The organism is Cupriavidus taiwanensis (genome assembly GCF_900250075.1).
Lineage (GTDB): Bacteria > Pseudomonadota > Gammaproteobacteria > Burkholderiales > Burkholderiaceae > Cupriavidus > Cupriavidus taiwanensis_C.
On sequence record NZ_LT977070.1, the window covers coordinates 2274494 to 2388786 of the forward strand.

Here is a 114293-nt window from a genome sequence, read left to right on the forward strand (position 1 = left end):
TGCCTTCGGCATCACGTTGCCATTGGCCTCGCCGCCGCGGCGGGCCTTGCCCTGCCCCTGGCCGGCCTGGCCCCTTGCACCGCCCAGCCCACCCATGCCGGCACCGCCGCCACGTCCCTGCCGCGCGCCGGCGCCGCGACCTCCGCCGAGGTTGGCGGCGTGCGAAGTGAGCAGCGTCGGCCCGTGGCTGATATAGCCCATCGACGTCTTCATCGGATCCGGCTGGCTGCTGCGGCTGCCGCCGCCACCGCCGCGAGGACCGCTCTGCTCGAAGCGCGGCAGGCCGTCCATGCCGGTATGCATGGGCATGCCGGCAATCGCCGCCTCGGTGCGCTGCTTGCGCCCGCCCACCTTGGTGGCGCCCTTCGGCGCCTGCTCGCCCTTGCCGGGCACCTTCAGGCCGACGCTGGTCATCAGCGCCTTGACGTCATTCGGCTCGACTTCCTGCCAGCGACCGCGCTTGAGGCCGCGCGGCAGCAGGAACTGGCCATAGCGGGTGCGGATCAGGCGCGACACGGTCAGGCCGACCGCCTCGAACATGCGGCGCACTTCACGGTTGCGGCCTTCGGTCAGGGCCACGTGGTACCAATGGTTGGCGCCTTCGCCGCCACCGTCGGCAATGCGCAGGAAGTTGGCCTCGCCGTCATCCAGCTTGATGCCGTGCAGCAGGCGCTGGCGGTCGGCTTCGGCCAGCTCGCCCAGCGTGCGCACCGCGTATTCGCGCTCGACGCCGTAGCGGGGATGCATGAACCGGTTGGCGATGTCGCCCGAGGTGGTGAAGATCAGCAGGCCTTCGGTGTTGAAGTCAAGGCGGCCGACCGCGACCCACTTGCCGGTCTTGATGCGCGGCAGGTTATCGAACACGGTCGGACGGCCTTCCGGATCGGACTGGCTGACGATCTCGCCGGCAGGCTTGTGATACAGCAGCACGCGCGGCGGCTTGGTCGACACCTTGCGGTGGATCAGCTTGCCGTTCACGCGGACCTGGTCGGCCGGCAGGATGCGCTGGCCGATATGGGCGGGCAACCCGTTGACCGAGACGCGGCCCTGCAGGATCAGCTCTTCCATCTCGCGGCGCGAGCCCAGGCCGCCCTCGGCCAGCACCTTGTGCAGCTTGGGGGCGTCGTCTTCGGCGGACAGCTCGCGCACCGGCTTGGCCTTGGTGCGCGGGATGACGGTGTCTTCGCTGTCGTACTGCTCGGAAATGACGAAGCGGAACAGGTCTTCGCTGCTCGCCGCGGCCTTGTCGCCACCGCCCTGGCCCTTGCGCGCGGCCTGCGGCTTGCCGCCATCCTTGCGCCGGCCCTGCTGGCGCGCGCCGGCGCCCTGGGAGTCGCCGGTCGGCGCGGGCTTGCCGCCGCGCGGTCCCTGCTTGCGCTTGCGGGCCGGCTGCTCCGGCTTGTCGGCGCCTTCGGCGCGGGCCGCGCGGTCGATCTTGTCTGCCTTGGTGCCGCCCTGACTGCCCTGCCCACCCTGCCCGCCTTCGCCCTGGCCCGTCTTGCGCTTGCCGCGGCCGCGCTGACCGCCGCGCCCGGCACCGGCGGCGCCCGCGCTGGCGGGGGCACCCGCCTCGCCGGCATCGCCCTGGCCGGCCGCGCCGGCGCCTTCGGCGCCCTCGGCGCGATCCTGCGCCGCCTGGCGGCGGGATGCCACCAGGTTCCTCAGACCGCGGCGCAGCCCCTTGCGACGGGGCGCGGCGTCGCTGCCCGTTCCGGGTTCTGCGGCGCCGGTGTCGGCGGATGCGCCCGCATGGCGGGCGTCTTGCTCAACGGAATCAGACAAGATATTCACTATCGGATGTTGCATGTTGTTCAGTTCGGCACGCGCTCGTCGTGCTCGCTCGGGTGCGGCGGGGTGCCGTCGTCCGGCAGCTGTTCCCGCGCCCCGTCCGGAGAAGTTGCGCCCGGTTCGGCGGCATCGCCCGAACCCGCCTCAACCACCGTCTCGGCGGCCGGCTGCGCGTCAAAGCCATCGACGCCGTCTTCGGGCGCGGCGGTTTCGCTTTCAGGCGCGTGCGCCGGCTCAGCAAAGGCTTCCTCGTCGGCGCTGGCCGGCTTGTTCGCCGCCAGGTCTTCGAAGTTGATCGCCTGCTGCTCCAGCAAGGCGGCCTGCGCCTGCGCCTGGGCGTCTTCCAGCGGCGGCAGCTCGTCCAGCGTGCGCAGCCCGAGGTCGTCCAGGAATGCCTTGGTGGTGGCATACAGCGCCGGGCGACCCGGCACGTCGCGATGGCCGATGACCTCGATCCAGCTGCGGTCCTCAAGCTTCTTGATCACTTCCGTGCTGACCGTCACGCCGCGGATTTCCTCGATATCGCCACGGGTCACCGGCTGGCGGTAGGCGATGATCGCCAGGGTCTCCATCACCGCACGCGAGTATTTTGGCGGTTTTTCCGGATTCAGGCGGTCGAGGTATTCCCGCATTTCGGGCCGGCTCTGGAACCGCCAGCCGCTTGCCAGCGCCACCAGCTCCACGCCGCGCGGGCGCCAGTCCTGGCGCAGTTCGTCCAGCAGCACGCGGATGGTGTCTGCGCCGACGTCATCGTCGAACAGGCGGCGCAGATCGTTGACGCGCAACGGTTCCTGCGCGCAGATCAGCGCCGTCTCGAGGACGATCTTCGCCTCTTGGGTATTCATGTTGATGGTGTGCAGCCTGTCTTTGCACCTGCTCCCGGACGGATCCGGGGCACCGGAGATTTTGGATACAGCGGTGCCAAAGCCACCGCCATCTCATTGCGCAGCGAGCCGGATACCTGCCGTACCCAGGCCGTGCACTTCCCTTTCTTTGCATCGAGTTGCCGGGGCTTCCGGCAGGAGATCGTCCGCATGCCGTCATAGATCGGCCAGCGAACCTCTTGCGTCGCTCGTCCGCACAAACGGACATCGCGGTCGGCGAACTGAACGCCTCGGACGCAAGAAAATACGGGTATCGGGAGCAAGGCCGGCATCTACCACGCCGCAGCGCCAACCGGACTTTTGAACCAGATCTTTTGAACCGGATGGACCGCGGGGACTGGCGCTCATCGAAAGCCTTCCGCTTTCCCGCGTCCCGAGCGCGCCTTCGGATAGGAAGACCGCCAGGCGCTGATCGCCGCTGCTTACCGCAGCCTGTCTGACTCCGCGCGATACCGCAATGCTGGCGATTGTATGGCATTCCCGGCTCCGCCTGCAACCATCATCCTGCTTGCGCGGGGTGCCGGCGCCGCAGGATGCCGCATGGGGCATCAAAACACCAGGCAAAAGCCCTGTTCCGCCAGCGAATGTGGCAGCAGCACCGCTCGCGCGACGCCAAGACATCCGAACGCCATCACGGCGAGGCCCGCGCCCAGGCGTACCACCGGGCGCCGCGACCACAGCCTCAGATAGCCAGAAAGCCCGGAAAGCACCAGCAGGTTCGGCAGCGTACCCAGTCCGAACACGCCCATCACCAGCGCGCCCGAGCCGGCATTCCCTGCCAGCAGCGCCAGCGTCAGCGCACCGTAGACCATGCCGCACGGTACCAGCCCCCAGGCCAGGCCCACGCCATAACGCCGGGCCAGCCCGCCGCGCGTCCGCACGAAGGCCGGCAACGCGCCGGCAAGACCGCCGAGCCGGCCGGCCACCGCCGGGCCGGCTCGCGCCGCCAGCCGCTCCAGCCAGTTCACGGTAAAGGTACTGCCGCGCAGCAGGCGCCATCCCGACCACAGCAGCATCAGGCTGCCGGCGCCGAACAGCCACCGCTGCACTGGCAGGTAGTCCTGCTTCCAGGCGGTGGCACCGGCGGCACCCAGCGCGGCACCGAGCAGCATATAGGTGGTAATCCTGCCAAAGTGCATCAACAATAACTCGCCGAGCCATGCAGTGCGGCTGCGCACCAGGGTGACCGGCGCTGCCTTGCCGCGCCGCTGCTCCACGGCCAGCGCCACGCCGCCGCACATGGCGGCGCAGTGCACGCCGCCCAGCAGAGCGAGCAGGAAAACGCTGATCAATACTCCAAATGTCAATTCTGTCTCCCTGCCGGATCACATCGCACGGTAAAATGCCCATATCGTGCCCCGCTGCCATTTCTAGCAGGTTCCAATTGCTCACTTCCATCCCCATTACCGAGATGTCGCCCCGCTGCTCCACCTGTGCGATGGGACAGCTGTGCCTCCCGGTTGGCATGTCGCAGCAAGACCTTGCCAAGATCGACACGCTGGTGCAGGAACGCATCCGCGTGCACAAGGGGGAAACCCTTTACCGCATGGGTGACCCGCTCACCGCGGTCTACGCCATCCGCTTCGGTACGCTCAAGACGCATGTCACCACCGAAGACGGACGCTCGCAGATTACCGGGTTCCACCTGCCCGGTGAAATCGTCGGCCTCGACGGCCTGGGCGAGATGCAGCATGCGTCCGATGCGACCGCACTCGAAGATACCGAGGTATGCGTGGTCCGCATGAACGATCTGCAGACGCTGTCCGCCGACCTGCCTTCGCTGCAACAGCAGTTCCTGCGCCTGATGGGCAAGGAAATCACGCACGACCAGCTGATGCTGGTCACGCTCGGCTCGATGCGCGCCGAGGAACGCCTCGCCGCCTTCCTGATCAACCTGTCGGAACGGCTGTCGGCGCGCGGTTATTCGGCGTCCGAGTTCGTGATGCGCATGAGCCGCGAAGAGATCGGCAGCTACCTCGGGCTGAAACTCGAGACCGTGAGTCGCCTGTTCTCGCGCTTTGCCGAGGCCGGGCTGATCCAGATCCGCCAGCGGCATGTCAAGCTGATCGACATCGACGGCATCAAGCAACTCTACAGCCGTAGCTGCTGAGCCACCGCGGCGTTGCCGCGCCGCCTCCGGCGCCGGCAACGCGATAGCACTTCCCTATTCCAGTTCGTCCGTATCCGCCAGCCGCGTCGGCATGGTGTACAGCGTCAGCCCGCTGGACAACGCGCAGAACACCCACGCCAGCAGGAAGCCGACGGTATAGACCGACTCGCGCGACGATTCGATCGGATGGCCGAAGAATTTGAGGTCGCCCGGATCGACGACGGAAAAAACCGTCGCCGTCGCCAGGCCCGCCATCAGGAAGCCCGGCCACAGCACCCACATCAGCCAGCGCAACCTCATGGCTGCCTCGCTGCCGCGGACTTGGGCGCCACCGCTTCCACCTTCTCGACCACCAGGCCATGCCGCGCCACGCCCTGCACCGGCAGGTCGGGGTGTGCCGACGCCAGCCAGATCGTCACGCCGCACGCCACCATGGCCACCAGCGGACCGGCCATCAGCAGCCATGGCCACGGTTCCTTCCACCACGGATTGCCTTGCTGACTCATCTTGCCCCCTTCGTCCTGGCGACTACGTGTGAGTCGCCTAGCTTCACAAATCGCGCGGCACGATAAAACTGGTGGATTGCCGGATTTCAGCATGCCCCTGCTCCGTGCCTTCGCTCGTTACCGTTACGTTGATCTTGTGCGTGCCTTGCCTGGCGGCCTCTATCGGCACGCGGATGCGGATCGGCAGCAGCCGGTTGGAGGTTGGCGCCAGCGATTCGGCCTGCTTGTCGTATTCGACCGTCAGGTCCTTCAGTTCATCGCTGTCGGCACGCACGCGGATCTGCATCGGCGCCTCGGTGGTGTTGATCAGTTGCAGCCGATAGACGTTCTCGATCCAGCGCCCTTCCACCTCCCGGCCCAGCGCACCGCGATCGCGGATGATGTCGACCTTCAGCGGCGTGCGCAGCATGATCGACGCCATGAACCCCGCCAGCAGCGCCACCCAGATCACCGAGTAGATGATGACGCGCGGACGCAGCAGGCGCTTGCGCGATGCCGCAGCGGACAGGCCCTTGCGCATTGCGTTTTCCGAGGTGTACCGGATCAGCCCGCGCGGGTAGTCCATCTTGTCCATGACCTGGTTGCAGGCGTCGATGCAGGCGCCGCAGCCAATGCACTCGTACTGCAGGCCATCGCGGATGTCGATGCCGGTCGGGCACACCTGCACACAGATGCTGCAGTTGACGCAATCGCCAAGCCCGGCCTGGTGATGGTCCGTCTTGCGCGAGCGGCTGCCGCGCGGCTCGCCGCGGCCGACGTCATAGGTCACGACAAAGGTGTCGCGGTCCACCATCACGCTCTGGAAACGCGCGTAGGGGCACATGTACTTGCATACTTGCTCGCGCATGAAGCCTGCGTTGCCCCACGTGGCGAACGCGTAGAACAGCATCCAGAATGCCTGCCAGGGGCCCAGCGTCAGCGCCAGTACCTCGCCGCCCAGTTCGCGGATCGGCGCAAAGTAGCCGATGAACGTGAAACCGGTCCACAGTGCGATCAGCACCCACAGGAAATGCTTGGTTGCCTTGATGCGGAACTTGCGCAGGCTCCACGGGTCCCCGTCGAGGCGGATGCGGGCGATGCGGTCGCCTTCGACCCGCCGCTCGATCCACATGAAGATCTCGGTGTAGACCGTTTGCGGGCACGCGTAGCCGCAGAACAGCCGTCCCGCGATCGCCGTGAACAGGAACAGCGCCAGCGCGGAGATGACCAGCAGCACCGCCAGGTAGATCACGTCCTGCGGCCACAGCACCAGCCCGAAGATATAGAACTTGCGCTCGCCAAGGTCAAACAGCACGGCCTGGCGTCCGTTCCATTGGAGCCAGGGCGTGCCGTAGTAGATCAGCTGGGTCAGGATCACCAGCCAGACCCGCCAGCTGGAGAACGCGCCCTTCACCGAACGCGGATAGATTTTGCGGCGGACCTCGTAAAGGGTTTCTTCCGAGGTCTCGCCCGGCGCAGCGGCCGACCGTTGCAGGTCGGCCGCCCGGGCCACTTCTTCGGTCCCGGGCGCATTCATGGGCGAGTTCTCCCGCGAGCCTCGAGCGCTCGCTCACATGAGTCGTCGATCATTGCCCGGCTCCGCCTCCCGTATTGGACAACCCCCACACATAGGCCGTCAGCATGCGGATGCGTTCGGGCGTCAGGATTTCCTCATGTGCCGGCATATGGTTGTTGTGGCCCTTCAGGATGGCCTCGACGATGCTGGCTTCCGAGCTGCCATAGAGCCAGACATTGTCCGACAGGTTCGGCGCACCGAGGGCCTGGTTGCCCTTGCCGCCGGCGCCGTGACAGGCCACGCAGGTGGTCTTGAACGCGCCTTCGCCGCGCGACACGCGGATCGGATCCGACGACAGCCCGGACAGCGAACGCACGTACTGCGCCACGTCGCCCGCCTGCTTGGCATCGATGACAGCGCCAAACGGCGGCATCACGCCATTGCGGCCCTTGGCGATGGTCTGGCTGATGGTCTCGGGCTCGCCGCCGTACAGCCAGTCGTTGTCGGTCAGGTTGGGGAAGCCCCGGCTGCCGCGCGCATCGGAGCCATGGCACTGCGCGCAGTAGTTCAGGAACAGGCGCTGGCCGATCTCGCGTGCCTGCGGGTCCGCCGCCACCTGCTTGACGTCCATCTTCAGGTACTTGCCGTAGATCTCGTTCTGCATGCGTTCCTGCGCCGCGCGGTGCGCGGCCAGTTCGCCCTGCGTGGAGAACTTCAGCACGCCGGCGTACGAGCCCAGGCCCGGATACAGCACAAGGTAGGCCAGGCCGAAGATGCAGGCCAGCAGGAACATCCACATCCACCAGCGCGGCAGCGGGTTGTTCAGTTCACGCAGGTCGCCATCCCAGACATGGCCGGTATCTTCCGTGCCGCCTGGGGTCTTGGTGATCTTGCGTTGGGAGAACAGCAGCCATACGCACCAGACGATGCCGATGAGCGCGATGGCGGCAATGTAGTAACTCCAGAAATCGGAAATGAAATCGCTCATGGCTAGGTGTTCCGGCTCGATGTTGTCGTAGTTTCGTCAGGCAGCGCGAACGGCAGCATGGCGGATTCGCGGTTGGCGGCCTGGCGGCCGGCGGACCAGGCCCACCAGCAGATGCCGAGGAAAACGACCATGGACACGACGGTCGCGATGGCGGTGATCATGGCCATGGCTTACTCCTTCGGTGCCGCGGCGGCGGCATCGACGCGCACATTGCGACGGTTGGTGCCGAGGCCCTGCAGGTAGGCAACCAGCGCGTCTTCCTCGGTCTTGCCTTTCAGCTCTTCCGGCGCCTTTGCGATGTCGGCGTCGGTGTACGGCACGCCCAGCTTGACCAGCGCGCGCATGCGCGCCTGGATATCGTTGGTGGGCAGCTCGGCCTTCTCCAGCCACGGGTACGACGGCATCACGGATTCCGGCACCACGTCGCGCGGGTTGCGCAGGTGGATGCGCTGCCAGTCGTCGGAGTAGCGTCCGCCCACGCGCGCCAGATCGGGGCCGGTACGCTTGGAGCCCCACAGGAACGGATGGTCGTAGACCGATTCACCGGCGGTGGAGTAATGGCCGTAGCGCTCGGTCTCGGCCTGCAGCGTGCGCACCTGCTGCGAGTGGCAGCCGACGCAGCCTTCGCGGATATAGATATCGCGCCCCATCAGCCGCAGCGGCGAATACGGCGTGATGCCCGGATCCGGCTCGGTGGTGGAGTGCTGGAAGAACAGCGGCACGATCTGGACCAGACCCGCGATGCTGACCACGAGGATCGTGCAGATGATCAGCCAGCCGATGTTCTTCTCCAGCGTTTCGTGGGAAAAGAAGCGTTGTTTGTCGGACATCTTTCTATCCTGGATTGATCAGTGGGCGGAGGCGGCGATGCTGGCCGGAATCGGCGCATCCACGGCGGGCTTGCCGACGATGGTCTTGGCGATGTTGTAGGCCATCAGCAGCATGCCGGACAGGAAGCACATGCCACCCAGCAGGCGAATCAGGTAGAACGGATATTTGGCCTTGACCGCTTCGACGAAGGCGTAGGTCAGCGTGCCGTCCGGCTGCGTGGCGCGCCACATCAGGCCTTCCATCACACCCGCGATCCACATCGAGGCGATATACAGCACCACGCCGATGGTCGCGATCCAGAAGTGCCATTCGATCAGGCGCACGCTGTACATCTGCTTCTCGCCGAACAGCCGCGGGACCAGGTAGTAGAGCGAACCGATGGAGATCATCGCGACCCAGCCCAGCGCGCCGGAGTGGACGTGGCCGATGGTCCAGTCGGTGTAGTGCGACAGCGCGTTGACGGTCTTGATCGACATCATCGAGCCTTCGAAGGTCGACATGCCGTAGAACGACAGCGCCACCACCAGGAACTTCAGGATCGGGTCAGTGCGCAGCTTGTGCCAGGCACCCGACAGCGTCATGATGCCGTTGATCATGCCGCCCCACGACGGCGCCAGCAGGATCAGCGAGAACACCATGCCGAGCGACTGCGCCCAGTCCGGCAGCGCGGTGTACTGCAGGTGGTGCGGGCCGGCCCACATGTAGGTGAAGTTCAGCGCCCAGAAGTGGACGATGGACAGGCGGTAGGAAAAGATCGGACGCTCGGCCTGCTTGGGAATGAAGTAGTACATCATCCCCAGGAAGCTGGTGGTCAGGAAGAAGCCGACCGCGTTATGGCCGTACCACCACTGGATCATCGCGTCCTGCACGCCGGCATAGGCCGAGTAGGACTTCCACAGCGACACCGGCATCTCGATGTTGTTGACGATGTGCAGCAGCGCGATGGTCAGGATATAGGCGCCGAAGAACCAGTTGGCGACGTAGATATGCCGGGTCTTGCGCTTGACGATGGTGCCGAAGAACACGATCGCGTAGGCCACCCAGACCGCGGTGATCAGCAGGTCGATGGGCCATTCGAGTTCGGCGTATTCCTTGGAGCTGGTGATGCCCAACGGCAGCGTGATGGCGGCTGCGACGATGACCAGTTGCCAGCCCCAGAACGTGAAAGCGGCCAGCGGGCCGCAGAACAGGCGCGCCTGGCAGGTACGCTGGACCACGTAGTAGGAAGTGGCAAACAGCGCGCTGCCGCCGAAGGCGAAGATCACCGCATTGGTATGCAGCGGACGCAGCCGGCCGAACGACAGCCACGGTGTATTGAAATTGAGTTCGGGCCAGATCAGCTGTGCTGCCAGCAGCACGCCGACGGCCATGCCGACGATCCCCCAGACTACCGTCATGACAGCGAACTGTCTTACGACGCCGTAATTGAAGGTGTCGACGCGTGAAGACGCGGCAGTGACATCCATTCAGACCCCCAAAGCTTAGAGAAAATAAAAAACCTACTGACAGTGTGACTTTAGAAAAACCATGCCACGGGTGCGTTGATCTTTATCAAGCCGCTCCGGGCACGTCTTGAACCTGCGCGCGCGGCTCCGGTCCGAGGCACGCGCCGCGGGCTCACGGCTTGTCGTTGTCCAGCAGGATCGATTCGGCAGGCCGGTCCAGGTCGTCGTACTGCCCGGCATGAAGTGCCCACCACAGCGCGCCCGCGATGACCACCACGAGCACCAGGCTCATCGGCACCAGCAGGTAAAGCGTTTCCATCGTCAGGCTCCGTTATGCCGCGACGCAGGCCGCGACGCAGGCCGCGACGTGCGCCGCGGCTTGCCGGCGCGCAGCAGGCGCCAGGCATTGGCCACCACCAGCAGCGAGGACAGCGACATGCCGATGCCCGCCATCCACGCCGTCACCAGCCCGGTCGCCGCCAGCGGAATGGCGACCACGTTGTAGAAAAAGGCCCAACCCAGGTTCTGGCGCACCACCCGGCGCGTCTGGCGCGACACGGCCAGCGCCGTCGCGATCTCGGCCACGCCGCCGTGTGTCAGCACCGCGTCCGCGCCGGCCTGGGCCAGCGGCGCGCCGCTGCCGATCGCAATCGATACCTGCGCCTGCGCCAGCACCGGCGCGTCGTTGATGCCGTCGCCGACGGCCAGCACCACGGCCCCGTCCTGCTGCAGCCGCGCCACGTAGTCGCGCTTGCCTTCGGGCGTGACCTCGCCGGCCATGCGCTCGATGCCGAAGTGCGCGGCCCACCAGTGCACCGCCGCCATGTTGTCGCCCGATACCAGGTGGCAGCGCACGCCCAGTTCGCGCAAGCGTGCCAGCAGCATCGGCGTTTCCTGGCGTTCGACGTCGGCCAGCACGAAGCGCGCCAGCGCGCCGGTCTCGGCGCCCAGCCAGACCACCGTGGCGCCGGGATGCATAAGGTTGTCGGCAGCGGCCGGCGCAGGCTGGCCAGCACCGCCCAGCGCCAAGACAAAATCGGCGCGGCCGAGGCGCAGGCGGCGGCCCGCGACCACCGCCTCGAGACCGGCACCGGGAACGTTGCGCATGTCGCTGACGTGCAGCGGCAGGCCCGTCAGATCGGGCGCCGCCGCCACCAGCGCGCGCGCGATCGGGTGCTCGCCGCCACGCTCCATCGCTGCGGCCAGCGTCAGGCATCGAGCGGAATCGGCTTCTCCCAGCGGCTCGACCGCCGCCACGGCAAAGCGGCCCTCGGTCAGCGTGCCGGTCTTGTCGAGCACCACGTCGGTGACGCGGGCGAGCGTTTCCAGCGCGTGGCCGCGCGCCAGCAGCACGCCGCGCCGCGACAGCGCCGCGCCGGCCGCGGCCAGTGCCGCCGGCGTAGCCAGCGACAACGCGCACGGGCAGCTGACCACCAGCACCGCGATGGTCACCAGCAAGGCCCGCGACGGATCGATCCAGAGGCCCCAGACCATGCCGGTCAGTGCCGCCAGCACCAGCAGCGTCGCCACGAACCAGCCCGCCACGCGGTCGGCCAGTGTCGCCAGGCGCGGCTTCTCGGCCAGCGCGCGGTCCAGCACCGCGACGATCTCGGCCAGGCGGGTGCCGGCGCCGACGCGGGTCACGCGCAGTTCCAGCGGGCTGGCGGTATTGAAGCTGCCAGCCAGCACGGTGTCGCCGGCGCAGCGGCGCACCGGCCGGCTTTCGCCGGTCAGCATGGATTCATCGAGTTCGCTGGTGCCCGAAGTGACCGCGCCGTCCGCCGGGACGATCTCTCCCGCCTTGACGCGGATCAGGTCGCCCGCGCGCAGCCGCGCGACCGGGATGCGCTCGCCCGCCGCACCGGCCGTGGCCAGCCGCTCGCACGTGGCGGGCAACTGGCGCGCCAGCATTTCGGCACCGCTGCGCGAGGCCTGGCGCACGCGCAGTTCCAGGTAGCGGGCCAGCAGCAGGAAGGCGACGAACATCGTCACCGAATCGAAATAGACCTCGCCCACGCCGCGCACGGTGGCCAGCGCACTGGCGGCAAAGCCCGCGGCGACGCCGATCGCCACCGGCACGTCCATGCCCATATGGCGCTGGCGCAGGCTGCGCCAGGCGCCGGCGAAGATCGGCGAGGCGGCATAGCACACCACCGGCAAGGTCAGCGCGAAGCTGGCCCAGCGCATCAGCTGCAGCTGGCCGGGATCGATGGTGGCTTCGTGGGTATAGATCGGCCATGCGTACATCATCACCTGCATCATGCCGAGCATGGCCACCGCCATGCGCATCAGCAGGCCGCGGCGCGCGCGGCGGTCCTGCAGGTCGGTGCGCGAGACTTCGAAGGGCCAGGCCATGTAGCCGATGCCGGCCAGCGCCGCCAGCAGCCCCGACACCGTCTGGGCGTCGTCGCGCCAGCGCACCACCACGCGCCGCGTGGCGACATTGGCGACCGCCGATTCCACGCCCGGCTGGCGCGACAGATGCTGCTCGATCAGCCAGGCGCAGGCGGCGCAGCGGATATTCTCGGGAGCCAGCGTGATCTCGGCGCGGCCGCCGTCGAGCGGGCGGACAAATTGCGCGCGCAGTTCCGGGGCATCGTAGGCAGCCCAGACCGGCTCGGCCTGGCGCCGGGCATCGTCGTCGATGGGCCGGGCGAAGCGGGCTTCGTCGCCGTACAGGTGGGCAAAGCCGGCCGCATGGAGGGTCTGCGCCAGGGCCTGGCAACCGCCGCAGCAGAATACGCGGCGGCTGCCGTCCAGGTCGGCGGCGAGCGGTTCGGCATCGGTGACCGGCAACCCGCAGTGGAAGCATGCCAGCGCCGCGCCGGCGCCGCGCGCAGCCATGTCCGCGCCATCGTGCCCGACGGGCGGCGGAAATGGCGCCAGCATGCTGACGGAAGGACTGGTGGCTGGGGGCGGCGACATGGGGACCTTTTTCTACCCCGTCGAGGATATAGGCCGCCCCCCGATTTCAACTTGATATAGATCAAGGCGGCCTGGGTGCGTCGCCCCGGGCCTGAAACACGGTCAGGTGAGCGTCGTATCCATGGTGCGGCGCTCGGATTCCAGGTACTCGCGCGACTGCATCTCGATGATGCGCGACACGGTGCGATGGAATTCGTTGGCCATCTGGCCTTCGGTATAGAGTTCGTCGGCCGGCACTTCCGCCGACATCAGCAGCTTGACCTTGTGGTCGTAGAAGACGTCGATCAGCCAGGTGAAGCGGCGTGCCTCGGACGACATCCGCGGCGTCATGCGCGGCACGTCGGACAGGATCACCGTATGGAACTGCGAAGCCAGTTCCAGGTAGTCGTTCTGCGAGCGCGGGCCGCCGCACAGCGTGGCAAAGTCGAACCACACCACCCCGTTGGCCTTGCGCAGCGAGCGCAGCTCGCGGTGCTCGATATGCAGCAGCGGCGACTCGTCGGCGACGCCGGCAATCGAAGTGAAGGCATCCCGCAGCGCCGAGTTGGCCTTGGCGTCCAGCGGGGTGTGGTAGGCCTGCACCTGTTCCAGCGCGCGCTTGCGGTAGTCGATGCCGGCATCGACATTGAGCACGTCCAGCTTCTGCTGCAGCAGCGCGATGGCGGGCAGCACGCGGTCGCGGTGCAGGCCATCGGTGTACAGCAGGTCGGGCCGGTAGTTGGAGGTCATCACGAACTGCACGCCGTTGTCGAACAGCTGCTGCAGCAGGCGATGCAGGATCATCGCGTCGGCGACGTCGCTGACATGGAATTCGTCGAAGCAGATCAGGCGGAAACGGCGCGCGATGCGCCTGGCCAGTTCGTCGAGCGGGTCGGGACGGCCGCGCAGCTCTTCCAGCTGGCGGTGCACCTCGCGCATGAATTCATGGAAATGCAGCCGCGTCTTGCGCACCACCGGCACGCAGGTATAGAAGCTGTCCATCAGGAACGACTTGCCGCGCCCCACCCCGCCCCACATATAGACGCCCTGCGGCACATCGGGGCGCACCAGCAGCTTTTTCAGCGCGTTGTTGCGACGCCCCTTGTAGGCGACCCATTCGTCGTAGCACTGCTGCAGCCGGGCCACGGCGCGCAGCTGGGCCTCGTCGGACTGGTAGCCGCGCTCCTTCAGTTCCTTCTCGTAGTACTCGGTGACGTTCATGCTCGGGGCTCACGCGGCACGGGCCGCAAGTGAAAACGGCGCGCCGCAGGACGGCGCGCCGGTACTCAGGCAGCGGCGGACATGCGCCTTACATATTGAGTTGACGCTTGTCGACGGCGAGCGCGGCTTCGCGCATGACTTCCGACATCGACGGGTGCGGATGGCAGACGCGGCCGATATCCTCGCTGGCGGCCTTGAACTCCATCGCCACCACGGCTTCGGCGATCAGGTCCGAGGCGTTGGCGGCAACGATGTGCACGCCCAGGATCTCGTCGGTCTTGGCGTCCGCCAGCATCTTGACGAAGCCGTCGGCGTGGCCCATGCCAAGCGCACGGCCGTTGGCCATGAACGGGAACTGGCCGGCCTTGAACTCGCGGCCTTCGGCCTTGAGCTGGGCTTCGGTCTTGCCGACCCATGCGATTTCCGGGAAGGTGTAGATCACCCACGGAATGCAGTTGTAGTCGATATGCGGCTTCTGGCCGGCGATGCGCTCGGCCACGGCCACGCCCTCGTCCTCGGCCTTGTGCGCCAGCATCGGGCCGCGCACCACGTCGCCGATGGCCCACAGGCCCGGCACCTTGGTGGCGCAATGGTCGTCCACCTCGATAAAGCCGCGCTGGTCGACCGCCAGGCCGACTGCGTCCAGGCCCAGCTTGTCGGTATTCGGCACGCGCCCGACCGACACGATCAGGCGATCGACTTCCAGCGTCTGGGCCGCGCCATCCTTGTCGGTGTACTTGACCGTCACGCCCTTCTTGCCGGTGGTGACTTCGTCCACCTTCACGCCGAGGCTGAACTTCAGGCCCTGCTTGGTCAGCTGCTTCTGCGCTTCCTTGGCCACGCCTTCGTCGGCGGCGCCCAGGAAGGCGGGCAGCGCTTCCAGCACGGTCACGTCCGAACCCAGGCGGCGCCACACCGAACCCAGCTCCAGGCCGATCACGCCGGCGCCGATCACGCCCAGCTTCTTCGGCACGGACGGAAACTTGAGCGCGCCTTCGTTATCGCTGACCAGGTCGTTGTCGACGGTGATGCCGGGCAGGTGGCGGGCCTTCGAACCGGTGGCGATGATGACCTGCTTGGCGGTCACCACTTCACCAGCGATCTCGACCTGGAAGCCCTCGGCGGTCTTGCCGACGAACTTGCCGTAGCCCTTGAGCAGCGTCACCTTGTTCTTGCGGAACAGGAACTCGATGCCCTTGGTCATCTTGCCGACGATATCGTCCTTGCGCTTGAGCATCTTGGCCACGTCGACCTTGACGTCGCCCACGGTGATGCCGTGGTCGCCCAGGTGGTGCTGGACGTTCTCGAACTCTTCCGAGGAAGCCAGCAGCGCCTTGGAGGGGATGCAGCCCACGTTCAGGCAGGTGCCGCCCAGGCGGGCTTCGCCCTTGGGATCGTCATACGCATTGCCTTCGCAGCAGGCCACGTTCAGGCCCAGCTGGCCGGCACGGATGGCGGCGATATAGCCGCCGGGGCCGGCGCCGATCACCAGCACGTCGAATTGTTTGCTCATGGAAATTCCTTGTTGGGCGCCGGCTGCAACGCGTGCCGGCGCGCCGTGATCACGGGAGCGCGCTCCCCGCGCACGCGCTGGCGTGCGCGGAGGGACCGGCTGTTACAGGTCCAGCAGCAGGCGCGCCGGATCTTCCAGTGCGTCCTTCATGGCGACCAAGCCCAGCACGGCTTCGCGGCCGTCGATGATGCGGTGGTCGTAGGACATCGCCAGGTAGTTCATCGGACGGATCACGATCTGGCCGTCTTCCACCACCGGGCGGTCCTTGGTGGCGTGCACGCCCAGGATGGCCGATTGCGGCGGGTTGATGATCGGGGTCGACAGCATCGAGCCGAACACGCCGCCGTTGGAGATCGAGAACGTACCGCCGCTCAGCTCTTCCAGCGACAGCTTGCCGTCACGGGCCTTGACGCCGAACTCGGCGATCTTCTTCTCGATGTCGGCCAGGCTCATCTGGTCGGCGTTGCGCAGGATCGGCACCACCAGGCCACGCGGCGAACCGACGGCGATACCGATGTCGAAGTAGCCGTGGTAGACGATGTCGTTGCCGTCGATCGAGGCGTTGATCAGCGGGAACTTCTTCAGCGCGTGCACCGCGGCCTTGACGAAGAACGACATGAAGCCCAGCTTCACGCCGTGTTCCTTCTCGAAGCGGTCCTTGTACTTGTTGCGCAGGTCCATCACCGGCTTCATGTTAACTTCATTGAAGGTGGTGAGGATGGCGTTGGTGGCTTGCGACTGCAGCAGGCGCTCGGCGATGCGGGCGCGCAGGCGGCTCATCGGCACGCGCTCTTCCGGACGGTCGCCCAGGGCGGCAAAGTCGACCGGAGCCGAAACCTGCTGCAGGGCCGGCTTGGCGGCCGGGGCCGGAGCGGCCTTGGCGGCAGGGGCCGGCGCGGCGGCCGCGCCCAGCACGTCGCCCTTGGTGATGCGGCCGTCCTTGCCGGTACCGGCAACCTGGCCGGCCGACAGGCCGGCTTCGGCCATCAGCTTGGCGGCCGACGGCATGGCCACGGCGCCGGCGGCGGCCGGAGCGGCGGCGGCTGCAGCGGCCGGGGCCGGTGCGGCGGCGGCAGGAGCCGGAGCGGCGGCGGCCGGGGCGGCGGCGCCAGCGGTGGCTTCGGTGTCGATCTTGGCGATGATTTCATCGGCCACCACGGTGTCGCCGTCGTTCTTGACGATCTGCGACAGCACACCGGCCGACGGGGCCGGCACTTCCAGCACGACCTTGTCGGTTTCGATTTCGATCAGGATCTCGTCCTGGGCAACGGCTTCGCCTGGCTTCTTCTTCCAGTTGAGCATGGTCGCTTCGGCGACCGATTCGGAGAGTTGCGGAACCTTGACGTCAACGATAGCCATGGTGGTGAATTCCTCGTGTTATGCGTGTTGTCTTGATGCTGGCGATGCCACGGGGCGCCTGCGCGCGCCGCCGTGGCTGCCGACTGATTACTTGGTCAGAACAAAGCCCTTGAGCTTGCCGAAGGCCGCGTCCAGCAGCGCCTTCTGTTGCTCGTTGTGCTTTGCGTAGTAGCCCACCGCCGGCGAAGCCGAAGCGGGGCGACCGGCATAACCGAGCTTCTGGCCGTCCGTCATGTTTTCCATGATGTAGTGCTGCACGAAGAACCAGGCGCCCTGGTTCTGCGGCTCGTCCTGGCACCACAGGATCTCGTTGGCGTTCGGGTACTTCTTCAGTTCCGCGGCCAGCGCCTTGTGCGGGAACGGGTACAGCTGTTCCAGGCGGATGATCGCGGTGTCGTTGGCCTCGCGTTCCTTGCGGGTGTTGACCAGGTCGTAGTACACCTTGCCCGAGCACATGATGACGCGCTTGACCTTGCTGGCGTTCAGTTCTTCGTGGTCGCCGATGACGGTCTCGAAATGGCCCTTGGCCAGGTCGGACAGCGGCGACACCGCATCCTTGTTACGCAGCAGCGACTTCGGCGTCATGATCACCAGCGGCTTGCGGAACAGGCGGATCATCTGGCGGCGCAGCAGGTGGAAGATCTGGGCCGGCGTGGTCGGCTGGCAGACCTGCATATTGTGGTCCGCGCACAGCTGCAGGAAGCGCTCGATGCGCGCCGAGCTGTGTTCCGGACCCTGGCCTTCGTAGCCGTGCGGCAGCATCAGCGTCAGGCCCGAGGCACGGCCCCACTTCACTTCACCCGACGAGATGAACTGGTCGATCACCACCTGGGCGCCGTTGACGAAGTCGCCGAACTGGGCTTCCCAGATCACCAGCGCATTCGGTTCGGCGGTCGAGTAGCCGTATTCGAAGCCGAGCACGGCCTCTTCGGACAGCACCGAGTCGATCACCGTGAACGGTGCCTGGTTCTCCGACACGTTCTGCAGCGGCACGTAGCTGCCGGCATCCCAGCGCTCGCGGTTCTGGTCGTGCAGCACCGCGTGGCGATGGGTGAAGGTGCCGCGGCCGGCGTCCTGGCCGGTAATGCGCACCGGGTAGCCCGAGGCCACCAGCGAGGCGAAGGCCAGGTGCTCACCCATGCCCCAGTCCAGCGGCTGGTCGCCGCGGCCCATGTTGGCGCGGTCCTTGACCACCTTCTCGACCAGCGGGTGCAGCTTCAGGTGTTCCGGGATGGCGGTGATGCGTTCGGCCAGGCGCTTGAGCTCGGTCACCGGCACGGCGGTGTCGGCGGCGTCGGTCCACTTGCGGTTCAGGAACGGCATCCAGTCGACCGCGAACTTGTTCTTGAAGTTCGACAGCACCGGATCGGCGGTGTGCTTGCCGGCGTCCATCGCGGCCCGGTATTCCTTGACTTTCTCGTCGCCGAAATCGGCCGGGACCAGGTTTTGCGCGGCCAGCTTGTCGGCGTACAGCTTGCGCGTGCCGGGGTGCTGGGCGATCTTCTTGTACATCAGCGGCTGCGTGACCGCGGGGGTGTCCTGCTCGTTGTGGCCCAGCTTGCGGAAGCAGATGATGTCGACCACGACATCCTTCTTGAACTCCATGCGGAAGTCCACCGCCAGCTGCATGGCGTACACCACGGCTTCGGGGTCGTCGCCGTTCACGTGCAGCACCGGGGCCTCGATCATCTTGACCACGTCCGTGCAGTACAGCGTCGAACGGGCGTCGCGCGGGTCGGAGGTGGTGAAGCCGATCTGGTTGTTGATGACGATGTGCATCGTGCCGCCCGTGCCGTAGCCGCGGGTCTGCGCGAGGTTCAGCGTCTCCATGACCACGCCCTGGCCGGCAAAGGCGGCATCGCCGTGCACTTGCACCGGCAGCACTTCCATGTTGCCGACGGCGCCGCGGCGTTCCTGGCGGGCCTTGGCCGAGCCTTCGACCACCGGGTTGACGATTTCCAGGTGCGACGGGTTGAATGCCAGCGACAGGTGGATCGGGCCGCCCTCGGTCGAGACGTCGCTCGAGAAGCCCTTGTGGTACTTGACGTCGCCGGCCGGCAGGTCATCGACGTGCTTGCCTTCGAATTCGGCGAACAGGTCGGCGGGCATCTTGCCCAGGGTGTTGACCAGCACGTTCAGGCGGCCGCGGTGGGCCATGCCGATCACGATTTCCTGCACGCCCTTGCTGCCGGCGTGCTGGATCAGCTCGTCCATGGCGGCGATGAAGCTCTCGCCGCCTTCCAGCGAGAAGCGCTTCTGGCCGACATACTTGGTGTGCAGGAAGCGCTCCAGGCCTTCGGCCGCGGTCAGGCGGTCAAGGATGTGCTTCTTCTTTTCCAGCGTGAACACAGGCTTGGAGCGCGTGGTTTCCAGGCGCTCCTGCCACCAGCGCTTCTGCGCCTGGTCGCTCACGTACATGAATTCGAAGCCGATGGTGCCGCAATACGTTTCGCGCAGGTTGTTGAGCAGCTCGCGCAGGCTCATCGACTCCTTGCCGAAGTAGGTATTGCTGGCGTTGAAGACGATATCGAGATCGGCTTCGGAAAAACCGTAGAAGGCGGGGTCCAGATCCGGCAGGGGCGGACGCTCCTGGCGCTTGAGCGGGTCCAGGTCAGCCCAGTGCGAACCGATGTTGCGGTAGGCGGCGATCAGCTGCGTGGCAGCGACGCGCTTGCGGCCCATGTCGGAATCGGCCGATGCAACGATGGTGCGGATGGGACCTTGCTTGGCGCGCTCGGCGAACGAGGCAACGATGGGAGCGTGGGCGATATCCCGGCCGTTCGAGCCGTCGACGGCGGGAACGTTCTGCATGGCGTCGAAGTACGCGCGCCAATTGTCGGGAACCGAGGCGGGGTTCTGGAGGTAGGCTTCGTACAGTTCTTCGACATAGGGGGCGTTGCCGCCGAAGAGGTACGAATTGCTCTGATACTGCTGCATCATGGGACGCTCACTTTTCTCCGGGTCTGCCGGAGTTCAGCGGGTTATTCAACCTTCCGCGACACGGCTTGACCGGTTAGCGGATCGCAAACAACTCTTGGGAGCCTGTGGAGGCACTTACGCAAACGGCACCACCAGGGTGCCGCATGCGATGGCCGCCTCACAAGGCGCGAAAGGGCAAGTTGTGCGGGGAAGGACCTTAAGTCTTCACGGCGGTAAGGATAGCACGGATTGCGTTTGATCAATGTGGACTTTTCGCGATATGAAACACAGTCGCGCGACAATTCCAACCGCGTTCAGCGAATTCGCAACAGCCGCACAACAATTTGAATCACGGGGCGATCTGGTCAACGGCGTCGGTGATCACCGCATCGAGCCCCCACTCCAGCAACTGCGCCGCCCGCGCTGGATCGTTGACGGTGTAGGCCAGCACGCGCAGGCCGGCCGCATGTGCGGCGGCGATCACGCCGGCATCCAGCTCGCGATGGTTGGCGTCGAGCGCGACGCAGCCGAGCCGGCGCACACGATCGAGCCAGTCGCCGGGCAACTGGTCCAGCAGCAGCGCGCGCGGCAGCCCTGGCGCGACACGCGCCGCGGCGGCAAGCGCCTCCTCCGAAAACGAGGACAGCAGCGGCGGCACCTCGGCGCCATCCCACAGCGACTGGGCGTCGAGCGCCACCGCGGCGCCGGTGCGCGCCTCGGTGCCGGGCATCGGCTTGATCTCGATATTGACCAGGAAGCCGTTGGCGCAGGTGTAGCGCGCGATCGCCGCGAGCGTCGGCACCGGCTCGCCGGCGAAGGCCGGGCCGTGCCAGCTGCCGGCGTCGAGCAGCGCCAGTTCGCCCAGCGTCAGCGCATCGACCCGGCCCTGGCCGCTGGTGGTGCGCTCAAGGGTGGCGTCGTGCATCAGCACCGGCTTGCCGTCGGCCGACAGCTTCACGTCGAACTCGAACATGCGGTAGCCAAAGCCGGCGCCGTGGCGAAACGCCGCCAGCGTGTTCTCCGGCGCCAGCTTGCCGGCGCCGCGGTGCGCGATGTGGCTGGGATAGCGCCAGGCGTTGTCGGTTGCGGTGGTCATGTCAGGCCTCGATGCGCTTGCCGGTGTCCGGCGCAAAGAAATGCAGGTGCTCGGCCGACGAAGTCACCGGCAGGCGGTCACCGGCGCGCACGCGCGCATGGCTGTCCAGCCGCACCACCACGGCCTGCCCGCCGAGCGAACCGTAGGCGAAGGAATCCGCGCCCAGCGCCTCGACCACGCGCACATCGACTTCCGCGATCGCCTCATGCGCGGCGCACGGCTCGATATGCTCCGGCCTCAGCCCCAGCAGTGCCTGCTCCGGCAGGTGCAGCCCCATCGGCAGGTGACCGAGCGTGGCATTGGCGGCTTCGCCCTCCTTCGCCACCACGCGCATCTGCGCGTTGGTGTTGCCGCCGGCGTTGCGCGCCACCGGGATCAGGTTCATCGGCGGCGAGCCGATAAAACCGGCCACGAAGGTGCTGGCCGGCCGCGCATAGACTTCGAGCGGCGTACCGATCTGCTCGACCCGGCCGGCATTGAGCACCATCATGCGATCGGCCAGCGTCATCGCCTCGACCTGGTCGTGCGTCACATAGAGGCTGGTGGTGCCCAGGCGCCGGTGCAGCTCCTTGAGCTCCAGCCGCATCTGCACGCGCAGCTTGGCGTCGAGGTTGGACAGCGGCTCGTCGAACAGGAATACCGCCGGCTCGCGCACGATGGCGCGACCCATGGCAACGCGCTGGCGCTGCCCGCCGGAAAGCTGGCGCGGCTTGCGCTCGAGCAGCGGCGCGAGCTCGAGAATGCCGGCCGCGTGGTTGACGCGCTGCGCGATCTCGGCCTTGCCCATGCCGCGGATTTTCAGGCCGTAGGCCATGTTGTCGTACACGCTCATATGCGGGTAGAGCGCGTAGTTCTGGAACACCATGGCGATGTCGCGCTCGGCCGGCTCCAGCTGGTTGACCACCTTGTCGCCGATATGGATCTCGCCGCCGGTGATGGTTTCCAGCCCGGCCACCATCCGCAGCAGCGTGGACTTGCCGCAGCCCGAGGGCCCGACGATGACGATGAACTCGCCGTCGGCGATTTCCATGTCGATGCCATGCACGACCTGGGCGCCGCCGGCGTAGGTTTTCTGAACGTTGCGTAGTGACAGTTTTGCCATTGTGTTCCGCTTATTTCTCGGTTTCGACCAGGCCCTTGACGAACCACTTCTGCATCAGCACCACCACCACCGCGGGCGGGATCATGGCCAGCATCACCGTGGCCATCACCAGGTTCCAGTCGGTGGCGGCATCGCCCGAGCGCGAGATCATCTGCGTCACGCCCACCACCACCGGCGTCATCGATTTCTGCGTGGTGATCAGCAGCGGCCACAGGTACTGGTTCCAGCCGTAGATGAACTGGATCACGAACAGCGCGGCGATGCTGGTACGCGACAGCGGCAGCACCACGTCCCAGAAAAAGCGCAGCGGCCCGGCGCCATCGATGCGCGCGGCTTCGGCCAGCTCATCGGGAATGGTCAGGAAGAACTGGCGGAACAGGAAGGTCGCCGTCGCCGACGCGATGATCGGAATCGTCAGCCCGAAGTAGCTGTCGAGCAGCCCCAGGTCCGACACCACCTTGTAGGTCGGCAGGATGCGCACCTCGACCGGCAGCATCAGCGTGATGAAGATCAGCCAGAAGAAGGTCTTGCGCAGCGGGAACTTGAAATAGACGATGGCAAAGGCCGAGATGATCGAGATCGCGATCTTGCCCAGCGCGATGCCGAGCGCCATGATCAGGCTGTTCTTCATCATGGTCGAGACCGGCGACGCGGCCTCGCCCACGCCCTGGAACAGCACGGTGCGATAGTTGTCGATCAGGTGGCTGCCGGGGATCAGCGTCATCGGCGCGTCGAGCACCTCTTCGGCGGTCAGCGTCGACGCGACGAAGGTCAGGTACACCGGGAACACCACGATGACGATGCCGAGGATCAGCACCGCGTGGGTCAGGAAATCGAGAAAGGGACGACGTTCTACCATGGGCTGTCTCCGTCAGTACTGGACCTTGCGTTCCACGTAGCGGAACTGCACCACGGTCAGCGCGATCACGATCACCATCAGCACCACCGACTGCGCGGCCGAGCCGCCGATATCCATGCCGCGGAAGCCGTCATGGAAGACCTTGTACACCAGCGTGTTGGTCGAATTGAACGGCCCGCCGTGCGTGACCGCGTCGATGATGGCGAAGGTATCGAAGAACGCGTAGACCACGTTGATCACCATCAGGAAGAAGGTGGTCGGCGACAGCAGCGGGAACACGATCGACCAGAAGCGGCGCCACGGGCCCGCGCCGTCGATGGCGGCGGCCTCGATCAGCGAGCGCGGGATGCTCTGCAGCCCGGCCAGGAAGAACAGGAAGTTGTAGCTGATCTGCTTCCAGGCCGCGGCCAGCACCACCAGCAGCAGGGCCTGGTTGCCGTTGAGCAGGAAGTTCCATTCGACGCCGAGCTTGCGCAGCGCAAACGACACCACGCCCAGGGTCGGGTTGAACATGAACATCCACAGCACGCCCGCCACCGCCGGCGCCACCGCATATGGCCAGATCAGCAGGGTCTTGTAGCCCACCGCGCCGCGGATCACGCGGTCGGCAAAATAGGCCAGCGCCAGCGCGGTGGTCAGGCCGACCACGGTCACGCCCACGGCAAAGATGGCGGTGACCTGGAATGACTCGACATAGAGCGGGTCGTTCCACAGCATGCGGAAGTTGTCCAGGCCGACGAACTCCAGGTTGATGCCGAAGGCATCCTGTTGCAGCATCGACTGGTACAGGGCCTGCCCGGCGGGCAGGAAAAAGAAGATCAGCGTGATCGCGATCTGCGGCAACACCAGCAGATACGGCAGCCACGGCGAACGGAACACGACGCGTTTTTCCATGAACGGATTCCGGCGGATGCCGCGGATGGCGGCATCGGACTAGGTATGAGGTGGCGGGCGACACCGATCGGTGCCGGCCACAAAGCAAGCGGGCGGAGGTTTCGCCGCCGCCCGCCTGTCACGTCAGCCTGCTGGCAAGGCCCGGCGCCTTATTCGCGCGCGGTCTTCTGGAAGCGCTCCAGCAAGTCGTTGCCGCGTGCCACCGCCGAGTCCAGCGCTGCCTTGGGCTCCTTCTTGCCGGCCCAGACGGCTTCCAGCTCCTCGTCGACCACGGTGCGGATCTGCACCATATTGCCCAGGCGCACGCCGCGCGACTTGTCGGTGGTCTTGACCACCATCTGCTGCACCGAGACGTCGGCGCCGGGGTTCTTGTCGTAGTAGCCCGATTTCTTGGTGGCCTCGTAGGCGGCCATGGTCACCGGCAGGTAGCCGGTGGCCTGGTGCCAGTCAGACTGGATCTCGGGGCGCGACAGGTAATTGAAGAACTTGGCGACGCCCTTGTACTCTTCAGGCTTCTTGCCGCCCATCACCCACAGCGACGCGCCGCCGATGATGGTGTTCTGCGGCGCGCCCTGCACGTCCGGGTAGTACGGCAGCTGCGCCACCGCGAACGCGAACTTGGCGTTCTTGCGGATATTGGCCAGCGACGCCGACGAGCCGGTGAACATGGCGCATTCGCCGTTGTAGAACTTGGCCTGCGATTCGGCCTTGCGCCCGCCATAGCTGAAGTAGCCCTTCTTCACCATGTCCTGCAGGTTGGTGACGTGCTTGACGTGCAGCGGGCTGTTGAAGACCAGGCGCGTGTCGGTGCCGCCGAAGCCGTTGTTCTTGGTGGCGTACAGCGTGTTGTGCCAGGCCGAGAAGCTCTCCAGGTGGACCCAGCCCTGCCAGTCGGTGGTGTAGGCGCAGTTGGTGCCCGAGGCCTTGAGCTTGGCCGAATACTGCATCACCTCGGGCCAGGTCTTGGGCGGCTTTTCCGGATCCAGGCCGGCCTTCTTGAAGGCGTCCTTGTTGTAGTAGAACACCGTGGTCGAGCTGTTGAACGGGAACGACAGCATCTCGCCCTTGGACGAGGTGTAGTAGCCCGCCACGGCCGGGATGTAGGCCTTCTGGTCGAACTTCTCGCCGGCGTCCTTCATCACGGTCGACACCGGCTTGATCGCGCCCTTGGCGCTCATCATGGTGGCGGTGCCGACCTCGAACACCTGCAGGATCGCCGGCGCGCCGCCGGCGCGGAAGGCGGCGATGCCCGCCGCCATGGTCTCGTCGTAATTGCCCTTGTTGACCGGCACCACCTTGTATTCGGACTGGCTGGCGTTGAACTTGTTGGCGATTTCGTTCACCTTGTCGTTCAGCGCGCCCTGCATGGCGTGCCACCACTGGATTTCAACGGCGGCGTGCGCGCTGCCGGCCCCGGTCAGGGCGGCCAGCGCGGCGAGTTTGAGCACGGTACGGGATACGGACATCGAAAGCCCTCCTTGGTCTGTCTGTTGCAGTCAGTCAAATCCGACAGCATGTGATTTTTTTGTGACAGCGGCATGTTACGCCGGTCGCACCTGCGCAAGCAAATCAGCAGATTCACCAGTATGGCCGTCTGACTGCTTTTTGCAGTGCAATAAACGAATTTGGCCGCAGATCCACGGTTACAATGGCCCGCCATGCAATCCCTGAACAAGCTCTCTAATACGGCGCTGCGCAACGTGCGCGGCGTGCTGACCGACATCGACGGCACCCTGACCACCGACGGGCGGCTGCCGGCCTCGACCTACCTGGCCCTCGACGGCCTGCGCCGGGCCGGCCTGCATGTGATCCCGGTGACCGGGCGCTGCATCGCGTGGGCCGAGATCCTGACGCGGCTATGGCCGGTCGATGCCATCATCGGCGAGAACGGCGCGTTTTATTCGCACCTGCACAACGGCCGGCTGCAGACCCGCTTCCTCGACGACGCAGAGACGCGCGCGCGCAACCTCGAGCGCATCCACGCATTGGGTCAGCGCATCGTGCGCGAGGTGCCCGGCTGCGCGCTGGCCTCCGACCAGGCCTGGCACGCCGCCGACCTGGCCGTCGACCATGCCGAGGACGTGGTGCCGCTGCCCGAGGACGCCGTCGCGCGCATTGCTGCGCTGATGCGCGAGGCCGGCATGACCGCCACCGTCAGTTCCATCCATGTCAACGGCTGGTTCGGCCGGCATGACAAGCTGTCGATGAGCAAGCTGTGCGTGGCCGAGCTGCTGGGCGAGGACGTCGATGCACGGCGCGACCAGTGGCTGTTTATCGGCGACTCGGCCAACGATGCGTCGATGTTTGCGCATTTCCCGCTGTCGGTGGGGGTGGCCAACGTGCGCGATATCCTGCCGCAGCTGCCGGTGCCGCCGGCTTACATCACCACCGCCGCGGGTGGCGAGGGTTTTGCGGAGATGGCGCAGCGGCTGATCGAGGCGCGCGGCTGAACCCGGCCCCGCAAAAGAAATACGGCCGGGAATCATCCCGGCCGTTTTGTTCTTTGCCTTGTGCCCACCGTGGTGGCTCAGTCGAAGCCCAGCTCCTGCAGCTTGCGCGTGATGGTGTTGCGCCCGATCCCGAGCCGGGTCGCGGCTTCGACGCGGCGGCCGCGGGTAACGCCCAGCGCGGCTTCCAGCACCGCCTTTTCGAACCGGCGCGTCAGCAGGTCCATCACTTCGGGCTGGCCGGCTTCCAGCATGGCGCGTGCCTCGGCGGCGAGCAGGCTTTCCCATCCGGCGGCCGCCGGCGCCTGCACCGTAGCCTGGGCCACCGCTGCGGCCGGCGCGGGGCGGACCACCGTGGCCGTGTCGACCTCGGCCACCGGCACCGCAAACCCGCCATAGTCGGCCAGTTCCTGGGCGTCTTCATACTCGGCCACGCGCGGGTCGGGCGCGCGCTCCGGCCGCGGCGCATTGACCGGCTCGCTGGTGCCCGCTTCGAGCATCTCGCGCGGCAGGTCCTTGACCTCGATGGTCTGCGCCGGCGCCATCACGGTCAGCCAGTTGCACAGGTTTTCCAGCTGGCGCACGTTGCCAGGGAACGGCAGCGTGCTGACATAGGCCAGCGCCTCGTCCGACATGCGCTTGGGCTCGACGCCAAGCTCCTTGGCGCTCTTCTGCAGGAAATGGCGCGCCAGCAGCGTGATGTCCTCGGGCCGCTCGCGCAGCGGCGGCAGGCGCAGCCGGATCACGTTCAGGCGGTGGAACAAGTCCTCGCGGAACAGCCCTTCCTTGACGCGCAGCTCCAGGTTCTGGTGCGTCGCGGCGATGACCCGCACATTGGCACGCAACGGGTTGTGGCCGCCGACGCGATAGAAGTTGCCGTCGGACAGCACGCGCAGCAGGCGGGTCTGCAGGTCGAACGGCATGTCGCCGATTTCATCGAGGAACAGCGTGCCGCCCTCGGCCTGCTCGAAGCGGCCGCGGCGCATGGTCTGCGCCCCGGTGAAGGCGCCGCGCTCGTGGCCGAACAGTTCGGATTCGAGCAGGTCCTTCGGAATGGCCGCGGTATTGAGCGCGATGAACGGCCCATTGGCGCGCGGACTATGCTTGTGCAGCGCGCGCGCCACCAGTTCCTTGCCGGTACCGGACTCGCCGGTGATCATCACCGTCACGTTGGATTGCGACAGCCGGCCGATGGCGCGGAACACGTCCTGCATCGCCGGTGCCTGGCCAAGGATCTCGGGCGCGTCGAGCAGGCGGTCGTCCATCTCCTCTTCGCGCAGGCTTTCTTCCAGCGCGCGGCGGATCAGTTCGACCGCCTTGTCGACATCGAAGGGCTTGGCCAGGTATTCGAAGGCGCCGCCCTGGAACGCTGCCACCGCGCTGTCCAGGTCCGAATATGCCGTCATCACGATGACCGGCAGGCCCGGGTGCCGCGCCTTGATCGCCTGCAGCAGGTCGAGGCCGGAACCGCCGGGCATGCGGATGTCCGAGATCAGCACCTGCGGCTGGTCTTCCTCCAGCGCGGCCAGCGCGTCCCGCACATTGGTGAAGCTGCGCGAGAGCAGGCTTTCACGGGCGAGGGCCTTTTCCAGGACCCAGCGGATTGATTGATCGTCGTCGACTATCCAGATCGGCTTCATGTGCGTCGCTTGTCTGCTCGGTGTCAGTTGGTCTTCCGCATGCCCTGGCCACGTCGATGCACGCGCTTGCGGACGCCGGCAAAGGCTAGTGCAGCGGCAGCAGGATACGGAAGTCGGTACAGCCCGGCCTGCTCTCGCATTCGATCAAGCCCTCGTGCTGCTGCACGAAGGTTTGAGCGAGTGTGAGACCCAGTCCGCTGCCGCCATCCCTGCCCGATACCAGCGGATAGAAGATGCGCTCGCGGATGTCTTCGGGGATGCCCGGGCCGTTGTCGATCACATGCAAGTCCAATGCCAGCTTGAACAGGCGCTTGGCGATCGTGACCTGGCGCGCGATGCGCGTGCGCAGCACGATCTGCGCGTCGCCGCGCGCGATGCGGTCGGCCAGCGCCTGCGCGGCGTTGTGGACGATGTTGAGCACGGCCTGGATCAGCTGCTCCATGTCGCCCTGCAGTTCGGGCAGGCTGGCGTCGTAGTCGCGCACGATCTCCAGCCCGTTGGGAAACTCGGCCAGCACCACCGAGCGCACGCGCTCGAGCACCTCGTGGATATTCAGGCTCGATACGATGTGCGGATGCCGGTGCGGCTCCAGCAGCCGGTCCACCAGCGTCTGCAGCCGGTCCGACTCCTTGATGATGACCTGCGTGTACTCGCGCAGCGAGCGCTCCGGCAGCTCGAACTCCAGCAGCTGCGCCGCGCCGCGGATGCCGCCCAGCGGGTTCTTGATCTCGTGGGCGAGGTTGCGGATCAGCTCCTTGTTGGCCGAGGTCAGGTCGAGGATGCGTTCCTCGCGGTCGCTGCGCACCTTCTGCTCGTTGGGCAGGATCTCTACCACCACGGTGTCGCCGACCGCCTCCAGCGCGGCGATCACCACGTGCACATGGAGCGGGTCCTGCAGCGGCGGATGCAGGATCAGGTCCTGCCGGCGCACGTCGAACTGCCGCGTGACCACCGTGTCGAGCATGTTGTGCAGTTCATCGGACTTGCCGAACAGGTCGGGCAGCGTCAGTTCGACCATGCCCTTGCGCGACACGCCGAAGGTGGCCTCGGCGGCCGGATTCGCGTAGACCACGCGCAGCCCCGGCTGGCGCACCAGCAGCACCGGGTTGGCGACCACGTCGAGGCCGGCATGGAACGCCGCCGCGCCGATGCTGAGCACGCGCGCGCCGGTTTCGGGCGGTGCCGGGTCCGCCGCGGGCGACTCGGCCCGCGCGCCATCGGCACTGCCGGCCTTGCGTGACACTCCGCGAATCAGGCGACGCATAAGACTAGTCCTTCAGGTTGCCGAGCTCGCGCCGCAGCGACGCCGCGTTGGCCTCGCTGCGGGCAATGTCGTCGCGCAGCGCGGCGGTGCGGTCGAGGTATTTCTGGTAGTTGCGCTCGTTGCCCTGGCGCTCCGGCTGGCCGTTGTTGTATTCGGCGCGCAGCCCCTGCAGCTTGGCCTCCTCGGCCTGCAGCTCCTGCGTCAGCACGGTGCGGCGCTCGCTGTCGCGGCTGCGCTGGGTGGCGCTGTCCACGCGCGGGAAACCGGTGCTGGCGGCGGTCGTGGCGCTGCTGCCGGCACTCTTGGCCGGTGCGGCAATGCGCCCGCCCGGCACGGTCACGACCTCGGGCAGGTTCAGCTTCTTGCAACCCTTGCCGGCATTGCCGTTGCGGTACTCCGGCACGCCATTGGGCCCGGTGCAGACATAGACATCCGAGGACTGCGCCAGCGACGGCGCGGCCCACACGCCCAGCGCCAGCGCCGCGGCGCTCACCAGAACGGGGAATCGGCGTCGGCTTTGGTGCACGGAACGAGGCATGGCATGAGTCCGGCGGGCCGTGCGGGAAAAGGCATCCATGGGCATGGCGTCAGGTTAGAACGGGAATGGATCGGGACAGAATCGGATTCCCCATTCTAGCGAGCAAAGCAAAAAGGGACAGCCGAAGCCGCCCCCTTGTGGTGCAACTGTTGCCCGGTCACAACCTGCGTCATGGCCGGGCACGGGCTGCTTACAGCGAGTAGTACATCTCGAACTCGACCGGGTGCGTGGTCATGCGGAAACGCGTGACTTCTTCCATCTTCAGTTCGATGTAGGCGTCGATCATCGAGTTCGAGAACACGCCGCCACGGGTCAGGAACTCGCGGTCGTTGTCCAGGTACTCGAGCGCCTGGTCCAGGCTCGAGCACACGGTCGGGATCTTTGCGTCCTCTTCCGGCGGCAGGTCATACAGGTTCTTGTCGGCGGCTTCGCCCGGGTGGATCTTGTTCATCACGCCATCCAGGCCGGCCATCAGCAGCGCCGAGAAGCCCAGGTACGGGTTCATCAGCGGATCCGGGAAGCGGGTCTCGATGCGGCGGCCCTTCGGGTTGGCCACATACGGGATGCGGATCGAAGCCGAACGGTTGCGGGCCGAGTAGGCCAGCTTGACCGGAGCCTCGAAGCCCGGCACCAGGCGCTTGTACGAGTTCGTGCCCGGGTTGGTGATGGCGTTCAGGGCGCGGGCGTGCTTGATGATGCCGCCGATGTAGTACAGCGCGAATTCCGACAGGCCGGCGTAGCCGTTGCCGGCGAACAGGTTCTGGCCGTCCTTCCACACCGACTGGTGCACGTGCATGCCCGAGCCGTTGTCGCCGACGATGGGCTTCGGCATGAAGGTGGCGGTCTTGCCGTAGGTGTGGGCCACGTTCTGGATCACGTACTTCTGCAGCTGGGTCCAGTCGGCGCGCTGCACCAGGGTGCTGAACTTGGTGCCGATTTCGTTCTGGCCCTGGCCCGCCACTTCGTGGTGGTGGACTTCAACCGGGATGCCCAGCGATTCCAGGATCAGGCACATTTCCGAACGCATGTCCTGGAAGGTGTCGATCGGAGCGACCGGGAAGTAGCCGCCCTTCTTGCCCGGACGGTGGCCGCTGTTGCCGTGCTCGAACTCCTTGGCCGACGACCACGGGGCTTCTTCGGAATGGATCTTGACGAAGCAGCCTTGCATGTCGACGTTCCAGGTCACGCCGTCGAAGATGAAGAACTCGGGCTCCGGGCCGAAGAAGGCGGTGTCGCCCAGGCCGGTGCTCTTCAGGTAGGCTTCGGCGCGCTTGGCGATGGAACGCGGATCGCGGTCGTAGCCCTTGCCGTCCGACGGCTCGATCACGTCGCACGACAGCACCAGCGTCGGCTCTTCGTAGAACGGGTCGATGTGGGCCGTGTTCGAATCGGGCATCAGCAGCATGTCCGAAGCTTCGATACCCTTCCAGCCGGCGATCGACGAGCCGTCGAAAGCGTGGCCGCTCTCGAACTTGTCTTCATCGAAGTGCGACACGGGCACGGACACGTGTTGCTCCTTGCCTTTGGTATCGGTGAAGCGGAAATCGACGAACTTGACGTCGTTTTCCTTCACCAGCTTCATCACGTCTGCAACGCTGTGGGCCATGCCAATCTCCTGGGTATTCGGCAAATGTCTGTGAAAGCCAATTCTTGGGACTGTCGCCAGCGGCGCCGCTGCATGTTGCCGCGCCTGACTGGCCTCGCCGCGAAAGGACGACGGATGTTAGCAGAAAGCGTGCCAACCAAACGTCTCTCGCGGCGCCGGGCCCGAAAATTGTGCAACTCCGGCGAATCGCGCACCATGCTGGCCGGCGGCGAAAACGTCCTCCAGCCGGGCGGGCGCTGATGTGGCGCTCCCGCGACACGCGCAACCACGGTTGCCAGCGTCATGGAACACCATCATGGTGCAAACATCAAGCGGCAGCACCGTAATAGTGCTTACGCACCAAAATCGGTCGACTCTCGCCCTGTGACGGCGCTTTCCGGGCTCTCCCGGCCAGCACCGCCACCGCCCCGCCACCGCGGCGCTATAGAATAACGGGTTGCGGCCCTTGCGCCACGATTCCACCTATTCAATTTGTCACGCCGATGACCACCCGAGACGATCTCCTCCAGGCCGCCCGCCAGCGCCAGGAACAAAACCAGTTGCCGTACTTCGGCGCGCTGTCGCCGCAGGAAGCCTATGCCCTGCTGCAGAACGACCCTTCCGCCGTGCTGGTGGACGTGCGCACGCAGGCCGAGCTGGACTGGGTCGGCGGCGTCGACGTGCCCGACGCGCAGTTCGCCCATGTCGAATGGATGTCCTACCCGGGCGGCGCGCAGAACGCGCGCTTTGTCGAGGAACTGCGCGCGCGCGTGCCGTCCGACGTGCCGGTGCTGTTCCTGTGCCGCAGCGCGGCGCGCTCCAAGCACGCGGCGCGGGTGGCCACCGAAGCCGGCTACCACTTCGCCATGGATGTGCTGGAAGGTTTCGAAGGCAACCGCGACGACCACCACCACCGCAAGACCGTCGAGGGCTGGTGCGTGCGCGGCCTGCCGTGGCATGGCGCCTGATTCCGTCCGGACCTGAACGCAAAGGGGCAGCCACGGCTGCCCCTTTTTCTTGTCCGGCCGGAACGTCTAGGCCTGCGTTGCCTGACGCGGCGGCTGCTCCACGGTCTCGTACCCCATCGCCTGCACGCCTTCGAGCAGCATCGCATAGGCGGGGGCCAGCAGCTCGGCCGGGCCCTTGACTCCCAGGTCGATATGGCGGCGCGCGAAGCGGTCGCCGCGCTGCACGTCGCCGACCGACGGCAGGCTGAACACGCGGATGCCCGGATGCGCCGACTCGACCTTCTCCATCAGCGGGGTCAGCGTCGACTCCGGCGCCTCGAACACGTAGAAGGCCCGCTCCTGCTGCGAGACCTGGTGGAACAGGTGCGCATAGTCGTGGTCCAGCACCCACTCCATCATCGGCCACGCCATCACCGGGAAGCCCGGCATGAAATGATGGTGGCCGACCGAGAAGCCGGGGATGCGGTTATAGCTGTTGGGAATGATGCGCGCGCCCTCGGGGAACTCGCCCATCTTGAAGCGGTGCTGGTTCTCCGGCAGCGTCAGGTCGCCCTTGACCGGGTCGCCCCCGGCGGTTTCGGCAATGCGCAGCGCGATCAGTTCGCGCGCCTCGGGATGCAGCACCAGCGACACGCCCAGCGCCGCCGCCGCGCACTGGCGCGTGTGGTCGTCGGGCGTGGCGCCGATGCCGCCGGTGCAGAACACCACGTCGGGGCCGGCCAGCGTGCGCCGCAGCGTGGCGGTGATGCGGGCGCGGTCGTCGCCGACATACTCGGCCCAGTCCAGCGCCAGGCCGCGCGCGCCCAGCAGTTCGATGGTGCGGCGCAGGTGCTTGTCTTCGCGCCGCCCGGACAGAATCTCGTCGCCAATCACGATCAGGCCGAAACCCATATTGCCCTCGCTTCAGGAGTTTTCGATGCGGCGCACGTCGTGCGGCGCCAGGTCAATGACGTCCCCGCCCGACGGCGGGGCGGCAGGCGGCCGGGCCGGCACGGCCGCGCGTTCGGCCCGCAGCTGCGCCAGCGCGCGCAGGCAGAAATGGCCGAACCACAACGCCGAGAAAATAAAGATCAGCACATAGAGCCAGAGCGTGCCGGCCAGCACGAACGGGAACAGGAAGATCACCGCCGCCGAAGACACCCACAGTATCGTCGGCGCCGAGCCCAGCAGCCCCACCGCCACGCCGATCACCAGCAGCGGTGTGCGATGGCGCCGCACCAGCGTCTTGCGCTCTTCGGCGCTGGCGTGGTCGGCGAGCGCGTCATACGTCATCACGCGGTAGGTCAGCCAGCCCCACAGCACCGGCGGAATCAGCGCAAAGAACGGCGGGATCAGCCACAGCGGCAGCGTCACCAGCACCAGCGACAGGAACACCAGGGTGCTGCCGAGCGAGTGGAACACGCTGCCCAGCACGCTGCCGCCGTGGGCCTTGGCCAGCTCCGGGTAGCTGCGCTCGAGGTGGCGCACCACCGCCGGCACCGAGAACACGCCGATGAACATCAGCATCGAGGCGATCACCAGTGGGATCGCCAGCGCCGCGACGAACAGCGGCGCCACGATGGAGCGCATCGATTGCAGCCCGAACCAGTCGAGCGCGCTGTAGATCCAGCTGGTCAGGATCGAGGTTTCCAGGAAGCTGCGCGTGGCGCCCATGATGGGGTCCCAGCCCCACCAGAGCAGGCCGCCCCACAGTAGCGTGGCCAGGACGAAAGGCAGCACGGTCAGCATCAGCATGCGCGGATGCAGCTGGCTGACCAGCGCGCGGCCAAACGAGCGGAAGATATCGTTCATGCAGTCGAAGGCAAGACAGGAAAGTCGCGGGGGGCCGGCCAGGTCAGCAGGGCGACGGGCCGGCGGCAACCCGGAACACTAGCATACGCCGCTTGCCGCCATGGTGCGGCGGCGGCCGAAGCCGCTGGAGGATGGCCTCGAATGCACCGTCGGCCCAGCGGTCAACGCACCCGTCAGCGCAGCCGCAGCAGCCGCTTGATGCCGTACCACTGGTGGGCCAGGAAGCCCGTGCCGTAGTCGTGGCCCTTGCCGACCGGCGGCGGCAGCTGGTCGCGGATGCCGGTGGGATGGTAGGTCTCGGTGAAGACCGCGGTGCCGAACAGCATGTCCCACCAGGGAAAGATCACGCCGTAGTTGCAGCCGCCCAGCTTTGCCGGCGCACCGTCGGCTTCATGGCCGATGCCGACCGCGTGGTGGGTGCGGTGAAAGCGCGGCGAGATCAGCAGCCGCTCGCCGAGGGAGCCGAAGTGCAGCCGCAGGTTGGCATGCTGCAGGCTCTGCAGCAGCTGCGACAGCGCCACCAGCAGCACGTACTGCGACGGCTCCACGCCCACCCCCAGCGCCACCAGCGCAAACACCAGGTCGCGCAGCATGTCGTCGAGCAGGTGGTTGCGGTTGTCGCTCCACAGCGTCATCTGGCGCTGGCTGTGGTGCACCGCATGCAGGTGCCACCACCAGCGGAACGAGTGCGACAGCCGGTGGTACCAGTAATCGAGCAGGTCGAACAGCAGCAGGTAGACAAAGAAGCTGACCAGCGGCACCGAGGTCACGCCCGGCCACCAGTCTTCCACATTGATGCGGTGCCAGCCCATCAGCCGCAGGTGGCCTTCGAGCGCGTCTGTGAGCGGCGCCAGCAGGAAGAACATCGCCAGCCGGAACAGGCCGAGGCGGTGGATCACGGTGTAGAAGATGTCGGTGCGGATCGCGGCCCGGTCGGCCACGGCCTCGACCGGGCGCCATTTCTCCAGCGGCCCGAGGATCAGCGCCATCACCGCGATCTGCACCAGCCCCACCAGCAGCCATTCGGTGCCGGTGAAGGCTTCCTCGGCATAGCGGCCGAAGCCGAGGTCATAGACCACGGGCAGCACCACGTCCTGGAACAGCGTGCCTTCGATCTGGCCGATCCAGCCGTTCAGCGTCTCCCACATCAGCGTGCGCCCTCCTGGGTTCCAATGGGCCGCGCGATCCAGTCGCGATAGGCCGGGTGTTCGCGCAGCGTCGCGAAGCAGAAGCCCTTGCGCTCCAGGCCGGTCAGCAGCGGCTCGAGCACCGCTGGCGCCCACGGATCCTGCCGCGACCAGATGCCCAGGTGCGCCATGGCGATATCGCCGTCGCGCAGGCTGGACAGCGCGCGCTGCAGCAGCACGGCGTTGGGATAGCGCTCCGAAGACAGCTCATCGCCCAGGAAGCCGGCCGGCGCCCAGCCGACATGGCGGAAGCCGCATTGTTCGGCCCATTGCAGCGTCTGCGGCGCGGTGCGGCCGCCCGGGGCGCGCCACAGCGGCACCATGTCCGCTCCGGTCATGGCGCGGAGCGCCTCGGCGCTGCGCCGCAATTCCTTGCAGAAGCCGGCCTGGTCCATGGCCACGTCCTGGCCCGCCCGCGCGCCGAACTGCGGCCGCATGGTCACCTGGCCGGCGCGCACGCTGCGCAGATAGACATGATCGAAGGTATGCGTGCCGAAGGCGTGGCCGTCGGCCACCAGCGACTTCCAGTAAGGGGCCCACGACGGGTCGAGCGAACCGTCCTTGCGCACCGTCGGCTCGTTGGCCAGGAAGAAGGTGGCGCGGATCTGGTGGCGCCGCAGCGTGTCGGCGATCAGCTGCGCCTGGCTCATGCTGCCGGTGTCGAAGGTCAGGTAGAGCGTGCCGGCCGGGCATGCCCTGGTGGCCGGCGCGGCAGCGGCTTGCTGCGCCAGCGGCATGCCGCACGCCAGCGCCACAGCGGCCAGCCACTTGTTGATCGTCGCGGAGCGCAATGCCCTGATCCGTGCCATGGTCCCTGCCCTGCCCGCTTTGCGTCAGTACAGCGGCGCGCGCGTGCGGAAATAGATCCCGTGCGGCGAGCGCCCGACCCGCACGGTCTTGACCAGCTTGCGGCTGGCCACGTCGACCAGCCCGACCGAGCGCGCCCAGCGGAAGGTCACCCACAGGGTCTTGCCGTCGGCGGTGAGCTCCATGTCGTCCGGCCCCGGCGGCAGGCCGGTGATGTCGCCGACCTTGCTCAGCGTCTGCTGGTCGATGATGCTGATGCTGCCGGTGACGCGGTTGCTGAGGAACAGGTGGCGCCGGTCGCCGACGGCGCGGAAGTTGTGCGCGCCCTTGCCGGTCTGGATCTGCTTGACCACGGTGCGGGTGCGCCAGTCGATCACGGCGACGTAGTCGGCCCCGGTCATCCCCACCAGCAGGTATTTCTGGTCCGGGGTGACCCAGATTCCCGCCGGCGCCGAACCGGTTTCCATGCGCCACATCACGTTTTGGGTGACCAGGTCGATGGCGGCCACTTCGTTGGAGTCCTGCAGCGTGATGAAGGCGATGCGGCTGTCGGCGGTAAAGGCGATATGGCTCGGCGTCTTGGCCAGCGGATACTGCTTGGCCAGCTTCAGCGCCTTGCCATCCCAGCGGTACACGTCGACGCGGTCGAGCCGGTTGCCGGTGGCGACAAACCACTTCTGGTCCGGCGAGAAGCCGATCTGGTACGGGTCGTCGACATTGGGCACGCGCTGCTGGACCTTGCCGCTGACCGGATCCAGGAAGACCAGGTCGTTGCCGACCGCATTGGCGACGATCAGCGATTTGTCGTCGGGCGTGGCGATCAGGTGGTGAGGCTCCTTGCCGATCGGGAAGGTCTCGAGCACCTTCTGCGTGTCCTTGTCGATCAGCGTGACGGTGGCATCACCCGAATTGAGGATCACCACCACTTCCGCCCGAGCCGGCACCGCCATCAGGCCCAGCGCGAACGCGCCCACCGTGATCCCACCAGCCACCCACCGCCGCAATGCGAACATAAGACCCGCTACCAGAAGAACTGAATCGGCGATTCTAACGTTTGGCCGGCTAATTCCGCTGACGTCGCGGCTGGCGGCAGACAAGTATTTGGCAGATTGTTGCGCCGGCACGACCATTTGCCGCCATGCCGGCGCGCGGACCTCAGCGCTGCATCGATTCCCACACCTTCTGCAGCCGCTTGACCGACATCGGCACCGGCGTGCGCAGTTCCTGGGCGAACAGCGCGATGCGCAGCTCTTCCAGCATCCAGCGGAATTCCTCCAGCCGCGCATCCTCGCCGCCGCGGCCCTGGGTGCGCAGCTGCTTCTCGGCCCGCTGCCACTGCTGCACCAGCGGCGCCATCTCCTGCAGGCGCTGGCTGTCGCGGGCCGGATCGCCCTTGAGCTTGTCGACGCGCATGGCGATGCCCTTCAGGTAGCGCGGGAAATGGACCAGCTGCGTATACGGGGTTTCGTCGATAAAGCGCTTGCCCATCAGCCGGCCCAGCTGGGCTTCCATGTCCGCATGGGCGCCGGGGAACGGCTTGGCCTGCAGCAGCTTGCGCGGCAGCCCGGCGTATTCGGCAAGGATCGCGCCCGCCAGCCGCGCGATTTCCTGCGCCAGCAGCGACAGCCGGGTACGGCCTTCGTCCTTGCGGGCATTGAACTCGGCGTCGTTGCGCGGCAGCGGCGCCTGCATGCAGGCGCGCTCCAGCGCCAGCATCACGATCTGCTCGCGCAGCATCTCCTGCGTGCCCAGCGTCATGTACTGCATCGCCATCTGCTGCAGCCCCGGGATGTTCTTCTCGATGAACTTGACCTGCTCGCGCAGCTGCAGCGCGAACAGCCGGCGCAGCCCCAGGTGGTGGATGCGGGCCGCTTCCTGCGGATCGTCGAAGACCTCGATGTCGCAGTGCGTGCCGCGGTCGACCAGCGCCGGATAGCCGAACAGGGTCTGGCTGCCCTTGCGGATCTCGAGCAGCTCCGGCAGCTCGCCGAAACTCCAGCCGGTCAGGCCCTCGTACTTGCCGGGTTCCGCCGCGGCCAGCACTGGCGCCTGCTCCGGTGCCTGCCCCGGGGGCTGGGTGGCGGCGGCCTGGGCCGCGGCCTGCGCGGCTACGCGCTGAAACGACTGCTGCGCCTGCCCGCCCAGTTCGGCGCGCAGCTGGGCCAGGTTGCGGCCCATGTCGAGCTGGCGCCCGTGCTCGTCGATCACCTTGAAGTTCATCGCGTGGTGCGCGGGCAGCGTTTCCAGCTTGAAGTCCGCGCGCCGGACCATGGTGCCCGTCTGCTCGCGGATATCGGCGATCAGCACGTCCAGCAGCTCGCCTTCGCCAAACGGCTGGCGCGCGACAAAACCCGCGGCATAGTCCGGCAGCGGCACGCAGTGGCGGCGCAGCTTCTGCGGCAGCGACTTCAGCAGCAGGTGCACCTTCTCCTTGATCATGCCCGGCACCAGCCAGTCGGCGCGCTCTGGGCGCACCTGGTTGAGCGCGTACAGCGGCACGGTCAGGGTCACGCCGTCGCGGTGGCTGCCTGGCTCGAAGTGGTAGGTCAGGCCCATGTCCACGCCGGCCACGGCCATGGTCTTGGGAAACAGGTCGGTGGTGATGCCGGCGGCCTCGTGCCGCATCAGTTCGTCGCGATTCAGGTACAGCAGCTTGCGGTCCTTGGCGCTTTCGGCCTGATACCACTGCTCGAACGCGGCTTGCTGGCAGATGTCGGCCGGGATCGCGCGGTCGTAGAAGGCGTAGATCAGCTCATCGTCGACCAGCACGTCCTGGCGCCGCGACTTGTGCTCCAGGTTCTCGATCTCGCGCACCAGGCGCTGGTTGTGCGCGTAGAACGGCAGGCGCGTGTCGAACTCGCCCTCGACCAGCGCGCGGCGGATAAACAGCTCGCGCGCCTCGCGCGGGTTCATCGGGCCGTAGTGCACGCGGCGGTGCTGGTACACCACCAGCCCGTACAGCGTGGCGCGCTCCAGCGCCAGCACCTGGCCGGCCTTCTTCTCCCAGTGCGGATCGCTCCAGCTGACCTTGAGCAGGTGGCGGCCCACCTGCTCCAGCCATTCGGGCTCGATGCGCGCCAGCGTGCGCGCGAACAGCCGGCTGGTCTCGACCAGCTCGGCCGCGACCACCCAGCGCCCGACCTTGCGCGCGATCAGCGAGCCCGGCCACAGGTGGAACTTGATGCCGCGCGCGCCGAGGTATTCGCGGCCCTTGCCGTCACCATCCTCGATGCGGCAGCCGACGTTGCCCAGCAGGCCGGTCAGCAGGGCCTTGTGCACCTGCTCGTAGGTCGGCTCGCTGTCGTTCAGGCGCCAGCCCTGCTCGGTCACCGTGGTCAGCAGCTGGGAATGCACGTCGCGCCATTCGCGCAGCCGCAGGTGCGACAGGAAGTGCGCGCGGCACTGGTCCTGCAGCTGGCGGTTGGACTTCTTGTGCGCGACGGCGTCCTCGAACCACTTCCACAGCCTGACCCAGCCGAGGAACTCGGACTTCTCGTCCATGAACTTGCGATGGGCCTGGTCGGCGGCCTCCTGCGCTTCCTGCGGGCGCTCGCGCGGGTCCTGCACCGACAGCGCGCTGGCGATGATCAGCACCTCGCGCAGGCACTGGTGCTCGCGCGCGGCCAGGATCATGCGCGCCACGCGCGGGTCGAGCGGCAGCTTGGCCAGCTGCCGGCCGATGCCGGTCAGCTGGTTGGCATCGTCGACCGCGCCCAGTTCCTGCAGCAGCTGGTAGCCGTCGGCCACCGCGCGGCCCAGCGGCGGCTCGATGAACGGGAACGCCTCGATATCGGTCAGCCGCAGCGCCTTCATGCGCAGGATCACCGCGGCCAGCGACGAGCGCAGGATTTCGGGATCGGTAAAGCGCGGCCGGCCGGTGAAATCCGCTTCCTCGTACAGCCGGATGCAAACCCCATTGGCCACCCGGCCGCAACGACCGGCGCGCTGGTTGGCGGCAGCCTGCGAGATCGCCTCGACCTGCAGCTGCTCGACCTTGTTGCGGTAGGAATAGCGCTTGACGCGCGCCAGCCCGGTATCGACCACGTAGCGGATGCCCGGCACCGTCAGCGAGGTTTCGGCGACGTTGGTCGCCAGCACGATGCGGCGCGCATTCGACGGCTTGAACACGCGCTCCTGCTCCTGCACCGACAGCCGCGCGAACAGCGGCAGGATCTCGGTATGCGGCGGGTGGTGCTTGCGCAGCGCCTCGGCGGCCTCGCGGATCTCGCGCTCGCCGGGCAGGAACACCAGCACGTCGCCGGGGCCGGCGCGGCACAACTCGTCGACGGCATCGACGATGCCGTCGTACAGGTCGCGCTCGCGCGCCTGCGGGCTGCGCGGCGCGCTGGCGGCGGGCGCGTCGTCGGCGATCGGGCGGTAGCGCACCTCCACCGGGTACAGCCGGCCGCTGACCTCAATCACCGGCGCCGGCTTGTCCCCGGTGGCGAAATGCCGGGCAAAACGCTGCGCATCGATGGTGGCCGAAGTGATGATCACCTTCAGGTCAGGCCGCTTCGGCAGGATCTGGCGCAAGTAGCCGATCAGGAAGTCGATGTTGAGGCTGCGCTCGTGCGCCTCGTCGATGATCAGCGTGTCGTAGGCGCGCAGCAGCGGGTCGTTCTGGGTTTCGGCGAGCAGGATGCCGTCGGTCATCAGCTTGACCGACGCGCCCGACGACATGGTGTCGTTGAAGCGCACCTGGTAGCCCACATGCTCGCCCAGCGGCGTGCCCAACTCCTGCGCGATCCGCTTGGCGGTCGAGGTGGCCGCGATGCGGCGCGGCTGGGTGTGGCCGATCAGCCCCCCGCCCTCGCGGCCGGGACCGCGCCCGATCGACAGGCAGATCTTGGGCAGCTGCGTGGTCTTGCCCGAACCGGTCTCGCCGGAAACGATCACCACCTGGTTGGCCAGCAGCGCCGCGGCGATCTCGTCGCGGCGCGCCGATACCGGCAGGGCTTCGGGGAAGGTGATCGGCGGCAGCGGGTTGACCGGACGCGGTGGCCGCGGCGGACGTGTGCCGCGAGGCTGGCGCTGGCCGTCCTCGGTGGCTGGCCGCGCACCGGCCGGCCTTGCCGGGCCGGCCTGCTGCGGCCGGGCCGGGCCGGGCGCCGGGCGGGACTGGGCGGGGGAAGCGGGCTGGCCGGCACCGGTGCGCTGGCGCGGCGACACCGGTGGTTTGGGCTTGACGGGGCGTTGTTCTGACATTGGCCGGGATTATAATCCGCGGCATGAACGCCAGAACCGACGCGCCGCAGACGGCGCCTGCCTCCGCTCCCACCGCCCCAGCCGCGCCGGCGCAGGCGGAGCCTCCTGCCGCGGCCGAGCTCCCCGCCCCCGCCCCGACCTCCCCCGTGCCGGTCACGGCCGATCCCGATCGCAGCGGCCCCGACCACCAGCAGTTCGTCGACTGGCTGCGCATGGTGGCGCCGTATATCCATGCCTTCCGCGGCAAGACCTTCGTGATCGCCTTCGCCGGCGAACTGGTCAAGTCGGGCGTGCTCAATGCGCTGGTCAACGACGTCGCGCTGCTGCATGCCATGGGCATGCAGATCGTGCTGGTGCACGGCTCGCGGCCGCAGGTGGAAGAACAGCTGGCGCTGCGCCATGTCGAGTCGCAGTTCGTCGACGGCGTGCGCGTCACCGACAACGCCGCGCTCGAATGCGCCAAGGAAGCCGCCGGCGAACTGCGCCTGGATATCGAGGCCGCGTTCAGCCAGGGCCTGCCCAACACGCCGATGGCCGGGGCCCAGCTGTCGGTGATCTCCGGCAACTTCGTCACCGCGCGCCCGGTCGGCATCGTCAACGGCACCGACTACCAGCACACTGGGCTGGTGCGCAAGATCGACGCCGAATCCGTGCGCATGTCGCTATCGCACGGCAAGGTGGTGCTGCTGTCGCCGCTGGGCTTCTCGCCCACCGGCCAGGCCTTCAACCTGTCGATGGAAGACGTGGCCAGCGCCACCGCCACCGCGCTCAAGGCCGACAAGCTGATCTTCATCACCGAGGTGCCGGGCGTGCCCGACCCGGTCGGCAAGCTGATGCAGGAAATGTCGCTGCGCACCGCGGTGGAACGGCTGCAGAACAACCACCTGCCGCCCGACGTGGCCAACTACCTGCAGCACCTGGTCAAGGCGCTCAAGGGCGGCGTGCCGCGCGCCCACCTGATCCCCTACTCGCTCGACGGCGCGGTGCTGCTGGAGCTGTTCCTGCACGACGGCGTCGGCACCATGCTGTCCGACACCGACCTGGAAAGCCTGCGCGAGGCCACGCTGGACGACGTCGGCGGCATCGTGCAGCTGATCGCGCCGCTGGAGCAGGACGGAACGCTGGTGCCGCGCGGGCGCCACCTGATCGAGCGCGATATCGCCAACTTCTCGGTGATCGAGCACGACGGCGTGCTGTTCGGCTGTGCCGCGCTGTACGACTATCCGCGCGAGAACATGGGCGAGATGGCGTGCCTGACGGTATCGCAGGAAGCCCAGGGCACCGGCGACGGCGAGCGCCTGCTCAAGCGCATCGAGCGCCGCGCCCGCGCGCTGGGGCTGGATCGGCTGTTCGTGCTCACCACCCGCACCGAGCACTGGTTCCTCAAGCGCGGTTTCGTCCACGCCACGGTCGACGACCTGCCCGAGGACAAGCGCAAGCTCTACAACTGGCAGCGCAAGTCGATGGTGCTGATGAAAAAGCTGTGACCGCGTAGGGGCAATCGCCGCCGCGCCGCGGCCGGCCTCCCTGCTTGGCTACAATAGCGCCAGCGCTGAAGCTCTCACGAACACACCAAGGAGTCCCCATGGCCCGCACGGTCCATTGCATCAAGCTGAACAAGGAAGCCGAAGGTCTCGACTTCCCGCCGCTGCCCGGCGAACTGGGCAAGAAGATCTGGCAGAACGTGTCCAAGGAAGCCTGGGCCGGCTGGCTCAAGCACCAGACCATGCTGATCAACGAAAACCGCCTGAACATGGCCGATGCGCGTGCGCGCCAGTACCTGCTCAAGCAGACCGAGAAGTACTTCTTCGGCGAAGGCGCCGACCAGGCCCAGGGTTACGTGCCGCCGCAGTCCTGAGCCGGATCTTGCGAGCCTAAAAAAATGGGGTGCCCGAGGCACCCCATTTTGCTTGGTGGCTGACGCGCGGGCGCCGGGCCCGCGCTCAGTAGTCCGTACGCTGCACGCCGTCGCCGGTGCCGAGCAGCAGCACGTCGGCGCCGCGCAGCGCGAACAGGCCCACCGTGACCACGCCGGGCACCTGGTTGACGGTCTGCTCCAGGCCGCGCGGATCGTCGATCTTCAGGCCGGCCACGTCGAGGATCACATTGCCGTTGTCGGTCTTGTAGATCCCGCCTTCCTTGGTCATGCGCAGGCGCGGCTGGCCGCCCAGGGCCTGCAGCTTGCGCGCCACCGCCGCACGTGCCATCGGCACCACCTCGACCGGCAGCGGGAAGGTACCCATGGTCTGGACCAGCTTGCTGCCGTCGGCGATGCAGACGAAGCGTTTGGCCACCGAGGCGACGATCTTCTCGCGCGTCAGCGCGCCGCCGCCGCCCTTGATCATGGCGCCGCTGGCATCGATCTCGTCGGCGCCGTCGACATACACCGGGATCTCGTCGACCTCGTTCAGGTCCAGCACCTTGAAGCCATGCTGCTGCAGGCGCCGCGTGGAAGCCTCGGAGCTCGATACCGCACCCGCGAAGCGCTCCTTGAACGCCGCCACGGCGTCGATGAATAGGTTGGCGGTGGAGCCGGTACCCACGCCGAGCACGGCCCCTTCGGGCACTTCCTGCTTCACGTAGTCGGCGGCGGCTTGCGCGACCAGCGCCTTGAGTTCATCCTGAGTCATGACAACAGCCAGATTGCGTTGGGGGAAAAGGCGTAGTGTAGCGGATTGCGGCGCCGCGCCGCGCGGGTGGCGGCAACCGCGCAGGTACAATGGACCGCACCGGTGCCGCATGCGCCCCCTTACAGCCCGCGAACGCTTTTTGCAGACGCTCAAGCAGACGACCAAGCGACCATGAACCAGCTCGAACAACTCAGGCAGTTCACCACGGTGGTGGCCGATACCGGCGACTTCCAGCTGATGAAGCAGTACACCCCGCAGGACGCGACCACCAATCCGTCGCTGATCCTGAAGGCGGTGCAGAAACCCGAATACCGACACCTGCTGGAGCGCGCGGTGCAGGACCACCACGGCAACGGCGGCGTCGACGCGGTGATGGACGAAGTGCTGATTGCCTTCGGCTGCGAGATCCTGGCGCTCGTGCCAGGGCGCGTCTCGACCGAGGTCGATGCGCGCCTGTCGTTCGACACCACCGCCACGGTGAACAAGGCGCGCCACCTGATCCAGCTGTACGAGCAGCGCGGCATCGCGCGCGAGCGCGTGCTGATCAAGATCGCCTCCACCTGGGAGGGCATCCGCGCCGCCGAGATCCTGCAGCGCGACGGCATCCGCTGCAACATGACGCTGCTGTTCTCGCTGGTGCAGGCGGTGGCCTGCGCCGAGGCCGGCGCCCAGCTGATCTCGCCGTTCGTCGGCCGCATCTTCGACTGGTACAAGAAGCAGGCGGGCGAGCAATGGGACGCAGCGGCCAACGGCGGCGACAACGATCCGGGCGTGCGCTCGGTGCGCCAGATCTACGACTACTACAAGAAGTTCGGCTATCCCACCGAGGTGATGGGCGCGAGTTTCCGCAGCACCGCGCAGATCCTGTCGCTGGCCGGCTGCGACCTGCTGACCATCAGCCCCGAACTGCTCGAGCAGCTCGCCGGCGGCGAGGGTCCGGTGGTGCACAAGCTGTCGGTGGAGCAGGCCCAGGCGGCCAACATCGCCCGCATCACCGCGGACGAGCCGTCGTTCCGCTGGCAGCTCAACGAAGACGCCATGGCGACGGAGAAACTGGCCGAGGGCATCCGCCTGTTTGCCGCGGATGCGGTCAAGCTGGAGAAGCTGATCGCCGGGCTGGCGCAGCAATAAGCACCGCCGCGCGCCGGCGCGTGGCCCGGCGCTGCCCTTCGCTTCAGCCGGCCGATGGCGCCGGCTGCGGCCACAGCCGGGGCAGGCAGGCGCCCGCCGCGGCCGACAGCACGATGTCGGCGGTCTGGTCCAGCGCCGACGGCTGCGGATTGACCACGATCACCGGCGCGCCATGCTCGCGCGCCACGCCCGGCAGCCCCGCCGCCGGGTACACCAGCCCCGAGGTGCCGACCACCAGGCACAGGTCGCAGGTCTGCGCCGCATGCTCGGCGCGGTAGCGCGCCACGCGCGGCAGGTCTTCGCCGAACCACACCACGCCCGGGCGCATCAGCGCGCCGCACCGATCGCAGCGCGGCGGCGTGCCGGGCAGCGCGGTCGCCTCGCTGCAGCGGCCGCAGCCATCCAGCCACTTGTTGGCGAACAGGTTGCCATGCAGTTCGATCACGCCAGCGCTGCCCGCGCGCTGGTGCAGGCCGTCGACATTCTGCGTCACCAGCGTGACCGGCTTCTGCGCGGCCAGCGCCACCAGCGCATGGTGCGCCGGATTAGGATGCACCGCCGCCACCAGTTCGCGCCGATGCTGGTACCACTGCCACACCAGCGCCGGCTGGCGGCGGTAGGCCGCCTCGCTGGCCAGCTCTTCCGGATCGAACTGTTGCCACAGCCCGGTCATGGCGTCGCGGAAGGTCGGCACGCCGGATTCGGCGGAAATACCGGCGCCGGTCAGCACGAAGATATTGCTGGCGCGCTCGATCAGCCGACGCGCTTCCTCGAGCCCCGGGAGTGCCGGCAGACTGGAATCGTCGGCCATGGCCTCAGCGCGGCAGGCGCCGCTGGCGCACGGCCTCGTACAGGCACACGCCGCTGGCCACCGACACGTTCAGGCTTTCCACGCCGCCCGCCATCGGGATGCCGACCAGCTCGTCGCAGGTCTCGCGCGTCAGGCGGCGCATGCCCTCCCCCTCGGCGCCCATCACGATCGCGGTCGGTCCCTTGAAATCGATGTCGTACAGCGACTTCTCGGTGCCGTCGGCGGTGCCGATCACCCAGATGCCGCGCTCCTGCAGTTCGCGCAGGGTTCGGGCCAGGTTGGTCACGGTGATATAGGGCACGGTCTCGGCCGCGCCGCTGGCGACCTTGGCCACGGTGGCGTTCAGGCCGACGCTGCGGTCCTTGGGCGCGATCACGGCGTGCGCGCCGGCACCGTCGGCCACGCGCAGGCAGGCGCCCAGGTTGTGCGGGTCGGTGACGCCGTCCAGCACCAGCAGCAGCGGCGTGCCTTCGATGCCGTCGAGCAACTCGTCCAGGTTCAGCGCCAGTGCCACGTCTTCGGCACGCGCCACCACGCCCTGGTGACGGTCGGTGCCGGCCATGCCGCGCAGGCGCTCGGCATCGACCGGATGCAGGCGCACGCCCAGGCTTTCGGCCAGGCGCACGAAGTCCTGCATGCGCCGGTCGCGGCGGGCGGATTCGATGTAGATGTCGGACACGCCCTTGGGGTCTTGCCGCAGGCGCGCGGTCACGGCGTGAAAGCCGATCAGGAGTTTTTGTTTAGCCATGGGCGCGATTGTACCCGCCCGGCCGCCGTCCCCGCGTGGGCGGGGGCGGCAACCCGACGGCAATCCAGCGCCGATCCGCTAGCGCTTGCGCGGCGTGCGCTTGGCGGCGGTCTTGCCTGCCGGCTTGGCCGGGTGCGCCTTGGAGGCCGGCTTGCGCGGCTTTTCCAGGTGCGCGGGCTTGGGCTTGGCGGCGCGCTTGCCCGGCTTGCCGGTCTTCAGATGCGGCTTGAGCGGCGTGATCACCGCCTCGAACACCGGTTGCTCTTCGATCACCCGGTCCAGGGTTTCGTCGAACGACTCTTCCGGCTTGGAGGAACCGCCCAGCAGCGCCGCCAGCTGGCGGCCCTTCTTGCGCGCCGGCACCGCATGCGCGGCCGGCACGCGCGGCTGGGTCTCGGCGCCCGTAACCCGCGCGCGCAGAGTCTTCGCCGACGGCTCCTGCACCAGGCGGAAATCGATCTTGCGCGCATCCAGGTCGACGCGCGACACCTGCACGCGCACGCGGTCGGTGAGCCGGTAGCGGATGCCGGTGCGCTCGCCGCGCAGCTCGTTGCGGGCCTCGTCGTACTGGAAGTAGTCGCTGCCCAGCTCGGTCACGTGGACCAGGCCCTCCACGTACAACTCGTCGAGCTGCACGAAGATGCCGAACGAGGTCACGGCGCTGACGGTGCCGGCATAGTCGCTGCCCAGCTTGTCGCGCATGAAGTAGCACTTGAGCCAGGCCTCGACATCGCGCGAGGCCTCGTCGGCGCGGCGCTCGTTGGCCGAGCAGTGCAGGCCCAGCTCGTCCCAGATGGCCTCGTTGCGGCGGGCGCGCGCAGCGGTCAGCTCGGCCTTTTGCTCCGCGTCCTTGGCTTGCAGCCTGCGCGCCTTCGGCGAGATCGCGGTGTTCAGCTCGGTGCCGTGGGCAAATGCCGGCTGGTACTTGGTGTGCGCCAGCACCGCCTTGATCGCGCGGTGCACCAGCAGGTCGGGATAGCGGCGGATCGGGCTGGTGAAGTGAGCGTAGGCCTCGTACGCCAAGCCGAAGTGGCCGATATTGTCGGGGCTGTACACCGCCTGCTGCATCGAGCGCAGCAGCATGGTCTGCAGCATCGGCGCGTCCGGGCGGGACTTGATCTTGTCCATCACCTCGGCGTAGTCCGACGCCTGCGGCTTGTCGCCGCCGCCTAGCGACAGGCCGGCGGTGCGCAGGAAGTCGCGCAGGTTCTTCAGCTTCTCGTCGCTGGGGCCGGCATGGATGCGGTACAGCGCCGGGTGCTTGAAGCGTTCGAGGAAATCGGCCGCGCACACGTTGGCGGTCAGCATGCATTCCTCGATCAGCCGGTGCGCATCGTTGCGCGTGCGCGGCAAGATCTGCTCGATCTTCCCCTGCGCATTGCAGACGATATAGGTTTCGGTGGTGTCGAAGTCGATCGCCCCGCGCGCGCGCCGCGCCTTGAGCAGGACCTGGAACAGCTCGTACAGGTTCTGCAGGTGCGGCACCAGCTCGCTGCGCTTGTGCGCCTCGGGGCCCTTGGTGTTGGACAGCACCGCCCAGACCTCGTTGTAGGTCAGCCGCGCGGTCGAGTGCATCACCGCCGGATAGAACTGGTAGCCCTTGAGCTCGCCCTTGGCGGTGATTACGGCATCGCACACCATGCACAGCCGGTCCACGTGCGGATTGAGCGAGCACAGCCCGTTGGACAGCTTCTCCGGCAGCATCGGGATCACGCGCCGCGGGAAATACACCGAGGTGGCGCGGTCGAGCGCGTCGGCATCGAGCGGCGTGCCCGGACGCACGTAGTGCGACACGTCGGCGATCGCCACGATCAGGCGCCAGCCCTTGGCGCGGCCGATCCTGACCGGCTCGCAATAGACCGCGTCGTCGAAGTCGCGCGCATCTTCGCCGTCGATGGTGACCAGCGGGATGTCGCGCAGGTCGATGCGGTGGTCCAGGTCGGCCTGGCGCACCTCGTCGGGCAGCCCCGCGGCTTCCTGGGCAGCGGCCGGAGAGAACTGGTGCGGCACGCCGTACTTGCGCACGGCGATCTCGATCTCCATGCCGGGGTCGTCGATTTCGCCCAGCACCTCCACCACGCGGCCCACCGGCTGCACGTAGCGGTCGGGGAATTCGGTCAGCTCGACGCTGACCACCTGCCCCACGCGGGCCTTGCCCTGCGCCTTGGGCGGGATCAGGATGTCCTGGCTGATGCGCTTGTCTTCGGGCGCGACCACCAGCACGCCGCCCTCGCTGAGCAGGCGGCCGATGACATAGCGGTTGGCGCGCTCGATGATCTCGACGATCTGCCCTTCAGGGCGACCGCGCCGGTCATAGCCCACCACGCGCACTTGCGCGCGGTCGTTGTGCATGGCCTTCTGCAGTTCGCGCTCGGGCAGGAAGATATCGTCCTCGCCGTCGTCGCGGATCAGGAAGCCGAAGCCGTCGCGGTGGCCCTGCACCCGGCCGGTGACGAAGTTGGGCTGGTGCGCCAGCTCGTAGCGGCCCTTGCGGTTGAGCTCGATCTGGCCGTCGCGCTCCATCGCGGCCAGGCGCTTCTGGAAGCCGTCATGCTCCTTGCGCGTGACCGCCAGCGCCTTGGCGATATCGCCTGCCGACTGGGGGGATCCCGACGTTCTCAGCACGCCCAGGATTTCTTCCCGGCTGGGGATCGGATAGTTATTCTGATTCAATTTTTTCTGGAAACTATTTGACAAAATTCTCGCGCTCTCTATAATGAGCGCTTCGGTTGTTTCGACACCTGCCCAGGTGGCGGAATTGGTAGACGCACTAGGTTCAGGTCCTAGCGGTGGCAACACTGTGGAGGTTCGAGTCCTCTCCTGGGCACCAAATTACCGGAAAACCCGCAGCGCTTTCGAGCCCTGCGGGTTTTTTGTTTTCTACGCCTGTTTCGCGCATCAGATCCGGCAACTTGCACTCCTTGCTTGGCGGCACTGCCGCGATGTCATACCTGCGAGCGTACGGGTTTTTTCCCGTCCGTGAAACCGCGCACCGTACCCCGCGCGGCAGCCGCACCACAAGGTTACGGCAATGTCGGGGAGTGTAACAGCTTCAGTGGCGATTCCGGCATTCCGGCGGCCACTGCAAACCATTTCGCCGCAACCGCTTTCTCCCGACGCTTGACGCCACCCCTGATGTGTAACTACCATAGTTTCATATCGAACCCGACACCATGAGCACAAGCAGCCGGTTTGCCGTCGCCGTCCATATCCTCACCCTGCTGGCCAGTTCCGCCGAGCCGCTGCCGTCGTCGCTGATTGCCGGCAGCGTCGGCACCAACCCGGCGCTGATCCGGCGCCTGGTCGGCCAGCTGGCGGAGGCGGGACTGGTGGCCACCACCATGGGCAGCACCGGCGGCGCCGCGCTGGCGCGGCCGGCCGCGTCGATCACGCTGCTGGAGGTGTTCCGCGTGGTCGAAACCACCGCGCTGATCACGCTGCACCAGAGTGCGCCCAATCCGGCCTGCATGGTCGGGCGCGAAATCACCGGCGCGCTGCGCAAGGTTGCCGACCGCGCGCAGGCGGCCATGGACGAGACCCTGGCCGGCGTCACCATCGCCAGCATGCTGGCCGATGTCGAGCGCGGCAGCCAGCGCCGCAAGCGCTGATTTTTTTACCCCGATGTGTAACCACATCAGTTTCATATCCAACTGACTCAACCAAGGAGTGACCATGAAGATCGCCATCATTGGAGCCAGCGGCCGCGTTGGCACGCGCCTGACCGACGAAGCCGTGCGCCGCGGCCACCAGGTGACCGCCATCGCGCACCAGGCCAGCCGTTTGCCCGCGCGCGCAGGGGTGACCAGCAAGGATGTGGATGCGACCGACAGCGCGGCGCTGAGCGCCGCCCTCGCCGGCCATGATGCCGTCATCAGCACCGCGCGCTTCGCCCAGCTGAACGCGCAGCAGGTCACCACGGCGGTGCGCCAGGCGGGCGTGCCGCGGCTGCTGGTGGTGGGCGGTGCCGGCAGCCTCCATGTCGCGCCGGGCGTGCAGCTGGTCGACACCCCCAACTTTCCCGACGCCTACAAGGCCGAGGCGCTGGCCGGCCGCGACTTCCTGAACGCGCTGCGCGGCGAGCAGCAGATCGACTGGACCTTCCTGTCGCCGTCCGCGCTGTTCGAGCCGGGCGAGCGCACCGGCCAATTCCGCATCGGCAAGGAAGACCTGCTGAGCGACGCAGCAGGCAAGAGCTGGATCTCGATGGAAGACTATGCCATCGCGATGCTCGATGAAATCGAGACGCCGGCGCATTCGCGCCAGCGCTTCACGGTGGGCTACTGAGCCGGACCGCGCTCAGTCGCGCCCGCCGTCGTCCAGCAGGCTGGCGCGCTTGCCGCGCTTGAGCCACGCGGCGAGGTTGTGCGGGCGCAGCGTGTCGTACTCTTCGAACGGCTGGTGGATCCAGGGATTCGACTCGAGGAAGGTGACGTGGTAGTCCGGCTCCACCTTGGAGCACGCCTTGTACCACAGCACCGCCGAGCGCACTTCGGTCACCGCCGGATAGCGTTCCTTGAGGTGGCGGCCCACGCGCTCGAGCGTGATGCCCGAGTCCACCAGGTCGTCGACCAGCAGGATCTTGCCGCTCAGCTCGCCACGGGTCATGGTGATGTACTGCGCGATGTCGAGATCGCCCTGCTGCGTGCCGGCGGCCTCGCGGTAGCTGCTGGTGGCCAGGATGGCCAGCGGCACGTCGAAGATGCGCGACATCTGGTCGCCCACGCGCAGCCCGCCGCGTGCGAGGCAAAGGATCTTGTCGAACTTCCAGCCCGACTCATGCACGTTCAGCGACAGGCGTGCGATCAGGCGATGATATTCGTCCCAGGAGACCCACAGGTTCTCGTCATCGTTGGTAGGCAGGTTCATCGTTTTGCTCGTGATATCGTGCGGTCGGTTGACCGATATGGCTCGGCCCGCTTGCGCGGGCCGATTTATTTTCTGGCGGGCCGCGGCGCTCGTGGTGCGCGGCCCTGCGGGTAGTGCGCAGGCGCTCAGGCCTTGTACGGATGGCGCAGCAGGATGGTCTCGTCGCGGTCGGGGCCGGTGGAGATCATGTCGATCGGAATGCCGACCACTTCTTCCACGCGCTTCAGGTAGACACGGGCCTGCTCGGGCAGTGCGTCCCACGTCTTCACGCCGAAGGTGGACTCGTTCCAGCCCGGGAATTCTTCATAGACCGGCTCGCAGCGTGCCACGGCATCCGAGCCGCGCGGCAGGATGTCGACGGTGCTGCCGTCGAGCGTATAGCCGACGCACAGCTTGATGCTTTCGAGGCCGTCGAGCACGTCCAGCTTGGTCATGCACAGGCCCGACACGCCGTTGATCTGCACCGAGCGCTTGAGCGCGGCCGCATCCAGCCAGCCGGTGCGGCGCGGACGGCCGGTGACCGAGCCGAATTCCTTGCCGACATTGGCCAGGCGCACGCCCACCGGGTCCTGGCGCGAGGGGTTGTCGTTGTCGTACAGCTCGCTCGGGAACGGGCCGGCACCGACACGGGTGCAGTAGGCCTTGGTGATGCCGAGGATGTAGTTCAGGCGGCCCGGGCCCACGCCCGCGCCGGCCGCGGCGGCGCCGGCCACGCAGTTGCTCGAGGTGACGAACGGATAGGTGCCGTGGTCCACGTCGAGCAGCGTGCCCTGCGCGCCTTCAAACATCAGGTTGCCGCCGGCGGCGTTGACCGCGTACAGCTCGGCCGAGACATCGGCGACCATCGGTGCCAGGCGCGGCGCGTAGGCCAGCGCCTCGTCCAGGGTCTGCTGGAAGTCGACAGCTTCGGCGCCCAGGTACTGGGTCAGCATGAAGTTGTGGAAGTCCAGGTTTTCGCGCAGGCGTTCGGCGAACTGCTGGGGGTCGAACAGGTCCTGCACGCGCAGCGCGCGGCGTGCCACCTTGTCTTCATAGGCCGGACCGATGCCGCGGCCGGTGGTGCCGATCTTGGCCGCACCGCGGCGCGCTTCGCGTGCCTTGTCGATGGCGACGTGGTACGGCAGGATCAGCGTGGCCGCCTCGGAAATGCGCAGGCGGCTCTGCACCTGCAGCCCGGCACTTTCGAGTTCTTCGATTTCACGGAACAAAGCTTCGGGCGACAGCACCACACCGTTGCCGATGTAGCAGACCGTGCCGGCGCGCATGATGCCCGAGGGGATCAGCCGGAGAATGGTCTTCTTGCCGCCGATGATCAGCGTGTGGCCAGCGTTGTGGCCACCCTGGAACCGCACCACGCCCTTTGCATGGTCGGTAAGCCAATCGACGATTTTTCCTTTGCCTTCGTCACCCCACTGGGTGCCGATCACGACGACATTGCGTCCCTGGCCTACTGCGGATGCGGACATATTGCTTTGGTCAATAGGTTAAAAACGTATTCTACTCTTGTTGCCGGGCGATTCCGGGTTTTTGGACCGCCGCGGCGTCGATGCGTCAGCGCGGCACCACGGCCCAGCCGGCATCGTTGCGCACCAGCTGCCGGTCGCAATTGAATTCATCGAGCTCATGCGTGTGGCCGGGCAGCGACTGGATCACGATCTCGCCCCCGGCGCGCAGCGCGGCGATCGCGGCACGAAGTGCCGGGTCCGCATCCCAGGGGGCGAAAATCGCCAGCGCACGCACCTCGACGGGTGACAGCGCCGCCACTTCACGCAGGTCCAGCGAGAAACCCGTGGCCGGACGCGCGCGGCCGAAGGCCTCGCCCACCTTGTCGTAGCGGCCGCCCCGGGCCACGTAGTTGGGCAGGCCCGCCACATAGGCCGCGAACATCACGCCACTGTGGTAGTGGTAGCCGCGCAGGTCCGACAGGTCGATATTGACGCTGGCGCCGCGCACCTGCACCGCCAGCGCCGCCAGTTCATCGAGCGCACGGCCGATGGCCGGGCTCGCCGGCAGCGTCGCGCGGGCGCGCTCGATCACCTCGACGCCGCCGTACAGCGTCGGCAGCGCCAGCAGCGCGTCGCGCTCGGTCTGCGGCATGCCGTCGGTCAGCTCGCGCAGGGCCGGCACGTCCTTGGTTTCCAGCGCGGCAAACAACGCGTCCTCGATCTTCCGGATCGACGGCAGGCCGGCCAGCAACGCCTCCAGGATGCCGGCATGGCACAGGTCGATACGGATATCCGACAGGCCCGCCGCGGTCAGGGCCGCCAGCATCAGCTCCTGGATCTCGACGTCGGCTTCCAGGCCGGCATGGCCATAGATCTCGGCGCCGATCTGGATCGGCTCGCGGGTGGCGTGGAACCCCGCCGGGCGCGCGTGCAGCACGTTGCCGGCGTAGCAGAGCCGGGTCACGCCGGGACGGTTCAGCAAGTGGGCATCGATGCGCGCCACCTGCGGCGTGATATCGGCGCGCAGCCCCATGGTGCGGCCCGACAGCTGGTCGACCAGCTTGAGCGTGCGCAGGTCGAGGTCATGGCCGGTGCCGGTCAGCAGCGACTCGAGGTATTCCAGCATCGGCGGCATCACCAGTTCGTAGCCGTAGGTGCGGAACAAGTCCAGCATGCGGCGGCGCAGCTCTTCGATCTTGCGCGCTTCCGACGGCAGCACGTCGGCAATGTTTTCTGGCAGCAGCCAATGGTTGGACATGGTGAATCTCTTCTCAGTCATTCAGTTGCCTGCAGGCGCAGCGCCTGCAAGGACCGGGCCGGGCCCGGCAAAAAACCTGGGTGCGGGCACCGCGCGCCCGCGCCATCACTCCGCAGCGACGGCTCCAGCCGGACAAAACCCCGGCAAGCCGGGGTTTTGTCAGTTCGCCACACGGACAGGCGACGGTGCTAGCGCTTGCCTCCGCCATTGCCCGAAGCCGCGGCCGCGGCGCCGCCGCTGGAACGCATGTAGCGGAAGAACTCGGAATTCGGCTCCAGCACCAGCACGTCGCGCTTGTCGCGGAAGGTGTTGCGGTAGGCCTCCATGCTGCGCCAGAACTGCGCGAACTGGGGATCGCGGCCAAACGCCTCGCCATAGATCTGCGACGCCTTGGCATCGCCCTCGCCCTTGATCATCTGCGCATCGCGATAGGCCTGGGCCAGCACCACTTCGCGCTGGCGGTCGGCGTCGGCGCGGATCTTCTCGCCCTCGGCGGCGCCGGTGGAGCGCAACTCGTTGGCCACGCGCTTGCGCTCGGCCTCCATGCGGCGATACACCGATTCGCTGATGGCGGGCAGCAGGTCGACGCGCTTCAGGCGCACATCGAGAATCTCGACGCCGACCGACTTGGCGTACTCGCTCATGCCGTTGCGGATGGCCTGCATCACCTGCTCGCGCTCGCCCGCGACCACGTCGGCGACGGTGCGCTTGCCGAACTCCTCGCGCGCCACCGAGTCGATGCGCTGCGTCATGCGGTCCTGCGCACCGCGCAGGTTGCCGCCGAAGGCGACGAAGAACTTGCGCGGATCGGTGATGCGCCATTTGACGAACCAGTCCACCACCATGCTCTTCTTCTCGGCGGTCAGGAAGCGCTCGTTGGCGGCGACGTCGATGGTCTGCAGGCGACGGTCCATGAACACCACGTTCTGGAACGGCGGCGGCAGCTTGAAGTGCAGGCCCGGCTCGCGCACCACCTCCTTGATCTGGCCGAAGGCGAACACCACGGCGTACTGGCGCTGGTCGACCACGAACAGCATGGACGAGACCACGGCCAGCAGGATGAAAAAGCCGATCGCGAAGGAAATCAGTCGGTTCATGACGGTCTCCTCAGCGCGAGTCGCGGTCGCGGTTGCGCAGCGATTCGCGCGACCGGTTGTCCGGCGAGGCATCCGGCGCGGGCGCCGGCGTGCCCGCCGCGCCGGGCTGGCCCGGCTGCGGCGTGGCGCGGCCCTCGGCCTGCGCCATCAGCTTGTCCAGCGGCAGGTAGAGCAGGTTGTTGCCCTGGCGCGCGTCGACCAGCACCTTGGTCGAATTGGTGTAGATCTGCTGCATGGTCTCCAGATAGATACGGTCGCGCGTCACCTGCGGCGCCTTGGCGTATTCCGCCTGCACCGAACGGAAGCGCGACGCATCGCCCTCGGCCTGCGCCACCACGCGGGCCCGATAGGCTTCGGATTCTTCCTTCAGGCGCGCCGCGGTACCCTTGGCGCGCGGGATGATGTCGTTGGCGTAGGCCTGGCCCTCGCTGATGGCGCGCTCGCGGTCCTGGCTGGCCTTGTTGACGTCGTCGAAGGCGGCCTGCACCTGCTCGGGCGGCTGCACGCTCTGCACGTTCACGGACAGCACGCGGATGCCGGTCTTGTACGCCGACAGGATGGCCTGGATCGACTTGGCCAGCTGCTGCGCGATCTGTTCGCGGTTTTCATACAGCACCGCGTCCATCTTGTTGCGGCCGACGATCTCGCGCACCGAGGTTTCGGCCGCCTGCGTCACCAGCTCTTCATCGCCACCCCGGTCGGTCTTGTTGAAGAACAGGAATTCGCTGGCGTCCTGGATCACGTACTGCACGGTGAAGCGCACGTCGATGATGTTCTCGTCCTGCGTCAGCATCGACGAGTCTTTCAGGTTGCTGTCCTTGATCGAGGTGGAGCGGCCGACCTCGACCGAGCGCACCGCCGACAGGTTGACCACCTCGGCCGACTGGATCGGCCAGGGCATGCGCCAGTTGATGCCGGGGCCGGCGGAGTACTTGAATTTACCGAACTGCAGGATCACCGCGGTCTGGCCTTCCTGCACCATGAAGAAGCCGCTGGCCAGCCAGATGCCGACCACCGCGGCCACGATCACGCCGGCGCCGACGCCCGAGCCCTTGCCCGAGGTGCGCGGGCCGCCGAAGCCCTGGTTGCCGTTGCCGCCGTTGTCCTTGCGGCCGAGCAGGCCGTTCAGGCGGCGGTTGAAGTCGCGCCACAGTTCGTCCAGGTCCGGCGGGCCGCCATCTTGCTGCGGACGCTGGTTTTGCTGGCGGTTGTCGTCGCGGCCGTCCTTCTTGTCATCGTCCTGCCCGTCCCGACCCCAGCGCGGATCGTTCAGCGAGAAGATGGCGCGCAGGCGCTGCCAGCCCGCGCGCAGCGCGAGGCGGCCGCCTGGTGTCAGGCTCGAATCAGCATTCCGGGGAAACTGGGGCATGAAGTGCACGGGTCCGGGGAAGTTTGTAACAGGGGGATTCTAGCAGTCATCGGCGCCACTTTTGGCCAATTCGCGCAATCCCCGCGGCAACCGCACCGGAATTGGGCAGAACCGGCGCCGAACCAGCACCAAAGCGGCCTGGTGCGGCGGCTGGCCACCAGGGCCCTACAGCCGGCGCGAGTCCGCCGCATCGGCATCGTCGCCCTCGTCCGCCACGCCGCCGTCAACGCCATCGTGGTCGCCATCGCCGGCGTCATCGGACTGCGCCACCTCGTCCAGGCGCGGATCATAGGGTTGCGGCTCGGGCGGGCGGCTGGCCAGCCATTGCGCCACCTCGACCACGGCCTCGCGCAGCGCGTCCAGGCCCAGGCCCTCGCGCGCGCTCAGGAACACGCGGGTGGGGATGCCGTCCGCGTCGCGCTCGATACGCGGGCCGTCGCCCAGCAGTTCGGGCGCGGCGTCGATCTTGTTCATCACCACGATCTGCGGGATGTCGAGCGCATTGATTTCGGCCAGCACCCGGTTGACCTGCTCGATCTGCTCGTGGCGCACCGGGCTCGAGGCGTCCACCACATGCAGCAGCAGGTCGGCATGCACGGTCTCGTCCAGCGTGGCACGGAACGCCGCCACCAGCTGCGTCGGCAGGTCGCGGATAAAGCCGACCGTGTCCGACAGCACCACGTTGCCCAGGCCATCCAGGAACAGCCGGCGCGAAGTGGTGTCGAGCGTGGCGAAGAGCTGGTTGGCCGCATACGCGCCGGCCTTGGTCAGCGCGTTGAACAGCGTCGACTTGCCGGCGTTGGTATAGCCCACCAGCGAGATGCTGAGGGTGTCGTTGCGCGCGCGCGCGCGCCGCTGGGTGCTGTGCTGGCGCTGCAGCCGCGACAGATCGGACTTGAGCCGCTTGGCGCGCTCGTCCAGCATGCGGCGGTCCAGTTCCAGCTGGCGCTCGCCGGGGCCGCCGCGCATGCCGATACCGCCCTTCTGCCGCTCCAGGTGGCTCCACGCGCGGACCAGCCGCGACGCGCGGTACTGCACCTGCGCCAGCTCCACCTGCACCTTGCCCACGTGGCTCTGCGCGCGCTGTCCGAAGATGTCGAGGATCAGGCCGGTGCGGTCGATCACGTGGCGTTGCAGGAAGCGCTCCAGGTTGCGCTGCTGCGCCGGGCTCAGCGCGTGGTTGAAGACCACCACGTCGGCGTCCAGCGCATCGGCGGCCTCCTTCAGCTCCTCGGCCTTGCCCGAGCCGATGAACAAGGCCGGGTCCGGCCGCGCGCGGCGGCCCGTCAGCGTATGCACTGGCAGCGAGCCGGCGGTAGTGGTCAGCAGCGCCAGTTCGCTGAGGCTTTCCTGGAAATCGTGCTTGCCGAAGTCGACGCCGACGAGGATGGCGCGCGAAGGGGCGGTATTGGAGGTGGCTCTGGGGTCCAAGGGCGGGCGCGAATGCGCAGGGAAATTCGGGTTCAGGGGAAGGGATGGCGGATCTCGGACACTGTCCTGGCCCCTGCCGGGACAGGCCGCCGCATGATGCGGAACGTGGCGGCGGGCGCATTGGCAAGCGCCGGGCCACGCGGCACCGGGTGCGTCGGCACGCCGGCGCCGGGCATCGTGGCGGCGCCGCCTGGCGCCGGTACGATGCCCTGGGGCAGATCGGTCAGATCAGGCCTCGGCGGAATCATCCACGCGGAAATTGACAGCGCGTGCAGGCACGACGGTGGAAATCGCATGCTTGTAGACCATCTGGGTCACGGTGTTGCGCAGCAGGACAACATACTGGTCGAACGATTCGATATTGCCTTGCAGCTTGATGCCATTGACGAGATAGATGGAAACCGGCACGTGCTCTTTGCGCAGCGCGTTCAGGAACGGGTCTTGTAGCAGTTGCCCTTTGTTGCTCATGGCACACTCCAAATTTATAGGTTTAGTGGTGAATGATGGGGATGGAAATCCCCGGTTCAAGTCAGGCGGCGCAAAAACGCGCCAGAAAAAAGATCAAAACGGTACCAAGTTGGCGTCAATGCACAGGGAACCCCCTGCTACCGTGAATTTAGCCGCAGTTCCAAACGAACGCAAACGAAAACTGGCCCGCCACGGATCCGATTCCGGACTCACTCCTTCGAGTCCGCGTACGGATTTTTGTTCGTGCGAAATTCGATGCGCAGGGGCGTGCCCTTGAGCTTGAAGGCCGCACGGAAACGGTTTTCCAGGTAGCGCCGGTAGGTCTCGGCCACGCCCGACAGCGCATTGCCGTGGATCACGATGATGGGCGGATTCGAGCCGCCCTGGTGCGCATAGCGCAGCTTGGGCCGCGATGCGCCGACGCGCTTGGGCTGCTGGAATTCCACCGCTTCCTGCAGCACGCGCGTCAGTTGCGGCGTCGGCAGCTTGACCATGGCGGCTGCATACGCATCGTCGACCGAGCGCATCAGCGCGCCGATGCCGGTGCGCTCGCGCGCCGACACAAAGTGAAAGTTGGCAAAGCTGAGGAATTGCAGCTTGCGCTCGAGGTCGTGCTTGATGCGGTCGCGGGTGTGGCCATCCAGGCCGTCCCATTTGTTGACGCCCACCACCAGCGCGCGGCCGGACTCGACGATAAAGCCGGCAATATGCGCATCCTGGTCGGAAATGTCCTGCTGCGCGTCGAGCAGCAGGATCACCACGTTGGCGTCCGCGATCGACTGCAGCGTCTTGACCACCGAGAATTTCTCGATCGCCTCGAACACTTTGCCGCGCCGGCGCAGGCCGGCGGTATCGATCAGCGTATAGGGCTTGCCGCCGCGCTCGAACTCCACATAGATCGCGTCGCGGGTGGTGCCGGGCATGTCGAAGGCGATCACGCGCTCTTCGCCGATCAGCGTATTCACCAGCGTGGACTTGCCCACATTGGGACGCCCGACGATGGCGATCTTGACACCCTTGCCCTCGTCCGAAGCTTCCTCGGCCAGCTCGGGGCGCTCCTGCACCGCCAGCTCGATGGCTTCATCGACCAGCTCGCGCACGCCGTCACCATGGGCGGCGGAGATCGCGTACGGATCGCCCATGCCCAGCTCATAGAAATCGGCCGCCACCGAGGTGTACTTCATGCCCTCGGCCTTGTTGACCGCCAGCATGATGCGCCGGCCGGTCTTGCGCAGGTAATCGGCGATGGCGCGGTCCTGCGGCGCCAGGCCCAGGCGGCCGTCGACGATAAAGATTACCACGTCGGCCTCGACCACCGCCTGCTTGGTCTGCTTGGCCATCTCGGCGACGATGCCTTCCTTGACCACGGGCTCGAAGCCGCCGGTATCGATGGCGATGAACGGACGTTCGCCGATGCGCCCTTCGCCGTAATGGCGGTCGCGCGTCAGGCCCGGCAGGTCGGCGACGAGCGCGTCGCGCGAGCGGGTCATGCGGTTGAATAGCGTCGACTTGCCCACATTGGGGCGGCCGACAAGTGCGATAACTGGTTTCATGCCATAAACGGAAACGGGGGCCGGCAACTGCCGCCCCCCGGTAACTCCGGAGTCAAGGGTTCCAACGGCAGCCCGCGCCACCAGGGCGCGGGCTGCCGCTTGTCCTGTCGGGCGCGGCGCGGGTCACCGACCCGCTGCAATTGCCGCGCCAAGGATCATGCTACCGGATTCGGCGCCGGCCGTACCGACAGGTGTACGGCAGCGCGCATAGGGTCCTGTCAGCCAGGCTGGAAACCGTAGACGTCGCCGTCGCGCGTCTGGATCACCAGGGTCTGCCCCGCCACCACGGGCGCGGCGGTGATGGCGCTGCCATCGGTCTTCATGCGTGCCACCACCTGGCCGTCTTCGCGCGACAGGAAGTGGACATAGCCTTCGAAGTCGCCCATCACCACCGAGCGGCCCAGCGCCAACGGCGCGCCCAGGCGGCGGTTGCGCAGGTCGGCGTTCTTCCAGCGCTCGCTGCCGTTCTGGCGGTCGAAGGCATGCACCACCGATTGCTCGTCGCTGGCGTAAAGCGCATTGTCATCCTGCGCCGGGCCCGCCGGCGACGAGAAATCCTTGCCCCACTGGGGCTGGCCGCTGGCCAGCTCCAGGCAGGCGACGCGGCCCTGGAAGGTGGTGGCGCAGACCTGGCGACCGCTGACCATGGGCAGGCCGGTGACGTCGTTCAGGCGCTCGATCTCCGACACGCCCTTCGGATAGGAAATCGCGCTTTCCCAGCGCAGCACGCCGTTGCCCGGCGTCAGCACGCCGAGCTTGCCGCCGGGAAAGCCCATCACGATGCCGTCGCCGGCGAACACCATACCCATCGCCGCGCGCAGGTTCAGCGGGGTCTGCGAACGCTGGTAGATCCAGCGGCGCTCGCCGGTCTCGGCATCCAGGCCGAACACCCGGGTATCGGTGGTGCGCACCACCACCAGGCCGTTGCCGACCAGCGGCGCGGACAGGACCTCGCCATTGACCTGCTTCTTCCAGATCTGCTTGCCGCTGGCGTCGAAGGCATAGACCGCGCCCTTCTCGCCCGCGACCGCGGTGACCGAGCCGTCGCTGCCCGGCCCCGAGGTCAGGTCCACGTCGGTCTTGGCCTTCCACAGCACGCGGCCGCTGGCGCCTTCGAGCGCCATCACGTTGCCGTTGTTGGACGACACGTAGACATTGTTGCCCGCCGCGGCCGGCTGCATCGAATAGGCACCGCTCTTGCCGACATCGGCCTTCCAGGCCTGGCGCACCGCCAGCGTGCCCGATACCGGCTTGAGTTCGGCGGGCGGGTGCTTGTTTTCCTTGCTGAACAGCGCGCAGCCGCCCAGCGTGGCCAGGCAGGCAGCCGCCACCAGCGCACGGGAAATCGTGCGGGCAGGCTGGCGATGTACGGCACGGGAAAGCACTGACGTCATAACTTTACGGTCCTGTTGTTCGATCCGCGGATCAACGGTATGGCAACGGTATGGCCACGAGATGGCAACGGTTCAGGCGGCAGCCGGATCAGGCCGCGCCCAGCGCATCGAGCTTGAACTGGATGATCTGGCGCATCGCCGGCTCGGCCTGGCCCAGCTTGTCCAGCGCCTTGCGATAGGCGGTGCGGGCATCGTCGCGCTTGTCCTGCGCGGCGAGCAGGTCGCCACGGCGGTCGGCGTAGAGCGCGACGAAGGCGGCCGGCGGCTCGTCCTTGAGCAGCGCCAGGCCCTGGTCGTAGGCCTTCTCGTCGAGCAGCACGCCGGCCAGGCGCACGCGCGCCAGGTGCGAATATTCTTCGTCGCCGTGGTCGATGGCCCATTGCAGCTGGCTCTTGGCGGCAGTCAGGTCGCCCGCATCGTACAGCACGCGGCCGGCGACGAGTGCGCTCATCTGGCCGTAGGCGGTACGGCCGTACTTGCCTTCCAGGTCGGTCGCGGCGCGCTTGATGCGCTCGGCATCGCGGGCCTCGGCGGCCTTCAGCACCTGCTCGTACAGCACCGCGGCTTCGCCGGCCTGCTTGCGCTCCCAGTACTTCCAGCCGTTCCAGCCGGCAAAGGCCAGCAGCGCGATGATCAGCGCCCAGGTCAGCGCATTGCCATACTGGCGCCACCAGGCCTTCAGATTCTCAAGCTGTTCCTGTTCTTCTAGATCGTAAGCCATGTCGAGGCAATCACCTGCGTTGGTTGGATACTCGTGGTGTGAGGCTGCGGCGCGAGGTTATTCGCTGGCGCCGACCATGGCGTCGATCAGGTAATCGACCAGGCCTTCGGCCGGCACGGTGGCCTGTTGCCCACCGCCTTCGGCCTGCTCGCGCTGGCGAAGTTCCTTGACCTGGACCACGCCGGCGGCCACTTCGTCGTCGCCAATGATAACGGCATAGGCCGCGCCGCTTGCGTCGGCGCGCTTCATCTGCGACTTGAAGCTGCCGCCCTTGCCGTCCGGGCTGGCGTGCAGCACCACGTCGAGGCCGGCGTCGCGCAGGCGCTCGGCGGCCACCATGGCCTGCTGCGCGGCGGCCTCGCCCTGGTGCACCAGGTAGACGTCGCAACCGACCGCCTCGGGCACCACGCCCTCTTCGCGGATCAGCTCGATGATGCGCTCGATGCCCATGGCCCAGCCGCAAGCCGGCGCCGGCTTGCCGCCCATCTGGGCGATCAGCGGGTCATAGCGCCCGCCGCCGGCAATGGTGCCCTGCGCGCCCAGCTTGTCGGTGATCCACTCGAACACCGTCAGGTTGTAGTAATCGAGGCCGCGCACCAGGCGCGGGTTGATCTTGAACGGGATGTTGTTGGCCTTCAGCAGGCGCTGCACGCCCTCGAAGTGGGCCAGCGATGCTTCGCCCAGGAAGTCGATCAGCTTGGGCGCGTTGGCCGCCATCTCCTGCAGCGCCGGGTTCTTGGTGTCGAGCACGCGCAGCGGGTTGGTGTACAGGCGGCGCTTGCTGTCGTCGTCGAGGATGTCCTGGAAGCCTTCCAGGTACTTGATCAGCTGTTCGCGGTGCGCCGCGCGCTCGTCGGCCTGCCCCAGCGAATTGATTTCGAGGCGCACGCCGGTCAGGCCCAGGTCGTCCCACAGGCGCTGGCACATCAGGATGATCTCGGCATCCACGTCCGGGCCGGCAAAGCCCAGCGCCTCGGCGCCGAGCTGGTGGAACTGGCGATAGCGGCCGCGCTGCGGACGCTCGTGGCGGAACATCGGGCCGGTGTACCACAGGCGCTTGGGGCCGTCGTACAGCAGGTTGTGCTCGATGGTGGCGCGCACGGCCGCCGCGGTGCCCTCGGGGCGCAGCGTCAGCTGCTCGCCGTTGAGCGAATCGGTGAAGGAGTACATCTCCTTCTCGACGATGTCGGTGACCTCGCCGATGCCGCGCACGAACAGCTGGGTGTGCTCGACGATGGGCGTGCGGATCTGCTGGTAGCCGTAGGCGCGCAGCATCGCGCGCGCGGCATTCTCGAAATGCTCCCACAGCGGCGCGTCGGCCGGCAGCATATCGTTCATGCCCTTCACGCCCTGCAGGGCCTTGGCGGGGCGTGCCTTCGGTTCGGTCTTGGCGGCGCCGGCGGCGGCCATGGTCTCGGTTTGCGTCATTCTGTTCTAGTCAGGCTGCTGGTCCCGGCCGGTCCGGCTCAGGCTGCCACTTCTTTGCCGGCCCGCGCAGCGCCCGGGCCGTAATGCGTGCGAACGTATTCATCTACGATCGCCTGGAATTCTTCCGCGATGCGCTCGCCGCGCAGCGTCTTCACCTTGACGCCGTCGACGAACACCGGCGCGGCCGGGGATTCGCCCGAGCCCGGCAGTGAAATGCCGATATTGGCGTGCTTGCTTTCGCCCGGGCCGTTGACGATGCAGCCCATCACGGCCACGTCCATTTCCTCGACGCCCGGGTAGGCGGTCTTCCATTGCGGCATCTGCTCGCGCAGGTAGGCCTGGATGCTGGCCGCCAGCTCCTGGAACACCGTGCTGGTGGTGCGGCCGCAGCCGGGGCAGGCAATCACCATCGGGGTGAAATTGCGCAGGCCCATGGTCTGCAGGATTTCCTGACCGACGTACACCTCTTTCTCGCGCGGCGCGCCAGGTTCCGGCGTCAGCGAGATGCGGATGGTGTCGCCGATGCCTTCCTGCAGCAGCACCGACAGCGCCGCGGTCGAGGCCACGATGCCCTTGCTGCCCATGCCGGCCTCGGTCAGGCCGAGGTGCAGCGCGTAGTCGCAGCGGCGCGCCAGCTCGCGGTACACCGCGACCAGCTCCTGCACCTGCGACACCTTGCACGACAGGATGATCTGGCTGCCCGGCAGGCCGATCTCTTCAGCCTTCCTGGCCGAATCGATCGCCGAAGTGATCAGCGCCTCGATCATCACGCTCTGCGCCGGCCACGGCTCGGCGCGCCCGGCGTTCTCGTCCATGATGCGTGCCAGCAGGTCCTGGTCCAGGCTGCCCCAGTTCACGCCGATGCGCACCGGCTTGTTGTAGCGGCACGCCATCTCGATCATCTGCGCGAACTGGGTATCGCGCTTGGCGCCCTGGCCGACGTTGCCCGGGTTGATGCGGTACTTGGACAGCGCCTCGGCGCAGGCCGGATAGTCCTGCAGCAGCTTGTGGCCGTTGTAGTGGAAATCTCCCACCAGCGGCACGTCGACACCCATCCGGTCGAGCTGCTCGCGGATCGACGGCACCGCGGCCGCGGCCTCGGGCGTATTCACCGTGATGCGCACGATCTCGGAACCCGCGCGCGCCAGCTCCTTGACCTGGATCGCGGTGCCGATGGCGTCGACCGTGTCGGTATTGGTCATCGACTGCACCCGCACCGGCGCATCGCCACCGATGGTCACCACATTGTCGCCCCACGCGACCCGCGCCTGGCGGGTCTGGCGGCGCGGCAGCGGGCCCGGCAGGACCGGGAGACAGAGCTGTTGGTTCATAGCGTTACCACCTTGCAAAGACGCACCTTGCCGCACCTCGCACCCGCGTCAGGGCAGCGTCAGGCGCGCCACGTTGTTGCGGTTGGCTGCCTTCAGGTCGACCGGCGTGCCGCCGCGCGTGAACGCTTCGACGCCCTTGACGTTGCCGATCACCACCTTGTACGGGGCCGTGCCGCCGCCAGCCATGGTCTGGCCGGCCCTGGCGGTGCCGCCCATGACGACCTTGCCGCTATTGTCGCGGATTTCAAACCAGGTATCGGCGGCAAAGCGAATCTGCAGTTCACCCTCGCCGACCGCCGCGGCGGATGCCGCCGGGGCTGCCGGTGCCGATGCGGCCGGCGCCGCGGTGGCTGCCGCCGCTGCCGGGGCTGCCACCGTTGCCGAAGCGGCCGCGGCGCTGGCCGGAACGGTTTCGGCGGACGGTGCCGGTGAGTCGCTGGCTGCCATCACCGGCGGCAGCGCCGCGGTCACGATACCAGCTTCGGTGCTTGCGTTATCCGCGGCCGGCGCCTCGGTCGCCACGGTTTCGGGCGCACTGCTGCGCGCGTCGATCCACGCGCGGATATGGTCGAGCCCGAACCAGATGCCCGCGGCCACCACCACCGCCACCAGCGCCAGCCAGACCCAGCGGCCGCCATTGCCGCCGGAGCGGAAGCGGTTGCGGTCGTCGAAGGCGGCGTTGATGCCGCCTTCGCGCTGGCGGGCGATTTCCGCCACCTGCGCCACGGCGCGCGGCTGGAAACGCGCCAGCAGCGGGTCGATATCGACATGGAGCATGCGGGCATAGGCGCGCATCACGCCCTTGGCGAAGGTCACGTCGGGCAGCGCCTTCAGGTCGGCCGCCTCGATCGCGCGCAGCTTGCTTGCCGCCACCTTGAGCCGTGCGCTGACGTCCTCGACGGACATCCGCTGCGCCTCGCGCTCGCGCGCCAGCGCCGCGCCGATCTCGCGCGCCGCGGCTTCACGTTCTCCTTCATGCGCGCCTCCGCCGACTGCTTGCGTCGGTACGGCCTGGCCTGCGGCGCGGTCGTGCTCACTCATCCCATGCTCCTTGTTCGTAGGCGGCCACCTCGCGCGAGTCGGGGAAGCGGCTGCGCAGCTGCGCCCCCAGCGCATCCTGCGTGCGGCCGTCGCCCTGTCGGTGGGCAATGCGCGCTCCCAGCCAGAGGGATTGCGCAGTGACAAATTGGCTGTTGTTGACGCGCTGGACGTACTGGCGCGCCTGTATGTAATCGCCGCGCCGGTAGAACACCAGCGCCAGGTTGGTGTTCGCCACCGGGTTGTTGCGGTCGTAGCCCAGCGCGGCCTTCAGGTTCTTCTCCGCCTCGGCGCTGTGGCCCTGGCGCAGTTCGCACGCGCCCAGGCTGATCAGCGGCTTGACCGCGCCGCCGGCCGACGGCGCGGACACGGCGCGCTGCAGCATGGGCACGGCCTCGCCGTAGCGCCCCTGCTGGCACAGGAACCAGCCGTAGTTGTTGAGCAGGTCGCCGTCATTGGCGCGCATCGACGCCGCGGTGCGGAAGCTGTCCTCGGCCAGCGTCGGTTCATTCATGCTCATGTAGACCAGCGCCCGCACATGGTAGGCGTCGGCCAGCGACGGATCGATGGCGATGGCCTGCTTGATCTCGTCAAGCGCGACCGCAGTCTGGCCGGCCTCGAGGTAATTGGTGGCCAGTTGCAGCCGGATGCCGGCCCGGCGCCTGGACTCGGTCTGGTCGGAAGCGGTCTGGAGATCCTGCGCCGGCGCATGCGGCAGCTGGCACCCGGACAACATCAGCAGCCCCAGCAGGGCCGCAGCGATCAGACGGATCATGCAGGGCGCGCCTCCCGCGGCTGGCCGCTGGCAGTGACCGGCACCAGCGGCGTGATCTTGCCGAACTTGCCGCGTTCGGCAAGGCGGGTGCGGTCCTTCACTTCCCCGGCCAGCTGGCCGCAGGCGGCGTCGATGTCGTCGCCGCGGGTCTTGCGGATGGTGGTGACAATGCCCGCGTCCATCAGCACCTGGGCGAAACGGCGGATCTGCTCGTTGTTGGAGCGCTTCAGGCCCGATTCCGGGAAGGGGTTGAACGGGATCAGGTTGAACTTGCACGGCACGTCGGCGACAAGCTTCAGCAGTTCCCGCGCATGCTCGACGCCGTCGTTGACGCCATCCAGCATGCAGTATTCGAAAGTAATGAAATCGCGCGGCGCGAACTCCAGGTAGCGGCGGCATGCCGCCATCAGTTCGGCCAGCGGGTACTTCTTGTTCAGCGGCACCAGCACGTCGCGCAGGGCGTCGTTGGACGCATGCAGCGACACGGCCAGGGCGACCGGCAAATCTTTGGACAAGCGGTCCATCATCGGCACCACGCCCGAGGTGGACAGCGTCACGCGGCGGCGCGACAGGCCGTAGGCGTTGTCGTCGAGCATCAGCCGCATGGCCGGCACGACCGCGTCGTAGTTCAGCAGCGGCTCGCCCATGCCCATCATCACCACGTTGGAGATGACGCGGTCATCCTTGGGGCCGCGGCCCAGTTGCTCGCGCATGGCGAACTCGGCCATCCACAGCTGGCCGATGATCTCACCGGTGCTGAGGTTGCGCGAAAAGCCCTGCTTGCCGGTGGAACAGAACCGGCAGTTGACGGCGCATCCCGCCTGCGAGGAAACGCACAGCGTGCCGCGCGTTTCCTCGGGGATGTACACCGTCTCCACCGCGTTGCCCTCGCCCACGTCGAGCAGCCACTTGCGCGTGCCGTCGGCCGACAGGTTGTCGGTGATGGCGGCCGGCGCGCGGATCTCGGCGCGGGTCGCGAGCTTTTCGCGCAGCGACTTGGCGAGATCCGACATGGCGTCGAAGCGGCTGGCACCGTAGTGGTGGATCCAGCGTTGCAGTTGCCGCGCACGGAACGGCTTCTCGCCGAGCTCGCCGCAATAGGCGGTGAGCGCGTCCGCGTCGAGGTCGAGCAGGTTGACGAGAGTGTTCATGACGGCAAACTCGGCTTGGTGTCAGTCAGCAGCCGATCAGCGGCTGTAGACGTTCATGCCCGGGAAGAAGAATGCCACTTCCACGGCAGCGGTTTCAGCGGCGTCCGAGCCGTGCACGGCGTTGGCGTCGATGCTGTCGGCGAAGTCGGCGCGGATGGTGCCCTTCTCGGCCTTCTTCGGGTCGGTGGCGCCCATCAGGTCGCGGTTCTTGGCAATGGCGTTCTCGCCTTCCAGCGCCTGGATCATGACCGGGCCCGACACCATGAAGTCGACCAGGTCCTTGAAGAACGGACGCTCCTTGTGGACAGCGTAGAACTGCTCGGCTTCGCCGCGCGACAGGTGCACCATCTTGGCAGCAACGATCTTCAGGCCGGCGGCCTCGAAACGGGCGTAGATCTGGCCAATCACGTTCTTGGCCACGGCATCCGGCTTGATAATCGACAGGGTGCGTTCGATCGCCATGAAAAACTCCGAAAAATGAAGGGGTTACAAATGGATTAAACGTGCAATTCTAGCACGAAGACTATGACGGTTTCGAGGGTCTTGCAGACCTCGGGACGTGCCCATCCGCCCCTCGCGCACATGCCCCCAGCAAGTTGCAAAAAATGCACATTACAACCTTGTCATCCCCGGAACACAGCGCCGCCGCTAACATCCAATGTGAGCGGCGTCGAACGGACGTGAGCCAGCGCCAGGTGACGATTGGATTACCGCGCCCTTGCAATCCGGCCTGCCCGATGCCACATTGACGATGGTTCCGTCCGGCGTCCATACGAGTCTTCGCATTTGAAGCCGAAACGCCGGCGCCTCACCGTTTTGAGACAGGAGTCACCATGGATAACAAGCTGAATACCTACGGTTTCGGCAACAGTGCGTCGACCGTCACTGACGTCGTCGTTCGCAACCGGGTCTTGCGCAACACTTACTGGCTGCTGGCGCTCTCGATGATCCCCACCGTGCTCGGCGCGTGGATCGGCGTGGCCACCGGCTTCAGCTTCATGGCGGGCAGCCCCGGCCTGTCGCTGATCCTGTTCCTGGCGATCGCGTTCGGGTTCTTCTTTGCCATCGAGAAGACCAAGAACAGCAGCATGGGCGTGGTCCTGCTGCTGGCCTTTACCTTCTTCATGGGCCTGATGCTGTCGCGGCTGATCAGCGTCACCTTGTCGTTCTCGAACGGCCCGGCATTGATCATGTACGCCTTTGGCGGCACCGCGGCCGTGTTCGGCGCGATGGCATCGATCGCCACTGTCAGCAAGCGTGATTTCTCCGGCCTGGGCAAGTTCCTGTTCGTCGGCGTGATCCTGCTGATCCTGGCCAGCGTCGCCAACATCTGGCTGCAGCTGCCGGCGCTGATGATCACGGTGTCGGTGATCGCGATCGGCATCTTCTCGGCCTACATCCTGTTCGACGTGCAGCGCGTGGTGAACGGCGGCGAGACCAACTACATCACCGCCACGCTGGCGATCTACCTGGACGTGTACAACGTGTTCGCCAACCTGCTGGCCCTGCTGGGCATCTTCGGCGGCAACCGCGAATGACGGCAGTCGCCGCGGCATGAAAAAAGCCGGCCAGTTGGCCGGCTTTTCTTTTGGTCGCTGCGATCAGTCGCGGTCGTACACCGCGATCGATTCCACGTGCGACGTATGCGGGAACATGTTGACCACGCCGGCGCCGCTCAGGCGGTAGCCCGCCTCGTGCACCAGCAGGCCGGCATCGCGCGCCAGCGTGGCGGGACTGCACGACACATAGACAATACGCCGTGGCAGAACGTCGCTGCCCTGCTGCGCCAGCTCGCCGAGCGCCTTGCATACCGCGAGCGCGCCTTCGCGCGGCGGATCGACCAGCCAGCGGTCGAAGCGGCCCAGCGCGGCAATGTCTTCCGCGGTGACCTCGAACAGGTTGCGGCACGCGAACTCGGTCTTGGCGGCGAGTCCGTTGTATTCCGCATTGGCGAGCGCGCGCGTGGTCAGCGCCTCGCTGCCTTCGATGCCCATCACCGACTTGCCCTGCGTCGCCAGCGGCAGCGTGAAGTTGCCGATGCCGCAGAACAGGTCGAGCAGGCGGTCCTGCGGCTGGGCATCGAGCAGGCGCAGCGCGCGGCCGATCAGCACGCGGTTGATCTGGTGGTTCACCTGGGTGAAGTCGGTCGGCTTGAACGGCATGCGGATGCCGAACTCGGGCAGCATGTAGGCCAGCTCGGCGTCGGCCGGGTAGAACGGATAGACCGTATCGGGGCCCTTCGGCTGCAGCCAGAACTGCACTTCGTGCGCATCGGCGAAGGCGCGCAGCAGGTCCTTGTCGGCATCCGTCAGCGGTTCCAGGATGCGCAACACCAGCGCGGTCACTTCCTGGCCCACCGCCAGCTCGATCTGCGGCATGCGCTCGCGGATCGACAGCCCCATCACCAGCTCGCGCAGCGGCACCAGCATCGCCGACACATGCGGCGGCAGGATCTCGCAGCGCGTCATGTCGGCGACATAGCTGCTCTTGCGCTCATGGAAGCCGACCAGCACCCCGCCCTTCTTGGCCACATGGCGCACCGTCAGCCGCGCGCGGTAGCGATAGCCCCAGTCCGGCCCCGCGATCGGGCGGAACACCACGTCGGGCTTCACCTTGGACAAGTGCCACAGGTTGTCTTCCAGCACGCGCTGCTTGATGGCGAGCTGCGCACGCGAATCCAGATGCTGCATCGAGCACCCGCCGCAGACGCCAAAGTGCTGGCAGCCCGGCTCGACGCGCATCACCGAGGCCTGCCGCACTTCGCCCAGATGAGCCTGCTCGTAGCTGGGCTTGCGGCGATAGCTGCGGTAGCTGACGGTCTCGCCGGGCAGCGCGCCCTCGACGAAGATCACCTTGCCGGGCGTGCCGTCCTCGTTGACCAGCCGGCCGACGCCGCGCGCCTCCATGTCCAGGCTGTCGATCGTGACCACGGGCTCGTCCGCGGGCGTACCGCCCTGGGCGGCACCACGGCCACGGGAGTTCTTTGCGACGGGGGCAGCACCTTCGACGGCCGCAGCAGCCGGCACGGCCGGCGTTTCTTGTGGGGAGGACACGGCTTGGGACACCAGATCAAACCTGACGTATTGTTTTACGAAAGCGCGATTGTATGCCAGACCGGGCCGCCTTCGTCGGCGCAGGTCCGGCCATCGACGGAGAGCAGGCATGGAACTGATTTCGTGGAACATCCAGTGGGGCCGCGGCGCCGACGGCCGCGTCGACCTGGCGCGGCAGGTCGAGACCGTGCGTGCCATGGCCGATGCCGACGTGCTGTGCCTGCAGGAAGTGACGCGCGGCTTTGGTGAACTGCGCGGCGAACCCGGCGCCGACCAGGTATCCGAGCTGACCGCGCTGCTGCCCGGCTATCACCTGCTCTATGCGCCGGCGGTCGAGCGGCGTGGCCGCACCGGCGAGCTCAAGCAGTTCGGCAACCTGATCGCCACCCGGCTGCCGGTGCGCGAGGTGTTCCGGCATGCGCTGCCCTGGCCCGCGGATCCGCAGGTAGCGTCGATGCCGCGGGTGGCGCTGGAAGCCACCGTGGAGGCCGGCAGCGCGCGGCTGCGCGTGATCTGCACCCACCTGGAATATTATTCGGCGACCCAGCGCACGGCGCAGGCGCAAGCCCTGCGCGACTGGCATGCCGAGGCTTGCGCTCACGCACGCAGGCCCGGGCGCAGCGAGCAGTGGCCGGGCCCGTTCACGCCGGAGCCGCGCCCCGCCGAGGCCATCCTGTGCGGCGACTTCAACAGCAAACCCGACGACGTCGCCTATCGGCGCATGCTGGAACCGTTCGACGACGGCACTCTGGCCTGGCGCGACGCCTGGCTGCATGCGCACCCCGGCCAGGCGCATGCCCCTACCTGCGCGCTGCACGACAAGGAACAATGGCCAGAGCCGCCCTTTGCCTGCGACTTCATGCTGGTGACCGAGCCGCTCGTTGCCCGCATCCGGCGCTGCGTGGTCAACGCCGACACCGATGCCTCGGACCACCAGCCGATCCTGCTGTCGCTGGACCTCTAGGCCGGTCCAGGCCGGGCTAGCGGCTGACGTCGTCAGTCTTCGAGATCTTCGGCTTCGGGCGTCAGGCGCTGCAGGCGGAACGCCTGCAGGTATTCCATCCACTGTTCGCCCGGCAGCTCGGCCAGCGATTCCTGGACGAATTCCATCTCGACGTCGAACTCGCGCGGCGACAGCCCGCCGCGCATCAGCTGGAAGCGGCAGTACATCAGGTAGGTGTTGACGACGTCGGTCTCGCAGTAAGCGCGGATCTCGTCGAGCTGCCCGGCCTGGAAGGCCTGCCACACCTTGCTGCCGTCCATCCCCATCTTGCCGGGAAAGCCGCACAGCTTGGCCAGGTCATCGAGCGGTGCGCTGGCGCGCGGCTGGTACATCGCCAGCAGGTCCATCAGGTCCAGGTGCCGCATGTGGTAGCGGCTGATGTAGTTGTTCCACTTGAAGTCGCGGCTGTCCTCGTCGCGGCCCTCGCCCATCTCCCAGTAGCGCGGCGCGGTGATGCCGTTGACCAGGCCGCGGTAGTGCAGCACCGGCAGGTCGAAGCCGCCGCCATTCCATGACACCAGCTGCGGACTGTAGCGCGCGATCAGCTCATAGAATTTCTGGATCAGCGTGGCCTCGCCATCCTGCGGCGTGCCGAGCGAACCGACATGGAACACGGCCGAGCCGTCGCGGTGCGTGCGCCGCAGCACGCAGGAAATCGCGGCGACGCGCTGCAGGTAGTGCGGGAGGAAATCGCTGCCGGTCTTTTCGCGGCGGGCGGAGAACGCATGCTCGGCGACTTCGGCGTCGCTCATCGCATCGGGATGGTCATGCAAACGGCGCAGGCCGGCGACATCGGGAATAGTCTCGATGTCGAATACCAGCACAGGGGTCATAGAACGGCGTCCTTCCTGACACCTTGCGAAGCGAAATGCCGCTTGAGCTTGACCAGCGCCTCCTGCTGGATCTGCCGCACGCGCTCGCGCGTCAGGCCCATCTCCTCGGCAAGCTCTTCCAGCGTGGCGGGCTCGATGTGGTTGAGGCCGAAGCGGCGCTCGACCACATAGCGATGCTTTTCCGACAGGCGCGCCAGCCAGAGCTTCATCAGCCCTTCCAGCTCGCGGTGCGCCACCTCCTGGTCGGGGGCGGCGTTGTGCTCGTCGGAGAGGAAATCCAGGAGGCTCGAGCCGGGATCAAGGTCGAACGGCGTATCGAGCGAGGTGGTGTGTTCGTTGAGGGCCAGGACGTCCTGCACTTCGTCCGGCGTCTTGCCCAGCAGGTGGGCGATGTCTTCCAGGCTGGCGTCGCGCCCGTCGGTGCCGCCCTTCTCCAGATGGCGCTTGGCGCGCAGCACCTGGTTGAGTTCGCGGATCACGTGGACCGGCAGGCGGACCGTGCGGGCCTGGTTCATGATGGCGCGCTCGATGCTCTGGCGGATCCACCACGTTGCGTAGGTCGAAAAGCGGAAACCGCGCGACGGATCGAACTTCTCGATCGCGTGCATCAGGCCCAGGTTGCCCTCCTCGATCAGGTCGAGCAGCGGCACGCCGCGATTGAGGTAACCCTTGGCGATACTGACCACCAGCCGCAGGTTGCGCTCGATCATGACCTGGCGCGCGGCAAAGTCGCCATCCTTGGCCAGCGTGGAGAAATGCAGTTCTTCCGGCGCCGACAGCAGCGGCTTGATGCTGATGCGGTTCAGGTAGTGCTGGACCGTGTCGGCGGCCAGCTCGGTATGCAGCACCGTGCGGAAATCGTCATGCTCGGCGGCGGCGCTTTCGGTGCCGTTTTCCGCGCCGTCTTCGTCCTCGTCTTCCGACTCGTCCTCGTCGTCGTCGCGCAGATGGCGCTCGTTGCGATCATTGTCGTCGCCGAGCAGATCGGCCTCGCGCAGGCCCACCGAAGCGGACGTGGCGATGGGCTCGTCGGTCACGGGAAGCATCTCGGCGGCGAGATCGGGCTCGAAGCCCTCTGCATCGGCGTGTTCGTCGGGATGCGCCACACCAGCCTTCACTTCCGGCTGCTTGGGACGGCGAGCCCTGCTGACGGTTCCGGAGGAGACGGTTTTCTGGCGTGGCATGAACCCTCACTGTGGCGGCAGGTACCGCATCGGATCAACCGGTTTTCCGTTCTTGCGAACTTCGAAGTGAAGCTTTACCCGGTCGGTATCACTGTTGCCCATCTCTGCAATCTTCTGGCCTTTCCGGACCGTGGATTGCTCAGCGACGAGCACCTTGTCGTTGTGCCCGTAAGCGGTAAGAAATGTCTCGTTGTGTTTGATGATGACAAGATTCCCGTAGCCGCGCAAGGGGCCTACGTGAATCACCCGACCGTCATCCGCGGCCAGCACCGAATCGCCCTTCTTGCCCGCAATATCGATGCCTTTATTACCCTTGTCGTCGAATTTGCCGACCATCTGGCCGGTCGCCGGCCAGCTCAGCTTCATTGAGCCATCGGCCATCGGCGCCGATGCCGGCGCGGTCGCGGCGGGCGCTGCCGCCGGCGCCGAAGCCGCGGCCGCAGGCGTGGCCGGCGGCGGCACCGGCGTGCCGTTCGGACGGGCCTGGTCGATCGGCTGGGCCTGCACCGTGCCCGGCGCCACCGGCATGGTGGCCACGCCAGGCGCAGTGTTGACGTCGGCACCCGGCGGCACGATGCGCAGCAGCTGGCCGACCTCGATCTGGTTCACGTTGGTCAGGTTGTTCCACGCCGCCACATCGCGATACGACTGGCCGTTCTCCAGCGCGATACGGTAAAGGGTATCGCCTCGCTTGACCCGATAGTACCCGGGCGGCGCCGGTTCCAGCGTCGCCGCGGTGGTACCGGAAGTGGAGGTACGGTCCACGACCGGCGCCGGCATCGGCGAATTGGCGCAGGCGGCCAGCAGGGCCGCGAGCGAGGTCGCCGCAAAAAGTTGTCCGGCGCGTGCGAAATTTTGCGATTTCACGATGTTGTGCATAGTTCGACTCAGATGGTGCCCGATTTTAAGGGCACAAAGAAAACGGCTTCAAGCGCGGTTCGGTGAAAGCGATGGCGGTTGCGCCGCTCGATCAGCAGCAGCTGCTGCGTCACGGTCTGGCCGGGCACGCCTGCCGGCGGCATCACCGCGACCGGGGCGATCAGCCGCCCGCCGATGGCCAGTTGCTCCAGCAGCGCCTCGGGCACCTCCATGCCGGCCGCGGCGAGGATGATGGACGAGAACGGCGCGGCCTGCGGCAGGCCCAGCATGCCGTCGCCGTAATGCAGGCGCAGGTTGGGCACGCGCAAGGGCCGCAGGTTCGCCTTGGCCTGTTCGTGCAGCGGCCGGATGCGCTCGATCGAGAAGACTTCGCGCGCCACCTGGGCCAGCACCGCGGCCTGGTAGCCGCAGCCGGTGCCGATCTCGAGCACGCGCTCCAGCGGCGCCTCGGCGCCCAGGCCCTCGCGCAGCAGTTCGATCATGCGCGCCACCACCGATGGCTTGGAGATGGTCTGCTGGTGGCCGATCGGCAGCGCCGCGTCTTCATACGCCTGCGACGCCAGTCCCGGCTCGACGAACAGGTGGCGCGGCACCGTGGCGATGGCCGACAGCACGCGCTCGTCGCGGATGCCCGCGGCGCGCAGCCGCGCCGCCAGTGCCACGCGCGCGCGCGCCGAGGCCATGCCGCCGCCGCCCGCGGTGGCCGCCGAGGCGCGCTGCTCGACCGCGCTGGCAGGCACCGGCGCGGGTGCCGGTGCCGCGGTGCGCGGCAGGCGCGGCTTGGCTGGCGTCGCGGGCGGCGGCACGGGCGCGGCCGGACGCGGCGCGCCCACGGCGGGAATGCCGGCGGTGCGCGCGGGCGCGGGCTTGCGCTCGACCACCGCATCCAGCGGCAGCGGGAACTTGTTGCGAGGGGGCGTGGAACTCATCGGGGGCGCGACGCGGCGATTCTGCGGCTCGGGCGGCTCGGGTGGCTTGGGACCGGCGGCCCTACTTCAGCCACTGGTCGAGCGCGTCGAGCTGCCCGCGATGGGTCAGGTCCAGCTGCAACGGCGTGAGCGAGACATAGCCCTGCGCGGTCGCGTGGAAGTCGGTGCCCTCGCTGGCATCGCGCGCGTCGCCGGCCGGGCCGATCCAGTAATTGGTATCGCCGCGCGGATTGACCTGCGTGATCACCGGCTGCGACGGATGGCGCTTGCCCAGGCGCGTGGCGCGATAGCCCTGGATATGTTCGAACGGCAGGTTCGGGATATTGACGTTGAGCAGGAACGGCTCGGCCGGCGGCGTGCCGATGATGCGCTCGACCACGGTGCGCGCGACGCGCGCGGCGGCATCGAGATGTTCCCAGCCCTTGTCGACCTGCGAGAAGGCCACCGACGGAATCCCCAGCAGGTAGCCCTCGATCGCGGCGGCGACGGTGCCGGAGTAGAGCACGTCCTCGCCCATGTTCTGGCCCTGGTTGATGCCGGACACCACCAGGTCGGGTTTTTCCTCGAGCAGCCCGGTCAGCGCGATATGGACGCAGTCCGTGGGCGTGCCGTTCACGAAGCGAAAACCTTTTTGCACGCCTTCGCGCGCCTCGTAGATCGACAGCGGACGCTGCAGGGTCAGGGAATTGGAAGCGCCGCTATGGTTCTGCTCCGGCGCGATGACCGTGATCCGGCCCAGCGGCGCGAGCGCAGCATGCAAAACGGCCAGTCCCGGCGCGAGATAACCGTCGTCGTTGGCGAGAAGGATATGCATGCCGCGATTGTACCTGAGCGCACGCGCGCAAGCGGCCTGCGCGCCGCCCGATCTGGCCATCTGCGGCGGCGGCACCGGCACTCTATGCAGGCCGCAAATGACCGCCTCCGCGGCTTCGGCATGAACAGAACGACCGTGCTATTCCTGCGCTACACTTGCCCCGCCGGCCCGCGTAAGCTTGACTGGCGCGGCATGCCAACCACACCACCGGAGACAAGATGAAAGCCGTACTTTGCAAAGCCTGGGGTCCGCCCGATTCGCTGACCCTCGAAACCCTGCCCGACCTGGTGCCCGGCAAGGGCGAAGTGGTCATCGACGTCAAGGCGGCCGCGGTCAACTTCCCGGATGTGCTGATCATCCAGAACAAGTACCAGGCCAAGCCCGAGCTGCCGTTCACCCCGGGTTCGGAACTCGCCGGCGTGGTCAACGCGGTGGGCGAAGGCGTCACCCACGTCAAGCCCGGCGACAAGGTCATCGCCTACCTGGGCAATGGCGCTTTCGCCAGCCAGGCCAGGGCGCCGGCGGCGTCGGTGGTGCCGATGCCGCCCGGCATCGACTTCGAGACCGCGGCCGCCTTCACGCTGACCTACGGCACCTCGCACCACGCGGTAATCGACCGCGGCGAGCTCAAGGCCGGCCAGACCATGCTGGTGCTGGGCGCGGCCGGCGGCGTGGGCCTCGCGGCAATCGAGATCGGCAAGGCCATCGGTGCGCGCGTGATCGCGGCGGCGTCGACCGACGAAAAGCTGGAGGTGTGCAAGCAGCATGGCGCCGACGCCTTGATCAACTACAGCACCGAAGACCTGCGCGAGCGCATCAAGGCGCTGACCGACGGCAAGGGTCCGGACGTGATCTACGACCCGGTCGGCGGCATCTATGCCGAGCCGGCGTTCCGCTCGATCGGCTGGCGCGGCCGCTACCTGGTGGTGGGCTTCGCCAACGGCGAGATCCCCAGGCTGCCGCTGAACCTGGCGCTGCTCAAGGGCGCGTCGCTGGTAGGCGTGTTCTGGGGCGATTTCGTGCGGCGCGAGCCCAAGGCCAACCAGGCCAATATGGCGCAGATGCTGGGCTGGATGAAGGAAGGCAAGATCCGCCCGCATATCTCGGCGCGCTATCCGCTGAAGCAGGCCGCACAGGCGCTCAAGGACATGGAGGCGCGCAAGGTCACGGGCAAGATCGTGATCGTGCCTTGACGGCCGGGCCTCGACGCGTCGGCTGACGCGCCGGGACCACGACATCCCCTTGGCCACTTGGGTACTCCCTCTCCCGCGTGCGGGAGAGTGGAGCAAACCCCGCGGCAAGGCCTACTTCACAGCTTCTCCGTCTCCCCGCTCTGCGGCTGCCACTTCATCAGCCGCTTCTCGCCGATGCCGACCATCCAGTCCAGCACCAGCGCAAACGCGGTCAGCACCACGATGCCGGCAAACACGGTATTGATATCGAAGGTGCCCTCGGCCTGCAGGATCAGATAACCCACGCCGCGCGCCGAGCCCAGGTATTCGCCCACCACCGCGCCGACGAAGGCCAGGCCCACCGAGGTATGCAGCGACGAGAACACCCAGCTGGTCGCGCTCGGCAGGTAGACATGGCGCAGCAGCTGCTTCTGGCTCGCGCCCAGCATGCGCGCATTGGCCAGCACCACCGGGCTCACTTCCTTGACGCCCTGGTAAACGTTGAAGAAGACGATGAAGAACACCAGCGTCACCGCCAGCGCCACCTTCGACCAGATGCCCAGGCCGAACCAGACCGCGAAGATCGGCGCCAGGATCACGCGCGGCATCGAGTTCATGGCCTTGACGTAGGGATCGAGGATGGCGGAGGTCAGCGGGCTCAGCGCCAGCCACAGGCCGACGCCCAGCCCCGCCACCGTGCCGATGCCGAAGGCCAGCACGGTCTCGATCAGGGTCACGCCCAGGTGCAGGTAGATATCGCGCTCGACGATAAACCAGTTCCAGATGCGTTGCGCCACCATCAGCGGCTCGCCAAAGAAAAACGCGACCTGCTGCGAGCGCGTGGCCACGTGCCACACGCCGAGGATCACCACCAGCACGAGCAGCTGCCAGACGCGCAGCATGCCCTTGGAATCAGTACGGAATGCCATCGGGATTCAGTTCTTGTTTTGAATGGGGACGCAGGGCCGGTCAGGCGACCTTGCGCTGCTGGGCGTAGCCCTTGAGCACTTCCTCGCGCAGCACGTCCCAGATCGCGGCGTGCAGCTCGACAAAGCGCGGGTGGTTGCGGATCTCGGCCACGTCGCGCGGGCGCGGCAGGTCGATCGCGAACTCGCCGATCGGATGCGTGCCGGGGCCGGCCGACAGCACCACCACGCGGTCGCTCATGGCAATGGCTTCGTCCAGGTCGTGGGTGATGAAGAGCACGGCCTTGCGCTTGGCGGCCCACAGCTCCAGCACTTCGTTCTCCATCAGCTGGCGGGTCTGGATGTCGAGCGCGGAGAACGGCTCGTCCATCAGGATGATGTCCGGGTCCAGCACCAGCGTCTGCGCCAGCGCCACGCGCTTGCGCATGCCGCCCGACAGCTGGTGCGGGTAGCGGTCGCCAAACCCGCCCAGGCCCACGCGGCGCAGCCATTCCTCGCCCTGCTGCACCGCCTCGGCGCGCGCGGTGCCGCGGAATTCCAGGCCGGCGACGACGTTGTCGAGCGCGCTGCGCCACGGCATCAGCGCCTCGGTCTGGAACATGTAGCCGGCGCGCCGGTTGATGCCGCGCAGCGGCTCGCCGAACACGCGCACCTCGCCGCTGGAAGGCTCCAGCAGGCCGGCGCCGACATTCAGCAGCGTCGACTTGCCGCAGCCGGTGGGACCCACCACCGATACGAATTCGCCGGGCTGGATCGATAGCGTGACGTCCTTGACCGCGGTATAGCGCTGGCTGCGGTCATCGCGCGAGACAAAGGTACAGGTGACCTGGTCGAGTGAAAGTGCGGGAATGCTCATGATGAACCGTCTCAGACCCGCCGTGGCGCGAACAGCGCGGCGCGGCGAGTGATGATGGATAAGCCGTCGCTGCCGCAAAGCAAAGGCCCGCTGCGGGCAGCGGGCCGATGGCGTCGACGGCAGGAAAATTACTTGTACTTGGCGTTGGCCTTCTGCACGAAGGCGTTGGTGTAGGTCTCTTCCAGCTTGATCGACTTGCCCTTCAGTTCGGCGTCGAACTGGCCCAGCGCATTGAGCGCGGTGCGCGGGCCGTCGGCCGGCATGGTGCCGTCCGGCGAGATCGCTTCCTTGACCTTTTCCCATGCGGCCAGGTACAGCGCGCGGTCGCCCAGCAGGTAGCTTTCCGGCACGGTCTTGACGATGTCTGACGGGCCCGCCTTCTGCAGCCACTTGAGCGCGCGCACCATGGCGTTGGTGAGCGCCTGCGTGGTGTTCGGGTTCTGCTGGATAAACGCCTGCGACGCATACAGGCAACCCGACGGCATATTGCCGCCGAACACCGCCTGGGTGTCCTTGAGCGTGCGGGTGTCCGAGGCAATGCGCACCTCGTTCTTCTGCGTCAGCATCGACACCACCGGGTCCAGGTTGGCCATGGCATCGATCTGGCCCGAACGCATCGCCGCCACCGCGCCGGCGCTGGCGCCGACACCGATGAAGGACACGTCCGACGGCTTCAGGCCATGCTTGGCCAGCACGAAGTTGGCCATCATGTTGGTCGAAGACCCCGGCGCGGTCACGCCGATCTTCTTGCCCTTCAGGTCGGCGACCGACTTGAAGTTGGGCATGGTCTTGTTCGACACCACCAGCACGATCTGCGGGGCGCGGCCCTGCAGCACAAACTCCTGGTAGCGCTGGCCCTTGGCCTGCAGGTTGATGGTGTGCTCGTAGGCGCCCGAGACCACGTCGGCGCTGCCGCCCACCACCGCCTGCAGTGCCTTGGCGCCGCCGGCAAAGTCGACGATCTCGACCTCCAGCCCTTCTTCCTTGAAGTAGCCGAGGCGCTCGGCGATGGTCAGCGGCAGGTAATAGAACAGGTTCTTGCCGCCCACCGCGATGGTGACCTTGGTCTTCTCGGGCTTGCCCTGTGCCAGGGCATGGCCGAACGTGAACCAGCCGGCCAGGAACAGCGCCAGCGCGATCAGGAATTGCTTCCAGAATTTCTTGTTATACATGCGAGATCTCCTACCCGTGTGGACTGGCGCCGCGGCAGATGCGCGTGAAGGGGGGCGCGCCGCGGTGCGGCAATTTGCGATGCTACCGGACGGTGCGACGCACCGCATCGGTATCAATACCTAGCAAACCCGCCAGCTTAGCGCCCTTACCTTTCGATCACCTTGCCGCAGCGCTGGCGTCATTCGGCGTGGATATCGGCGGACTTGATCACCTTGGCCCAGCGCGCCAGCTCGGCCTTCTGGTATTGCGCCAGTTGCTGCGGGTTCATGTATTTCGCCTCGGCGCCCAGTTCCTCGGCCTTCTTGCGGAAGGCCTCGGTGCGCATGATCTTGTCGATCTCGCCGGTCAGCTTGTCGACTACCGGCTTGGGCGTGCCCGCCGGCGCGTACATCGCGAACCACGACGACACGTCGAGGTCGGGGTAGCCGGCCTCGGGCGCCGACGGCACGTCCTTCAGGCTGGGCAGCCGGGTCTTGCTGGTCACCACCAGCGGACGCAGCTTGCCGGCGGCGATATGGCCCATCAGCGGCGGCGGCGTGGTGATGGTCAGGTCCACCGAGCCGCCCAGCAGGTCGGTCATGGCCGGGCCGGTGCCCTTGTACGGCACATGCGTGATCTTGGTGCCGGCCATCTGGTTCAGCAACTCGGTCGACACGTGCTGCAGCGAGCCATTGCCCGACGAGGCGTAGTTGAGCTTGTCCGGATTCGCCTTGGCGTAGGCCACCAGTTCCTTCAGCGACTTGACCGGCAGGCTCGGGCGCACCACCAGCACCTGCGGCGCCGACAGGATATTGGCCACCGGCGCGAAGTCCTTGACCGGGTCCCATGACAGGTTCTTCACCAGCAGCGGCGTGATCACGTGGAAGCCCGAGTACTGCAGCATCAGCGTGTAGCCGTCCGGCTTGGCCCGCGCCACCAGTTGCGCGGCGATGCTGCCGTTGCCGCCGGGACGGTTGTCCACCACCACCGGCTGGCCGAGCGCCTTGGACAGCGGCTCGGCAATCATGCGTGCGGCGAGGTCGGTGGTGCCGCCGGCCGCGGCCGATACCACCAGCGTTACCGGGCGCGCGGGATAGCCGCCCTCCTGCGCCAGTGCGGCCGGGGCGAACCATGCGGTGCCGATGGCGGCCAGCGTCGCGGCCACGGCCTTGCGCCGTGCCGGCATGGCGGGCTGGTGTTGATGGGCTTGCTTCATGAGGGTCTCCGTTTGGTCTTGTGGATACGTTGTTGTGGTGCGCGTGCAGGGCTACGCCTGCCCGGCAAAATGCTCGGCCAGCCAGGCCGGCGCCTGGTGCGTGCGCAGGCGCGGTCCCGCGCTGAGCAGCTGGCTAGGCAGGTCGCGGCCGACCAGTTCCGGCATGCCGGCCACCACGTCGAGCAGCGCGCCGAGGTCGACACCGGTCTGCACGCCCATGCAGTCGAACATGTGGACCAGGTCTTCGGTGCTGACGTTGCCGCTGGCACCGGGCGCATAAGGGCATCCGCCCAGGCCGCCGGCGGCGGCGTCGAAGCGCGTCACGCCGGTCTGCCAGGCGGCCACGGCATTGGCCAGGCCCATGCCGCGGGTGTTGTGCAGGTGGATGGTCAGGCCGGTGGCGGGCAGCGCGGCCTGGAAGGCCTGGCACAGCGCCGCGACCTGGTTCGGATAGGCCATGCCGGTGGTGTCGCACAGCGTGATGCCGGCCGCGCCGGCGTCGGCGAAGGCACTGGCCAGCGCCATTACCTCGGCGGCATCGACTTCGCCCTCGAACGGGCAGCCGAATACCGTCGACAGCGACACGTTGACCGGCACGCCGGCCGCACCCGCCTCGGCAATCATCGCCAGCAGCTGCTGCCGCGACTGCGCGCGCGTCATGCGCAGGTTGGCGCGGTTGTGGGTCTCGCTGGCCGACATCACCAGGTTGACCTCGTCGGGCCGGCACGACAGCGCGCGCTCGAGCCCGCGCAGGTTGGGCACCAGCGCGGTGTAGCGCACGCCCGGCTGACGCCGCATGCGGTGCATCAGCGCCTCGGCATCGGCCAGCGCGGGAATGGCGCGGGCTGAGGTGAACGAGGTGGCCTCGATGCGCGCGAAGCCGCAGGCCGACAGCGCATCGACGAAGGCCACCTTGGCATCGGTCGGCACCACCACCGGCTCGATCTGCAGGCCATCGCGCGGCGCGACTTCATTGATCTCGACGCGGGCCGGGCCGCGCAACGGGTTGGCGGCAGCGCTCATGCGATCACCTTGCGCGCGCGCAGGTCGGCAATGGCAGCGTCGTCGAAGCCGGCCTGCTTCAGCACCGCATCGGTATGCTCGCCCAGCGCCGGCGCGCGGTCATGGATGGCTCCTGGGCTGGCCGACAGCTTCGGCACCACCCCCGGCACTTCGACGGTCAGGCCGCCGGCCGAGGTCACCGACTCGATCACGCCGCGGGCGCGGTAGTGCGGGTCTTCGGCGATGTCCTTGACGGTATAGATGCGGCCCGACGGCACCTGCGCGTCGCGCAGCACCGCCAGCACCGACTCCACCGTCTGCGTGCGGGTCCAGTCGGCGATCGCGGCATCGATCTCGTCGACGCGCGCGACGCGGCCGTCGTTGCGCTCCAGCGCGGGATCGTCGGCCAGGTCGGCGCGGCCGATGGCAAGCATCATGCGCTTGAAGATGGCGTCGCCGTTGGCCGCCACCAGCACGTATTCGCCGCTGGCGCAGGGATAGGCGTTGGACGGCGCGATCCCCGGCAGCGCGCCGCCGGCGGGCTGGCGCACCGCGCCGAAGGCCGAGTATTCGGGCAGCAGGCTCTCGCTCAGGTTGAACAGCGACTCGTACAGCGCCACGTCGATCACCTGCCCTTCGCCGCCGCGCGCATCGCGCTGGTACAGCGCCAGCAGCACGCCCATGGCGCCATGCAGCCCGGCGATGGTGTCGCCCAGCGACAGGCCGGCGCGCACCGGCGCGCGGCCGGGCTCGCCGGTCAGGTGGCGCAGGCCGGCCATGGCCTCGGCCACCGCGGCAAAGCCGGGCTCGTCCTTCTTCGGACCGGTCTGGCCGTAGCCCGACACGCGCAGCATGATCAGGCGCGGGTTGTCGGCATGCAGCACGTCCCAGCCCAGGCGCCACTTCTCCATGGTGCCGGGGCGGAAATTCTCGATCAGCACATCGGCCTCGGCGGCCAGCTTGCGCACCAGCGCCTGCCCTTCCGGCTGGCGCAGGTCGATGCAGACCGATTCCTTGTTGCGCGACTGCGCCTCCCACCACACCGAGGTGCCTTCATGCAGCATCCGCCATTTGCGCAGCGGGTCGCCCTGCCCGGGCGGCTCCACCTTGATGATGTGGGCGCCAAAGTCAGCCAGGGTCTTGGCGGCAAAGGGGCCGGCGATGAGTTGCCCGAGTTCGAGGACGCGAATGCCCTCCAGGATCTGTTGCGCCATGGGTGTCTCCGTGCGTTGCGGCAGTCTTGTTGCAGTGCGGCAGCGCCCTTGACTGGCATGCCATACATTGCGTTCGGACGGAGTTTGCCCCAGCGCGGGGCCCGCCAGGAATCGGCAATCGGAGAAGCGGGCTTTCTCGGAACGCGAAAGGCTGCGTCGAGCTACCGCACGGACGCGCTAGAACGGCGCCCGGTCCCCGCACAGGTGGGTGATCAGCAGCCGCGCCGAGACCGTCAGGCCGGCCGGGTCGCGCAGCCCGATCAGCAGCGAGCGGCGCGCCCAGGCATCCTGCAGCGTCACCAGCGACAGCCCCATCGACTTGACGTGCGGCTCGGCCGCGATGCGCGGAAGCACGCCCACGCCCAGCCCGGCCATCACCATGCGGCACATGGCGTCGAAGCTGCGCACCTGGATGCGCAGCCGGAACGGCCGGTCCAGCCGGCTGCTCTCTTCCAGCAGGCGCGCGGCCAGCGAGGTTTCCTGCGGCAGGCTGACGAAATCGAATTCCAGCGTATCGGCGTAGCGCACCGGCCCGCGCGCGGCGAGCGGATGGTTGGGCGGGGTGATGATGACCAGCTCGTCCTGGCGGTATTCGACCGTCATCAGCCCCGCCGCCGGGGTACGGTCGGCAAAGATCCCGACGTCGGCGCGGTTCTCGACCAGCGCGGCAACGATGTCGCGGGAGTTCTGCTCTTCCAGCTCGATGCGGATGGTCGGATGGCGCTGCATGAACGAGGCCAGGTCATCGGGCAGGAACTGCGTGATCGCCGAGGTGTTGGCGCATACGCGCACCTGCCCGCGCACGCCGGAGGCATAGTCCGACATCACGCCGGCCATGCGCTCGACGTCCTGCAGGATGGTCAGCGCATGGTGGAAGCAGGCCTGGCCGGCCTCGGTCAGCTGCACGCCGGCGGCATGGCGAAAGAACAGCGGCGCGCCGACCGCGGTCTCCAGGTCCGAAATGCGCTTGCTCGCCGCCGCCACGGCCAGGTGCGACTGGCGCGCGCCGGCCGAGATGCTGCCCTGCCGGGCCACGGCAACGAACAAGCCAAGCGTGACGAGATCGAAGCGGGCCAGGTTCATGGGGCGGACACGAAATGGAGGCGGAGCGCGCCGGTGGCGGTGGCCGCGGCAGCCACGCCAGGCGGCGCGACGGCGTTCAGAGGTTGCGGCGGTCCATCACCGCGCGGGCGATGGTGCCGGCATCGACATACTCCAGCTCGCCGCCCACCGGCACGCCGCGCGCCAGGCGCGACACCCTGAGGCCGCGCGCCTTGAGCATCTCGCCGATGTAGTGCGCGGTGGCCTCGCCTTCGCTGGTGAAATTGGTGGCGACGATGACCTCGCCGACCGGGCCGCCCAGCTCCGGCTCGGTGGCGCGCGCCAGCAGCCGGTCCAGGTGGATCTCGCGCGGACCGATGCCGTCCAGCGGCGAGAGCCGGCCCATCAGCACGAAATACTTGCCGCGGTAGGTCAGGGTCTGCTCGATCATGACCTGGTCGGCCGGCGTTTCCACCACGCACAGCACCGAGGCGTCGCGGCGGTCGTCCAGGCAGGTCTCGCAGATCTCCTGCTCGGTGAAGGTATTGCAGCGCTGGCAGTGGCGGATATGGTCCGCCGCGCCGCGCAGCGCATCGCCAAGCTTGCGCGCGCCCTCGCGGTCGTGCTGCAGCAGGTGGTAGGCCATGCGCTGGGCGGACTTGGGCCCGACGCCGGGCAGCACCCGCAGCGCCTCGACCAGCGCCTGCAGCGAAGTCGGCGACGACGCTTTCACAATGGCCTTAGAACGGCAGCTTGAAGCCCGGAGGCAGCGGCAGGCCCGAGGTCATCGAGCCCATCTTTTCCTGCGTGGTGGCCTCGGCCTTGCGCACGGCATCGTTGAAGGCCGCGGCGACCAGGTCTTCCAGCAGGTCCTTGTCCTCGCCCTCGGCCAGCAGGCTGGGGTCGATGGTGACGCGCTTGACGTCGTTCTTGCAGGTCATCACCACCTTGACGAGACCGGCGCCGGACTGGCCCTCGACCTCGATCAGGGCCAGCTGCTCCTGCATCTTCTTCATGTTTTCCTGCATCTGCTGGGCCTGCTTCATCAGCCCGGCGAGTTGACCTTTCATCATGATGGAATGCTCCTGGATTCGGTAAGAGTTCGGTGACGGAAATTCAGTAACGCCAGTCGCCGCTCAGGCGGCGCGCGGCTGGATCGAGCCTGGCACGATCTGGCCGCCGAAGTCGCGCAGCAGCCCCTGCACGAAAGGATCGGCCTCGATCGCGGCCTCGGCCTGGCGCTGGCGTTCGGCACGGGCCTCGGCATCGGCGGCGGCGGCGGTGACCGTGACCCCGCCGACTTCGCAGAGCACGCGCACCGGCTCGCCGAAGTGGTCGGACAGCGCCTGTTGCAACCGGTCGGCGACGCCGTTTTCGCCCAGCGCCGCGACCGGGATGCGCAGATGGAAGGTTCGCCCGACCACCTGCGTCAGCTCGCTCTGGTAAGCCAGTTGCTGCGCCAGGCCCTTCAACGGCAGGCCGGCTGCCAGCACCGGCCATGCGCCGGTGAACACCGGCGGCGTGCCGTCCTCGCCCGCGGCGGGCGGGCGCGGTGCGACGAATTTGGCGGACTCCGCCGGCGGCGACGGCACGGCAGTCCCCTCGCGCGCTGGTTCGGATTCGCGGGCCGGGGCCGATGCCTGGCGGGCGGCGCCGTGGCGCGGCGCGGTGGCGCGCGGTGCGGGATCGCTGAAGCCGTAGTCGTTGTAGCCCGGATCGTTGTCATAGGGCCCGATCACCGGCAGGTCGGGCGGCAATTCCTCCCACGGCGGCACATCGCTGCCACCCGCGACTTCCCACGGCGGCACGGATTCTTGCTGCGGTTTGGCAGCCACGGGGCGTGCCGCGGGCGCTGCCGCCGGTGCGGGCGGCTGCGGCGCCGCCGGCCGCGAAACAGGGGCCGGGGCCGGTGCCGCAGCGGGACGGCTCGCGGCTACGGCCGCGGGGGCGCGCAGCGGTTGTGCTGGCGGCCGCTGTGCAGCGGCCGGCGCGGCGGGCATGGCCGGCGCCGGCGCCTTGCGGGCTCCGCCGCGGGCAGCGGAAGCCTGGCGCGCGGCGGCCAGCGCCGCGGCCGCGGGCGACATGGCGCCGCTTGCCGCGCGCGCCGGCGCGGGTTCGGCCGCGGCAGCCTGCGCCGACGCGGCGGCAGGCCCGGCCACGGGCGCGGGTGGCGCAACCGTGGGCGGCATCGCGGCTGGCGCCGGAGTGGAATCGGTAATGGAGGCAGCGGGAGCAGCCGGCGCAGCGGCGGCAGTCGCCGCCTGGCTTGCCTCGGCCGCTCGCGCCGCGGTCGGCATGCCGGCGCTGCGCGGTCGCGCGGGCGCCGCGCCGCCGCCCTGCCCGGTCGTGGCGGCCGGTTCGGACGACGGCCGGAATGCCAGCATGCGCAGCAGCGTCATGGTAAAGCCGGCGTACTCGTCCGGGGCCAGCGCCAGCTCGCTGCGGCCAAGGTTGGCGATCTGGTAGAACAGCTGCACTTCCTGCGCGTCGAACACGCCGGCCAGGCGCCGCACCTCGTCGGCTTCGGGCCATTCGTCCTGCACCGAAGCGGGCACGGCCTGCGCCAGCGCCACCTTGTGCAGCAGCGAACCCAGGTCCTGCAGCGCGCCGGCAAACGACAGGCTGCGATCGGCCATGGCATCGGCGATCGCCAGCATGGCGGCGCCGTCCTCGGCGGCCAGCGCGTCGAGCAGTTGCACCAGGTAGCCCTGGTCGATCGCGCCCAGCATGCCGCGCACGGCTTCCTCCGACACCTGCCCCGCGCTGTAGGCGATGGCCTGGTCGGTCAGCGACAGCGCATCGCGCATCGAGCCATGCGCGGCCTGGGCCAGCAGCCGCAGCGCGTTGCCGTCGTGGGCAATGCCTTCCTGCGCCAGGATATGGTCCAGGTGCGAGACGATATGTCCCGGCGGCATCTGCTTCAGGTTGAACTGCAGGCAGCGCGACAGCACCGTGACCGGGATCTTCTGCGGATCGGTGGTGGCGAGGATGAACTTGACGTGCCCGGGCGGCTCTTCCAGCGTCTTCAGCATGGCGTTGAAGGCGTGGTTGGTCAGCATGTGCACTTCGTCGATCATGTAGACCTTGAAGCGCCCGGCAGTGGGAGCGTAGACGGCCTTGTCCAGCAACTGGGCCATTTCGTCGACGCCGCGGTTGGACGCGGCGTCCATCTCGATGTAGTCGACGAAGCGGCCGCTGTCGATTTCCTGGCAGGCCTTGCACTGCCCGCACGGCTCGGCGGTGATGCCGCCGCTGCCGTCAGGGCCGGTGCAGTTCAGGGCCTTGGCCAGGATCCGCGACAGCGTGGTCTTGCCGACCCCGCGCGTGCCGGTGAACAGGTAGGCGTGGTGCAGCCGCTGTTGTTCCAGCGCGTGCGTGAGCGCGCGGACCACGTGCTCCTGGCCGACCAGCGTGGTGAAATCCCTGGGGCGCCATTTGCGCGCTAGAACTTGATAACTCATGGCGGCGATTGTAGCAAAAGGCGGCCCCGCTCCGGCCGCCCGGTGGCTGGCCCAGCGTCTTTATCCGGGCCCGGCGCCGGCGGCCCGCGCCGGTGGCCGCCGGCCGCCCGCGGCGCGGTTCAGCCGCATTCGCCGACGTAGCCGCAATTGGCGCATTTGGCGCAGCCGTCGACCTTGTGCAAGGCGTGCGCACCACACTCCGGACAAGGCTTGCCGGTGCCCACGCCGGGCACGCCGGGCGCCGCGCCGGGGGTGCCGGCCAGGTCCTCCCCGGCCGCCAGCGCCAGTCCGCCGCCGTCGCGCTGCGCCAGCCGCGCGGCCAGCGCCGTCACCGGCACCTGGCCGCCGTCGGCATCGAGGAAGCCGCGCTTGATCAGGATGCGCTGCAGCGCATAGCCCAGCGCCGCCACCTCGGAATCATGGAAGCGCGGCACCTCGGTGCCGTCCTGGCGCACCAGCGTGCCGTAGCGCACCGTGCCCTTGTCCCACACCACGTTGCGCATGTCGGCCAGCGCCTTGGCCACCGAACCGCCCGAGCGCGCCACCATCGACAAGAGCCGCATGGTCGAGGTGATCCATTGCTGGCCCTCGCTGCGCTGGCCCGCCGGCATGAAGAACTCCACCGGGCGCTCGATCTCCACCGGCCTGCCTTCCACCACACCGGCGACGCGCATGAAGTTGACGGTCAGGTAGACGGTCTTGTGGCCCTCGTAGGTCAGGTATTCGACCTTGGACGTCACGCCCTCGAGGTCGCCCACCGGCCGGCTGCCGAACGGGCGCACCAGCGGGTTGTCGTCGGCCGCGGGCACGGCCGGCGCGGCGGGCGCCTCGACCGACAGCACCGCGCCCAGCACCGAGTTCGGCCGATACGTCGCCAGCCCCTTCAGACCGGCCTTCCAGGCCTCGAGGTACAGGTTGCGGAAAGCTTCGTACGGATAGTCCTCCGGCACGTTGACGGTCTTGCTGATGCTGGTGTCGATATAGGGCTGCACCGCTTCGAGCATCCGCATATGGTCCAGCGCCGACATCTGCAGCGCGGTGACGAACGCGTCCGGCAGCTGCGCCATGTCGGCCCCCATGTGACGGTAGAGCCGCCAGGCATGGTCCGCCACCTCGAAGCTGCGGTAGCTGTTGTCCGGCATGCGCTTCTTGCGGTTGTAGGTCCACGAGAAGGCCGGTTCGATGCCATTGGACGCATTGTCGGCAAAGGCCAGCGTGATTGTGCCGGTGGGCGCGATCGACAGCAGGTGCGAGTTGCGCAGCCCATGGCGGCCAATGGCCTCGCGCACGGCCTCCGGCAGCCGGCTGGCGAAGCCGCTCTGCAGGTAGGCGCCGGCATCGAACAGGGGAAAGGCACCCTTCTGCACCGCCAGCTCGGTCGAGGCCAGGTAGGCCTCGTCGCGCATCCGTTCCGAGATCCGCGCCGCCAGTTGCCGCGCCGGCTCGGTGTCGTAGCGCAGGCCCAGCATCACCAGCGCGCTGCCCAGCCCCAGGAAGCCCAGGCCGACGCGGCGCTTGGCGTGGGCCTCGGCCTGCTGTTCGGGCAACGGCCAGAAGGTCACGTCGAGCACGTTGTCGAGCATGCGGGTGGCCACGCGCACCACTTCGGCAAAGGCGTCGAAATCGAATTCGGCCTGCGGCGTGAAGGGCTGGCGCACGAAGCGGGTCAGGTTGATCGAGCCCAGGCAGCAGCAGCCATAGGACGGCAGCGGCTGCTCGGCGCAGGGGTTGGTGGCCTCAATGCGCTCGCAGTAATAGAGGTTGTTGTCGGCGTTGATCTGCGACAGGAACAGGATGCCCGGCTCGGCATGGTCATAGGTGGCCTGCATGACCTGGTCCCACAGGTTGCGCGCCGGCACGCGCCGGTACACCCATTGCCCGTCGTCGCGGCGGTACGCGCCGGCGGCGATCATGTCGGCGCCGGGCTCGGCCTCGTGCACCAGCTCGACCTCGGCATCGGCCTGCACCGCCTGCATGAAGTCGTCGGTGACGCCGATGGAGATATTGAAGTTGCTGAGCTCGCCCTTGTCCTTGGCGTGGATAAAGCTCTCGATATCCGGATGGTCGCAGCGCAGCACGCCCATCTGCGCGCCGCGGCGCGCGCCGGCCGATTCCACCGTGGCGCACGAGGCGTCGAACACCTTCATGAACGACACCGGCCCCGACGCGCGCGAATGCGTGGCGCGCACCAGCGCCCCGGCCGGGCGGATCGCCGAAAAGTCATAGCCCACGCCGCCGCCGCGGCGCATGGTTTCCGCGGCCTGCGCCACCGCGGTGTAGATGCTGGGGCGGCCATCGCGCGGCTCCGACACAGAATCCCCCACCGGCTGCACGAAGCAGTTGATCAGCGTGGCCTGGATGCCGGTGCCCGCCGCGGAATTGATTCGTCCGGCCGGCACGAAGCCGTTTTCCTGCGCCCACAGGAAGCGCGCGCTCCAGGCTTCGCGCTGGTCCTCGGGCTCGGCCTGCGCCAGCGCGCGCGCCACGCGCTGCCTGACCTCGGCGATGCTGCGCTCTTCGCCCTTGGCGTATTTCTCGAGCAGGACTTCGGTGGAGATTTCCTGCGGCGCCAGCGCGCCGCGAATGATCTGGTCGTTTGCGTTCATGTATTGGCTCACCACGTGTGCGGGTTGGTGAATGGTCGGGCCAGCGCGGCGCGCATCGCCTGCGCCAGATCAACCCGGCGCCATGGCGCGGGCAATGACCCGCGCCCGCCAAGGGCATTCGATGCAAATTCTGCGCGGACGCGCGCTCTGGGGTACAATGCCGCTCGGACGGGCCTCCTCGCATGGTGGCGCGGTCAACCTGGTCAGGTCGGGAACGAAGCAGCCACAGCCGTTTTCCGCCAGTGCCGAGGGTCAGGCTCGTCCACCTCACACTTCCCTTCCGCAGTACCGCTTCCCGCTTATCCGTCTACGCTACGGCACGCCACGCAGCATCCCGCGCGCCAGCGGCTAGCGGCGCCGTCCCTGTCACTTTAGTACAGCCGGGCCGCCACCGCGCGCGCCATGCGCCCCATTTTGCGCCGATTCCGCTGCCCTTGCCGGCGCGCCGCGCCAGCCTTCAGAACAGCGAACCCTGTTGCGGAACCGGCGGCGCCAGGCGCTCGGCGGGAATCCATTCGCCCTCGGCGGTAGCCACGCCCGCCTCGACGCGCTTGCCCGGGAACATCGGCGCGATCGCCGCCGCGTAGCGGCCCAGTTGCGCGCGATAGGCGGCGTGCTCCTGCGGCAGCAGGCGCAGCTTGTAGTCGACGACGACGACGCGGTCGTCGAATTCCACCAGCCGGTCGATCCGCAGCAGCCGTCCACGCGCGTCGTACAGTTCAACCTCGTTACGCGCGCTGCATGCATCATGCGCCGCCAATAGCGGCGCCAGCGCCGGAGCACGCAGCATTGCGGCCACCGCCGCCAGCGCCTCTTCCACCTGTTGCCGCCAGGCTGACCGTGCCGCGTCGGTGTGCGCGCCGGTCAGCGGGAACCACCGCAACACCGTATCGATCGCGGGCACGCCGGCAAAGGCGTCGGGATAGCGCGTCAGGCGTTCCAGCAGCGCGTGCACCAGTTCGCCATGGCGTGCCGCGGCGGCGTTGAAGACGATGCCGTCGGACTCGCCCTCCCCCTCGGCGTCGTCGTCGGCAAAGCATGCCTGGCGCGGATCCTCGATGGCATCGCGGTAGCGCAGCCGGAAATCGGTGAAGCGCACCGGCTCGCTCAGTCGCGCGGGCAGCAATGCTTGCGCGCCGGCCGCATCGCCCTGGGTGTCCGGATAAGCCGGCACCATTTCGCCGACGCCCGCGGCCTGCAGCCGCACATACCAGCTGCCGGCGATCTCGGCATTGCCGTCGCCCGCACCGGCGCGGCTGGCGCGGCCCTTGACGCCGCTGACCAGCAGGCCCTGCTGCGCGCGCGTCATGGCCACGTACAGCAGGTTCCAGTTCTCGCGCTCGCCCAGCGCCGCCTCGGCCTCGAACAGCGGCGCGCGCGCCAGCCCGCGCTCGCTGCGCTTGCCGTAGGCGGAGAAATGGCGCGGCACCGGCGACGACGGCGGCCAGTCGACCAGGATGCCGCCGCGGTCCGCGGCCGGCTCGCTGTGGTTGGCATCGAGCAGCACCACGAACGGCGCTTCCAGTCCCTTGGCGGCATGCACGGTCAGGATATGGACCGCGTCGAGGCCGGCGCAGGCCGGATCGTCGTCGGCCGGCTCGAGATCTTCGGCGCGCTCGCCCATGCCGCCTTCGTCGGGGCTTTCGCCTTCGTCGCCGCGGCGGATTTCCTGCAGCTCGTCGATAAACTTCGGCAGGCTCGGATAGCGCCCGCCATCGAGGTCGAGCGACAGCTTCAGGAAGGCGTCGAGGTTGGCCAGCACCTGCTCGCGGATATCCGGCGGCGCGGCCTCGGCGTAGCGCCGCCGCACCTCGCCGCCGTGGAAGATCTGGTCGATCAGGTCATGCACCGGCTGGTGCGGCGCGACGCGCAGCCACTGCCGCAGCCGCGGCACGCCCTCGCGCAGCGCGTCGGAAACCTGCGCCGGCAGCCCGGCGGCCTCGATGCGCGCCCACCAGCCGCCCTCGCCCTCCATTTGCGCGAGCGCCAGCAGATCATCGTCGCTCGCGCCCACCAGCGGGCTCTTCAGCACGTGCGCCAGGTCCAGGTCCGACTCGGGCGTCATCAGGAACGCCAGCAGCGCCGACAGGTCCAGCGCCTCGAGCGTGGCCAGCAGGCCGCCGCGGCGCGGGCTCAGGCACGGGATGCCGGCCTCGCGCAGCGCGCGCTCGTAGTCGGCCAGATGGGTCTTGCGGCGCACCAGCAGGTGCATGTCGCTCCAGCGCGCGGGCCGCTGCGTGTTGCCTTCGTGCACCGGCACGGTATCGCGCACCAGCCGCAGCCACGCCGCCACGCGCCGCCCTTCTTCCAGCCGCAGCGAATCGCCGGCCTGCCGGCGCGGCTGCAGCAGCGTGTCGCGATGCGCGCCGGCGGCTTGCGCCGGTTCGTCGTCCGCATCCTCCGCGGCGCTTTCACTGGCGTCATCGGGCTCCACCAGCGGCAACAGCCACACCGGCCCGCCGCAGCCGCCCAGCGCCGTGGTCTGGGTCGAGTACAGCGGATAGCGGCCCTCGGCGCGCGCGCTGTCGAACACGGCGTTGACCCAGTCCAGCACTTCGGCGCGATTGCGCCGGGTCCGGTTGGTGCGCAGCACGGTGGCGCCGAACGCATCGCGCAGCATCTCGCCGGCGGCGCCGAACAGCCTGGCATCGGCGCGGCGGAAACGGTAGATCGACTGCTTGGGATCGCCCACCAGGAACACCGTCGGGCGCTCGCCCAGCCCCGCATAGCCGGCCAGCCAGCCTTGCAGGATGCGCCATTGCAGCGGGTTGGTGTCCTGGAACTCGTCGAGCAGCAGGTGGCGATAGCGCGCATCGAGCCGCACCTGCAGGTAGGTGGCGGTTTCCTCGTCCGACATCAGCCGCGCGGCCTGCCATTCGAGGTCGGCGAAATCCATCGCGCGCTGCTCGTCCTTGTGCTGCTGGTAGCGCGTCAGCAGCGCATCGCCGATGCGGAACAGGGCCTGGTTGATCGCCAGCACCGCGGCTTCGCAGCAGCGCGCGCTGATGTCGTCGAGCATCGCGCAGATCGCGGCATGCTCGTCCAGCAGCGCATCGACCATGCCCTCACCGCCCGCGGCCTTGGCCAGTGCCGCGGTGCGCCGCAGCGCGCGCGGCCCGCCCGTGGTGGTGAAGAACGCCGCGCGCAGTTGCGCGAACACGCGTTCGGCGGGCTTGCCGGGCGCGGCGCCGGCCTCGCGCCAGGCGGCGATCGCCATCAGCGCCTCGGTGATGCGGCCGGCGTGGGTCTGCTCGCTCTTGCCGGCCGCGCCCAGGCGCGCCGCCAGCGCTTCGCAGGCATCGCGCCAGCCTTCGTCGGCCAGCGCCTGCAGCAACACGTCGCCTTGCGCGTCCTCGCCCAGGCAGTCGGACAGCGCCTGCAGCGGGTCGCCGCCCTCCTGCATCGCCCACCATTCGCTGCGGGCGTGGAACATCGCGTCGAGCAGCGCGCGCGCCTGGAAGTCGCCCACGGTATCGACCAGCGTTTCCCACGCGGCGCGCAGCTCGGCGTAGGGCGGCGTGGCCAGCGCGCGCCACACCGGCGCCCAGGCTTCGCGCTTCATGCGCAGCGCATCCTCGCGCAGCGCCGCGCCCGGCACGATGCCCGACGCCAGCGGCGCGCCGCGCAGCAGCGTGCCGAACCAGCCGTGGAAGGTATCGATCGCCATGCGCCCCGGCGCCGCCAGCACCTGCGCATGCAGCCGGCGCGCGCGCGGCAGCGCCTCGCGCGCGGCTTCGGCCGAAAGGCCGCGCTGCACCAGCGCGGCGATCACGTCGTCATCGCTGTCGCGCGACAGCTGCGCCAGCACCTCGAGCAGGCGGTCGCGCATTTCTTCGGCGGCCTTGCGCGTAAAGGTGATCGCCAGGATCTCGTGCGGCGCGGCGCCAGCCAGCAGCAGTCGCACCAGCCGCGCCACCAGCAGCCAGGTCTTGCCGCTGCCGGCGCAGGCTTCGACCACCACCGAACGCGCCGGATCGCAGGCCGCGCGCGTGAATTCCGCTTCGGAAACCGGCGCGCCATCGCGCTGGTAAGGCTGTACCTCGTGCAGATCGTGAGGCGTCATGATGTCAGCGCCGGCACGGCGGTGGAGTCCCAGAAACCCTTGCGGCACAGGCCGCGGGCGGTGCAATAGACGCAGGCCGAGGCATCGCCGAAGGCCGGCAGCCTGGCCCCCTGGCGCAGGCGCATCACGTCGTCGCGCATCTGTCGTTCCAGCCAGGTGACCGCGGCCTCGAAGTCCGGCAGGCCGACCTCGCGCTGCGCCGCCGGCGCGCCCTCGCGCGCACCCTCGAGCGAGACCCAGCTGCCCGCCGCGGCATCGGCGCGCAGCAGGCCGTAGAACGGCAGCTGGCAGTCTTCCTCGACCTCGGCCAGCTTGCGCTTCAGGCGCGTGGCGCTCTGGGTCTTGTAGTCGAGCACGGCATGCGCGCCGCCGGGACCCTGGTCGAGCCGGTCGATGCGCCCGGTCAGGCGCAGCGGCTGGCCGTCCGGCATCGGCAGGTCGATGCCGGCGTCGAGCTCGCCGCCGCGCCAGAACCAGCCCTCGGCCTCGCGCGCGGACTGCCACGCGACATACGACGGCAATACCTCGCGCCAGCGCCGGTAGTAGGCAATGGCGTTGCCGTCCTCGGCCATCAGCGCGCCGAAGACCTCGTCGGAGATCTCGCCCAGGCGCGCCAGGCGCTGCGCTTCGGACAGTGTCTCGCCGCGCTCGCGCCGCGCCTGCAGCTCCTTGTGGTAGGTCAGCAGCACGCGGTGCAGGGTCTCGCCGATGTCGCGCTTCTCCAGCTCGTCGCTGACCGCTTCCAGCCCGGCCAGGCCCAGCATGCGGCCGGCGAAGAACTGGTAGGGACAGCGCCGCAGCGCGTTGTACGCCTGCGCGCTCCAGCGCACCGGCACCAGCGCGGGCTCGGCCGCCGGGGCCGGCATGCCGCGCACATCGGCGAAGGACTCATGTGCCTGCGGCGCGGCGGCGCCTTCGATGCTGACCCCGGCGCGCGCGCAGCACGCCGCCAGCCGCTCGATCCAGCCCGACACGTGGTGCGGCTCGCCGCGGCTGCCGTAGCGCTGCCAGGTCAGCACCACGTCGTCGTTGTTCAGCAGCACCTCGGCCAGGTCGCGCGCCTGCTGCGCAAAGCGCGCCTCGCGGTCTTCCAGGTCCAGCTCGCGCCGCATCTGGTTGGAAAAGAACATCAGCTCGGCGGCGCTGGACGGCAGCTGGGCATCGTCGCAGCCGACGATCACCACGCCCTCGAAGCGCCGCATGCGCGCGCCGTTCAGCGGCAGGATGGTGATGCGCGCCGACCCGCTGGCGGACGGCTCCTTGTAGGCGACGGATTCCAGCAGCGCCGACAGCATCGCGCGGAACTCGCCCTGCGACAGCGTGGCATGGCCGCCGGTCTCGTCGCGCGGCAGCTCCTGCAGGCGCGCCAGTGCATCAAGCAACTGGCTGCCGGCATCATCCGCGGCCAGCGCGGCGCGCATGCCGAGGCCATCGAGCATGCCGTCGAGCCGCTCGAGCCAGGTCGCCAGCGGATGCTGGGCGAAACCGCGCGGCCAGCGCGCGGCCTCGTCGGCAAGCACGGCGATCAGCGCATGGGCCGCGCGGCGCGGCGCCTGCTCGGCATCCTCGTCGTCAGCGGCGGCCTGCTGCGGGTCGGCCGGCGCGTGCGCGAACCTCTGGCGCAGCCGCGCCCAGCCGCCGGTAATGCCCTCGCGCCGCACCTGGCGCTCGAGCAGCGCGATGGCCGCGCCGCGCGCGGCCACATCGGGCAGGCAGAACGGGCTCTTGAGCAGGTCCAGCAGCGCCGCGGTATCGCCATCGCGCACCAGCAGGTCGAACCAGCGCATCAGCGCGGCGGCGGCGCGCGTGGTGGAGAGCTTCCAGCCGGTCTCGTCGCGCACCGGCGCGCCGGCGCGGGCCAGCAGCGCGCGCGCGCGGCGCGCCACCACGCGGTCGTGCGCGACCAGCGCCACCTGGCGGCGACCCTCGTTGAGCCATTGCACCAGCTGCGCGGCCGCGGCGGCGGCTTCGTCCTCGAAGCGGGCACAGCCGACCACGCGCACCGACGGGCGCTGCGGCGGCAGCACGGGCATCGCCGGCGAGGTCGCGTGGAGCGCGGGCTCATCGTCGCCGGCGATCCTGGCTTCCGGCCACAATGCCAGCAGCGCGTCGTACCAACCGGCCTCGCCTTGATCCTGCCCGCTCCAGTCATAGCCCACCTGCAGCACCGGCACCAGTTCGCCTGCATCGCGCAGGAACGCGGCCTCCAGCGGCGTGGGCGGGGTCGGCGCAATCCAGACCACCGGACCGCGCAGCTGCTGCGACAGTTCGCGCAGCGCGCGGCGCTTCGCCGGCAGCGGATCGTCGGGCCCGGACAGCGCCTGCCAGAAGGCCAGCACGATGCGCGCTTCTTCGCCCAGGAAACGTTCCGACAGATGCGCATAGGTCCGCGCCAGTGCGCCCTGCAGCAGGTCCGCGCGATCGTCGCCGTCGACCTCGTCGTCGTCGCGGATGGCGGCGTCTTCGAGCCAGCGCGCGCTGAGTTCGTCGCAGATCGCCAGCAGTGTCTGCGACAAGCCCCAGGCCGCGGTTTCGTTTTGCGCGCCGAAGGCGCGGCGCAGCCAGTCCTGGCCGCGCACCGCCTGCTGCACGGCGAGCAGGCGCGCAGCCGGGCTGCGCACCGGCGCGCCCTCGGGCGGCAGGTCGAGCAGCCAGTGGCCCAGCGTCAGCACGCGCGGCAACAGCCGCGGCCGCCCGGCCGCACGCGCTGCGGCGTCCAGCGCCTGGCGCACGCCCGGAATCTGCGCGGCGGTCGGCACGACTACGTGCGCGCCCGCCTCGGACACACCGCAGCGGTCGAGGAAATACCAGGCAGCCGTGGCCGCCTGCTCGAGAAAATCGGGGCCGGGGCGAAAGCTAAGCGACGTCATGGGCCGTCATGGAGGCGTTGGCCGCAAAGGCTGCGGGAACGGCGTCGATCGGAAATGTATCGGGAAGCAATGAAGGACAACAAAGGCGCGGCGCCGCCAGCCGGCGCGTCCGGCGGCGCGGCACCACGGTATGGGAGCAGCCCCGCCGCTTCAGTCAGAACCGCCTTCCAGGCGGGCGCGGATTTCGCGCGCGGTTTCGAGCAGGCCTTCGTAGCCGGAGCGCGCGTGCTCGGGCAGGTCGGGGTCGCCCACCAGCGTGCCGAGCGTTTCGATGATGCTGTAGACCAGCCCGCGCGCGGCGCCGCTGGCGATGCTGTTGGTCTCCACGGCGCTGCTGAGATGGTCCAGCGCATCGCTCAGGTGGTCGACGTCCGGCGCCTGGCCGGGCTCGGACTGCGAAGGCTTGCGGGGATCGGTGTTCATGTCGATGACCTAGTCAGGGGGCGCAGGTGCATGGATGGCGCCGCGGGTCGCCCGGCGGGCGTCGTGCGGACCGCTTCTATTCTACGCGCACGCCGCACGCATCCGGCACCCCGGCGCGCGCAAGTGCATTGCATGGCACCCGCCCCGGGTGGGGCTTGGCGATTGGGCAAATCTCTCGCCGCCATTGAAAATAAGCATTTCAATGAATTAAACCTTTGCACCAGAATGACGGCATTGTTTGCGGCCCCTTTTGCCCGGCTGCCGCAGTTTGCCGGATGTGCCGGAGGCCGGTCTTGAAAATCGGCAAACTGGTAACATATCGGCAGCACCGGGCGCGGCAGCGGCCTCCACCGCTTGCTTCAGGCGTAAAGAGGCGGCCCGACGGGTCCGCGCAATCTCGTGTAAGGTAACGGTTCGGCCGTCCAGCCTTCAACATAAACAGAGCGAAACCAGAGGTTTTCCGCCATGAGCGAACAAATCAAGTATGTGAGCGACGCCTCGTTCGACGCTGACGTCCTCCAGTCCGACAAGCCCGTCCTGCTCGATTTCTGGGCGGAATGGTGCGGCCCCTGCAAGATGATCGCGCCGATTCTGGACGAAGTCGCCAAGGACTACGGCGACAAGCTGCAGGTCGCCAAGATCAATGTCGATGAAAACCAGCAGGTGCCGGCCAAGTTCGGCATCCGCGGCATCCCGACGCTGATCCTGTTCAAGAACGGCGCGGTCGCGGCCCAGAAGGTCGGCGCGCTGTCCAAGTCGCAACTGACTGCCTTCCTCGACGGCAACCTGTAAGCTGCGCGCCGGGACCCGACCTGCGGTCCCGGTTTCGTCACGATCCGACGTGCGTGCGCCACACCCTGGCGCGCCGGTCGGATTGTGCTAAGATGCCACCAACAACTCCCCGAGCGTTCGCTCATTTTCTCCCCCTTCCTTTACGTCTCGCCCGTCCGGGCCCATCTGTACCCCTCGTCTATGCACCTGACAGAACTCAAATCGCTTCACGTGTCTGCGCTTCTCGAAATGGCGGCTACGCTCGAGATCGACAACGCACAGCGGATGCGCAAACAAGAACTGATGTTTGCGATCCTGAAGAAGCGCGCCAAGATGGGCGAAACCATCTACGGAGACGGCACCCTGGAAGTTCTGCCTGACGGCTTCGGTTTCCTGCGCTCGCCCGAGACCTCCTACCTGGCCAGCACCGACGACATCTACATCAGCCCGTCGCAGATCCGCCGCTTCAACCTGCACACCGGCGATTCGATCGAGGGCGAGGTGCGCACGCCCAAGGACGGCGAACGCTATTTCGCGCTGGTGAAGGTGGACAAGGTCAACGGGCAGGCGCCCGAAGCGGTCAAGAACCGCATCATGTTCGAGAACCTGACGCCGCTGCATCCGAACCGGCCGCTCACGCTCGAACGCGATATCAAGGCGGAAGAAAACATCACCGGCCGCATCATCGACATGATCGCGCCGATCGGCCGCGGCCAGCGCGCGCTGCTGGTGGCGTCGCCCAAGTCGGGCAAGACCGTGATGCTGCAACACATTGCACACGCGATCGCCAACAATCATCCCGAAGCCGACCTGTTCGTGCTGCTGATCGACGAGCGTCCGGAAGAAGTGACCGAGATGCAGCGCTCGGTGCGCGGCGAGGTGGTGGCCTCCACCTTCGACGAACCCGCCATCCGCCACGTCCAGGTGGCCGAAATGGTGATCGAGAAAGCCAAGCGCCTGGTCGAGCTGAAGCGCGACGTGGTGATCCTGCTGGACTCGATCACGCGCCTGGCGCGCGCTTACAACACGGTGGTGCCGGCCTCGGGCAAGGTGCTGACCGGTGGTGTCGATGCCAACGCGCTGCAGCGCCCCAAGCGCTTCTTCGGCGCCGCGCGCAACCTCGAGGAAGGCGGCTCGCTGACCATCATCGCCACCGCGCTGATCGAGACCGGCAGCCGCATGGACGACGTGATCTACGAAGAGTTCAAGGGCACCGGCAACATGGAAGTGCACCTGGAACGCCGCCTGGCCGAGAAGCGCGTCTATCCGTCGATCAACCTGAACAAGTCCGGCACGCGCCGCGAAGAGCTGCTGATCAAGCCGGACATCCTGCAGAAGATCTGGGTGCTGCGCAAGTTCATCTCGGACATGGACGAAGTGCAGGCGATGGAATTCATCATGGACAAGATGAAGGCCACGAAGAACAACGCAGAGTTTTTCGATATGATGCGCCGAGGCGGCTGAGCCTCGCTGCGGCCGTGCCGCAACGCAGACAGGAAGGCGTGCCGCGGCACGCCTTTTTTGTTTTTCGACGATGTCATGCTGGGCAAACTGACCACATTCCTGCGCTCGCGCTCGCGCGCCCGCAAGCTCGAGCACTACGCCATCCCCGACGCGCTCTGGGCGCGCACCGTGGCCAAGCTGCCGTTCGTGCAGCGCTACGGCAGCGCCGACCTGGCGGCGCTGCGCGAGCTGGCGACGCTGTTCATTGCCGAGAAGGAATACTCCACCGCGCATGACCTGCCGCTGGACGACGACATGGTGGTCAGCGTCGCGGTGCAGGCCTGCGTGCCGATCCTGAAGCTAGGGCTGCCGTGGTACCGCGGCTGGCATGGCATCGTGCTCTATCCGGGCGAGTTCATCATCCGTCGGACCGTGCAGGACGAGATCGGCCTGGTCCATGGCGTGGTCGAGGAAGCCAGCGGCGAAGCGTGGGAGCACGGACCCGTGATCCTGTCCTGGCCCGACGTGCACAGCCCCGGCGCGGGCATCGACAGCGACCATGAACTGCCAGCGGACACCTATAACGTGGTGATCCACGAGTTCGCCCACAAGCTCGACATGCTCGACGGCGAGCCCGACGGCGTGCCGGCGTTCTCGCGCGTGCTGCATCCGGAGGTCGACGCCGAGGCCTGGGCCGAGGCCTTCCTGAGCGAGTACGATCGCTTCGCCGAAGCCTGGGACGCGCGCGACGACGCCGACTGGGAGCACCCGGAGCGCTTGCCCGCCGCGCTGCGCATCATTGACCCGTATGGCAGCGAGGCACCCAGCGAGTTCTTCGCCGTGACGTCGGAGGCATTTTTTGTCGAACCTGCCGGACTGGCGCGGCATTGGCCGGTGGTATATCAGTCTCTGACGGCGTTCTACCGGCAGGATCCGGCCGCGATGTGAAATAGGCGCCCCTTTTTGGGCGCAACACTTTGTGCGGCGGAGGCGCTTGCGCCCTTCCCCAAGCCTTTGTTTTTCTGCCATAATCCCGGTTTGCCCGTAATCGGCAAGTGGTTCGTTCGTGGCCGCACCATCTCTTCTCCCTGGCGGAGAACCGCGGATTACAACGGACTGGCTACCCAACCAGAAAGGACTCATCATGAAAGAAGGCATTCACCCGAATTACCGCGAAGTCGTGTTCCAGGACATGTCCAGCGATTTCAGCTTCATCACCCGCTCGACCATCCAGACCAAGGACACGATCGTGAAGGACGGCAAGGAATACCCGCTGGCCAAGATCGAAGTCTCGTCGGAATCGCACCCGTTCTACACCGGCACCCAGAAGATCATGGACACCGCCGGCCGCGTCGAAAAGTTCCGCCAGAAGTTCGGCAACAAGCTGGGCAAGGCTGCGAAGTAATCGCTTTCAGCGACCCCGCTTCGCGCCAGCCGCGGACAAGTTCCGGGCGTGCGCGAACCAGCAAAGAGGCAGCATCGGCTGCCTCTTTGCATTTGTGCCGGAGCGCTTTGGCCAGCGCCACCGAGCCCGCCCGCCATTCGGATTTACCCCCACATTCCGTGAGGCTTCCACGCCATGCCACGGCCACGCGGCCGCCGCATGCGCGATACTGTGGCCTTCGCGCCATGGCGCCACGGCCCGACCTGAGCATCGATGCGTCAAGCCAACACCTCACCCGTCCAGTTGACCGCAGCCGCCACCGGTGCACTGCCGCGCGCGCTGCTGCTGGCCATCTGCATCATCTACGGCCTGGTCGGCCTGTTCGGGCGCGACCCGTGGAAGAACGAGGACGCCGCCGGCTTCGGCGTGATGTGGCAACTCGCCACTGGCAGCACGCACGACTGGCTGATGCCGAACATCGTCGGCCGCCCGTACAGCGAGGACGGTCCGCTGGTGTTCTGGATCGGCGCGCTGATGATCCGCGGCTTTGGCGGCTGGCTGGGCGCGACCGACGCGGCGCGGCTGGCGACGGCGCTGTTCTTCTTCGCCACCTGCGCCTGCATCTGGTACACCACCTACCTGCTGGGCCGGCGCGATGAGGTCCAGCCCTTTGCCTATGCCTTCGGCGGCCAGCCCAATGCGCGCGACTACGGCCGCACGCTGGCCGACGGCGCGCTGCTGATCTTCCTCGCCTGCGTGGGCCTGGCCATGCGCGGACACGAGACCACGCCGCAGGTCGGGCAGGTCGCGTTTATCGCGCTGGCGCTGTACGGCATGGTGCGCAGCCTCGACAAGCCCACCCAGGGCAGCTTGATCTATGGCGCCGCGCTGGGCGGCCTGACGCTGGCCAGCGGGCCGCTGCTGGCGCTGGCGCTGCTGCTCGGCACCGCGGTGTGCGCGCTGGTGTGCAAGCCGCTGCCATGGCGACGGCTTGCCGCCGTCGCGATTCCGCTGGCGCTGCTGATCGTGGCGGCATGGCTGGCGGCCGCCTATTTCGGCGCGGCCGACCGCAACGAGGCCGTGACCTTTATCCGCGAATGGTCGCGCTATGACCGCCGCAGCTACGGCTCGCCGAACATGGCGACGTTCGGCTTCAACATGCGCAACCTGTTCCTGTACACGTGGCCGGTGTGGCCGATCGCGGGCTGGGCCTGGATCGCCTGGACCGGCATGCGCCGGGCACCCCATGTCGCGGCGCCGCTGGCACTGCTGCTGCCGGTGCTGGTGCTGCTGTTCCTGCAGCGCAGTGCCGGCGACGTGCAGTTCATCCTGCTGCTGCCGCCAATGGCCGTGCTGGCCGCCTTTGCCCTGCCCACGCTGGCGCGCGGCGTGATCAACGCCATCGACTGGTTCGCGCTGCTGTTCTTCACCATCTTCGGCGGCACGGTCTGGTTCATGTGGATCGCCAAGACTACCGGCTGGCCGCCGCGCATCGCGCGCAACGTGTTCCGCCAGCTGCCGGGCTACCAGCATGAATTCACCATCGCCGCGGTGGTGTTTGCACTGGCGGCGACCGTCGCCTGGGTGTTGATCGTGCGCTGGCGCCTGTCGCGCGCGCCCAAGCAGATCTGGCGCCCGGTGGTGATTTCCGCGGCAGGCACCACGCTGATGTGGGTGATGGCGATGACGCTGTGGCTGCCGTCGATCAACTACGGCAAGACCTATCGCGACGTAGCCCAGGCGGCATCGATGGCGCTGCCGCCGGCATATCAGTGCGTGCAGCCGATCCGCATGGGCGATGCGCAGCTGGCGTCGTTCGCCTACTTCGGCCATATCCGCTTCGGCGGGCCCAACGACGGCTGCGACGTGCTGCTGCGCCACGATTCGGTCGACTACGGCGAGCCGGGCAATATCTCGCACTTCGAGTGGCGGCTGATCTGGGAAGGCCGGCGCCCGGCCGACCGCGACGAGCGCTTCCGCATGTACCGCCTGGTCGATACCGCCCGCGCCGTCCACCCGCGCCCCGACCTGCCGCGACGCCGGCTGCCGCGCCAGCCTTGAGCCTTGTCGGCTCGCCGTCGCCACTAGCCACCACCCCGATACACCGCAGCGCCTGACGCGCCCACGAACCATTCCGGCCGCAGGCGGCTGCGGGGCTGGATTTCCAGCCCGCCCCTGCCGAGCCCTGAATGACACTGTTCCAAGACCTTCGCCGCATTGCCGCCCTGGCCGCACCCGTGCTGGCCGGGCAACTCGCCGTGATCGCCTTCGGCGTGATCGATACCGTGATGGCCGGACGCGCGTCCGCCACCGACCTCGCCGCCGTGGGCCTGGGCGGGTCGATCTACGTGACCATCTATATCAGCCTGATGGGCGTGCTGCAGGCGCTCTCGCCAATCGCCGGCCAGCTCTATGGCGCCGGCCGCCTCGAAGCCATTGGCGCGGAAGTGCGGCAAGCGGCGTGGCTGGGCCTGGCGCTGGCGGTGCCGGGCGTGCTGCTGCTGGCCTTTCCGGGACCGCTGCTGGCGTTCGCCAAGGCGCCGCCGGAGCTGGTGGAGAAGGCCACCGCGTACCTGCATTTCGGCGCCTTCGGCTTGCCGGCGGCCCTGGCCTTTCGCATTTACTCGGCGCTGAACAATGCGCTGTCACGGCCGATCATGGTGACGGTGCTGCAGGTCGCGGGGCTGGCACTGAAGGTGCCGCTCAATGCGTGGTTCATCCATGGCGGCCTGGGCGTGCCGGCGATGGGCGGTCCCGGCTGCGGCCTGGCCTCGACGCTGATCAGCTGGGCCTGGTGCATCTCCGGGGTGCTGATCCTGCGTTATGGCAGCGCCTATCACCCGCTGCGCATTTTCGCCACCTGGAGCTGGCCCGCCGCCGCGCCGCTGCGCGCGCTGCTGCGGCTGGGCGTGCCAATGGGGCTGACCTACCTGATCGAGATCACGTCGTTCACGCTAATGTCGATCTTTATCACGCGCCTGGGCACGGTGACGCTCGCCGGTCACCAGATCATCGCCAACCTGGGGGCGGTGGCCTACATGCTGCCGCTGTCGCTGGGGATTGCCACCTTGACCCTGGTGGCCCAGCATCTCGGCGCGCGCGACCGGGCGGGCGCCAGCCGCCTAGCCTGGCGCGGCATCCGCATGGCGGTGGTGCTCGCGGTGCTGACCGGCGCCCTGCTGTGGCTGCTGCGCAAGCCGGTGCTCGACGCCTATGCCAGCGATCCCGCGGTGGTCGCCGCGGCGCTGCCGCTGGTGCTGTTCGTGGCGTTCTACCAGGCCTTCGACGCGGTGCAGGTGATGACAGCCTTTATCCTGCGCGCGTACAAGATCGCGCTGATCCCCACGGTGATCTACGCCGGCTCGCTGTGGGGCATCGGCCTGGGTGGCGGATATGTGCTGGGCTTCGGCCTGATCGACGGCATGCCGGCCTTCACGCGCGGCGCGAGCGGCTTCTGGCTGGCCAACAGCATCAGCCTGGCGATTGCAGGCGTGCTGCTGGTGCGGTATTTCAGCCGCGTCAGCAGGGATCCGGAAAGCTGAATCGCACCGAGCCGCCCCAAGCGGCCGCAGCAATTTGGACGAGTAGAAAAGAAAAAGCCCGCTTGTGCGGGCTTTTCAAAATTGGCGGAGTGGACGGGACTCGAACCCGCGACCCCCGGCGTGACAGGCCGGTATTCTAACCGACTGAACTACCACTCCTTAGTCGGCTGTCGTCTCAAGCTATCGCTTGAGACGACATGCTGGACGTCTGATTACGCCCGGCTGTTTTGGCGTCCCCTAGGGGATTCGAACCCCTGTACTCACCGTGAAAGGGTGATGTCCTAGGCCTCTAGACGAAGGGGACAGAAACTTGTTCTTCAACGCGTTTTCTGTCTTGCGCTGGAAAGTCCGCCATTATAGCAGGCTTTTTCGCGCTTGGGAAGCTTCTTTTCAGACGCTTCCCGGATTCTGGTGGAGCTAAGCGGGATCGAACCGCTGACCTCTTGCATGCCATGCAAGCGCTCTCCCAGCTGAGCTATAGCCCCGTATCCGATACTCTGGACGGTTACTGCCGGATTCTTTCGCCGCCGCCGCTTGCGCAGCGTTTGCAGCGAAGACAGGATTATATAGCGGTTTTAACAACGAATGCAACATATTTTATTGCATTTACCGCGATTCAAAACATAATCCCTCACCCAAAAGAAAAACCCGCACGGTGGATACACCATGCGGGTTTAGTTTTGGCGGAGTGGACGGGACTCGAACCCGCGACCCCCGGCGTGACAGGCCGGTATTCTAACCGACTGAACTACCACTCCTTAGTCGGCTGCCGGCTCAAGCCATTGCTTGAGACGACATGCTGGACGTCTGATTACGCCCGGCTGTTTTGGCGTCCCCTAGGGGATTCGAACCCCTGTACTCACCGTGAAAGGGTGATGTCCTAGGCCTCTAGACGAAGGGGACAGAAACTTGTCTTTCAACACGTTCCGTCTGGCACCAACCGATACTGCCTGGCTGAAGCCTGAATCTTGGTGGAGCTAAGCGGGATCGAACCGCTGACCTCTTGCATGCCATGCAAGCGCTCTCCCAGCTGAGCTATAGCCCCATGGTACTTCCATTTACTGCCACTTGCTGCGTTTTCGCCTGAATTAACTGCCGTTTCAAGCGAAGCCAAGATTATATATCAATCATTAATCTTTGCAAGTTCCCGTTTCAGCTTTTTTCGCCTGCCCTGCCCTTCAATAATCCGGCCAGAGAAAACTAAGGATCCTTGCGGATCCGCCGGCCCGCTTGGCTGCTTTGTAGCTGCCGCGCTGCAGGGAGAACGAGATTATGCGCAAGTCCCGGCCGAAGCGCAAGCCCCGGCGCGGACTTTTTTTGCGTCTTTTGAGGCAGCGCTCAGGCCGCGGCGGCCAGGCGGCGCAGCACCGTGTCGCGGCCGAACAGTTCCAGCACCGCGTCGATGCTCGGCGTCTGCAGCTGCCCCGCCACCAGCAGCCGCACCGGCATGGCCAGCTTGGGCATCTTCAGCCCGAACTCGGCCAGCACGGCCTTGAAGGTGGCGCTGATCTCTTCGCGGGTCCACGCCGGCAGCGCGGCGAGCCGGGTCGACAGTGCGGCCAGCGCCGGCTGGATCTCCGGAGTCAGGTGTTCCGCCTTGAGCGCGGCATCGGCCTGCGGCTCCCCGCGATAGAACAGCAACGCGGCCTGCGCGACTTCCTTCAGCGTGTTGGCGCGGTCCTTCACCAGCGCAATCACGCCGACAAGATCCGCCCCTTCCACCTTACCGCCCAGCGCCTCGATGAACGGCTGCGTCAGCGTGGCCAGGCGCTGGTTGTCACCAACCTTGATGTAGTGGTTGTTGAGCCAGGCCAGCTTCTCGGGGTTGTACTGGGCGGGCGACTTGCCGAGGTGTTCCAGGTCGAACCACTCGACGAACTGCTCGCGCGAGAAGATCTCGGCGTCGCCGTGCGCCCAGCCCAGCCGCGCCAGATAGTTCAGCACTGCCTCCGGCAGGTAGCCTTCGTCACGGTACCCGGTCACGCTCATCGCGCCATGGCGCTTGCTCATCTTTTCGCCCTGCTCGTTGAGCACGGTCGGCAGGTGCGCGTAGACCGGCGGCGTGCCGCCCAGCGCGCGGATGATGTTGATCTGGCGCGGCGTGTTGTTGACGTGGTCGTCGCCGCGGATCACGTGCGTGATGCGCATGTCGAGATCGTCGACCACCACGCAGAAGTTGTACGTGGGCGTGCCATCGGGGCGCGCGATCACCAGGTCATCAAGCTCGTCGTTGGCAATCTCGATGCGGCCCTTGACCGCGTCATCCCACACCACGCTGCCGCCGATGGGGTTCTTGAAGCGGATCACCGGATCCACGCCGGCCGGCGGTTCGGGCAGGACCTTGCCCGGCTCCGGGCGCCAGAAGCCGTTGTAACGCGGCTTCTCGCCGCGCTCGCGCTGGGCTTCGCGCAGCGCGTCCAGTTCGGCCGTGCTCATGTAGCAGCGGTAGGCCAGCCCGGCCTCGACCATCTGCGCCACCACCTCGCGATAGCGGTCCATGCGCTGCATCTGGTAGAACGGCCCTTCGTCGATATCCAGTTCCAGCCAGGCCATGCTTTCCAGGATCACGTCCACCGCTTCCTGCGACGAACGCTCGACGTCGGTGTCCTCGATGCGCAGGATGAAGTCGCCTTGCATGCGGCGGGCAAAGGCCCAGGGATAGAGCGCGGAGCGGATGTTGCCGAGGTGGATGAAGCCGGTCGGGCTCGGCGCAAAGCGGGTGCGGACGCGTTGAGTCATGGTCAGGGGAAAACAAGAAAGCCCGCGCGCCGCGGCGCGCAGGCTGGTGTATGTGCGGGCCCTGCATTATACCAACGCGTACTGCCGGGCCTCGCCCCCCCGCCCGACCCGTTGCGCGCACCGGCCCCGCGCGGAATCATTTATGCTTGCGCCGGTCTGAGCTGTGGCCGGCAGCCAGGCCGAGCGATGCGAACGTGGATGGAGAAGCACCCGCATTGCATCGCCGCCGCCGGTCCCACCTTGTTACCGATCCCCCGCTGCATGCAACGACGTCATTTTCTCGGCATCTCCGCCGCCGCCCTGCTGGCGGGCTGCGCCTTCGGCCCGCGCCCCGCGCCACCGGTCGCGACCACACCGCCCTCCCCACCCACCCCGCGGCCCATCAAGATCGGCCTGGCGCTGGGCGGCGGCGCCGCGCGTGGCTTTGCCCATATCGGCGTGATCAAGGCGCTCGAGGCCCAGGGCATTCGCGCCGACCTGGTCACCGGCACCAGCGCCGGCGCGGTGGTGGCGGCGCTGTACGCGAGCGGGCTCAATGGCTTCGAGCTGAACAAGCTGGCCCTGACCATGGACGAAGCCGCGATTGCCGACTGGGCACTGCCGTTCGGCACCCGCTTCGGCGGCTGGCTCAAGGGCGAGGCGCTGCAGAACTACGTCAACCGGCTGGTGCAGAACCGCCCCATCGAAGCCATGAAGCTGCCGCTGGGCATCGTCGCCACCGACCTGAAGAGCGGCGACAAGATCCTGTTCCGCCGCGGCAACACGGGACAGGCCGTGCGCGCTTCCAGCAGCGTGCCGGGCGTGTTCCAGCCGGTATCGATCCAGGGGCACGACTATGTCGACGGCGGCCTGGTCGAGCCGGTGCCGGTGGATTCCGCGCGCGCCATGGGCGCGGACTTCGTCATCGCGGTCAATATCTCGGCCGACCCGTCGGCGCAGCAGCACGCCGGCCAGAGCGGCGTGCTGCTGCAGACCACCGCGATCATGGGTCAGTCGATCAACAAGATGGCGCTGGCGCGCGCCGACGTGGTGATCCGGCCCGAGCTGCCCGACATGGGCGGCAGCGACTTCAACGCGCGCAACCGAGCCGTGCTCGCGGGCGAACAGGCGACCGCGGCGGTCATGGCAACGCTGCGGCAGCGGCTGGAACAGGCCCGGCTGGCGCCGGCCGGCAAGGTCGCGGCACAGTAGCCGCGCCGCCGCTGCTTCGGAAATTAAAAAGGACTGCCGCAGCAGTCCTCTTTTGTTTGACGCGTCGCCAGCCGTCAGCCGCCGTACATCGACGCGCGCGCCGCCTTGGGATCGTAGCGCTTGAGCGTCTCGACCATGTCGCCCAGGCCCTCGGCACTGCGCTCCTTGCCTTCGTCGATGCGGCGGGCGCCGTTGTAGCGGGTCACCCAATAGGCCGCACGCATGTCGTCGACGCGGATCTTGCTGCCGGTGGACGGCGCATGCACGAACTTGTTGTCGCCGATATAGATGCCGACATGCGAGAAGGTCTGGCGCATGGTGTTGAAGAACACCAGGTCGCCCGGACGCAGGTCGCTGGTGGCCACGGTGGTGCCGACGCGGCTGATTTCGACGGAGCGGCGCGGCAGCATGAAGCCGAAGGTGTCGTGGAACACGTAGCGGACAAAGCCGCTGCAGTCGAGGCCGGATTCGGGCGTGTTGCCGCCGAAGCGGTAACGCACGCCGATCAGGCCCAGCGCGTTCATGACCAGGTCGCCGGCCTTGCTGGCGACGTTGCTGGTGGAATTCACCACCGACGACAGCAAGCCGCGCTTGCCTTCCGGATGCGCATCCACGGCCTGGGCCGCGGACTCGATACGGGTGTCGGCATCCTTGAATACCGTATCCGCCAGCACTCCATTCGACACAGTCGCACCGCAGGCAAGGGCAAATCCGACGGCGGCGCGCGCCAGGGAATGAAGCACCGATCGCTGCATTGGTTCTCCTGTTGATCGTTCCAAAGCAAGCCCCGGCACAAGGTCCGGGGCAGCTGGGTATTGGGTGGATGTCGCGCGAACGTGTCTGTGACGTCGGGCGATCATCGTGTGAACTCAGGGGGCAAACCTCACGCAAGCTCCGCGCCAGGCCCTTGTTCCGGCTGCCGCACCGCAAGCGTGCACGACGTGCGCAAATGCGCCGGACGCACCACCCCCAAAACTAGTTCTGGCGGGATGGTAAAGGGTTGTCATTCACATGTCAAAGTTCGTTACAAATTCGACGGATTTGACTTCCGAATCAACGATATAGACCGGTTTTCGCATCTTCTTTATCGGACTAATCATATCGTTCGGTGCTAGCCGGCGAAGGCCGGCATGGTCGCCGCACCGCGGCAAACAACCCTGCCGGTTACGCTGCGCCGACCTGCGCCGCCGCCATCAGCTTGCGCGTATAGGGATGCTGCGGCGCCCCCAGCACCACTTCGGTATCGCCCGCCTCGACCACCTCGCCCGCCTTCATCACGATGACGCGATGCGCCATGGCGCGGATCACCGCCAGGTCGTGGCTGATGAAGAGGTAGCTGAGGTTGTACTTGTGCTGCAGCTGGGACAGCAGCGCCAGCACCTGCTGCTGGATCGACACGTCCAGCGCCGAGGTGGGTTCGTCCAGCACCAGTATCTGGGGCTTGAGGATCAGCACGCGGGCGATGGCAATGCGCTGGCGCTGCCCGCCCGAGAACTCGTGCGGGTAGCGGCCCAGCGCGGTACGGTCGAGGCCGACCTCGCGCAGCGCCTCGATCACGCGCTGGCGCGTGGCCTCGCGCGACAACCCGGGCTGGTGCAGCGCCAGGCCTTCGCCGACGATCTGCTCGATGGTCATGCGCGGCGCCAGCGAGCCGAACGGGTCCTGGAACACCACCTGCATGCGCGCGCGCAGCTTGCGGCGGTCGTCGCGCGTGGCGCTGTCGAAGCTGCGCCCCAGGAAATGGATGGTGCCCGCGCTCTTGCGCTGCAGCGCCAGCACGGTATGCGCCAGCGTGGTCTTGCCCGAGCCGGATTCGCCGACGATGCCCAGGGTCTCGCCCTCGCGCAGCTGGAAGTCGACATCCTTGACCGCCACGAACTGGTCCTTGCCGAACCACCCTGCCAGGCCGCGGCGCTTGCGCGCATAGCTGACGCCGAGCTTGTTCGCCTCGAGCAGCACCGGCGCCAGCGGCACCAGCGGCAGCACCTCGCGCCGCGGGCGGCTGTCGATCAGCTTGCGGGTATAGGGGTGCTGGGGCGCGGCGAACACGCTGGCGGTCTCGCCGGTTTCCACCAGGACGCCTTTCTCCATCACCCCGACCCGTTGCGCGAAGGCGCGCACCAGGTTGAGGTCATGGGTGATCAGCATCACCGCCATGCCGAACTCGGCCTGCAGGTCGCGCAGCAGGTCGAGGATCTGCGCGCGGATGGTGACATCCAGCGCCGTGGTCGGCTCATCGGCCAGCAACAGCTTGGGCCGGCACGCCAGCGCCATCGCGATCATGGCGCGCTGGCGCTGTCCGCCCGAGAGCTGGTGCGGGAAGCTGTCGAAGCGATGCGCGGCATCGCTGATGCCGGTGCGCTCCAGCAGCGCAATGGCGCGCTCGCGCGCGGCGCGGCGGTCCAGGCCTTCGTGCAGGGCCAGGGTCTCGACGATCTGGTTGCCGATGGTGTACAGCGGATTCAACGCGGTCATCGGCTCCTGGAAGATCATCGCGATCTCGGCGCCGCGGATCGCGCGCATCTCGCGGTCGGAGACCTCCAGCAGGTTCTTGCCCTCGAAACGGATCGCGCCATCGTAGTACGCGTCTTCCACCAGCCGCAGCATGGCCAGCGCCGTCACGGTCTTGCCCGAGCCGGACTCACCCACCAGCGCATAGCGCTCGCCGGCGCGCAGGTCGAAGCTGACGTCGCGCACCGCGCGGGTGGCATGCTCGCCATGGCCGAAGGTGACGGACAGCTTGTCCACGCACATCAGCATGGAACCCGGTGCGGGCATCGGCGCCGGCTCCACGTCCGGCAAGGTCATCGGCGACACCGCGGTCATGGCGTGGCCTCCGGTGCCGCGCCGGTGGGCGCCCCGGCGGGAACCTTGGGCTCGACGCGGCCGCGCAGCGCGGCCAGGCCCAGCCGGGTATCGAAGGCATCGCGCAGCGCGTCGCCCATGAAGGTGAGCAGCAGCAGCGTCACCACCAGCACCGCGAAGGTCGACAGCGAGATCCACCACGCGTCCAGATTGGCCTTGCCCTGCGCCAGCAGCTCGCCCAGGCTGGGCGTGGTGGGCGGCACGCCCAGGCCGAGGAAGTCCAGGCTGGTCAGCGCCAGGATGGCCGCACTCATGCGGAATGGCAGGAAGGTGATCACCGGGGTCAGGCTGTTGGGCAGGATGTGGCGCCACATGATCTGCACGTTGGATAGTCCGAGCGCGCGCGCGGCCTTGACGTAGTCGAGCGAGCGGTTGCGATAGAACTCGGCGCGCACGTAGTCGGACAGGCCCATCCAGCCGAACAGCGACAGCAGGATGATCAGCAGCGCCAGGCTGGGCTCGAAGATGGAGGCAAAGATGATCAGCAGGTAGAGCTCGGGCATCGAGCTCCAGATCTCGATGGCGCGTTGCGAGAACAGGTCGAAGCGCCCCCCGAAGAAGCCCATCAGCGCCCCGGTCAGGGTGCCGACCAGCACCCCGATGACGGTCAGCGCCAGCGCGAACAGCACCGACACGCGGAAGCCATACAGCAGCCGCGCCAGCACGTCGCGGCCGCGGTCGTCGGTGCCGAGCCAGTTCTCGGCTGAAGGCGGCGCCGGGTTGGGTTCCTTGGCGAAGTAGTTGAGCGAGTCGTACGAATACCGGTTCAGCGGAAATACCGCGAAATTGCCCTTGGTGGTGATGCGGTCGCGGATATACGGGTCCAGGTAGTCGGCAGGCGTGGGGAAATCGCCGTCGAAGGTGGTTTCCGGATAGACCTTGACGATGGGGAAATACCATTCGCCCTTGTAGTGCACCACCAGCGGCCGGTTGCTCGACAGCAGTTCGGCACCGAGGCTGAGCACGAAGATGAAGACGAAGATCACCAGGCTCCAGTAGCCGCGCCGGTTGCGGCGAAAGCGCTGCCAGGCGCGCTGGCGCGGCGAAGGCGAATGCGGCAGGCCGTTGGGCGCCGCGTGCGAGAACGGTTTCATCGATGCAAGCCCTCGAAGTGGATGCGCGGATCCACCAGCACGTAGCAGACGTCGGAGATCAGGCGCGTGACCAGCCCGATCAGCGTGAACAGGTAGAGCGTGCCGAGCACCACCGGGTAGTCGCGCCGCAGCACCGCCTCATAAGACAGCAGGCCCAGCCCGTCGAGCGAGAACAGCGTCTCGATCAGCAGCGAGCCGGTAAAGAAGGCGCCGATGAACGCCGCCGGGAAGCCGGTCACCAGCGGGATCAGGGCATTGCGAAAGACATGCTTCCACAGCACGCGGCGCTCGCCCAGGCCCTTGGCGCGCGCGGTCAGCACATACTGCTTGCGGATCTCCTCGAGGAAGGCGTTCTTGGTCAGCATGGTCACGACCGCAAAGCTGCCCACCACCGACGCGGTGATCGGCAGCACCAGGTGCCACAGATAGTCCATCACCTTGCCCATCAGCGACAGCTGCTCCCAGTTGTCGGAAGTCAGCCCGCGCAGCGGGAACCACTGCACGAAGGTGCCGCCGCCGAACAACACCAGCAGCAGCACGCCCAGCACGAAGCCGGGAATCGCATAGCCGACCAGC

Annotated in this window: 94 protein-coding genes, 7 tRNA genes and 1 other RNA gene (2 of these 102 running past the window's edge); 20 read left to right on the plus strand and 82 right to left on the minus strand. The window is 67.6% G+C overall.

Features of this window, described 5'->3' with window-relative positions; genetic code table 11:
- The 3 genes from rluB to CBM2588_RS10545 form a co-directional block, all read right to left on the minus strand.
- Positions 1-1806, minus strand: the 5' portion of a protein-coding gene (rluB, locus tag CBM2588_RS10535; RefSeq protein WP_115680488.1) for a 23S rRNA pseudouridine(2605) synthase RluB. It extends 75 nt beyond the left edge of the window; only the first 1806 of its 1881 coding nucleotides appear in the window; the start codon lies at positions 1804-1806; the stop codon falls past the left edge of the window.
- Positions 1807-1811: 5 nt separating this feature from the next.
- Positions 1812-2633 (minus strand): SMC-Scp complex subunit ScpB, encoded by an 822-nt coding sequence (gene scpB, locus CBM2588_RS10540; protein ID WP_115680489.1) that lies wholly within the window; start codon positions 2631-2633, stop codon positions 1812-1814.
- Between the two features lie 587 nt (positions 2634-3220).
- Entirely contained in the window at positions 3221-3979 is a 759-nt protein-coding gene (locus tag CBM2588_RS10545) for a sulfite exporter TauE/SafE family protein (protein WP_115680490.1), read from the minus strand.
- Between the two features lie 77 nt (positions 3980-4056).
- Here CBM2588_RS10545 and fnr point away from each other — a divergent pair, with 77 nt between their 5' ends.
- Entirely contained in the window at positions 4057-4782 is a 726-nt protein-coding gene (fnr, locus tag CBM2588_RS10550; RefSeq protein WP_018007730.1) for a fumarate/nitrate reduction transcriptional regulator Fnr, read from the plus strand.
- A gap of 54 nt (positions 4783-4836) precedes the next feature.
- Here fnr and CBM2588_RS10555 read toward each other — a convergent pair whose 3' ends face one another.
- The 18 genes from CBM2588_RS10555 to ugpB form a co-directional block, all read right to left on the minus strand.
- Positions 4837-5082, minus strand: coding sequence for a hypothetical protein (locus tag CBM2588_RS10555; RefSeq protein ID WP_012353116.1), 246 nt, complete (start codon positions 5080-5082; stop codon positions 4837-4839).
- A complete protein-coding gene (locus CBM2588_RS10560) occupies positions 5079-5288 on the minus strand; it encodes a FixH family protein (protein WP_115680491.1) in 210 nt (69 codons plus the stop codon). Before CBM2588_RS10560 ends, CBM2588_RS10555 begins: the two co-directional genes overlap by 4 nt.
- Before the next feature lie 43 nt (positions 5289-5331).
- A complete protein-coding gene (gene ccoG, locus CBM2588_RS10565) occupies positions 5332-6804 on the minus strand; it encodes a cytochrome c oxidase accessory protein CcoG (RefSeq protein ID WP_115680492.1) in 1473 nt (490 codons plus the stop codon).
- 49 nt (positions 6805-6853) lie between these two features.
- Positions 6854-7771, minus strand: coding sequence for a cytochrome-c oxidase, cbb3-type subunit III (gene ccoP, locus CBM2588_RS10570; RefSeq protein ID WP_111517746.1), 918 nt, complete (start codon positions 7769-7771; stop codon positions 6854-6856).
- A 2-nt stretch (positions 7772-7773) separates the two neighbouring features.
- Entirely contained in the window at positions 7774-7938 is a 165-nt protein-coding gene (locus CBM2588_RS10575; RefSeq protein WP_010809472.1) for a cbb3-type cytochrome oxidase subunit 3, read from the minus strand.
- A 3-nt stretch (positions 7939-7941) separates the two neighbouring features.
- Positions 7942-8601, minus strand: coding sequence for a cytochrome-c oxidase, cbb3-type subunit II (gene ccoO, locus CBM2588_RS10580; RefSeq protein WP_115680493.1), 660 nt, complete (start codon positions 8599-8601; stop codon positions 7942-7944).
- Positions 8602-8619: 18 nt separating this feature from the next.
- Positions 8620-10068 (minus strand): cytochrome-c oxidase, cbb3-type subunit I, encoded by a 1449-nt coding sequence (gene ccoN / locus CBM2588_RS10585; protein WP_115680494.1) that lies wholly within the window; start codon positions 10066-10068, stop codon positions 8620-8622.
- A gap of 151 nt (positions 10069-10219) precedes the next feature.
- Positions 10220-10366, minus strand: a complete 147-nt coding sequence (ccoS, locus tag CBM2588_RS10590) for a cbb3-type cytochrome oxidase assembly protein CcoS (protein WP_010809469.1) — start codon at positions 10364-10366, stop codon at positions 10220-10222.
- A 2-nt stretch (positions 10367-10368) separates the two neighbouring features.
- On the minus strand, positions 10369-12972 hold the full coding sequence (locus tag CBM2588_RS10595) for a heavy metal translocating P-type ATPase (RefSeq protein WP_115680495.1): 2604 nt from the start codon (positions 12970-12972) through the stop codon (positions 10369-10371).
- A 102-nt stretch (positions 12973-13074) separates the two neighbouring features.
- Complete coding sequence (gene zapE / locus CBM2588_RS10600) at positions 13075-14172, minus strand: cell division protein ZapE (RefSeq protein ID WP_115680496.1); 1098 nt, start codon at positions 14170-14172, stop codon at positions 13075-13077.
- Between the two features lie 88 nt (positions 14173-14260).
- Positions 14261-15685, minus strand: a complete 1425-nt coding sequence (lpdA, locus tag CBM2588_RS10605; protein ID WP_115680497.1) for a dihydrolipoyl dehydrogenase — start codon at positions 15683-15685, stop codon at positions 14261-14263.
- Positions 15686-15787: 102 nt separating this feature from the next.
- Entirely contained in the window at positions 15788-17044 is a 1257-nt protein-coding gene (gene odhB / locus CBM2588_RS10610; protein WP_115680498.1) for a 2-oxoglutarate dehydrogenase complex dihydrolipoyllysine-residue succinyltransferase, read from the minus strand.
- Between the two features lie 87 nt (positions 17045-17131).
- Positions 17132-19984, minus strand: a complete 2853-nt coding sequence (locus CBM2588_RS10615; protein WP_115680499.1) for a 2-oxoglutarate dehydrogenase E1 component — start codon at positions 19982-19984, stop codon at positions 17132-17134.
- A gap of 328 nt (positions 19985-20312) precedes the next feature.
- Entirely contained in the window at positions 20313-21059 is a 747-nt protein-coding gene (ugpQ, locus tag CBM2588_RS10620; protein ID WP_115680500.1) for a glycerophosphodiester phosphodiesterase, read from the minus strand.
- A 1-nt stretch (position 21060) separates the two neighbouring features.
- Positions 21061-22161 (minus strand): sn-glycerol-3-phosphate import ATP-binding protein UgpC, encoded by a 1101-nt coding sequence (locus tag CBM2588_RS10625; RefSeq protein ID WP_115680501.1) that lies wholly within the window; start codon positions 22159-22161, stop codon positions 21061-21063.
- A gap of 10 nt (positions 22162-22171) precedes the next feature.
- The gene (gene ugpE, locus CBM2588_RS10630) at positions 22172-23020 is read right to left on the minus strand and encodes a sn-glycerol-3-phosphate ABC transporter permease UgpE (protein WP_092309164.1); all 849 of its coding nucleotides are present in this window, start codon (positions 23018-23020) and stop codon (positions 22172-22174) included.
- Between the two features lie 12 nt (positions 23021-23032).
- Complete coding sequence (gene ugpA / locus CBM2588_RS10635) at positions 23033-23914, minus strand: sn-glycerol-3-phosphate ABC transporter permease UgpA (protein WP_062800547.1); 882 nt, start codon at positions 23912-23914, stop codon at positions 23033-23035.
- A 149-nt stretch (positions 23915-24063) separates the two neighbouring features.
- The gene (gene ugpB, locus CBM2588_RS10640; protein ID WP_115680502.1) at positions 24064-25380 is read right to left on the minus strand and encodes a sn-glycerol-3-phosphate ABC transporter substrate-binding protein UgpB; all 1317 of its coding nucleotides are present in this window, start codon (positions 25378-25380) and stop codon (positions 24064-24066) included.
- Positions 25381-25572: 192 nt separating this feature from the next.
- Between ugpB and CBM2588_RS10645 the strand changes: the two genes are divergently transcribed.
- Positions 25573-26364 carry an HAD-IIB family hydrolase gene (locus CBM2588_RS10645; protein ID WP_115680503.1) on the plus strand — a complete coding sequence of 264 codons (792 nt, stop codon included), beginning with the start codon at positions 25573-25575 and terminating at the stop codon, positions 26362-26364.
- A 77-nt stretch (positions 26365-26441) separates the two neighbouring features.
- Here CBM2588_RS10645 and ntrC read toward each other — a convergent pair whose 3' ends face one another.
- The 4 genes from ntrC to CBM2588_RS10665 form a co-directional block, all read right to left on the minus strand.
- On the minus strand, positions 26442-28001 hold the full coding sequence (ntrC, locus tag CBM2588_RS10650) for a nitrogen regulation protein NR(I) (protein WP_115680504.1): 1560 nt from the start codon (positions 27999-28001) through the stop codon (positions 26442-26444).
- A gap of 85 nt (positions 28002-28086) precedes the next feature.
- Positions 28087-29265: a nitrogen regulation protein NR(II) gene (gene glnL, locus CBM2588_RS10655; RefSeq protein WP_115680505.1), complete on the minus strand. Its 1179-nt coding sequence runs from the start codon at positions 29263-29265 to the stop codon at positions 28087-28089.
- A 4-nt stretch (positions 29266-29269) separates the two neighbouring features.
- Positions 29270-29842: a DUF4124 domain-containing protein gene (locus tag CBM2588_RS10660; protein WP_115680506.1), complete on the minus strand. Its 573-nt coding sequence runs from the start codon at positions 29840-29842 to the stop codon at positions 29270-29272.
- Between the two features lie 151 nt (positions 29843-29993).
- Positions 29994-31409 carry a 3-hydroxylaminophenol mutase gene (locus CBM2588_RS10665; RefSeq protein WP_115680507.1) on the minus strand — a complete coding sequence of 472 codons (1416 nt, stop codon included), beginning with the start codon at positions 31407-31409 and terminating at the stop codon, positions 29994-29996.
- Between the two features lie 482 nt (positions 31410-31891).
- Between CBM2588_RS10665 and CBM2588_RS10670 the strand changes: the two genes are divergently transcribed.
- Positions 31892-32356, plus strand: a complete 465-nt coding sequence (locus tag CBM2588_RS10670; protein WP_115680508.1) for a rhodanese-like domain-containing protein — start codon at positions 31892-31894, stop codon at positions 32354-32356.
- A 66-nt stretch (positions 32357-32422) separates the two neighbouring features.
- Here CBM2588_RS10670 and CBM2588_RS10675 read toward each other — a convergent pair whose 3' ends face one another.
- From CBM2588_RS10675 to hrpA, 6 genes are all read right to left on the minus strand, one after another.
- The gene (locus CBM2588_RS10675) at positions 32423-33247 is read right to left on the minus strand and encodes a competence/damage-inducible protein A (protein ID WP_115680509.1); all 825 of its coding nucleotides are present in this window, start codon (positions 33245-33247) and stop codon (positions 32423-32425) included.
- 12 nt (positions 33248-33259) lie between these two features.
- On the minus strand, positions 33260-34147 hold the full coding sequence (locus CBM2588_RS10680; protein WP_115680510.1) for an EI24 domain-containing protein: 888 nt from the start codon (positions 34145-34147) through the stop codon (positions 33260-33262).
- Between the two features lie 173 nt (positions 34148-34320).
- Positions 34321-35295, minus strand: a complete 975-nt coding sequence (locus CBM2588_RS10685; RefSeq protein ID WP_115680511.1) for a sterol desaturase family protein — start codon at positions 35293-35295, stop codon at positions 34321-34323.
- Positions 35295-36143, minus strand: a complete 849-nt coding sequence (locus CBM2588_RS10690; RefSeq protein ID WP_115680512.1) for a polysaccharide deacetylase family protein — start codon at positions 36141-36143, stop codon at positions 35295-35297. The genes CBM2588_RS10685 and CBM2588_RS10690 overlap by 1 nt, the downstream gene beginning before the upstream one ends.
- A 24-nt stretch (positions 36144-36167) precedes the next feature.
- Positions 36168-37154 carry a beta-propeller fold lactonase family protein gene (locus CBM2588_RS10695; RefSeq protein ID WP_115680513.1) on the minus strand — a complete coding sequence of 329 codons (987 nt, stop codon included), beginning with the start codon at positions 37152-37154 and terminating at the stop codon, positions 36168-36170.
- A gap of 142 nt (positions 37155-37296) precedes the next feature.
- Positions 37297-41346 (minus strand): ATP-dependent RNA helicase HrpA, encoded by a 4050-nt coding sequence (gene hrpA / locus CBM2588_RS10700; RefSeq protein ID WP_115680514.1) that lies wholly within the window; start codon positions 41344-41346, stop codon positions 37297-37299.
- 23 nt (positions 41347-41369) lie between these two features.
- On the opposite strand from hrpA, the gene argA reads away from it, so the two are divergent.
- Complete coding sequence (gene argA / locus CBM2588_RS10705; protein ID WP_115680515.1) at positions 41370-42833, plus strand: amino-acid N-acetyltransferase; 1464 nt, start codon at positions 41370-41372, stop codon at positions 42831-42833.
- A gap of 98 nt (positions 42834-42931) precedes the next feature.
- The gene (locus CBM2588_RS10710) at positions 42932-43204 is read left to right on the plus strand and encodes an oxidative damage protection protein (protein WP_018007757.1); all 273 of its coding nucleotides are present in this window, start codon (positions 42932-42934) and stop codon (positions 43202-43204) included.
- An 85-nt stretch (positions 43205-43289) separates the two neighbouring features.
- Here the strand turns inward: CBM2588_RS10710 and rpiA are convergent, their stop codons facing one another.
- Complete coding sequence (gene rpiA / locus CBM2588_RS10715) at positions 43290-43976, minus strand: ribose-5-phosphate isomerase RpiA (RefSeq protein ID WP_115680516.1); 687 nt, start codon at positions 43974-43976, stop codon at positions 43290-43292.
- Between the two features lie 171 nt (positions 43977-44147).
- Between rpiA and tal the strand changes: the two genes are divergently transcribed.
- Positions 44148-45107 carry a transaldolase gene (gene tal, locus CBM2588_RS10720; protein WP_115680517.1) on the plus strand — a complete coding sequence of 320 codons (960 nt, stop codon included), beginning with the start codon at positions 44148-44150 and terminating at the stop codon, positions 45105-45107.
- Between the two features lie 43 nt (positions 45108-45150).
- Here tal and CBM2588_RS10725 read toward each other — a convergent pair whose 3' ends face one another.
- The 3 genes from CBM2588_RS10725 to rnr form a co-directional block, all read right to left on the minus strand.
- A complete protein-coding gene (locus CBM2588_RS10725) occupies positions 45151-45918 on the minus strand; it encodes an SIR2 family NAD-dependent protein deacylase (RefSeq protein WP_115680518.1) in 768 nt (255 codons plus the stop codon).
- A gap of 4 nt (positions 45919-45922) precedes the next feature.
- On the minus strand, positions 45923-46666 hold the full coding sequence (gene rlmB / locus CBM2588_RS10730; RefSeq protein WP_012353149.1) for a 23S rRNA (guanosine(2251)-2'-O)-methyltransferase RlmB: 744 nt from the start codon (positions 46664-46666) through the stop codon (positions 45923-45925).
- A gap of 78 nt (positions 46667-46744) precedes the next feature.
- Entirely contained in the window at positions 46745-49339 is a 2595-nt protein-coding gene (gene rnr, locus CBM2588_RS10735; RefSeq protein WP_115680519.1) for a ribonuclease R, read from the minus strand.
- Between the two features lie 70 nt (positions 49340-49409).
- Between rnr and CBM2588_RS10740 the strand changes: the two genes are divergently transcribed.
- The 3 genes from CBM2588_RS10740 to CBM2588_RS10750 all read left to right on the plus strand — a co-directional run bounded on the left by CBM2588_RS10740 (position 49410) and on the right by CBM2588_RS10750 (position 50950).
- Positions 49410-49496 (plus strand) — tRNA-Leu (locus tag CBM2588_RS10740).
- Positions 49497-49839: 343 nt separating this feature from the next.
- The gene (locus CBM2588_RS10745) at positions 49840-50274 is read left to right on the plus strand and encodes an Rrf2 family transcriptional regulator (RefSeq protein WP_115680520.1); all 435 of its coding nucleotides are present in this window, start codon (positions 49840-49842) and stop codon (positions 50272-50274) included.
- Positions 50275-50338: 64 nt separating this feature from the next.
- Positions 50339-50950, plus strand: a complete 612-nt coding sequence (locus tag CBM2588_RS10750; RefSeq protein WP_115680521.1) for an NAD(P)-dependent oxidoreductase — start codon at positions 50339-50341, stop codon at positions 50948-50950.
- 12 nt (positions 50951-50962) lie between these two features.
- Here CBM2588_RS10750 and CBM2588_RS10755 read toward each other — a convergent pair whose 3' ends face one another.
- The 16 genes from CBM2588_RS10755 to ndk form a co-directional block, all read right to left on the minus strand.
- Positions 50963-51532: a phosphoribosyltransferase gene (locus CBM2588_RS10755; protein ID WP_115680522.1), complete on the minus strand. Its 570-nt coding sequence runs from the start codon at positions 51530-51532 to the stop codon at positions 50963-50965.
- 125 nt (positions 51533-51657) lie between these two features.
- The gene (locus CBM2588_RS10760) at positions 51658-52998 is read right to left on the minus strand and encodes an adenylosuccinate synthase (protein ID WP_115680523.1); all 1341 of its coding nucleotides are present in this window, start codon (positions 52996-52998) and stop codon (positions 51658-51660) included.
- A gap of 85 nt (positions 52999-53083) precedes the next feature.
- A complete protein-coding gene (locus CBM2588_RS10765; RefSeq protein WP_115680524.1) occupies positions 53084-54235 on the minus strand; it encodes an ATP phosphoribosyltransferase regulatory subunit in 1152 nt (383 codons plus the stop codon).
- Positions 54236-54423: 188 nt separating this feature from the next.
- Entirely contained in the window at positions 54424-55332 is a 909-nt protein-coding gene (gene hflC, locus CBM2588_RS10770; RefSeq protein WP_018007767.1) for a protease modulator HflC, read from the minus strand.
- A 10-nt stretch (positions 55333-55342) separates the two neighbouring features.
- Positions 55343-56701, minus strand: a complete 1359-nt coding sequence (gene hflK / locus CBM2588_RS10775) for an FtsH protease activity modulator HflK (RefSeq protein ID WP_115680525.1) — start codon at positions 56699-56701, stop codon at positions 55343-55345.
- 165 nt (positions 56702-56866) lie between these two features.
- Positions 56867-58132 carry a GTPase HflX gene (gene hflX / locus CBM2588_RS10780; RefSeq protein WP_115680526.1) on the minus strand — a complete coding sequence of 422 codons (1266 nt, stop codon included), beginning with the start codon at positions 58130-58132 and terminating at the stop codon, positions 56867-56869.
- A 228-nt stretch (positions 58133-58360) separates the two neighbouring features.
- Positions 58361-58600 (minus strand): RNA chaperone Hfq, encoded by a 240-nt coding sequence (gene hfq, locus CBM2588_RS10785; RefSeq protein WP_012353158.1) that lies wholly within the window; start codon positions 58598-58600, stop codon positions 58361-58363.
- A gap of 209 nt (positions 58601-58809) precedes the next feature.
- Complete coding sequence (gene der, locus CBM2588_RS10790) at positions 58810-60153, minus strand: ribosome biogenesis GTPase Der (protein ID WP_026164427.1); 1344 nt, start codon at positions 60151-60153, stop codon at positions 58810-58812.
- A gap of 218 nt (positions 60154-60371) precedes the next feature.
- Positions 60372-61547 (minus strand): outer membrane protein assembly factor BamB, encoded by a 1176-nt coding sequence (gene bamB / locus CBM2588_RS10795; RefSeq protein ID WP_115680527.1) that lies wholly within the window; start codon positions 61545-61547, stop codon positions 60372-60374.
- Positions 61548-61635: 88 nt separating this feature from the next.
- A complete protein-coding gene (locus tag CBM2588_RS10800) occupies positions 61636-62268 on the minus strand; it encodes a YfgM family protein (protein ID WP_115680528.1) in 633 nt (210 codons plus the stop codon).
- Positions 62269-62325: 57 nt separating this feature from the next.
- Positions 62326-63696 carry a histidine--tRNA ligase gene (gene hisS / locus CBM2588_RS10805; RefSeq protein WP_115680529.1) on the minus strand — a complete coding sequence of 457 codons (1371 nt, stop codon included), beginning with the start codon at positions 63694-63696 and terminating at the stop codon, positions 62326-62328.
- A gap of 38 nt (positions 63697-63734) precedes the next feature.
- On the minus strand, positions 63735-65027 hold the full coding sequence (gene ispG, locus CBM2588_RS10810) for a flavodoxin-dependent (E)-4-hydroxy-3-methylbut-2-enyl-diphosphate synthase (protein ID WP_018007774.1): 1293 nt from the start codon (positions 65025-65027) through the stop codon (positions 63735-63737).
- A gap of 48 nt (positions 65028-65075) precedes the next feature.
- Entirely contained in the window at positions 65076-66068 is a 993-nt protein-coding gene (locus CBM2588_RS10815) for a RodZ domain-containing protein (protein ID WP_115680530.1), read from the minus strand.
- The gene (gene pilW / locus CBM2588_RS10820) at positions 66061-66840 is read right to left on the minus strand and encodes a type IV pilus biogenesis/stability protein PilW (protein ID WP_115680531.1); all 780 of its coding nucleotides are present in this window, start codon (positions 66838-66840) and stop codon (positions 66061-66063) included. Before pilW ends, CBM2588_RS10815 begins: the two co-directional genes overlap by 8 nt.
- Positions 66837-67991: a 23S rRNA (adenine(2503)-C(2))-methyltransferase RlmN gene (gene rlmN / locus CBM2588_RS10825; RefSeq protein WP_115661801.1), complete on the minus strand. Its 1155-nt coding sequence runs from the start codon at positions 67989-67991 to the stop codon at positions 66837-66839. Before rlmN ends, pilW begins: the two co-directional genes overlap by 4 nt.
- Positions 67992-68027: 36 nt before the next feature.
- A complete protein-coding gene (gene ndk, locus CBM2588_RS10830; RefSeq protein WP_012353167.1) occupies positions 68028-68453 on the minus strand; it encodes a nucleoside-diphosphate kinase in 426 nt (141 codons plus the stop codon).
- Between the two features lie 371 nt (positions 68454-68824).
- Between ndk and CBM2588_RS10835 the strand changes: the two genes are divergently transcribed.
- Positions 68825-69529 (plus strand): Bax inhibitor-1/YccA family protein, encoded by a 705-nt coding sequence (locus CBM2588_RS10835; RefSeq protein WP_012353168.1) that lies wholly within the window; start codon positions 68825-68827, stop codon positions 69527-69529.
- Between the two features lie 63 nt (positions 69530-69592).
- On the opposite strand, the gene rlmD is transcribed toward CBM2588_RS10835, so the two are convergent.
- A complete protein-coding gene (gene rlmD / locus CBM2588_RS10840) occupies positions 69593-70921 on the minus strand; it encodes a 23S rRNA (uracil(1939)-C(5))-methyltransferase RlmD (protein ID WP_115680532.1) in 1329 nt (442 codons plus the stop codon).
- 232 nt (positions 70922-71153) lie between these two features.
- On the opposite strand from rlmD, the gene CBM2588_RS10845 reads away from it, so the two are divergent.
- Positions 71154-72008 carry an endonuclease/exonuclease/phosphatase family protein gene (locus tag CBM2588_RS10845; protein WP_115680533.1) on the plus strand — a complete coding sequence of 285 codons (855 nt, stop codon included), beginning with the start codon at positions 71154-71156 and terminating at the stop codon, positions 72006-72008.
- Positions 72009-72040: 32 nt separating this feature from the next.
- Here the strand turns inward: CBM2588_RS10845 and CBM2588_RS10850 are convergent, their stop codons facing one another.
- The 5 genes from CBM2588_RS10850 to surE all read right to left on the minus strand — a co-directional run bounded on the left by CBM2588_RS10850 (position 72041) and on the right by surE (position 76686).
- Positions 72041-72880: a 3'-5' exonuclease gene (locus CBM2588_RS10850; RefSeq protein ID WP_115680534.1), complete on the minus strand. Its 840-nt coding sequence runs from the start codon at positions 72878-72880 to the stop codon at positions 72041-72043.
- Positions 72877-74064, minus strand: a complete 1188-nt coding sequence (gene rpoS / locus CBM2588_RS10855) for an RNA polymerase sigma factor RpoS (protein ID WP_115680535.1) — start codon at positions 74062-74064, stop codon at positions 72877-72879. Before rpoS ends, CBM2588_RS10850 begins: the two co-directional genes overlap by 4 nt.
- Before the next feature lie 6 nt (positions 74065-74070).
- Positions 74071-74943, minus strand: coding sequence for a peptidoglycan DD-metalloendopeptidase family protein (locus CBM2588_RS10860; protein WP_115680536.1), 873 nt, complete (start codon positions 74941-74943; stop codon positions 74071-74073).
- Positions 74944-74951: 8 nt separating this feature from the next.
- Positions 74952-75872 (minus strand): protein-L-isoaspartate(D-aspartate) O-methyltransferase, encoded by a 921-nt coding sequence (locus CBM2588_RS10865; RefSeq protein WP_115680537.1) that lies wholly within the window; start codon positions 75870-75872, stop codon positions 74952-74954.
- 61 nt (positions 75873-75933) lie between these two features.
- A complete protein-coding gene (surE, locus tag CBM2588_RS10870) occupies positions 75934-76686 on the minus strand; it encodes a 5'/3'-nucleotidase SurE (RefSeq protein WP_092309281.1) in 753 nt (250 codons plus the stop codon).
- A 218-nt stretch (positions 76687-76904) separates the two neighbouring features.
- On the opposite strand from surE, the gene CBM2588_RS10875 reads away from it, so the two are divergent.
- Positions 76905-77879 (plus strand): NADPH:quinone oxidoreductase family protein, encoded by a 975-nt coding sequence (locus CBM2588_RS10875; RefSeq protein WP_115680538.1) that lies wholly within the window; start codon positions 76905-76907, stop codon positions 77877-77879.
- Positions 77880-77995: 116 nt separating this feature from the next.
- Here the strand turns inward: CBM2588_RS10875 and CBM2588_RS10880 are convergent, their stop codons facing one another.
- The 11 genes from CBM2588_RS10880 to CBM2588_RS10930 all read right to left on the minus strand — a co-directional run bounded on the left by CBM2588_RS10880 (position 77996) and on the right by CBM2588_RS10930 (position 91332).
- Positions 77996-78787: an ABC transporter permease gene (locus tag CBM2588_RS10880; RefSeq protein WP_115680539.1), complete on the minus strand. Its 792-nt coding sequence runs from the start codon at positions 78785-78787 to the stop codon at positions 77996-77998.
- Between the two features lie 40 nt (positions 78788-78827).
- Positions 78828-79640, minus strand: a complete 813-nt coding sequence (locus CBM2588_RS10885; protein ID WP_018007788.1) for an ABC transporter ATP-binding protein — start codon at positions 79638-79640, stop codon at positions 78828-78830.
- Between the two features lie 128 nt (positions 79641-79768).
- Positions 79769-80812, minus strand: coding sequence for an ABC transporter substrate-binding protein (locus CBM2588_RS10890; protein WP_115680540.1), 1044 nt, complete (start codon positions 80810-80812; stop codon positions 79769-79771).
- Between the two features lie 179 nt (positions 80813-80991).
- Positions 80992-82008 (minus strand): Bug family tripartite tricarboxylate transporter substrate binding protein, encoded by a 1017-nt coding sequence (locus CBM2588_RS10895; RefSeq protein ID WP_115680541.1) that lies wholly within the window; start codon positions 82006-82008, stop codon positions 80992-80994.
- A 51-nt stretch (positions 82009-82059) separates the two neighbouring features.
- Positions 82060-83031 carry a hydroxymethylglutaryl-CoA lyase gene (locus tag CBM2588_RS10900; RefSeq protein ID WP_115680542.1) on the minus strand — a complete coding sequence of 324 codons (972 nt, stop codon included), beginning with the start codon at positions 83029-83031 and terminating at the stop codon, positions 82060-82062.
- The gene (locus CBM2588_RS10905; protein ID WP_115680543.1) at positions 83028-84224 is read right to left on the minus strand and encodes a CaiB/BaiF CoA transferase family protein; all 1197 of its coding nucleotides are present in this window, start codon (positions 84222-84224) and stop codon (positions 83028-83030) included. The genes CBM2588_RS10900 and CBM2588_RS10905 overlap by 4 nt, the downstream gene beginning before the upstream one ends.
- A gap of 177 nt (positions 84225-84401) precedes the next feature.
- Positions 84402-85307, minus strand: a complete 906-nt coding sequence (locus CBM2588_RS10910) for a LysR substrate-binding domain-containing protein (protein WP_115680544.1) — start codon at positions 85305-85307, stop codon at positions 84402-84404.
- Between the two features lie 76 nt (positions 85308-85383).
- Positions 85384-85998, minus strand: a complete 615-nt coding sequence (recR, locus tag CBM2588_RS10915; RefSeq protein WP_115680545.1) for a recombination mediator RecR — start codon at positions 85996-85998, stop codon at positions 85384-85386.
- A 7-nt stretch (positions 85999-86005) separates the two neighbouring features.
- Positions 86006-86338: a YbaB/EbfC family nucleoid-associated protein gene (locus CBM2588_RS10920; protein ID WP_062800650.1), complete on the minus strand. Its 333-nt coding sequence runs from the start codon at positions 86336-86338 to the stop codon at positions 86006-86008.
- Positions 86339-86401: 63 nt separating this feature from the next.
- On the minus strand, positions 86402-88726 hold the full coding sequence (locus tag CBM2588_RS10925) for a DNA polymerase III subunit gamma/tau (RefSeq protein ID WP_115680546.1): 2325 nt from the start codon (positions 88724-88726) through the stop codon (positions 86402-86404).
- 119 nt (positions 88727-88845) lie between these two features.
- Positions 88846-91332 carry an adenosylcobalamin-dependent ribonucleoside-diphosphate reductase gene (locus CBM2588_RS10930; protein WP_115680547.1) on the minus strand — a complete coding sequence of 829 codons (2487 nt, stop codon included), beginning with the start codon at positions 91330-91332 and terminating at the stop codon, positions 88846-88848.
- 167 nt (positions 91333-91499) lie between these two features.
- On the opposite strand from CBM2588_RS10930, the gene ffs reads away from it, so the two are divergent.
- Positions 91500-91598, plus strand: an RNA gene (gene ffs / locus CBM2588_RS10935) — signal recognition particle sRNA small type.
- 191 nt (positions 91599-91789) lie between these two features.
- On the opposite strand, the gene CBM2588_RS10940 is transcribed toward ffs, so the two are convergent.
- From CBM2588_RS10940 to CBM2588_RS10950, 3 genes are all read right to left on the minus strand, one after another.
- Positions 91790-95395: a UvrD-helicase domain-containing protein gene (locus tag CBM2588_RS10940; RefSeq protein ID WP_115680548.1), complete on the minus strand. Its 3606-nt coding sequence runs from the start codon at positions 95393-95395 to the stop codon at positions 91790-91792.
- Complete coding sequence (locus CBM2588_RS10945; protein WP_115680549.1) at positions 95392-98265, minus strand: PD-(D/E)XK nuclease family protein; 2874 nt, start codon at positions 98263-98265, stop codon at positions 95392-95394. Before CBM2588_RS10945 ends, CBM2588_RS10940 begins: the two co-directional genes overlap by 4 nt.
- Positions 98266-98415: 150 nt before the next feature.
- Positions 98416-98688, minus strand: coding sequence for a hypothetical protein (locus tag CBM2588_RS10950; RefSeq protein ID WP_111517692.1), 273 nt, complete (start codon positions 98686-98688; stop codon positions 98416-98418).
- Between the two features lie 465 nt (positions 98689-99153).
- Between CBM2588_RS10950 and trxA the strand changes: the two genes are divergently transcribed.
- From trxA to CBM2588_RS10980, 6 genes are all read left to right on the plus strand, one after another.
- Positions 99154-99480, plus strand: coding sequence for a thioredoxin TrxA (gene trxA, locus CBM2588_RS10955; protein ID WP_029046118.1), 327 nt, complete (start codon positions 99154-99156; stop codon positions 99478-99480).
- A 180-nt stretch (positions 99481-99660) separates the two neighbouring features.
- Positions 99661-100923 (plus strand): transcription termination factor Rho, encoded by a 1263-nt coding sequence (rho, locus tag CBM2588_RS10960; protein ID WP_012353193.1) that lies wholly within the window; start codon positions 99661-99663, stop codon positions 100921-100923.
- A gap of 75 nt (positions 100924-100998) precedes the next feature.
- Entirely contained in the window at positions 100999-101850 is an 852-nt protein-coding gene (locus CBM2588_RS10965) for a M90 family metallopeptidase (RefSeq protein ID WP_115681461.1), read from the plus strand.
- Positions 101851-102046: 196 nt separating this feature from the next.
- Positions 102047-102307, plus strand: coding sequence for a type B 50S ribosomal protein L31 (locus CBM2588_RS10970; protein WP_012353195.1), 261 nt, complete (start codon positions 102047-102049; stop codon positions 102305-102307).
- 252 nt (positions 102308-102559) lie between these two features.
- Positions 102560-104347 (plus strand): ArnT family glycosyltransferase, encoded by a 1788-nt coding sequence (locus tag CBM2588_RS10975; RefSeq protein ID WP_115680550.1) that lies wholly within the window; start codon positions 102560-102562, stop codon positions 104345-104347.
- 128 nt (positions 104348-104475) lie between these two features.
- Complete coding sequence (locus CBM2588_RS10980) at positions 104476-105828, plus strand: MATE family efflux transporter (RefSeq protein ID WP_115680551.1); 1353 nt, start codon at positions 104476-104478, stop codon at positions 105826-105828.
- Positions 105829-105910: 82 nt separating this feature from the next.
- Here CBM2588_RS10980 and CBM2588_RS10985 read toward each other — a convergent pair.
- The 7 genes from CBM2588_RS10985 to gltX all read right to left on the minus strand — a co-directional run bounded on the left by CBM2588_RS10985 (position 105911) and on the right by gltX (position 108567).
- Positions 105911-105987 (minus strand) — tRNA-Asp (locus CBM2588_RS10985).
- Positions 105988-106056: 69 nt separating this feature from the next.
- Positions 106057-106132 (minus strand) — tRNA-Glu (locus CBM2588_RS10990).
- Positions 106133-106237: 105 nt separating this feature from the next.
- Positions 106238-106313, minus strand: a tRNA-Ala gene (locus CBM2588_RS10995).
- 196 nt (positions 106314-106509) lie between these two features.
- A tRNA-Asp gene (locus tag CBM2588_RS11000) sits at positions 106510-106586 on the minus strand.
- Between the two features lie 69 nt (positions 106587-106655).
- Positions 106656-106731 (minus strand) — tRNA-Glu (locus tag CBM2588_RS11005).
- A gap of 66 nt (positions 106732-106797) precedes the next feature.
- Positions 106798-106873, minus strand: a tRNA-Ala gene (locus tag CBM2588_RS11010).
- Positions 106874-107166: 293 nt separating this feature from the next.
- The gene (gene gltX / locus CBM2588_RS11015; protein WP_115680552.1) at positions 107167-108567 is read right to left on the minus strand and encodes a glutamate--tRNA ligase; all 1401 of its coding nucleotides are present in this window, start codon (positions 108565-108567) and stop codon (positions 107167-107169) included.
- A gap of 261 nt (positions 108568-108828) precedes the next feature.
- Between gltX and CBM2588_RS11020 the strand changes: the two genes are divergently transcribed.
- On the plus strand, positions 108829-109758 hold the full coding sequence (locus tag CBM2588_RS11020; protein WP_111518090.1) for a patatin-like phospholipase family protein: 930 nt from the start codon (positions 108829-108831) through the stop codon (positions 109756-109758).
- 74 nt (positions 109759-109832) lie between these two features.
- Here the strand turns inward: CBM2588_RS11020 and CBM2588_RS11025 are convergent, their stop codons facing one another.
- From CBM2588_RS11025 to CBM2588_RS11040, 4 genes are all read right to left on the minus strand, one after another.
- Positions 109833-110513 carry a C40 family peptidase gene (locus tag CBM2588_RS11025; RefSeq protein ID WP_111517688.1) on the minus strand — a complete coding sequence of 227 codons (681 nt, stop codon included), beginning with the start codon at positions 110511-110513 and terminating at the stop codon, positions 109833-109835.
- 409 nt (positions 110514-110922) lie between these two features.
- The gene (locus CBM2588_RS11030) at positions 110923-112584 is read right to left on the minus strand and encodes an ABC transporter ATP-binding protein (RefSeq protein ID WP_115680553.1); all 1662 of its coding nucleotides are present in this window, start codon (positions 112582-112584) and stop codon (positions 110923-110925) included.
- Positions 112581-113717: an ABC transporter permease gene (locus CBM2588_RS11035; protein ID WP_115680554.1), complete on the minus strand. Its 1137-nt coding sequence runs from the start codon at positions 113715-113717 to the stop codon at positions 112581-112583. Before CBM2588_RS11035 ends, CBM2588_RS11030 begins: the two co-directional genes overlap by 4 nt.
- On the minus strand, positions 113714-114293 hold the 3' portion of the coding sequence (locus tag CBM2588_RS11040) for a microcin C ABC transporter permease YejB (RefSeq protein WP_115680555.1). Its footprint extends 470 nt past the window's final position; 580 of the gene's 1050 nt are visible here — the last part of the coding sequence; the start codon falls outside the window, past its right edge — the gene reads right to left on this strand; the stop codon is at positions 113714-113716. Before CBM2588_RS11040 ends, CBM2588_RS11035 begins: the two co-directional genes overlap by 4 nt.

Bases quoted from the DNA above. Each gene is read 5' to 3' on its own strand.
- CBM2588_RS10675 (WP_115680509.1), bottom strand. From the start codon at position 33,247: ATGGGTTTCGGCCTGATCGTGATTGGCGACGAGATTCTGTCCGGGCGG.
- CBM2588_RS10660 (WP_115680506.1), bottom strand. From the start codon at position 29,842: ATGGATGCCTTTTCCCGCACGGCCCGCCGGACTCATGCCATGCCTCGT.
- ccoG (WP_115680492.1), bottom strand. From the start codon at position 6,804: ATGAATGCGCCCGGGACCGAAGAAGTGGCCCGGGCGGCCGACCTGCAA.
- CBM2588_RS10685 (WP_115680511.1), bottom strand. From the start codon at position 35,295: ATGTGGGAGACGCTGAACGGCTGGATCGGCCAGATCGAAGGCACGCTG.
- CBM2588_RS10945 (WP_115680549.1), bottom strand. From the start codon at position 98,265: ATGACGTCGCTTAGCTTTCGCCCCGGCCCCGATTTTCTCGAGCAGGCG.
- ccoN (WP_115680494.1), bottom strand. From the start codon at position 10,068: ATGGATGTCACTGCCGCGTCTTCACGCGTCGACACCTTCAATTACGGC.
- CBM2588_RS10970 (WP_012353195.1), top strand. From the start codon at position 102,047: ATGAAAGAAGGCATTCACCCGAATTACCGCGAAGTCGTGTTCCAGGAC.
- CBM2588_RS11020 (WP_111518090.1), top strand. From the start codon at position 108,829: ATGCAACGACGTCATTTTCTCGGCATCTCCGCCGCCGCCCTGCTGGCG.
- ispG (WP_018007774.1), bottom strand. From the start codon at position 65,027: ATGAACCAACAGCTCTGTCTCCCGGTCCTGCCGGGCCCGCTGCCGCGC.
- CBM2588_RS10905 (WP_115680543.1), bottom strand. From the start codon at position 84,224: ATGGCGCAACAGATCCTGGAGGGCATTCGCGTCCTCGAACTCGGGCAA.
- CBM2588_RS10865 (WP_115680537.1), bottom strand. From the start codon at position 75,872: ATGAGTTCCACGCCCCCTCGCAACAAGTTCCCGCTGCCGCTGGATGCG.
- rpoS (WP_115680535.1), bottom strand. From the start codon at position 74,064: ATGCCACGCCAGAAAACCGTCTCCTCCGGAACCGTCAGCAGGGCTCGC.
- CBM2588_RS10975 (WP_115680550.1), top strand. From the start codon at position 102,560: ATGCGTCAAGCCAACACCTCACCCGTCCAGTTGACCGCAGCCGCCACC.
- scpB (WP_115680489.1), bottom strand. From the start codon at position 2,633: ATGAATACCCAAGAGGCGAAGATCGTCCTCGAGACGGCGCTGATCTGC.
- CBM2588_RS10680 (WP_115680510.1), bottom strand. From the start codon at position 34,147: ATGAACGATATCTTCCGCTCGTTTGGCCGCGCGCTGGTCAGCCAGCTG.
- pilW (WP_115680531.1), bottom strand. From the start codon at position 66,840: ATGATCCGTCTGATCGCTGCGGCCCTGCTGGGGCTGCTGATGTTGTCC.
- CBM2588_RS10595 (WP_115680495.1), bottom strand. From the start codon at position 12,972: ATGTCGCCGCCCCCAGCCACCAGTCCTTCCGTCAGCATGCTGGCGCCA.
- CBM2588_RS10920 (WP_062800650.1), bottom strand. From the start codon at position 86,338: ATGATGAAAGGTCAACTCGCCGGGCTGATGAAGCAGGCCCAGCAGATG.
- der (WP_026164427.1), bottom strand. From the start codon at position 60,153: ATGAAACCAGTTATCGCACTTGTCGGCCGCCCCAATGTGGGCAAGTCG.
- ugpA (WP_062800547.1), bottom strand. From the start codon at position 23,914: ATGGAAAAACGCGTCGTGTTCCGTTCGCCGTGGCTGCCGTATCTGCTG.
- CBM2588_RS10725 (WP_115680518.1), bottom strand. From the start codon at position 45,918: ATGGCCGACGATTCCAGTCTGCCGGCACTCCCGGGGCTCGAGGAAGCG.
- CBM2588_RS10765 (WP_115680524.1), bottom strand. From the start codon at position 54,235: ATGTCCAACCATTGGCTGCTGCCAGAAAACATTGCCGACGTGCTGCCG.
- hrpA (WP_115680514.1), bottom strand. From the start codon at position 41,346: ATGTCAGAACAACGCCCCGTCAAGCCCAAACCACCGGTGTCGCCGCGC.
- CBM2588_RS10895 (WP_115680541.1), bottom strand. From the start codon at position 82,008: ATGAAGCAAGCCCATCAACACCAGCCCGCCATGCCGGCACGGCGCAAG.
- CBM2588_RS10555 (WP_012353116.1), bottom strand. From the start codon at position 5,082: ATGAGGTTGCGCTGGCTGATGTGGGTGCTGTGGCCGGGCTTCCTGATG.
- CBM2588_RS10645 (WP_115680503.1), top strand. From the start codon at position 25,573: ATGCAATCCCTGAACAAGCTCTCTAATACGGCGCTGCGCAACGTGCGC.
- CBM2588_RS10880 (WP_115680539.1), bottom strand. From the start codon at position 78,787: ATGGCATTCCGTACTGATTCCAAGGGCATGCTGCGCGTCTGGCAGCTG.
- CBM2588_RS10845 (WP_115680533.1), top strand. From the start codon at position 71,154: ATGGAACTGATTTCGTGGAACATCCAGTGGGGCCGCGGCGCCGACGGC.
- bamB (WP_115680527.1), bottom strand. From the start codon at position 61,547: ATGACGTCAGTGCTTTCCCGTGCCGTACATCGCCAGCCTGCCCGCACG.
- CBM2588_RS11035 (WP_115680554.1), bottom strand. From the start codon at position 113,717: ATGAAACCGTTCTCGCACGCGGCGCCCAACGGCCTGCCGCATTCGCCT.
- CBM2588_RS11025 (WP_111517688.1), bottom strand. From the start codon at position 110,513: ATGCAGCGATCGGTGCTTCATTCCCTGGCGCGCGCCGCCGTCGGATTT.
- CBM2588_RS10850 (WP_115680534.1), bottom strand. From the start codon at position 72,880: ATGACCCCTGTGCTGGTATTCGACATCGAGACTATTCCCGATGTCGCC.
- rlmB (WP_012353149.1), bottom strand. From the start codon at position 46,666: ATGGCTAAACAAAAACTCCTGATCGGCTTTCACGCCGTGACCGCGCGC.
- CBM2588_RS10900 (WP_115680542.1), bottom strand. From the start codon at position 83,031: ATGAGCGCTGCCGCCAACCCGTTGCGCGGCCCGGCCCGCGTCGAGATC.
- ugpB (WP_115680502.1), bottom strand. From the start codon at position 25,380: ATGTCCGTATCCCGTACCGTGCTCAAACTCGCCGCGCTGGCCGCCCTG.
- CBM2588_RS10760 (WP_115680523.1), bottom strand. From the start codon at position 52,998: ATGTCCGCATCCGCAGTAGGCCAGGGACGCAATGTCGTCGTGATCGGC.
- CBM2588_RS10670 (WP_115680508.1), top strand. From the start codon at position 31,892: ATGACCACCCGAGACGATCTCCTCCAGGCCGCCCGCCAGCGCCAGGAA.
- CBM2588_RS10745 (WP_115680520.1), top strand. From the start codon at position 49,840: ATGAGCACAAGCAGCCGGTTTGCCGTCGCCGTCCATATCCTCACCCTG.
- hflC (WP_018007767.1), bottom strand. From the start codon at position 55,332: ATGAACCGACTGATTTCCTTCGCGATCGGCTTTTTCATCCTGCTGGCC.
- CBM2588_RS10695 (WP_115680513.1), bottom strand. From the start codon at position 37,154: ATGTTCGCATTGCGGCGGTGGGTGGCTGGTGGGATCACGGTGGGCGCG.
- CBM2588_RS10750 (WP_115680521.1), top strand. From the start codon at position 50,339: ATGAAGATCGCCATCATTGGAGCCAGCGGCCGCGTTGGCACGCGCCTG.
- CBM2588_RS10835 (WP_012353168.1), top strand. From the start codon at position 68,825: ATGGATAACAAGCTGAATACCTACGGTTTCGGCAACAGTGCGTCGACC.
- hfq (WP_012353158.1), bottom strand. From the start codon at position 58,600: ATGAGCAACAAAGGGCAACTGCTACAAGACCCGTTCCTGAACGCGCTG.
- CBM2588_RS10815 (WP_115680530.1), bottom strand. From the start codon at position 66,068: ATGAGTGAGCACGACCGCGCCGCAGGCCAGGCCGTACCGACGCAAGCA.
- CBM2588_RS10890 (WP_115680540.1), bottom strand. From the start codon at position 80,812: ATGTATAACAAGAAATTCTGGAAGCAATTCCTGATCGCGCTGGCGCTG.
- CBM2588_RS10885 (WP_018007788.1), bottom strand. From the start codon at position 79,640: ATGAGCATTCCCGCACTTTCACTCGACCAGGTCACCTGTACCTTTGTC.
- gltX (WP_115680552.1), bottom strand. From the start codon at position 108,567: ATGACTCAACGCGTCCGCACCCGCTTTGCGCCGAGCCCGACCGGCTTC.
- hisS (WP_115680529.1), bottom strand. From the start codon at position 63,696: ATGACGCAAACCGAGACCATGGCCGCCGCCGGCGCCGCCAAGACCGAA.
- hflK (WP_115680525.1), bottom strand. From the start codon at position 56,701: ATGCCCCAGTTTCCCCGGAATGCTGATTCGAGCCTGACACCAGGCGGC.
- CBM2588_RS10965 (WP_115681461.1), top strand. From the start codon at position 100,999: ATGCTGGGCAAACTGACCACATTCCTGCGCTCGCGCTCGCGCGCCCGC.
- rho (WP_012353193.1), top strand. From the start codon at position 99,661: ATGCACCTGACAGAACTCAAATCGCTTCACGTGTCTGCGCTTCTCGAA.
- CBM2588_RS10950 (WP_111517692.1), bottom strand. From the start codon at position 98,688: ATGAACACCGATCCCCGCAAGCCTTCGCAGTCCGAGCCCGGCCAGGCG.
- CBM2588_RS10755 (WP_115680522.1), bottom strand. From the start codon at position 51,532: ATGAACCTGCCTACCAACGATGACGAGAACCTGTGGGTCTCCTGGGAC.
- CBM2588_RS10925 (WP_115680546.1), bottom strand. From the start codon at position 88,726: ATGAGTTATCAAGTTCTAGCGCGCAAATGGCGCCCCAGGGATTTCACC.
- CBM2588_RS10980 (WP_115680551.1), top strand. From the start codon at position 104,476: ATGACACTGTTCCAAGACCTTCGCCGCATTGCCGCCCTGGCCGCACCC.
- ndk (WP_012353167.1), bottom strand. From the start codon at position 68,453: ATGGCGATCGAACGCACCCTGTCGATTATCAAGCCGGATGCCGTGGCC.
- CBM2588_RS10690 (WP_115680512.1), bottom strand. From the start codon at position 36,143: ATGGCACGGATCAGGGCATTGCGCTCCGCGACGATCAACAAGTGGCTG.
- lpdA (WP_115680497.1), bottom strand. From the start codon at position 15,685: ATGAGCAAACAATTCGACGTGCTGGTGATCGGCGCCGGCCCCGGCGGC.
- CBM2588_RS10875 (WP_115680538.1), top strand. From the start codon at position 76,905: ATGAAAGCCGTACTTTGCAAAGCCTGGGGTCCGCCCGATTCGCTGACC.
- CBM2588_RS10800 (WP_115680528.1), bottom strand. From the start codon at position 62,268: ATGGCTTACGATCTAGAAGAACAGGAACAGCTTGAGAATCTGAAGGCC.
- zapE (WP_115680496.1), bottom strand. From the start codon at position 14,172: ATGAACGTCACCGAGTACTACGAGAAGGAACTGAAGGAGCGCGGCTAC.
- ccoS (WP_010809469.1), bottom strand. From the start codon at position 10,366: ATGGAAACGCTTTACCTGCTGGTGCCGATGAGCCTGGTGCTCGTGGTG.
- trxA (WP_029046118.1), top strand. From the start codon at position 99,154: ATGAGCGAACAAATCAAGTATGTGAGCGACGCCTCGTTCGACGCTGAC.
- rpiA (WP_115680516.1), bottom strand. From the start codon at position 43,976: ATGACTCAGGATGAACTCAAGGCGCTGGTCGCGCAAGCCGCCGCCGAC.
- CBM2588_RS10860 (WP_115680536.1), bottom strand. From the start codon at position 74,943: ATGCACAACATCGTGAAATCGCAAAATTTCGCACGCGCCGGACAACTT.
- CBM2588_RS10940 (WP_115680548.1), bottom strand. From the start codon at position 95,395: ATGACGCCTCACGATCTGCACGAGGTACAGCCTTACCAGCGCGATGGC.
- CBM2588_RS10560 (WP_115680491.1), bottom strand. From the start codon at position 5,288: ATGAGTCAGCAAGGCAATCCGTGGTGGAAGGAACCGTGGCCATGGCTG.
- ntrC (WP_115680504.1), bottom strand. From the start codon at position 28,001: ATGAAGCCGATCTGGATAGTCGACGACGATCAATCAATCCGCTGGGTC.
- rlmN (WP_115661801.1), bottom strand. From the start codon at position 67,991: ATGAACACTCTCGTCAACCTGCTCGACCTCGACGCGGACGCGCTCACC.
- CBM2588_RS11030 (WP_115680553.1), bottom strand. From the start codon at position 112,584: ATGACCGCGGTGTCGCCGATGACCTTGCCGGACGTGGAGCCGGCGCCG.
- ugpE (WP_092309164.1), bottom strand. From the start codon at position 23,020: ATGGTAGAACGTCGTCCCTTTCTCGATTTCCTGACCCACGCGGTGCTG.
- CBM2588_RS10575 (WP_010809472.1), bottom strand. From the start codon at position 7,938: ATGGCCATGATCACCGCCATCGCGACCGTCGTGTCCATGGTCGTTTTC.
- ccoP (WP_111517746.1), bottom strand. From the start codon at position 7,771: ATGAGCGATTTCATTTCCGATTTCTGGAGTTACTACATTGCCGCCATC.
- CBM2588_RS10665 (WP_115680507.1), bottom strand. From the start codon at position 31,409: ATGGCCCACAGCGTTGCAGACGTGATGAAGCTGGTGAAGGAAAACGAC.
- CBM2588_RS10710 (WP_018007757.1), top strand. From the start codon at position 42,932: ATGGCCCGCACGGTCCATTGCATCAAGCTGAACAAGGAAGCCGAAGGT.
- CBM2588_RS10615 (WP_115680499.1), bottom strand. From the start codon at position 19,984: ATGATGCAGCAGTATCAGAGCAATTCGTACCTCTTCGGCGGCAACGCC.
- tal (WP_115680517.1), top strand. From the start codon at position 44,148: ATGAACCAGCTCGAACAACTCAGGCAGTTCACCACGGTGGTGGCCGAT.
- CBM2588_RS10930 (WP_115680547.1), bottom strand. From the start codon at position 91,332: ATGAACGCAAACGACCAGATCATTCGCGGCGCGCTGGCGCCGCAGGAA.
- odhB (WP_115680498.1), bottom strand. From the start codon at position 17,044: ATGGCTATCGTTGACGTCAAGGTTCCGCAACTCTCCGAATCGGTCGCC.
- ccoO (WP_115680493.1), bottom strand. From the start codon at position 8,601: ATGTCCGACAAACAACGCTTCTTTTCCCACGAAACGCTGGAGAAGAAC.
- glnL (WP_115680505.1), bottom strand. From the start codon at position 29,265: ATGCGTCGCCTGATTCGCGGAGTGTCACGCAAGGCCGGCAGTGCCGAT.
- argA (WP_115680515.1), top strand. From the start codon at position 41,370: ATGAACGCCAGAACCGACGCGCCGCAGACGGCGCCTGCCTCCGCTCCC.
- CBM2588_RS10625 (WP_115680501.1), bottom strand. From the start codon at position 22,161: ATGGCAAAACTGTCACTACGCAACGTTCAGAAAACCTACGCCGGCGGC.
- ugpQ (WP_115680500.1), bottom strand. From the start codon at position 21,059: ATGACCACCGCAACCGACAACGCCTGGCGCTATCCCAGCCACATCGCG.
- surE (WP_092309281.1), bottom strand. From the start codon at position 76,686: ATGCATATCCTTCTCGCCAACGACGACGGTTATCTCGCGCCGGGACTG.
- CBM2588_RS10910 (WP_115680544.1), bottom strand. From the start codon at position 85,307: ATGAACCTGGCCCGCTTCGATCTCGTCACGCTTGGCTTGTTCGTTGCC.